This is a genomic window from Streptomyces sp. NPDC015661, assembly GCF_043077765.1.
Taxonomy (GTDB): domain Bacteria; phylum Actinomycetota; class Actinomycetes; order Streptomycetales; family Streptomycetaceae; genus Streptomyces.
The window spans coordinates 288,358-398,968 of sequence record NZ_JBIBST010000007.1 but is presented as its reverse complement, the minus strand read 5'-3'; the positions used below and the strand labels follow the sequence as shown (position 1 = coordinate 398,968).

General features: G+C 72.8%; 109 protein-coding genes, 1 tRNA gene, 1 pseudogene and 1 riboswitch (2 of these 112 running past the window's edge). Of the genes and pseudogenes, 69 read left to right on the top strand and 42 right to left on the bottom strand.

Features of this window, described 5'->3' with window-relative positions:
- The 12 genes from ACF07V_RS21255 to ACF07V_RS21200 all read left to right on the top strand — a co-directional run.
- A protein-coding gene (locus ACF07V_RS21255; protein ID WP_392156205.1) for a ThuA domain-containing protein crosses the window boundary here: on the top strand, positions 1-1,886 show its 3' portion. 1,840 nt of this gene lie to the left of the window's left edge; 1,886 of the gene's 3,726 nt are visible here — the last part of the coding sequence; its start codon lies off the left edge, out of view; its stop codon occupies positions 1,884-1,886.
- 372 nt (positions 1,887-2,258) lie between these two features.
- Positions 2,259-3,389 (top strand): inositol-3-phosphate synthase, encoded by a 1,131-nt coding sequence (locus ACF07V_RS21250; protein WP_392156203.1) that lies wholly within the window; start codon positions 2,259-2,261, stop codon positions 3,387-3,389.
- The gene (locus ACF07V_RS21245; protein WP_392156202.1) at positions 3,386-4,438 is read left to right on the top strand and encodes an SCO3242 family prenyltransferase; all 1,053 of its coding nucleotides are present in this window, start codon (positions 3,386-3,388) and stop codon (positions 4,436-4,438) included. Before ACF07V_RS21250 ends, ACF07V_RS21245 begins: the two co-directional genes overlap by 4 nt.
- Positions 4,435-5,376 carry a sugar phosphate isomerase/epimerase family protein gene (locus tag ACF07V_RS21240; RefSeq protein ID WP_392156200.1) on the top strand — a complete coding sequence of 314 codons (942 nt, stop codon included), beginning with the start codon at positions 4,435-4,437 and terminating at the stop codon, positions 5,374-5,376. The genes ACF07V_RS21245 and ACF07V_RS21240 overlap by 4 nt, the downstream gene beginning before the upstream one ends.
- On the top strand, positions 5,370-5,924 hold the full coding sequence (locus ACF07V_RS21235; RefSeq protein WP_392156199.1) for an EboA domain-containing protein: 555 nt from the start codon (positions 5,370-5,372) through the stop codon (positions 5,922-5,924). Before ACF07V_RS21240 ends, ACF07V_RS21235 begins: the two co-directional genes overlap by 7 nt.
- The gene (locus ACF07V_RS21230) at positions 5,924-6,772 is read left to right on the top strand and encodes a TatD family hydrolase (RefSeq protein ID WP_392156197.1); all 849 of its coding nucleotides are present in this window, start codon (positions 5,924-5,926) and stop codon (positions 6,770-6,772) included. The genes ACF07V_RS21235 and ACF07V_RS21230 overlap by 1 nt, the downstream gene beginning before the upstream one ends.
- A gap of 10 nt (positions 6,773-6,782) precedes the next feature.
- On the top strand, positions 6,783-7,988 hold the full coding sequence (eboE, locus tag ACF07V_RS21225; protein ID WP_392156195.1) for a metabolite traffic protein EboE: 1,206 nt from the start codon (positions 6,783-6,785) through the stop codon (positions 7,986-7,988).
- On the top strand, positions 7,985-9,370 hold the full coding sequence (locus tag ACF07V_RS21220) for an alkaline phosphatase family protein (RefSeq protein WP_392156193.1): 1,386 nt from the start codon (positions 7,985-7,987) through the stop codon (positions 9,368-9,370). Before eboE ends, ACF07V_RS21220 begins: the two co-directional genes overlap by 4 nt.
- A 58-nt stretch (positions 9,371-9,428) precedes the next feature.
- On the top strand, positions 9,429-10,496 hold the full coding sequence (locus tag ACF07V_RS21215; protein WP_392156191.1) for a sugar phosphate isomerase/epimerase family protein: 1,068 nt from the start codon (positions 9,429-9,431) through the stop codon (positions 10,494-10,496).
- Between the two features lie 199 nt (positions 10,497-10,695).
- Positions 10,696-10,783: transfer RNA gene (locus tag ACF07V_RS21210), tRNA-Leu, on the top strand.
- Positions 10,784-10,885: 102 nt separating this feature from the next.
- Complete coding sequence (locus ACF07V_RS21205; RefSeq protein ID WP_392156190.1) at positions 10,886-11,248, top strand: zinc ribbon domain-containing protein YjdM; 363 nt, start codon at positions 10,886-10,888, stop codon at positions 11,246-11,248.
- Between the two features lie 101 nt (positions 11,249-11,349).
- Positions 11,350-12,051 (top strand): hypothetical protein, encoded by a 702-nt coding sequence (locus ACF07V_RS21200; RefSeq protein ID WP_392156189.1) that lies wholly within the window; start codon positions 11,350-11,352, stop codon positions 12,049-12,051.
- A gap of 9 nt (positions 12,052-12,060) precedes the next feature.
- Here ACF07V_RS21200 and ACF07V_RS21195 read toward each other — a convergent pair whose 3' ends face one another.
- From ACF07V_RS21195 to ACF07V_RS21185, 3 genes are read right to left on the bottom strand one after another with little or no spacing between them, the layout of a single operon-like run.
- Positions 12,061-12,771 carry a class I SAM-dependent methyltransferase gene (locus ACF07V_RS21195; protein ID WP_392156188.1) on the bottom strand — a complete coding sequence of 237 codons (711 nt, stop codon included), beginning with the start codon at positions 12,769-12,771 and terminating at the stop codon, positions 12,061-12,063.
- 53 nt (positions 12,772-12,824) lie between these two features.
- Positions 12,825-13,301, bottom strand: coding sequence for a hypothetical protein (locus tag ACF07V_RS21190; RefSeq protein ID WP_392156187.1), 477 nt, complete (start codon positions 13,299-13,301; stop codon positions 12,825-12,827).
- Positions 13,295-13,726, bottom strand: coding sequence for an ATP-binding protein (locus tag ACF07V_RS21185; RefSeq protein WP_392156186.1), 432 nt, complete (start codon positions 13,724-13,726; stop codon positions 13,295-13,297). The genes ACF07V_RS21190 and ACF07V_RS21185 overlap by 7 nt, the downstream gene beginning before the upstream one ends.
- A 271-nt stretch (positions 13,727-13,997) precedes the next feature.
- On the opposite strand from ACF07V_RS21185, the gene ACF07V_RS21180 reads away from it, so the two are divergent.
- From ACF07V_RS21180 to ACF07V_RS21170, 3 genes are all read left to right on the top strand, one after another.
- A complete protein-coding gene (locus tag ACF07V_RS21180) occupies positions 13,998-14,873 on the top strand; it encodes a helix-turn-helix domain-containing protein (protein WP_392156185.1) in 876 nt (291 codons plus the stop codon).
- Positions 14,874-15,110 carry a DUF397 domain-containing protein gene (locus tag ACF07V_RS21175; RefSeq protein WP_015037566.1) on the top strand — a complete coding sequence of 79 codons (237 nt, stop codon included), beginning with the start codon at positions 14,874-14,876 and terminating at the stop codon, positions 15,108-15,110.
- Positions 15,111-15,184: 74 nt separating this feature from the next.
- Positions 15,185-16,003 carry an SAM-dependent methyltransferase gene (locus ACF07V_RS21170; protein WP_392156183.1) on the top strand — a complete coding sequence of 273 codons (819 nt, stop codon included), beginning with the start codon at positions 15,185-15,187 and terminating at the stop codon, positions 16,001-16,003.
- A gap of 66 nt (positions 16,004-16,069) precedes the next feature.
- Here the strand turns inward: ACF07V_RS21170 and ACF07V_RS21165 are convergent, their stop codons facing one another.
- Entirely contained in the window at positions 16,070-17,965 is a 1,896-nt protein-coding gene (locus ACF07V_RS21165; RefSeq protein ID WP_392156181.1) for a M64 family metallopeptidase, read from the bottom strand.
- Between the two features lie 73 nt (positions 17,966-18,038).
- Positions 18,039-19,382: a 6-phospho-beta-glucosidase gene (locus tag ACF07V_RS21160; RefSeq protein ID WP_392156179.1), complete on the bottom strand. Its 1,344-nt coding sequence runs from the start codon at positions 19,380-19,382 to the stop codon at positions 18,039-18,041.
- Positions 19,383-19,496: 114 nt separating this feature from the next.
- On the opposite strand from ACF07V_RS21160, the gene ACF07V_RS21155 reads away from it, so the two are divergent.
- Entirely contained in the window at positions 19,497-19,940 is a 444-nt protein-coding gene (locus ACF07V_RS21155) for a YchJ family protein (protein WP_392156177.1), read from the top strand.
- 89 nt (positions 19,941-20,029) lie between these two features.
- Here the strand turns inward: ACF07V_RS21155 and ACF07V_RS21150 are convergent, their stop codons facing one another.
- The 3 genes from ACF07V_RS21150 to ACF07V_RS21140 form a co-directional block, all read right to left on the bottom strand.
- Positions 20,030-22,123: an MDR family MFS transporter gene (locus tag ACF07V_RS21150; protein ID WP_392156175.1), complete on the bottom strand. Its 2,094-nt coding sequence runs from the start codon at positions 22,121-22,123 to the stop codon at positions 20,030-20,032.
- 64 nt (positions 22,124-22,187) lie between these two features.
- Positions 22,188-22,382, bottom strand: a complete 195-nt coding sequence (locus tag ACF07V_RS21145; protein ID WP_221518607.1) for a hypothetical protein — start codon at positions 22,380-22,382, stop codon at positions 22,188-22,190.
- 482 nt (positions 22,383-22,864) lie between these two features.
- Positions 22,865-23,923, bottom strand: a complete 1,059-nt coding sequence (locus ACF07V_RS21140; protein WP_392156173.1) for an ATP-dependent DNA ligase — start codon at positions 23,921-23,923, stop codon at positions 22,865-22,867.
- Positions 23,924-23,975: 52 nt separating this feature from the next.
- Here ACF07V_RS21140 and ligD point away from each other — a divergent pair, with 52 nt between their 5' ends.
- A complete protein-coding gene (gene ligD, locus ACF07V_RS21135; protein WP_392156171.1) occupies positions 23,976-25,007 on the top strand; it encodes a non-homologous end-joining DNA ligase in 1,032 nt (343 codons plus the stop codon).
- A gap of 151 nt (positions 25,008-25,158) precedes the next feature.
- On the top strand, positions 25,159-26,067 hold the full coding sequence (locus tag ACF07V_RS21130; protein ID WP_392156170.1) for an alpha/beta fold hydrolase: 909 nt from the start codon (positions 25,159-25,161) through the stop codon (positions 26,065-26,067).
- On the opposite strand, the gene ACF07V_RS21125 is transcribed toward ACF07V_RS21130, so the two are convergent.
- From ACF07V_RS21125 to ACF07V_RS21115, 3 genes are all read right to left on the bottom strand, one after another.
- On the bottom strand, positions 26,048-27,817 hold the full coding sequence (locus ACF07V_RS21125) for a hypothetical protein (protein WP_392156169.1): 1,770 nt from the start codon (positions 27,815-27,817) through the stop codon (positions 26,048-26,050). The genes ACF07V_RS21130 and ACF07V_RS21125 overlap by 20 nt on opposite strands.
- A gap of 208 nt (positions 27,818-28,025) precedes the next feature.
- Positions 28,026-28,697 (bottom strand): TetR/AcrR family transcriptional regulator, encoded by a 672-nt coding sequence (locus tag ACF07V_RS21120; protein ID WP_392156167.1) that lies wholly within the window; start codon positions 28,695-28,697, stop codon positions 28,026-28,028.
- A gap of 52 nt (positions 28,698-28,749) precedes the next feature.
- The gene (locus ACF07V_RS21115) at positions 28,750-29,544 is read right to left on the bottom strand and encodes an IclR family transcriptional regulator (protein ID WP_392156165.1); all 795 of its coding nucleotides are present in this window, start codon (positions 29,542-29,544) and stop codon (positions 28,750-28,752) included.
- 538 nt (positions 29,545-30,082) lie between these two features.
- Between ACF07V_RS21115 and ACF07V_RS21110 the strand changes: the two genes are divergently transcribed.
- Genes ACF07V_RS21110 through ACF07V_RS21085 form a run of 6 tightly spaced genes read left to right on the top strand, consistent with a single transcriptional unit; the run spans position 30,083 to position 35,702 of the window.
- Positions 30,083-31,117, top strand: coding sequence for an ABC transporter substrate-binding protein (locus tag ACF07V_RS21110; RefSeq protein WP_392156164.1), 1,035 nt, complete (start codon positions 30,083-30,085; stop codon positions 31,115-31,117).
- 38 nt (positions 31,118-31,155) lie between these two features.
- Complete coding sequence (locus ACF07V_RS21105) at positions 31,156-32,166, top strand: ABC transporter substrate-binding protein (protein ID WP_392156162.1); 1,011 nt, start codon at positions 31,156-31,158, stop codon at positions 32,164-32,166.
- Positions 32,163-33,008, top strand: coding sequence for an ABC transporter permease (locus ACF07V_RS21100; RefSeq protein WP_392156160.1), 846 nt, complete (start codon positions 32,163-32,165; stop codon positions 33,006-33,008). Before ACF07V_RS21105 ends, ACF07V_RS21100 begins: the two co-directional genes overlap by 4 nt.
- Positions 33,005-33,754, top strand: coding sequence for an ABC transporter ATP-binding protein (locus ACF07V_RS21095; protein WP_392156158.1), 750 nt, complete (start codon positions 33,005-33,007; stop codon positions 33,752-33,754). The genes ACF07V_RS21100 and ACF07V_RS21095 overlap by 4 nt, the downstream gene beginning before the upstream one ends.
- Positions 33,751-34,614: an ABC transporter substrate-binding protein gene (locus tag ACF07V_RS21090; RefSeq protein WP_392156156.1), complete on the top strand. Its 864-nt coding sequence runs from the start codon at positions 33,751-33,753 to the stop codon at positions 34,612-34,614. Before ACF07V_RS21095 ends, ACF07V_RS21090 begins: the two co-directional genes overlap by 4 nt.
- A 5-nt stretch (positions 34,615-34,619) precedes the next feature.
- Positions 34,620-35,702, top strand: a complete 1,083-nt coding sequence (locus ACF07V_RS21085) for an LLM class flavin-dependent oxidoreductase (RefSeq protein ID WP_392156154.1) — start codon at positions 34,620-34,622, stop codon at positions 35,700-35,702.
- Here ACF07V_RS21085 and ACF07V_RS21080 read toward each other — a convergent pair.
- Positions 35,692-36,552, bottom strand: a complete 861-nt coding sequence (locus tag ACF07V_RS21080) for a hypothetical protein (protein ID WP_392156152.1) — start codon at positions 36,550-36,552, stop codon at positions 35,692-35,694. The genes ACF07V_RS21085 and ACF07V_RS21080 overlap by 11 nt on opposite strands.
- 106 nt (positions 36,553-36,658) lie before the next feature.
- Between ACF07V_RS21080 and ACF07V_RS21075 the strand changes: the two genes are divergently transcribed.
- Positions 36,659-36,916 (top strand): WhiB family transcriptional regulator, encoded by a 258-nt coding sequence (locus tag ACF07V_RS21075; protein ID WP_392156151.1) that lies wholly within the window; start codon positions 36,659-36,661, stop codon positions 36,914-36,916.
- A 30-nt stretch (positions 36,917-36,946) separates the two neighbouring features.
- Here the strand turns inward: ACF07V_RS21075 and ACF07V_RS21070 are convergent, their stop codons facing one another.
- The 3 genes from ACF07V_RS21070 to ACF07V_RS21060 form a co-directional block, all read right to left on the bottom strand.
- The gene (locus ACF07V_RS21070; protein ID WP_392156149.1) at positions 36,947-37,921 is read right to left on the bottom strand and encodes an acyl-ACP desaturase; all 975 of its coding nucleotides are present in this window, start codon (positions 37,919-37,921) and stop codon (positions 36,947-36,949) included.
- Between the two features lie 225 nt (positions 37,922-38,146).
- Positions 38,147-38,368, bottom strand: coding sequence for a hypothetical protein (locus tag ACF07V_RS21065; protein ID WP_392156147.1), 222 nt, complete (start codon positions 38,366-38,368; stop codon positions 38,147-38,149).
- 14 nt (positions 38,369-38,382) lie between these two features.
- Positions 38,383-39,234: a helix-turn-helix domain-containing protein gene (locus tag ACF07V_RS21060; RefSeq protein WP_392156145.1), complete on the bottom strand. Its 852-nt coding sequence runs from the start codon at positions 39,232-39,234 to the stop codon at positions 38,383-38,385.
- A 181-nt stretch (positions 39,235-39,415) separates the two neighbouring features.
- On the opposite strand from ACF07V_RS21060, the gene ACF07V_RS21055 reads away from it, so the two are divergent.
- Positions 39,416-39,889 (top strand): ATP-binding protein, encoded by a 474-nt coding sequence (locus ACF07V_RS21055; RefSeq protein ID WP_392156144.1) that lies wholly within the window; start codon positions 39,416-39,418, stop codon positions 39,887-39,889.
- Here the strand turns inward: ACF07V_RS21055 and ACF07V_RS21050 are convergent.
- The 3 genes from ACF07V_RS21050 to ACF07V_RS21040 form a co-directional block, all read right to left on the bottom strand.
- Positions 39,875-41,578 (bottom strand): ABC-F family ATP-binding cassette domain-containing protein, encoded by a 1,704-nt coding sequence (locus ACF07V_RS21050; RefSeq protein ID WP_392156143.1) that lies wholly within the window; start codon positions 41,576-41,578, stop codon positions 39,875-39,877. The genes ACF07V_RS21055 and ACF07V_RS21050 overlap by 15 nt on opposite strands.
- Before the next feature lie 244 nt (positions 41,579-41,822).
- Positions 41,823-42,239 (bottom strand): SsgA family sporulation/cell division regulator, encoded by a 417-nt coding sequence (locus ACF07V_RS21045; protein WP_392156141.1) that lies wholly within the window; start codon positions 42,237-42,239, stop codon positions 41,823-41,825.
- Positions 42,240-42,642: 403 nt separating this feature from the next.
- A complete protein-coding gene (locus tag ACF07V_RS21040) occupies positions 42,643-43,110 on the bottom strand; it encodes a (4Fe-4S)-binding protein (RefSeq protein ID WP_392156139.1) in 468 nt (155 codons plus the stop codon).
- Positions 43,111-43,186: 76 nt separating this feature from the next.
- Between ACF07V_RS21040 and ACF07V_RS21035 the strand changes: the two genes are divergently transcribed.
- A complete protein-coding gene (locus ACF07V_RS21035) occupies positions 43,187-44,272 on the top strand; it encodes a WD40/YVTN/BNR-like repeat-containing protein (protein ID WP_392156138.1) in 1,086 nt (361 codons plus the stop codon).
- A 14-nt stretch (positions 44,273-44,286) separates the two neighbouring features.
- Here ACF07V_RS21035 and ACF07V_RS21030 read toward each other — a convergent pair whose 3' ends face one another.
- Positions 44,287-44,586, bottom strand: a complete 300-nt coding sequence (locus tag ACF07V_RS21030) for a YciI family protein (protein ID WP_392156136.1) — start codon at positions 44,584-44,586, stop codon at positions 44,287-44,289.
- 91 nt (positions 44,587-44,677) lie between these two features.
- Between ACF07V_RS21030 and ACF07V_RS21025 the strand changes: the two genes are divergently transcribed.
- Genes ACF07V_RS21025 through ACF07V_RS21010 form a run of 4 tightly spaced genes read left to right on the top strand, consistent with a single transcriptional unit; the run spans position 44,678 to position 46,315 of the window.
- On the top strand, positions 44,678-45,373 hold the full coding sequence (locus tag ACF07V_RS21025) for an endonuclease V (RefSeq protein WP_392156134.1): 696 nt from the start codon (positions 44,678-44,680) through the stop codon (positions 45,371-45,373).
- 49 nt (positions 45,374-45,422) lie between these two features.
- The gene (gene mmpA, locus ACF07V_RS21020; RefSeq protein ID WP_392156132.1) at positions 45,423-45,557 is read left to right on the top strand and encodes a morphogenic membrane protein MmpA; all 135 of its coding nucleotides are present in this window, start codon (positions 45,423-45,425) and stop codon (positions 45,555-45,557) included.
- Positions 45,554-45,925, top strand: a complete 372-nt coding sequence (locus tag ACF07V_RS21015) for a VOC family protein (RefSeq protein WP_392156130.1) — start codon at positions 45,554-45,556, stop codon at positions 45,923-45,925. Before mmpA ends, ACF07V_RS21015 begins: the two co-directional genes overlap by 4 nt.
- A 54-nt stretch (positions 45,926-45,979) precedes the next feature.
- Positions 45,980-46,315 carry a DUF6191 domain-containing protein gene (locus ACF07V_RS21010; RefSeq protein ID WP_392156128.1) on the top strand — a complete coding sequence of 112 codons (336 nt, stop codon included), beginning with the start codon at positions 45,980-45,982 and terminating at the stop codon, positions 46,313-46,315.
- On the opposite strand, the gene ACF07V_RS21005 is transcribed toward ACF07V_RS21010, so the two are convergent.
- Complete coding sequence (locus ACF07V_RS21005) at positions 46,312-47,517, bottom strand: saccharopine dehydrogenase family protein (protein WP_392156126.1); 1,206 nt, start codon at positions 47,515-47,517, stop codon at positions 46,312-46,314. The genes ACF07V_RS21010 and ACF07V_RS21005 overlap by 4 nt on opposite strands.
- A 202-nt stretch (positions 47,518-47,719) precedes the next feature.
- On the opposite strand from ACF07V_RS21005, the gene ACF07V_RS21000 reads away from it, so the two are divergent.
- The 4 genes from ACF07V_RS21000 to ACF07V_RS20985 are packed head-to-tail and all read left to right on the top strand — an operon-like array spanning position 47,720 to position 53,488.
- The gene (locus tag ACF07V_RS21000; protein ID WP_392156124.1) at positions 47,720-48,865 is read left to right on the top strand and encodes a CaiB/BaiF CoA transferase family protein; all 1,146 of its coding nucleotides are present in this window, start codon (positions 47,720-47,722) and stop codon (positions 48,863-48,865) included.
- On the top strand, positions 48,862-50,013 hold the full coding sequence (locus tag ACF07V_RS20995; RefSeq protein WP_392156122.1) for an acyl-CoA dehydrogenase family protein: 1,152 nt from the start codon (positions 48,862-48,864) through the stop codon (positions 50,011-50,013). The genes ACF07V_RS21000 and ACF07V_RS20995 overlap by 4 nt, the downstream gene beginning before the upstream one ends.
- A gap of 46 nt (positions 50,014-50,059) precedes the next feature.
- Positions 50,060-51,274 (top strand): acetyl-CoA C-acetyltransferase, encoded by a 1,215-nt coding sequence (locus ACF07V_RS20990; protein ID WP_392156120.1) that lies wholly within the window; start codon positions 50,060-50,062, stop codon positions 51,272-51,274.
- Positions 51,275-51,313: 39 nt separating this feature from the next.
- Positions 51,314-53,488, top strand: coding sequence for a 3-hydroxyacyl-CoA dehydrogenase NAD-binding domain-containing protein (locus ACF07V_RS20985; protein ID WP_392156119.1), 2,175 nt, complete (start codon positions 51,314-51,316; stop codon positions 53,486-53,488).
- On the opposite strand, the gene ACF07V_RS20980 is transcribed toward ACF07V_RS20985, so the two are convergent.
- From ACF07V_RS20980 to ACF07V_RS20970, 3 genes are all read right to left on the bottom strand, one after another.
- Positions 53,475-54,212, bottom strand: a complete 738-nt coding sequence (locus ACF07V_RS20980; RefSeq protein ID WP_392156117.1) for a MerR family transcriptional regulator — start codon at positions 54,210-54,212, stop codon at positions 53,475-53,477. The genes ACF07V_RS20985 and ACF07V_RS20980 overlap by 14 nt on opposite strands.
- 64 nt (positions 54,213-54,276) lie before the next feature.
- A complete protein-coding gene (locus ACF07V_RS20975; RefSeq protein WP_392156115.1) occupies positions 54,277-54,831 on the bottom strand; it encodes a Clp protease N-terminal domain-containing protein in 555 nt (184 codons plus the stop codon).
- Positions 54,831-55,040, bottom strand: a complete 210-nt coding sequence (locus ACF07V_RS20970) for a helix-turn-helix domain-containing protein (RefSeq protein ID WP_030315760.1) — start codon at positions 55,038-55,040, stop codon at positions 54,831-54,833. Before ACF07V_RS20970 ends, ACF07V_RS20975 begins: the two co-directional genes overlap by 1 nt.
- 560 nt (positions 55,041-55,600) lie before the next feature.
- Here ACF07V_RS20970 and ACF07V_RS20965 point away from each other — a divergent pair.
- Positions 55,601-56,122, top strand: a complete 522-nt coding sequence (locus tag ACF07V_RS20965) for a hypothetical protein (RefSeq protein WP_392156114.1) — start codon at positions 55,601-55,603, stop codon at positions 56,120-56,122.
- A 6-nt stretch (positions 56,123-56,128) separates the two neighbouring features.
- Here ACF07V_RS20965 and sph read toward each other — a convergent pair whose 3' ends face one another.
- Entirely contained in the window at positions 56,129-57,121 is a 993-nt protein-coding gene (gene sph, locus ACF07V_RS20960; RefSeq protein ID WP_392156112.1) for a sphingomyelin phosphodiesterase, read from the bottom strand.
- Positions 57,122-57,279: 158 nt separating this feature from the next.
- Between sph and ACF07V_RS20955 the strand changes: the two genes are divergently transcribed.
- Both ACF07V_RS20955 and ACF07V_RS20950 read left to right on the top strand, forming a co-directional pair.
- Positions 57,280-57,768, top strand: a complete 489-nt coding sequence (locus tag ACF07V_RS20955) for a hypothetical protein (RefSeq protein WP_392156110.1) — start codon at positions 57,280-57,282, stop codon at positions 57,766-57,768.
- A 96-nt stretch (positions 57,769-57,864) separates the two neighbouring features.
- Positions 57,865-58,755 carry an oxygenase MpaB family protein gene (locus ACF07V_RS20950; protein ID WP_392156108.1) on the top strand — a complete coding sequence of 297 codons (891 nt, stop codon included), beginning with the start codon at positions 57,865-57,867 and terminating at the stop codon, positions 58,753-58,755.
- Between the two features lie 30 nt (positions 58,756-58,785).
- Here ACF07V_RS20950 and ACF07V_RS20945 read toward each other — a convergent pair whose 3' ends face one another.
- Positions 58,786-60,336, bottom strand: coding sequence for a M1 family metallopeptidase (locus ACF07V_RS20945; protein WP_392156106.1), 1,551 nt, complete (start codon positions 60,334-60,336; stop codon positions 58,786-58,788).
- Between the two features lie 223 nt (positions 60,337-60,559).
- On the opposite strand from ACF07V_RS20945, the gene ACF07V_RS20940 reads away from it, so the two are divergent.
- The 3 genes from ACF07V_RS20940 (at position 60,560) to ACF07V_RS20930 (ending at position 64,315) form a co-directional block, all read left to right on the top strand.
- Positions 60,560-62,584 carry a Xaa-Pro dipeptidyl-peptidase gene (locus tag ACF07V_RS20940; RefSeq protein ID WP_392156104.1) on the top strand — a complete coding sequence of 675 codons (2,025 nt, stop codon included), beginning with the start codon at positions 60,560-60,562 and terminating at the stop codon, positions 62,582-62,584.
- Positions 62,581-63,894 (top strand): M14 family metallocarboxypeptidase, encoded by a 1,314-nt coding sequence (locus ACF07V_RS20935; RefSeq protein WP_392156103.1) that lies wholly within the window; start codon positions 62,581-62,583, stop codon positions 63,892-63,894. Before ACF07V_RS20940 ends, ACF07V_RS20935 begins: the two co-directional genes overlap by 4 nt.
- A 118-nt stretch (positions 63,895-64,012) precedes the next feature.
- A complete protein-coding gene (locus tag ACF07V_RS20930; RefSeq protein ID WP_392156102.1) occupies positions 64,013-64,315 on the top strand; it encodes a hypothetical protein in 303 nt (100 codons plus the stop codon).
- 86 nt (positions 64,316-64,401) lie between these two features.
- On the opposite strand, the gene ACF07V_RS20925 is transcribed toward ACF07V_RS20930, so the two are convergent.
- Positions 64,402-65,358: an FAD-dependent oxidoreductase gene (locus ACF07V_RS20925; protein ID WP_392156100.1), complete on the bottom strand. Its 957-nt coding sequence runs from the start codon at positions 65,356-65,358 to the stop codon at positions 64,402-64,404.
- 90 nt (positions 65,359-65,448) lie between these two features.
- On the opposite strand from ACF07V_RS20925, the gene ACF07V_RS20920 reads away from it, so the two are divergent.
- The 4 genes from ACF07V_RS20920 to ACF07V_RS20905 are packed head-to-tail and all read left to right on the top strand — an operon-like array spanning position 65,449 to position 68,704.
- A complete protein-coding gene (locus ACF07V_RS20920; RefSeq protein WP_392156098.1) occupies positions 65,449-65,898 on the top strand; it encodes a hypothetical protein in 450 nt (149 codons plus the stop codon).
- A gap of 13 nt (positions 65,899-65,911) precedes the next feature.
- Entirely contained in the window at positions 65,912-67,549 is a 1,638-nt protein-coding gene (locus ACF07V_RS20915; protein WP_392156097.1) for an ABC-F family ATP-binding cassette domain-containing protein, read from the top strand.
- 28 nt (positions 67,550-67,577) lie between these two features.
- Entirely contained in the window at positions 67,578-68,306 is a 729-nt protein-coding gene (locus tag ACF07V_RS20910) for a 2-phosphosulfolactate phosphatase (RefSeq protein ID WP_392156095.1), read from the top strand.
- Positions 68,303-68,704 (top strand): hypothetical protein, encoded by a 402-nt coding sequence (locus ACF07V_RS20905; RefSeq protein WP_392156094.1) that lies wholly within the window; start codon positions 68,303-68,305, stop codon positions 68,702-68,704. The genes ACF07V_RS20910 and ACF07V_RS20905 overlap by 4 nt, the downstream gene beginning before the upstream one ends.
- Before the next feature lie 73 nt (positions 68,705-68,777).
- Here the strand turns inward: ACF07V_RS20905 and ACF07V_RS20900 are convergent, their stop codons facing one another.
- From ACF07V_RS20900 to ACF07V_RS20880, 5 genes are all read right to left on the bottom strand, one after another.
- A complete protein-coding gene (locus tag ACF07V_RS20900; RefSeq protein WP_392156092.1) occupies positions 68,778-69,224 on the bottom strand; it encodes a DUF2690 domain-containing protein in 447 nt (148 codons plus the stop codon).
- Between the two features lie 136 nt (positions 69,225-69,360).
- Entirely contained in the window at positions 69,361-69,810 is a 450-nt protein-coding gene (locus ACF07V_RS20895; RefSeq protein ID WP_392156090.1) for a DUF2690 domain-containing protein, read from the bottom strand.
- Between the two features lie 211 nt (positions 69,811-70,021).
- Complete coding sequence (locus ACF07V_RS20890; protein WP_392156088.1) at positions 70,022-72,463, bottom strand: helix-hairpin-helix domain-containing protein; 2,442 nt, start codon at positions 72,461-72,463, stop codon at positions 70,022-70,024.
- Positions 72,464-72,572: 109 nt separating this feature from the next.
- Complete coding sequence (locus ACF07V_RS20885; protein WP_392156086.1) at positions 72,573-73,439, bottom strand: hypothetical protein; 867 nt, start codon at positions 73,437-73,439, stop codon at positions 72,573-72,575.
- A gap of 161 nt (positions 73,440-73,600) precedes the next feature.
- A complete protein-coding gene (locus ACF07V_RS20880; RefSeq protein WP_392156085.1) occupies positions 73,601-74,344 on the bottom strand; it encodes an enoyl-CoA hydratase/isomerase family protein in 744 nt (247 codons plus the stop codon).
- Between the two features lie 66 nt (positions 74,345-74,410).
- On the opposite strand from ACF07V_RS20880, the gene ACF07V_RS20875 reads away from it, so the two are divergent.
- Together ACF07V_RS20875 and ACF07V_RS20870 are read left to right on the top strand one after the other, a co-directional pair.
- Positions 74,411-75,064 carry an HdeD family acid-resistance protein gene (locus ACF07V_RS20875; RefSeq protein WP_392156083.1) on the top strand — a complete coding sequence of 218 codons (654 nt, stop codon included), beginning with the start codon at positions 74,411-74,413 and terminating at the stop codon, positions 75,062-75,064.
- A gap of 142 nt (positions 75,065-75,206) precedes the next feature.
- Complete coding sequence (locus ACF07V_RS20870; RefSeq protein WP_366042330.1) at positions 75,207-75,659, top strand: ATP-binding protein; 453 nt, start codon at positions 75,207-75,209, stop codon at positions 75,657-75,659.
- Positions 75,660-75,710: 51 nt separating this feature from the next.
- On the opposite strand, the gene idi is transcribed toward ACF07V_RS20870, so the two are convergent.
- From idi to ACF07V_RS20855, 3 genes are all read right to left on the bottom strand, one after another.
- Positions 75,711-76,331, bottom strand: coding sequence for an isopentenyl-diphosphate Delta-isomerase (gene idi / locus ACF07V_RS20865; protein WP_392156081.1), 621 nt, complete (start codon positions 76,329-76,331; stop codon positions 75,711-75,713).
- A 152-nt stretch (positions 76,332-76,483) separates the two neighbouring features.
- Positions 76,484-77,743 (bottom strand): GNAT family N-acetyltransferase, encoded by a 1,260-nt coding sequence (locus tag ACF07V_RS20860; protein WP_392156080.1) that lies wholly within the window; start codon positions 77,741-77,743, stop codon positions 76,484-76,486.
- A gap of 204 nt (positions 77,744-77,947) precedes the next feature.
- Positions 77,948-78,889 (bottom strand): cation diffusion facilitator family transporter, encoded by a 942-nt coding sequence (locus tag ACF07V_RS20855; RefSeq protein WP_392156078.1) that lies wholly within the window; start codon positions 78,887-78,889, stop codon positions 77,948-77,950.
- Between the two features lie 388 nt (positions 78,890-79,277).
- Here ACF07V_RS20855 and ACF07V_RS20850 point away from each other — a divergent pair, with 388 nt between their 5' ends.
- The 18 genes from ACF07V_RS20850 to ACF07V_RS20765 all read left to right on the top strand — a co-directional run bounded on the left by ACF07V_RS20850 (position 79,278) and on the right by ACF07V_RS20765 (position 98,025).
- The gene (locus ACF07V_RS20850) at positions 79,278-81,080 is read left to right on the top strand and encodes a DUF5941 domain-containing protein (protein WP_392156422.1); all 1,803 of its coding nucleotides are present in this window, start codon (positions 79,278-79,280) and stop codon (positions 81,078-81,080) included.
- Positions 81,077-81,826 (top strand): sugar phosphate nucleotidyltransferase, encoded by a 750-nt coding sequence (locus ACF07V_RS20845; protein ID WP_392156077.1) that lies wholly within the window; start codon positions 81,077-81,079, stop codon positions 81,824-81,826. Before ACF07V_RS20850 ends, ACF07V_RS20845 begins: the two co-directional genes overlap by 4 nt.
- Complete coding sequence (locus ACF07V_RS20840; RefSeq protein ID WP_351186362.1) at positions 81,814-82,875, top strand: iron-containing alcohol dehydrogenase family protein; 1,062 nt, start codon at positions 81,814-81,816, stop codon at positions 82,873-82,875. Before ACF07V_RS20845 ends, ACF07V_RS20840 begins: the two co-directional genes overlap by 13 nt.
- A gap of 10 nt (positions 82,876-82,885) precedes the next feature.
- On the top strand, positions 82,886-83,665 hold the full coding sequence (locus tag ACF07V_RS20835; RefSeq protein ID WP_351186364.1) for a CDP-alcohol phosphatidyltransferase family protein: 780 nt from the start codon (positions 82,886-82,888) through the stop codon (positions 83,663-83,665).
- 47 nt (positions 83,666-83,712) lie between these two features.
- Positions 83,713-84,558 carry a glycosyltransferase family 2 protein gene (locus ACF07V_RS20830; RefSeq protein ID WP_392156421.1) on the top strand — a complete coding sequence of 282 codons (846 nt, stop codon included), beginning with the start codon at positions 83,713-83,715 and terminating at the stop codon, positions 84,556-84,558.
- Positions 84,559-84,608: 50 nt separating this feature from the next.
- A complete protein-coding gene (locus ACF07V_RS20825; RefSeq protein ID WP_392156075.1) occupies positions 84,609-85,538 on the top strand; it encodes an ABC transporter permease in 930 nt (309 codons plus the stop codon).
- A 13-nt stretch (positions 85,539-85,551) separates the two neighbouring features.
- Positions 85,552-86,316, top strand: a complete 765-nt coding sequence (locus ACF07V_RS20820) for an ABC transporter ATP-binding protein (protein ID WP_392156419.1) — start codon at positions 85,552-85,554, stop codon at positions 86,314-86,316.
- 171 nt (positions 86,317-86,487) lie between these two features.
- Positions 86,488-87,135: a TetR/AcrR family transcriptional regulator gene (locus tag ACF07V_RS20815; protein ID WP_392156074.1), complete on the top strand. Its 648-nt coding sequence runs from the start codon at positions 86,488-86,490 to the stop codon at positions 87,133-87,135.
- Between the two features lie 302 nt (positions 87,136-87,437).
- Positions 87,438-88,349: a squalene synthase HpnC gene (gene hpnC / locus ACF07V_RS20810; protein WP_392156073.1), complete on the top strand. Its 912-nt coding sequence runs from the start codon at positions 87,438-87,440 to the stop codon at positions 88,347-88,349.
- Positions 88,346-89,296, top strand: a complete 951-nt coding sequence (gene hpnD, locus ACF07V_RS20805) for a presqualene diphosphate synthase HpnD (protein ID WP_392156072.1) — start codon at positions 88,346-88,348, stop codon at positions 89,294-89,296. The genes hpnC and hpnD overlap by 4 nt, the downstream gene beginning before the upstream one ends.
- A gap of 103 nt (positions 89,297-89,399) precedes the next feature.
- The gene (hpnE, locus tag ACF07V_RS20800; RefSeq protein ID WP_392156071.1) at positions 89,400-90,869 is read left to right on the top strand and encodes a hydroxysqualene dehydroxylase HpnE; all 1,470 of its coding nucleotides are present in this window, start codon (positions 89,400-89,402) and stop codon (positions 90,867-90,869) included.
- Positions 90,866-91,966, top strand: a complete 1,101-nt coding sequence (locus ACF07V_RS20795) for a polyprenyl synthetase family protein (RefSeq protein ID WP_392156070.1) — start codon at positions 90,866-90,868, stop codon at positions 91,964-91,966. The genes hpnE and ACF07V_RS20795 overlap by 4 nt, the downstream gene beginning before the upstream one ends.
- 107 nt (positions 91,967-92,073) lie before the next feature.
- A complete protein-coding gene (gene shc / locus ACF07V_RS20790) occupies positions 92,074-94,059 on the top strand; it encodes a squalene--hopene cyclase (protein WP_392156069.1) in 1,986 nt (661 codons plus the stop codon).
- The gene (locus ACF07V_RS20785; RefSeq protein WP_392156067.1) at positions 94,059-94,730 is read left to right on the top strand and encodes a 1-hydroxy-2-methyl-2-butenyl 4-diphosphate reductase; all 672 of its coding nucleotides are present in this window, start codon (positions 94,059-94,061) and stop codon (positions 94,728-94,730) included. Before shc ends, ACF07V_RS20785 begins: the two co-directional genes overlap by 1 nt.
- 7 nt (positions 94,731-94,737) lie before the next feature.
- Complete coding sequence (hpnH, locus tag ACF07V_RS20780; RefSeq protein ID WP_365221590.1) at positions 94,738-95,763, top strand: adenosyl-hopene transferase HpnH; 1,026 nt, start codon at positions 94,738-94,740, stop codon at positions 95,761-95,763.
- Positions 95,760-97,145: an aspartate aminotransferase family protein gene (locus tag ACF07V_RS20775; protein ID WP_392156066.1), complete on the top strand. Its 1,386-nt coding sequence runs from the start codon at positions 95,760-95,762 to the stop codon at positions 97,143-97,145. The genes hpnH and ACF07V_RS20775 overlap by 4 nt, the downstream gene beginning before the upstream one ends.
- A 75-nt stretch (positions 97,146-97,220) precedes the next feature.
- The gene (locus ACF07V_RS20770) at positions 97,221-97,850 is read left to right on the top strand and encodes a helix-turn-helix domain-containing protein (protein WP_392156065.1); all 630 of its coding nucleotides are present in this window, start codon (positions 97,221-97,223) and stop codon (positions 97,848-97,850) included.
- A 19-nt stretch (positions 97,851-97,869) separates the two neighbouring features.
- Positions 97,870-98,025: a DUF6126 family protein gene (locus ACF07V_RS20765; protein WP_392156063.1), complete on the top strand. Its 156-nt coding sequence runs from the start codon at positions 97,870-97,872 to the stop codon at positions 98,023-98,025.
- Between the two features lie 6 nt (positions 98,026-98,031).
- Here ACF07V_RS20765 and ACF07V_RS20760 read toward each other — a convergent pair whose 3' ends face one another.
- On the bottom strand, positions 98,032-98,853 hold the full coding sequence (locus ACF07V_RS20760) for a tyrosine-protein phosphatase (protein ID WP_392156061.1): 822 nt from the start codon (positions 98,851-98,853) through the stop codon (positions 98,032-98,034).
- A 356-nt stretch (positions 98,854-99,209) separates the two neighbouring features.
- Positions 99,210-99,382: riboswitch (cyclic di-AMP (ydaO/yuaA leader) on the top strand.
- 4 nt (positions 99,383-99,386) lie between these two features.
- On the opposite strand from ACF07V_RS20760, the gene ACF07V_RS20755 reads away from it, so the two are divergent.
- On the top strand, positions 99,387-100,331 hold the full coding sequence (locus ACF07V_RS20755; RefSeq protein ID WP_392156060.1) for a peptidoglycan DD-metalloendopeptidase family protein: 945 nt from the start codon (positions 99,387-99,389) through the stop codon (positions 100,329-100,331).
- Between the two features lie 152 nt (positions 100,332-100,483).
- Entirely contained in the window at positions 100,484-101,278 is a 795-nt protein-coding gene (locus ACF07V_RS20750) for an SGNH/GDSL hydrolase family protein (RefSeq protein ID WP_392156058.1), read from the top strand.
- Here the strand turns inward: ACF07V_RS20750 and ACF07V_RS20745 are convergent.
- Genes ACF07V_RS20745 through ACF07V_RS20725 form a run of 5 tightly spaced genes read right to left on the bottom strand, consistent with a single transcriptional unit; the run spans position 101,265 to position 106,631 of the window.
- On the bottom strand, positions 101,265-102,128 hold the full coding sequence (locus ACF07V_RS20745) for an STM4011 family radical SAM protein (protein WP_392156056.1): 864 nt from the start codon (positions 102,126-102,128) through the stop codon (positions 101,265-101,267). The two genes, ACF07V_RS20750 and ACF07V_RS20745, sit on opposite strands and share 14 nt — an antisense overlap.
- A 9-nt stretch (positions 102,129-102,137) precedes the next feature.
- A complete protein-coding gene (locus tag ACF07V_RS20740; protein ID WP_392156055.1) occupies positions 102,138-103,472 on the bottom strand; it encodes an STM4012 family radical SAM protein in 1,335 nt (444 codons plus the stop codon).
- Complete coding sequence (locus ACF07V_RS20735; RefSeq protein WP_392156417.1) at positions 103,469-104,290, bottom strand: STM4013/SEN3800 family hydrolase; 822 nt, start codon at positions 104,288-104,290, stop codon at positions 103,469-103,471. Before ACF07V_RS20735 ends, ACF07V_RS20740 begins: the two co-directional genes overlap by 4 nt.
- Before the next feature lie 11 nt (positions 104,291-104,301).
- The gene (locus ACF07V_RS20730; protein WP_392156054.1) at positions 104,302-105,675 is read right to left on the bottom strand and encodes an STM4014 family protein; all 1,374 of its coding nucleotides are present in this window, start codon (positions 105,673-105,675) and stop codon (positions 104,302-104,304) included.
- Positions 105,672-106,631, bottom strand: a complete 960-nt coding sequence (locus ACF07V_RS20725; protein WP_392156052.1) for an STM4015 family protein — start codon at positions 106,629-106,631, stop codon at positions 105,672-105,674. The genes ACF07V_RS20730 and ACF07V_RS20725 overlap by 4 nt, the downstream gene beginning before the upstream one ends.
- 233 nt (positions 106,632-106,864) lie before the next feature.
- Here ACF07V_RS20725 and ACF07V_RS20720 point away from each other — a divergent pair, with 233 nt between their 5' ends.
- On the top strand, positions 106,865-107,641 hold the full coding sequence (locus ACF07V_RS20720; protein ID WP_392156050.1) for an SIMPL domain-containing protein: 777 nt from the start codon (positions 106,865-106,867) through the stop codon (positions 107,639-107,641).
- Positions 107,642-107,903: 262 nt separating this feature from the next.
- Here ACF07V_RS20720 and ACF07V_RS20715 read toward each other — a convergent pair.
- Together ACF07V_RS20715 and ACF07V_RS20710 are read right to left on the bottom strand one after the other, a co-directional pair.
- Positions 107,904-108,495: pseudogene (locus tag ACF07V_RS20715) on the bottom strand (TetR/AcrR family transcriptional regulator); the annotation flags it as partial.
- Between the two features lie 64 nt (positions 108,496-108,559).
- Positions 108,560-109,738: a Glu/Leu/Phe/Val dehydrogenase dimerization domain-containing protein gene (locus tag ACF07V_RS20710; protein WP_392156049.1), complete on the bottom strand. Its 1,179-nt coding sequence runs from the start codon at positions 109,736-109,738 to the stop codon at positions 108,560-108,562.
- 130 nt (positions 109,739-109,868) lie between these two features.
- Between ACF07V_RS20710 and ACF07V_RS20705 the strand changes: the two genes are divergently transcribed.
- Positions 109,869-110,611, top strand: partial view of an MBL fold metallo-hydrolase gene (locus tag ACF07V_RS20705; RefSeq protein WP_392156048.1) — the 5' portion only. It continues 463 nt past the right edge of the window; the window shows 743 of its 1,206 coding nt (coding positions 1-743); its start codon is at positions 109,869-109,871; its stop codon lies beyond the right edge, outside the window.

The following is a 110,611-nucleotide window of genomic DNA, read 5'->3' as shown; positions in this document are numbered from 1 at the left end:
AGGTCACCGTCAACGACCCCGAAGACTCCGCCTCCGGCCCCATCGACTGCACCAAGGTCAAGGTCACCTACGTCCTCGGCCACGACAGCCACGGCCACCCCGTCACCACCGCCAACGGCTGCACCGGCACCATCAAGACCTCCGCCGACGGCGGCCATGACGACGACGCCAACATCTTCGCCGTCTTCAACGCCGAGTACACCGACAACGGAGGCGGCGGACAGGCCCCCCTCACCGGCAGCGACCAGGCCAAACTCCAGCCCCGCCACCGCCAGGCCGAACACTTCGACACCCAGAACGGCATCCGCACCTACGACAAGACCCAGGCCCACGGCGGCCGCACCGTCGGCGACATCGACAACGGCGACTGGATCGCCTTCACCCCCTACCAGCTCGCCGGCGCCACCCGGCTCACCGCCCGCATCTCCTCCGGCGGCGCCGGAGGCTTCCTCGAAGTCCGCACCGGCTCACCCACCGGCACCCTCCTCGGCTCCGCGCCCGTCCCCGTCACCGGCAGCTGGGAGACCTTCCAGGACATCGACATCCCCCTGCGCGCCGCACCCCGCAGGACCACCCAGCTCTACCTCGTCTTCAAGGGCGGCGCCGGAGCCCTCTACGACCTCGACGACTTCACCCTCTCCAGCACCCCCATCGACCGCACCACCCGACGCGTCCTCGTCTTCTCCAAGACCGCCGGCTTCCGCCACGAATCCATCCCCAGCGGCATCACCGCCCTCAAGGAACTCGGCGCCGGCAACAACATCGTCGTCGACACCACCGAGGAACCACGCCAGTTCACCGCCGGCAACCTCGCCCGCTACGACGCCGTCGTCTTCCTCTCCACCACCGGCGACGTCCTCAACGCCGACCAGCAGACCGCCTTCGAGCAGTACGTCTCCGCCGGCGGCGGCTACATGGGCATCCACGCCGCCGCCGACACCGAATACGACTGGGCCTTCTACGGCGGACTCGTCGGCGCCTACTTCCAGTCCCACCCCCAGATCCAGCCCGCCACCGTCCGCGTCGAAGACCACGACCACCCCGCCACCGCCCACCTCGACGGCCCCTGGCAGCGCACCGACGAGTGGTACAACTACCGCACCAACCCCCGCGAGCAGGCCCGCGTCCTCGCCACCCTCGACGAGACCACCTACCAGGGCGGCACCATGAAGGGCGACCACCCCATCGCCTGGTGCCAGACCTACGGCGGCGGCCGCTCCTTCTACACCGGCGGCGGCCACACCAAGGAGTCCTACACCGAACCCGCCTTCCGGCAGCACCTCCTCGGCGGACTCCAGTACGCCACCGGGCGGACCGCCGCCGACTGCCGCCCGCAGACCGGCTACCGCAGCCTCTTCAACGGCGAGACCCGCGAAGGCTGGAAGCAGGCCGGACCCGGCGCCTTCGACGTCACCGACGGCGAACTCCGCTCCACCGGCGGCATGGGCCTCCTCTGGTACCAGGCCAAGGAGTTCCACTCCTACTCCCTCACCCTCGACTGGAAACTCACCGGCGACTCCAACTCCGGCGTCTTCCTCGGCTTCCCCGCCTCCGACGACCCCTGGTCCGCCGTGAACAACGGCTACGAGATCCAGATCGACGCCACCGACACCCCCGACCGCACCACCGGAGCCGTCTACGGCTTCCAGTCCGCCGACCTCAAGGCCCGCGACCAGGCCCTCCGCCCGCCCGGCCAATGGAACACCTACGAACTCCGCGTCACGGGCGAACGCCTCCAGGTCTTCCTCAACGGCGTCAAGATCAACGACTTCACCAACACCGACCCGGCCCGCAGCCTCACCAACGGCCACATCGGCATCCAGAACCACGGAGCCGAGGACCAGGTCGCCTTCCGCGACATCCGCATCAAGGAACTCCCCTCCTGACGGGACCTCCCACCCGACGGAACCCGGGCCGCTCGACGAACCCGTCGCCCTGACGGGACACGCCGTCCGACGGAGCCCGTCGCCCTGATGGGCCGCGTCGTCCGACGAAACACGCCGTCCGACGGAACCCGTCGCCCTGACGGGACACGCCGTCCGACGGGACACGCCGTCCGACGGAACCCGTCGCCCTGATGGGCCGCGTCGTCCGACGGGACACGCCGTCCGACGGAACCCGTCGCCCTGACGGGACACGCCGTCCGACGGAACCTGCCGTCCGACGGGAGCCCGCCACAGCCGACGGTGGGCGGGGAGGCGCCGTACCCCCCGCCCACCGTCACCACCCCACTTCTCCTCCAGAGGGAGGCCGACGCCATGACCACCGCACCCCGCACCGGAATCTGGCTCATCGGCGCGAGAGGCTCCGTCGCCACCACCACCGTGGCCGGCTGCGCCGCCCTCGTCGCCGGACTCCACCCGCCCACCGGCATGGTCACCGAGACACCGGATCTCGCGGACGCCGGCCTCCCCCCACTCACCTCCCTCGTCTTCGGCGGCCACGACACCACCGACTGCCCCCTCCCCAAACGCGCCGAACAACTCACCACCGCCGGCGTCCTCCCGCACGGCCTCGCCCACGCCGTCGCCCGCGAACTCGAAGCCGCCGACCGCGAGATCCGCCCCGGCGGCCCCCTCCCGGGCGACACCCGCACCGACGAACAGCTCATCACCACCTTCACCGCCGACCTGACGGACTTCCGCCAAAGGATTGGCCTGGACCGCGTCGTGGTCGTCAATGTGGCCTCCACGGAGCCGGCGTCGGGGGGCGCCGGGCTCCCACCCAGCACCCTCTACGCCGCAGCGGCACTCCGCGCCGGCTGCCCGTACGTCAACTTCACCCCGTCCACCGGACTACGGCACCCCGCCCTCGCCGCACTCCTCGCCGCCGGCGGACCACCCCACGCGGGCCGCGACGGCAAGACCGGACAGACCCTCCTGCGGGCCGTCCTCGCCCCGATGTTCCGCCAGCGGGCCCTCACCGTACGCGCCTGGTCCGGCAGCAACCTCCTCGGCGGCGGCGACGGAGCCGCCCTCGCCGACCCCGCGGCCGCCGCCGCCAAGAACGCCGGCAAGGAACGCGTCCTCACCGACACCCTCGGCACCACCGTCGAAGGCCAGGTCCACATCGACGACGTCCCCGCCCTGGGGGAGTGGAAGACCGCCTGGGACCACATCGCCTTCGACGGCTTCCTCGGCACCCGCATGATCCTCCAGACCCTCTGGCAGGGCTGCGACTCCGCCCTCGCCGCCCCCCTCGTCCTGGACCTCGCCCGCCTCACAGCCCGCGCCCACGAAACCGGGCACACCGGCCCCCTCCACGACCTCGCCTTCTACTTCAAAGACCCCGAAGGCACCCCACCGGCCTCCCTGGCCGACCAATACCACCGCCTCCTCGCCTTCGGCCGCACGCTCGCCGGACCCACCACGGGCGAGGACACCCGATGACCGGCCGCGCCCCGACGGCAGCGGGCCCGACGACCCGCCGCGCCGCCGGAACGGCACGCGCCTGGGCGGAGCTGCTCCGTGTCTCCGCACTGGTCTCCGTACCCGGCGACGCCCTCGCCGGAGCCGCCACCACCGGCGCCCGCCCCGGACGCGGCACCCTCCGCGCGATCGGCGCCTCCCTCTGCCTGTACGAGGCGGGCATGGCCCTCAACGACTGGGCCGACCGCCACGAGGACGCCCTCGAACGCCCCCACCGGCCCCTGCCCTCGGGCCGCATCCCACCCGCCGCCGCCCTCGCCGCCTCGGCGGCCCTGACACTCGCCGGCCTCGGCCTCGCCTCCCGGGCCGGCCGCCCCGCCCTCGCGACGGCCACCGCCCTCGCCACCACCGTCTGGGCCTACGACCTCGGCCTCAAGCACACCCCGGCGGGCCCCGCCACCATGGCCACCGCCCGCGCCCTCGACCTCCTCCTCGGCGCGCTCGCCTCGACAACACCCCCACCCGGCCCCCACCCCCACGGCCCCCGGTCCCTCCCTTCCACCCGCCCCCACGCCACCCGGTCCCTCCCTTCCACCCGCCCCGATGTCGCCCGGGCCCTCCCCTCCACCCGCCCCGATGTCGCCCGGGCCCTCCCCTCCACCCGCCCCGATGTCGCCCGGGCCCTCCCCGCCGCCGCACTCCTCGCCGCGCACACCTACGCCGTCACCGCCGTCTCCCGACACGAGACCCAGGGCGGCTCCACCCGCACCCCCCTCGCGGCCCTCGCCGTGACCCTCGCGGTCGCCGGAGCGACGTCCGGCACCGGCAGGAGCCCGTTCGGACCCCTGCCCGCCCTCGCCTACGCCCGCACCCCCGCCACCCTCCTCCTCCATGCCGCGCTCAACCCGTCCGCGGCGCTCACCGAGCGGGCCGTCGCGGGCGGGATCCGGGCGACGATCCCGCTCCAGGCCGCCCTCGCCGCCCGAGGCGGAGCATCGGCAACCGCGCTCGCCCTGCTCGGCCTCGTCCCGGCCGCCCGCGCCCTCGCCCGAAAGGTGAGCCCGACATGAGCCGGCCCCACCCGACAGGCCGCCCCGGCGGGGCCCCCGCCCCCCGCCCCGCCCCCGCCCCCCTCCCCGATCCCCTCCCCACCCCCCGCTTCGGCTATGGCACCAACGGGCTCGCCGACCTGCGTCTCGACGAGGCCCTCGGGCTTCTCGCCGACCTCGGTTACGACGGCGTCGGGCTGACCCTCGACCACATGCACCTCGACCCCCTCGCGCCCGACCTGGCCGTCCGCACCGCCCGGGTCGCCCGGCGCCTGGGCGAGCTGGGGCTCGGCGTGACCGTCGAGACCGGGGCCCGGTACGTCCTGGACCCGCGCCGCAAGCACGGCCCGTCCCTGCTCGACCCGGAGCCGGAGGACCGCGCCGCCCGCGTACGCCTCCTGCTGCGGGCCGTGCGGGTGGCCGCCGACCTCGGCGCCCACGCGGTGCACTGCTTCAGCGGCACCCTCCCCGCCGGCACCCCGCCCGACGAGGCCTGGAAGCGGCTCGCCTCCTCACTCCCTCCCGTCCTGGAGGCCGCGGAAGCCGCCCGCGTGCCCCTCGCCGTCGAACCCGAACCCGGTCATCTCCTCTCCACCCTCGGCGACTTCCACCGACTGCGCGAACTCCTCGGCGACCCCCCTCCCACCGTCCTCGGCCTCACCCTCGACATCGGCCACTGCCAGTGCCTCGAACCCCTCCCTCCCGCCGACTGCCTCCGCGCCGCCGCCCCCTGGCTCCACCACGTGCAGATCGAGGACATGCGACGCGGTGTCCACGAGCACCTTCCCTTCGGCGAGGGAGAGATCGACTTCCCGCCCGTCCTGGCAGCCCTCGCGGAACTCACCGCGGCCGGCTACCCGGGGCTGACGGTCGTCGAACTGCCCCGGCACTCCCACGTCGGCCCCGAACTCGCCCGCTCCTCCCTCCCGTTCCTGCGCCAGGAGACCCCGGCATGCTGACCGACACCACCCGCGCCTGGCTGGACACCGCCCTCGCCGAGGCCGCCGGCGGAACTCCCGCGTGGGAGCCCCACTTCGTGGCCGCCGGACGGCACTGCGGCCCCGCGCACGCGGACGAGGTCCGCACCCGCCTCCTCAGGGCGGCCGGAGCCGGGCCCGACACCCTCGCCCGCCTCTACCACCACGGCACCGCCGCCGAACGCCGCGCCGTCCTCCTCGCCCTCCCCTCCCTCGTCACCGGCCCGCAGGCCCTGCCCCTCGTCGAGGACGCCCTGCGCACCCACGACACCACCCTCGTCGCCGCCGCCCTCGGCCCCTACGCCGCCACCCACCTCACCCCCCACGCCTGGCGGCACGCCCTCCTCAAGTGCCTGTTCACCGGAGTGCCCGTCACCGCCGTCGCCGGCCTCGCCGAGCGCGCCGCCGGTGACACCGAACTCGCCCGGATGCTCGCCGACCACGCCGCCGAACGCACCGCCGCCGGCCGCCCCCTCCCCGCCGACCTGTCCCGCGTCCTCGCCCTCACCGCCCCCGCCGAGGAGTCCTGATGCGCATCTTCGACCCCCACATCCACATGACCTCGCGCACCACGGACGACTACCGGGCCATGCACGACGCCGGTGTCCGCGCCCTCGTCGAACCCTCCTTCTGGCTCGGCCAGCCCCGCACCTCGCCCGCCTCCTTCCTCGACTACTTCGACTCCCTCCTCGGCTGGGAGCCCTTCCGTGCCGCCCAGCACGGCATCGCCCACCACTGCGCCCTCGCCCTCAACCCCAAGGAGGCCAACGACCCCCGCTGCACCCCCGTCCTCGACGCACTGCCCCGGTACCTCGCCAAGGACGGCGTCGTCGCCGTCGGCGAGATCGGCTACGACTCCCTGACACCGGCCGAGGACACCGCCCTCGCCGCCCAGCTCCAACTCGCCGCCGACCACGGCCTGCCCGCCCTCGTCCACACCCCGCACCGCGACAAGCTCACCGGCCTGCGCCGCACGATCGACGTCGTCCGCGAGTCCACCCTCCCCCCGGACCGCGTCCTCCTCGACCACCTCAACGAGACGACCGTCAAGGAGGCCGCCGACAGCGGCGCCTGGCTCGGCTTCTCCGTCTACCCGGACACCAAGATGGACGAGGACCGGACGGTCGCGATCCTCAAGGAGTACGGCACCGGCCGCGTCCTCGTGAACTCCGCGGCCGACTGGGGCAGGAGCGACCCCCTCAAGACCCGCGCGGTCGCCGAGACCATGCTCGCCGCCGGCTTCACGGACGACGACGTCGACCAGGTCCTGTGGCGCAACCCCGTCGCCTTCTACGGCCTGAGCGGACGCCTCCACCTCGACCTCCCCGCCCCACCTGACCTGCACGAGGGCAACTCCGTCCTCCGCGGCGGGGAATGAGACGCCCGGGATGCGCTTCCGGCACCCCGACGGCTCCACCGTCCACCTCGCCTACTGCACCAACGTCCACCCGGCGGAGAGCCTCGACGGCGTCCTCGCCCAGCTCCGCGACCACTGCGAACCGGTCCGCCGCCGCCTCGGCCGCGACCGCCTCGGCATCGGCCTCTGGCTCGCCAGGGACGCCGCGCGCTCCCTGACCGCCGACCCGGCCTCGCTCCGGGCCCTGCGCGCCGAACTCGACCGCCGGGGCCTCGAAGTGGTCACCCTGAACGGCTTCCCCTACGAGGGCTTCGGCGCCGACGAGGTCAAGTACCGCGTCTACCGGCCCGACTGGACCCGCCCCGAACGCCTCGCCCACACCACCGACCTGGCCCACCTCCTCGCCGCGCTCCTCCCCGAGGACGTCACCGAAGGCTCCGTCTCCACCCTGCCGCTCGCCTGGCGGACCGGCTGGACCGCCCGGGCCGCCGCCACCGCCCACACCGCGCTGACCACCCTCGCCACCCGCCTCGACGCCCTGGAGGAGCTCACCGGGAAGAGCATCCGGATCGGCCTCGAACCCGAACCCGGCTGCACCGTCGAGACCGTCGCGGACGCCGTCGCCGCCCTCACCGCCGCCCCCGGCCTCCGCGGTCCCCGGATCGGCGTCTGCCTCGACACCTGCCACCTCGCGACCTCCTTCGAGGACCCGCGCACCGCCCTGGAATCGCTCGCCGCCGCCGGCATCACCGTCCCCAAGGCCCAGCTCTCCGCCGCCCTGCACGCCGAGCACCCGCACCTCCCCGAGGTCAGGACCGCGCTCGCCGCCTTCACGGAACCCCGCTTCCTCCACCAGACCCGCACCAGGACCGCCGCCGGACTGCGCGGCACCGACGACCTCCCCGAGGCCCTCGCCACCCGGCACCCCGGTCCCGAGGCCGCCGGCCCCGGACTCCCCGACGCGACACCGTGGCGCGCCCACTTCCACGTACCCCTGCACGCTCCCCCCGCCCCTCCGCTCGCCTCCACGCTGCCCGTCCTCCGGGACGCGCTCGCCCTCCTCGTCGGCGGCCCGCGCCCCCGCACCCGCCACCTGGAGGTCGAGACCTACACCTGGCAGGTCCTCCCTCCCGACCGGCGCCCCCGCACCCGGGCCCGGCTCGCCGACGGCATCGCCGCCGAACTGACCCTGGCCCGCGACCTGCTGACCGACCTCGGCCTCAAGGAACTGCCATGACCGACAAGCGGCCCACCCCCCTCCTGGTCCTCGACGTCGTCGGCCTCACCCCACGACTCCTCCCGCACATGCCCCATCTCGCCGCCCTCGCCCGCAGCGGCTCCCAGGCCCCGCTCTCCACCGTCCTGCCCGCCGTCACCTGCACCGCCCAGACCACCTTCCTCACCGGCACCCTCCCCGCCGAGCACGGCATCGTCGGCAACGGCTGGTACTTCCGCGAACTGGGCGACGTCCTGCTGTGGCGCCAGCACAACGGCCTCGTCGCCGGCGACCGCCTCTGGGACGCCGCCCGCCGCGCCCACCCCGGCTACACCGTCGCCAACATCTGCTGGTGGTACGCCATGGGCGCCGACACCGACATCACCGTCACCCCCCGGCCCGTCTACTACGCCGACGGACGCAAGGAACCCGACTGCTACACCCGGCCCCCCGCCCTCCACGACGAACTCACCGAGAAGTTCGGCACCTTCCCCCTCTTCCACTTCTGGGGCCCCGGCGCCGACCTCGTCTCCAGCCGGTGGATCGTCGACGCCACCCGGCACATCCTCCGCACCCGCCGCCCGGACCTCGCCCTCTGCTACGTCCCGCACCTCGACTACGACCTCCAGCGCTACGGCCCCGACGATCCGCGCTCCTTCCGCGCCGCGGCCGAGCTCGACACCGTCCTCGCCCCGCTCCTCGCCGACGCCCGTGCCGAGGGACGCACGGTCGTCGCCCTCTCCGAGTACGGCATCACCCGCGCCGACCGGCCCGTCGACATCAACCGCGCCCTGCGCCGCGCCGGCCTCCTGGAGGTCCACACCCAGGACGGCATGGAGTACCTGGACCCCATGACCTCCCGGGCCTTCGCCGTGGCCGACCACCAGATCGCACACGTCTACGTCCGCCGCCCCGGCGACCTGCCGGCCGTGCGGGAAGCGCTCGCGGACCTTCCCGGTCTGGACACGCTCCTCGACGACGACGGCAAGAAGGAACACGGCCTCGACCACCCGCGCTCGGGGGAGCTGGTCGCCCTCGCCGAGCACGACTCCTGGTTCACGTACTACTACTGGCTCGACGACGACCGCGCCCCCGACTTCGCCCGGCTCGTCGAGATCCACCGCAAGCCCGGCTACGACCCCGCCGAACTGCTCATGGACCCGCTCGATCCGTACGTCCGGATCAGGGCGGCCAAGGAGATCGCCCGCAAGAAGCTCGGCATGCGCTACCGGCTCGCGGTCGTCCCTCTCGACCCGTCATCTCTTCGCGGCAGCCATGGCCGCCTCCCCACGAGCGAGGACGAAAGTCCGCTCATTCTGTGCTCCACCCCCCGCGCCGTAAGCGGCCGCGTCGCGGCCACCGATGTGAAGAACCTGCTGCTCAGGCTGGCCGGAGTCGCGTGAGGCCCCGACCGGATTCCAGTGAAGCAGACCCCGACGACAGCCAAGGAGTTATCCACAGATGAGTCTCATCCGCCGCACCGGCCGTACCGACACCGCCGCCGACCCCGAGCTCGGCCGAAGGCTCAGCAGGAGGAACATGCTGGGCGTCGCCGCCGGCGCGACCGCCGCCGCGCTCCTCGGCGCCGCGTCGCCCGCCGCGGCGGCCGGCGCCGCCGACCCCGCGACCCAGGGGGAGGGGCTCGGCCGTCCCGTCCTGCCGCCCGGCCGCCTCGGCATCCAGCTCTACTCGCTGCGCGACAAGGTCGCCACCCTCGGTTTCGCCGCCGTCTTCGCCGAACTGCAGAAGTACGGCTACGACGAGGTCGAGTACGCCGGATACGGCCAGGGCGCGGCCGGCCCGCTGACCCTCGCCGAGCTGAGGAGCCTCACCCGTGACCACGGGCTGCGGGCCATCGGCAGCCACGTCGGCTACTACGCCACCGACCCCGCCGCGTACACCTTCGCCCAGAACCTCGACCGGGTCCTCGACGACGCCGCCGCCCTCGGCCTGCCGCACATCGGCACGGCCTCCGGACCCTGGCGCTACGGCCCCACCGTGGACGGCTGGAAGCGCTGTGCCGAGGAGTTCAACCGCTTCGGCGAGGAGGCGCGCAAGCGGGGCATGAAGTTCTACCAGCACAACCACTCGGAGGAGTTCTCCTTCGCCACCGACCGCCCGGACGTCCGGCTCTACGACGTCCTCCTCGCGGAGACCGACCCCGAGCTCGTGCACCTGGAGATGGACATCTTCTGGGCGTACGTCGGCCAGTACCGCTACTCCGTACGTCCGGACGGCACCCCCGCGCCGTTCGATCCGCTCGACTACGTCCTGGCTCAGCCGGAGCGCTATCCGCTCTTCCACGTGAAGGACGGGGACCGCGACGACTCGGTCGTCCCCTACGGCTACCGGATGACGGACGTGGGGGACGGGGACATCGACTACCGGCGCTTCATCTCGGCGGTCAACCGCACCCACCACGGCAGGAACGCCCACCACTGGCAGACCGAGCGCGACAACCCCGTCGACTCCCTGACCTTCGCCCGCAGGTCCGGCGAGCACCTCCACTCCCTGCGAGAGAAGGGCTGACCGGGGCCCGACGCCCCCGTCACCCTGGACGTACGGGGACGAGCACTCCGTACGGGGGGTGGGGCGGTCCGGGCCGGATCGGGGTCGATGAGGCCGTCCCACCCCACTGACCATGGAAAACGCTGGTGAAAGGCACCTCGAACCCCTGGTAGAGTTATCTCTGTCGCCGCGGGGGAAACCCCGGAGCGACAGACACCTTGTCCGGGTGGCGGAATGGCAGACGCGCTAGCTTGAGGTGCTAGTGCCCTTTATCGGGCGTGGGGGTTCAAGTCCCCCCTCGGACACCACGCGAAAGTGCCGGTCGATCTCGTATCGACCGGCATTTCGCGTTGTCCACAGAGGGGCATCGCCCGAGGTCGGCGGGGGTGGACGGCGCCTATCCTGGGGGAGTGAACGAGAACATTCCCCCCTGCCCCCAGTGCTCCAGCGAGTACACCTACGAGATGAACAATCTGGTGGTGTGCCCGGAGTGCGGCCACGAGTGGGTTCCCGCCGCCGAGGGCGCCACCGGCTCCGCCGAGGCCACCGGGGAGCGTGTGATCAAGGACGCCGTCGGCAACGTGCTCAGCGACGGCGACACCGTGACCGTCGTCAAGGCGCTCAAGGTCAAGGGCAACCCGTCCGGCATCAAGGCCGGCACCAAGGTCCGCAACATCCGCCTCGTCGACGGCGTCGACGGTCACGACATCGACTGCCGCATCGACGGCTTCGGCGCGATGCAGCTCAAGTCGAGCGTGGTGAAGAAGGCCTGACGCGACCCCGTCCCCCGCGGTGACACCCACCGCGCGGGGCGCCCGCCTCCGTCCTACGCTGAGGTGATCGCACGTCGCCCACCGAGCGGCGGAGGCATCCCATGGCCGACGGCACCGACGGCAGCACCCCCTCAGGGCCACCTCCTTCCGGTCCGCCCTCCGGCCCCCTGAGCGGCCCGCCCCCGCGGAGACCCGCAGGGAGGTGGACCGTCCTGGCCCTGCTGATCGGCGGGATCGGGCTCGTCGTGGGCGTCTTCGGCATCCTCATGGGCGCGGGGGCCTTCGACGGCGGTGGGCGGGCCACGGGGGAGACCCCGGGACCGTCATCACCGACCACGCCCCCGTCCCGGAGTGCCGAGAGCACCGCGCCCCCCGCACCGACGGCCCGGCTCTCCGACGACGGTGTGCACGCCTTCGGTGGGACGCAGAAGTACGGGGACGGGGTCGAGGTGACGGTGTCGGCGCCGAGGACGTTCTCGCCGTCGCAGGGTGCTTCGGGGCACAAGGCCGGGAACCAGGCCGTGGCGGTGGACGTGGCCGTGCGGAACGGCAGCGGCGGGCGGCTCGACCTCGGGGGTGTCGTGGTGACGGGGCGGGACGCGGAGGGCAGGGAGCTCGCGCGCGTCTTCGACGCGGAGCCGCCGCCCGTGCTCGGGCTGCACGGCACACTGCTCCCGGGCCGGAAGGCCGTCGGCGTGTACGGCTTCGACCTGCCGCCGGGTTCGGCGATGGCGGTCGACATAGAGGTCGCCCTCGGCTTCGACGGCAGGCCCTCCGCCTTCTGGGGCGGCCGGATCCCGTGACGGGCCCCCCTACGCCTTCCGCGCCACCACCAGCCGGCAGCGCGGGCTGCCGTCCTCTCGGCGGCCCAGGGGTTCGAGCGGGGTGAGGCTGACATCGAAGCCCGATTCCCGCAGGCGCGTGAGGACGTCCGCCAGGCGGAAGGTGCGGTAGTACATGACGAACGGCGGGCGCCAGACGGCGTTCCGCACGCGCATCGCCGCGTCGAAGCCCCACAGGGTCCAGTAGACGCGGGAGCCGACCGGGGGCGGGGCCGGGAGGGGGAACGCGAAGGTGCCGCCGGGGCGCAGCGCGGCGTGGACCTGCGTGAAGAGGGTGCGCTGGGCGGCCGGGAGGAAGTGCCCGAAGGCGCCGAAGCTGACGGCCAGGTCGAAGACGGGGGCGAACGGGAGCGCCAGGGCGTCGGCGCGGACCAGGTCGGCGGTCGGGTGGGCGTTCCGGGCCCGGGTCAGCATGCCCGTACTGAAGTCGACGCCCATGACGCGGCCCGCGCAGACGGAGCGGAGGACGCCGAGCCCGGCGCCGGTCCCGCAGCAGACGTCGAGGCCGGAGTCGAAGGGGCCGAGGGTCTCCAGGGTGTGGGCGACCGCGGTCAGGAGCCGGTCGGAGGTGCGGAAGGGGGTCGCGTCGAACTTGTTCGCGAGCAGGTCGTAGCCGTGCTCGACCGAGGAGAGGGCCTGGACGGTCAGCTCGCGGAGGCTGGGACCCTGCGGGGTGAACATGGCATCGAGCCTAGCCGGATCGCGGTGACCGTTTTCGCCACGCACCGTACGTGTCAGAGCGCGCTGCGTACCGGCGGTGCCGGCCAGGACGGGGCGATGCCCGTCAGTTGGCAGACGAGGAGGTAGAGGGGGATCGGCGGGGTGTAGGGGGAGGTGCCGTCGGGGTGGTGGATGAGGCGGGGGCCGCGGTCCGGGATCTCGGCGCCGGGGGCGTAGCAGGCGGGGAGGGGCCAGGTGAGGTCGTGGTCGGAGCCGGCGGGGACGAGCCACCACCACCAGTCGGAGTCGGCGTAGACGCAGCCCTTGGCGGGGAGCCGGGAGAGGATCTTGAAGCCGAAGCGGGCGGGGACGCCGACGGCGTCGCAGCCGAGGCCGGTGTGGAGCCCGACGGGGACGGTGAGGCGGGTGGCGTCGAGTTCTCCTGCCCGTGTCCGGGTGCGGAGGGACTCCGGTGAGCGGCGCTGGGTCGGTACGACGGTGGTGTCGGGGCCCTTGAGGCTGCGCGGGATGATGCGGAGGGACCTCAGCACGGTTCCCCCATGCCGTGGGCGAGTTCCGCCCAGACGATCTGTGCGGTGCCGTGGCCGGTGCGGTCGGCGCCCCAGGCGGAGCAGAGCGCGTCGACGATGAGGAGGCCGCGGCCACGTTCCTCCTCGCCGCAGTCGCGTATCCGCGGTCCGGCGGGGCCGCCCTCGTCCCGTACGGATATTCGCAGGGTCTCCTCGCCTTCGCGGAGTTCGCAGACGATGCGGTCGCTCGCGGTGTGTACGACGGCGTTGGTGACGAGTTCGGAGACGACGAGTGCGACGGTGTCGCGTATCTCGGGGTCGCAGCCCCAGAGGATGAGCCGTTCTTCGGCGAGCCTGCGGGCGCGGGCCACGGAGGAGGTGAGGGCCGGGAGCTCGAAGGCGAAGCGGCGGACGGGGTCGGTGTGCTGCTGTGGGCGCTGGGCCATGACCCGAGGGGCTCGAGGGCTCATGAGACCTGAGGGCTGCGCGTTACCAGAAGCCACGACCGGTTCCTCACAACAGTGGGCAGGACTGCCGTACGGCGCTGTCGCCGTGGCGCGGTGGCGCACGGCGGCAGCGTGTACTGGTTCACCGGAACACTGTCCTCCTGAGTCGGACACTTGGCAAGTGGCACTCTGGAAATTGCAGAGTGCTGTGTTCTCTCTGGCCCGGCTTCGTGGCACACTCGTCGAAACAGTGCGTCGGGGAGGTCTGAGAGTGAGCGAGCCGCGGTCCGCCCCGACGGTGGGACAGGTCGTCCTCGGAAAGCGTCTGCAGGACCTGCGCGAGCGGGCCGGTATGAAGCGGGAAGAGGCGGCGAAGATCCTGCGGGTGGCCCCGGCCACCGTCCGGCGGATGGAGACCGCCGAGGTCGCGCTGAAGATTCCGTACGTGCAGCTCCTGTTGAAGGAGTACGGGATCACGGACTCCGAGGCCGAGGGCTTCGTCGCCCTCGCGGAGGAGGCCAACCTCCCCGGCTGGTGGCAGCGGTTCCACGACGTGCTGCCCGGCTGGTTCTCCATGTACGTCAGCCTGGAGGGGGCCGCGAGCCTCATCCGGGCCTATGAACCCCAGTTCGTCCCCGGTCTGCTCCAGACCGAGGAGTACGCCCGCGCCATTCTGCGCAGCGGGGCGGTCGGTGGCGGCAGCGATGCCGGCAAGGACGAGGACGCCGAGCGCCATGTAGCCCTGCGGATGGAGCGCCAGTCCCTGCTGACCAGGGACGACGCTCCGAAGCTCTGGGTGATCATGGACGAGACGGTGTTCCGCCGACCGGTCGGCGACGGGCCCGAGGTGATGCGCGACCAGCTCGACCGGCTGCTCGAGGCGTCAGAGCTGCCGAACGTCACCCTGCAGATCGCGGAGTTCGCGTCCGGCCACCATCCCGGCACCTACGGTCCGTTCGTCCTCTTCCGCTTCGCCATGCCCGAACTCCCGGACATGGTCTACAGCGAGTACCTGACCGGCGCCGTCTACCTCGACGCGCGTCCCGAGGTGGCGTCCCACCTGGAGGTCATGGACCGCATGGCGGCGCAGGCCGCGACTGCACAACGCACGAAGGAGATTCTCCGCAATCTCCGCAAGGAGCTGTGAATGGATCGCATATACAACGGCATGCCCGCCGCTGAGCTCGGTGCCGAGGGTTGGCACAAGCCCTGGAGCGGCGGGAACGGGGGCAACTGCGTGGAGGCCATGAAGCTGGCCGACGGCAGAGTCGCCGTGCGACAGTCCGCAGACCCTGAAGGACCAGCGCTCATCTACACCCACGGGGAGATCGCCGCTTTCATCCAGGGCGCCAAATCAGGCCAGGCTGACTTTCTGCTCACCTGACCTCTTCCGTCCCACCCCTACCATCGCGTAACTCTTGTTGCAGTGCCACCCGTTCGACCCGACCAGGAGAGCCGATGACCCAGGAACCCGCAGCCCCACAGGGCGGACAGACCATCGACACCAGCAAGCCGCATCCGGCGCGCATGTACGACTGGTTCCTGGGCGGCAAGGACAACTACCCGGTCGACGAGGCGATGGCACGCCAGCTGCTCACCGTGGACGCCCGGGGACGGGACATGGCCCGCGTCAACCGGGCGTTCATGCACCGCGCCATCCGCTGGCTCAGCGCCAACGGCGTCCGCCAGTACCTGGACGTCGGCACGGGCATCCCGACCGAGCCCAACCTGCACCAGATCGCGCAGCAGGCCGCGCCGGAGTCCCGCATCGTCTACTGCGACAACGACCCGATCGTGCTCGCGCACGCGGCCGCCCTGCTGCGCTCGACCCCGGAGGGGGCCACCGAGTACATCCAGGCGGACGCCCGCGAGCCCGAGGTCATCCTCGAAAGGGCCGGAAAGGTCCTTGATTTCGACCAGCCCATCGCACTGTCGATGCTCGCCCTCCTGCACTTCGTGGGGGACGAGGACGGCGCGTACGAACTGGTCTCCAAGATCGTCGACAAGCTCGCGCCGGGCAGCTATCTCGTCCTCTCCCACGTCACCGGGGACTTCGACCCCGAGGGCGCGGCGAAGGCGAGCGCCATGTACAAGGCGCGCGGGCTGACCCTGCGGCCCCGCTCGCGCGACGAGCTGGCCGCGTTCTTCGACGGCCTCGAGTTCGTCGAGCCCGGGGTCTCGCTCACCGCCGAGTGGCACCCGGAGCTGGGCGAGCCCGTGCCGGTCCAGGGCGACGACCCCATCCCGGGGTGGGCCGCGGTGGCCCGCAAGCCCTGACCCGTACCGACCGCGGACGAGGAGGCCCGCCCGGAAGTTCCGGGCGGGCCTCCTCGTCTTCCTCGTCTACCGCTCCGGCTCCACCAGCGTCACCAGGAAGCTCTGCGCCCGGCCGATGTTGCCGGCCGCGTCGACCGTCCGGTACTCGACGGTGTGCGTGCCGTAGTCCGGGGTCGCGTCGTCCCACGGCACCGCCCGGCTCCGGCCCAGCTTCCCGTACACCAGGTCGTCGACGACCGTGCCGCCCGGCGAGAAGAGGAAGGGCGCGGAGGCGTCCGTCGGCCAGCCGTAGTACGTGTACCAGCCGTCGCCGTCGACTCGGAACTGGCTGACCACGGCGCCCTCCTGGTCGTCCCGCGTGGTCAGCCGCATCGTGAACGCGCCGTCGTAGACGTACTCCACGGGGCGCCCGGGACGCCGTACCGTCCGCAGCGGTTCGGACAGTTCGTACGCCGCCGTGGCCGGGCGGGCGTCCACCGTCCAGCTCAACTCCTTTTCCGTGCCCGCGAGACGGGCCGTGAGGGTGTGCGTTCCCGGCGTGATCCGCAGCGAACGCAGCTCCAGGTCACGGTCGTTGCTTCCGGCCGTCGCGACTGGGCGCCCGTCCAGGAGCCAGCGCACGGCCGGGGTCCCGTCCACCGTGTGGGTGGTGTCCGCGTGGACGACGCTCCGGGCGCCGACGGGGGACCCGGTCGGGGTGTGCCCGGTGAAGCCGGGCTCCTCCGGACTCCGTACGGTGGTCAGCGAGGCGTCCACCGTCCAGTCGACGGTCCGGGTGAGCGCCGTCGAGGCGCGGACCGCCGGGTCGCGGACGAAGGGCGTCGGATCGGTGACCGTCGCCGTCAGGGTGTGCGTGCCGGGGGAGACCGTCAGCCTCCGCAGATCGACCGTGCGGGCGCCGTCGGTGTCGAGGCCCCGCCCGTCCAGCTTCCAGGTGACGGAGAGCGCGCCGCCCACCGGGTGCAGGGTGTCCACCCACACCGTGCGGTCCGCCCCGATCGGAGCCGTGTTCGGGGTGTGGTCCTGGACCAGGTTCACCTTCGCCGAGATCGCCCGGACCATCACCTCGCGCTCCACCTGGTCGAAGGCGTAGCCGAGGGTCTTCATGAGGGAGTGCCTGCTCGGGCGCCAGACGCCCTTCGTGCTGTACATGCCGCCCTGGTGGCGGCCGATGACCCCGCCGGACTCGCTCTCCTCGCCCAGCCAGCGCCACCACTTGGCCTGCTGCTCCCGCATCTGGCGCTCCGTCAGGAGCGTGTGATGGGCGGAGGACGGCTCGGGGCCTTCGTAGGCCCCGCCCGGTACGCCGCGCGCGTAGTAGTCGTACTCGTCCTGGAGGCCGCCGAGCGAATGCCCTATCTCGTGCGGGGTGATGAGCGAGGAGAGCGCGTTGCCGCCGGAGGCCGTGGCGTAACTCCCGCCCGCGCCGCCGTAGGTGGAGCTGTGGGCGAGGGCGACGATCTGGCGGTTGGCGCGGCTCGTGCCGGGGACGAGGTCGGCGAGCGCGGCGGCCTTCCGGCCGTCGACGGTGAGCAGCCGCTGCACGCTGTCCGGATCGCAGCCGCCCCAGAAGCCCATGTCGAGCGCCGTGTCGCGGGCGGGGGCGGTGAGGCCCGGGTCGCAGTCCACGCCGGACTCCGCCGAGGGGGCCTCCACCGCCCACACGTTGATGTACGAGCGGTAGGAGGCGAAGGGCTCGATGCTCCACAGGGTGTTCAGGTGCCGTTCCAGGTCCGCGCGGAAGGCCGGCATCTCCGCCGCGGTGTAGCCGTCGCCCATGAACACCAGGTTGAACCTGCGGTCGGCGGGCCCGGTGGTCTGTACGGGGACGACGGCCGGCCCCTCACCGGACGTGGGTGTCCCGGCGGCCGCCGGTGCTGTTCCCAGCAGGCCGGCGGCCAACAGACAGACCGCGGCGAGGCGCGCCGCCGCACCGCGAACTCCCTTGCGCTGTGAGGTCATGGGGCGCGAGCCTAGGCCGCGCCCCCGGCCTCGTAAAGATGTTCGTCAGCCGTCCGTTCGTCGCCCGGCCATCTCAGCTTCGAAGCCAGGCAAGTCCCGGGTGCTCCGCCGTGTACCCCTCCACGAGACGTCGGGCCACCGCCACCGAGTCCACCAGCGGATGCAGCGCGAAGGCCTTGACGGCCGTCGCCCGCGAGCCGCTCTCCACCGCGGCGAGGACCTCGCGCTCCACCGCCTTCACGGCGGTCACCAGACCGACGGCGTGGTACGGCAGCGGGGCCACCGACACCGGATGGGCGCCGTTCGCGTCCACGAAGCACGGCACCTCGATCACCGCGTCCGCGTCGAGGACGGAGAGCGTCGAACCGTTGCGGACGTTGAGGATCAGGGTCGTGCGCTCGTCCCGGGCGATCGCCCGCATGAGCGCGAGCGCCACCTTCTCGTAGCCGCCCGACTCCAGGTCCTCCTCGTCGCGCTCCCCGATCCCGGCGGCCTCCCGGTTGGCGGCCATGTACGTGGCCTCGCGGTCCGCGAGCGTACGGTGCCAGGTGGCCAGGGCGGGGGTGTCGGGCTTGCCCATCTCCTCGTAGAAGGAGCCCTGCTGGTCGCGCAGATACGCCCCGCGCGTCCGCTCGGCCGTCCGGTAGGCGTGGACCGCCTCCCGGTTGAAGTAGTAGTAGTGCAGGTACTCGTTGGGGATCGCGCCGAGCGAGCGCAGCCACTCCGGGCCGAAGAGCCGGCCCTCCTCGAAGGAGCCGAGCGCCTCCTCGTCGGCGAGCAGCCGCGGCAGCACGTCCTGCCCGCCGACCCGGAGTCCCCGCAGCCAGCCCAGGTGGTTGAGGCCCACGTAGTCGATCCAGGCCTCGTCCGGGTTCGCGCCCAGGATGCGGGCGACCCGGCGGCCGAGGCCCACGGGGGAGTCGCAGATGCCGACGACCCGGTCGCCGAGCACCCGGGACATCGCCTCCGTGACCAGCCCCGCCGGGTTGGTGAAGTTGATGACCCAGGCGTCGGGGGCGAGTTCGGCGATCCTCCGGGCGATGCGTACGGCCACGGGCACGGTCCGCAGCCCGTACGCGATGCCGCCCGCGCCCACCGTCTCCTGGCCGAGCACGCCCTCGGCGAGCGCGATCCGCTCGTCGGCCGCGCGGCCCTCCAGACCGCCGACCCGGATCGCGGAGAACACGAAGTCCGCTCCGCGCAGCGCCTCGTCCAGGTCCGTCGTCGCCGTCACGGCCGGCGCGTCCGGCACGCCCTCGGCCTGATCGGCGAGGACCCGGGCGATGGCCGAGAGCCGGCCGCCGTCGAGGTCGTACAGGGTGACGTGGGTGACCCGCCCCTCGGCGTGGTCGCCGAGGAGGGCGCCGTACACCAGCGGCACCCGGAATCCGCCGCCTCCGAGAATCGTCAGTTTCATGCTCGTACGCTACTCGGACGGGCCCGCTGAGCAGGGGGATTCCGGACCGCCGTCCACGGCGGCGTCCGCATGCCGGGCGTCCGCCGCTCGCGGAGGGTGGGGGACAATGACGCCATGTCCCGACGCAAGACCCGCCCCCGCACCTCCCCGGCCGCCGCGCCCGCCGTGACCGCGACCTCGCCCTGCCCCTGCGGACTCGACGCCACGTACGGCGCGTGCTGCGGCCGCTTCCACGCGGGCACCGGTGGTACGGCGCCCACCGCCGAGCTCCTCATGCGCTCCCGCTACAGCGCCTTCGTCGTCCGCGACGAGGCGTACCTGCTGCGCACCTGGGCGCCGGAGACCAGGCCGGGCGAGGTCGACTTCGACCCGGGGATGCGCTGGACGGGCCTGGAGATCGAGGAGACCGGCGAGGGCACCGCCTTCCACCAGCACGGCACCGTCACCTTCACGGCCCGGTACGTCCACGGCGGTGAGGCCGGCGCCCTGCACGAGCGGAGCCGCTTCGCCCGCCACGAGGGCGCGTGGGTGTACGTGGACGGCGACTTCGTCGACTAGCGGGAACGTTCAGCGCGTGGACGGCGAAGCCGTCGACTGGCGCGGACGCTCGGCGCGTGGACGGCGACTTCGTCGACTGGCGCGGACGCTCAGCGCGCGCCCACGCCCGCCGTCACCCGCTCCCTCGGGAGTCCGTGCGCGAGGTCCTCGGCCACGATCTTCTTGGCGATGGCGTCCGTCGCCACCCGCAGTTCGGGACCGCTGGGCCGGCCGCGCTCCTGCTCCACCTGGTCGGACAGCCAGTCGCCCCAGGCGTGGGTGATGACGTCCGCCTCGCGCTTGCCCGCCGTGGTGTGGGAGAGCAGATTGCCGTCGCGCGTCAGGAAGCCCTCGTCGACCATCCGGTCGAAGACCGGCAGCAGCACCTCCGGCGGCACCCGGCGGCCGGCCGAGATCAGGCCCAGGCTGGCGTGCCCGACGGTCCGGGTGAACAGTTCGACCTGCATGACCGCCCAGGCCCCGGCGAAGTCGAGCCGGGTGTCGGAGCCGCTGACGATCCGGCGGGCCGTGTCCAGGTCCTGGCGCCGCAGGATGCGGCCGACGGAGAGTTCGAGGAGCTTCTCCGAGTCGCCGGACATGGTGGGGGAGCCGAAGCCCTCGCCCATGTCGGGGGCGGCGGAGCGGGCCGAGTCGCGCAGCTCCACCTGCTTGAGGAAGAGGGCGACGACGAAGCCGACGGCCGCGACCGGAACCGTCCAGAGGAACACGGTCTGCAGGGTGTCGGCGTAGGCCTGGACGATCGGCTCCGCGATCCGGGACGGGAGCCCGTGCAGGCCGGCGGGGTTCTGGGCGGCCTGCGGGATTCCGGCCGGGTTCACACCGAGGCTGCTCGCGATGGTGCCGGCCTCGACGACGCCCGCCGTGAGGTTGGGCTTGAGGGAGTTGGCGTAGATCGTGCCGAAGACGGCGGTGCCGAAGGAGCTGCCGAGGGTCCGGAAGAAGGTGACTCCGGAGGTGGCGGTGCCCAGGTCGGCGTAGTCGACGGTGTTCTGCACGGCGATGGTCAGGACCTGCATGCAGAGGCCGATGCCGACGCCGAGGACGAACATGTACAGGGACTCCAGCCACGTGCCGGTGTCCGGTCCCATGAGGGAGAGGAGGTAGAGGCCGATGCCCATCACCAGGCACCCGACGATCGGGAAGGTCCGGTAGTGGCCGGTCTTGCTGACGTAGTTGCCGCTGAAGATCGAGGCGATGAGCAGGCCGACGACCATGGGGAGGGTGCGGATGCCGGACATCGTGGCCGATTCCCCGTCGACGTACTGCAGATAGGTCGGCAGGAAGGTCATGGCGCCGAGCATGGCGAAGCCGACGACGAAGCTGAGCACGGAGCAGACCGTGAAGACGGGGTTGCGGAAGAGCCGCATGGGCAGCATGGGTTCGGCGGCCCGGGTCTCCACCCAGCAGAACAGCGCCAGGGCGATGAGGCCGCCGGCGAAGAGCCCGATGATGACGCCCGAGTTCCAGGCGTACTCGTTGCCGCCCCAACTCGTCGCCAGGATCAGGGCGCTGGACCCGACGGCGACCAGCGCGATGCCGAGGTAGTCGATGACCGGCCGGCTCGCCGAGCGCACCGAGGGGATCGTCCGGGCGGCGGCGATCACGACCAGGATCGCGATCGGCACGTTCACGTAGAAGCACCAGCGCCAGGTCAGGTGGTCGGTGAACAGACCGCCGAGGAGCGGGCCGATGACGGTCGAGACGCCGAACACCGCCCCGATCGCGCCCTGGTACTTGCCGCGATCGCGCAGCGGGATCACATCGGCGATCAGCGCCATCGAGGTGACCATGAGACCGCCGGCGCCGATGCCCTGGAGGCCGCGCCAGACGATGAGCAGCGTCATGTTCGTGGCGAGTCCGCAGAGGAACGAGCCGGTGATGAAGACGACCGCGGAGATCTGGAAGATCACCTTGCGGCCGAAGAGGTCGCCGAACTTGCCGACGAGGACGGTCGCGACGGTCTCGGCCAGCAGGTACGCGGTGACCACCCACGACATGTGGGCGGCGCCGCCCAGGTCCGAGACGATCGTGGGCAGGGCGGTGCCGACGATCGTCTGGTCGAGGGCGGCGAGAAGGACGCCCAGCATGATCGTGCCGAAGACGATGTTGCGGCGGCGGCTGTCGAGCACGGGTGGCTCGGTGGCGGCCGAGGGCGCGGGCGCTGCGTCGCTGGTCGTGGTCACTCTCGCAGCGTCACACCGCCACCGCCCTCACGCATGCGGGGGACGGCCGAAGAGGTGTAACCGGTCAGGGGGTGACGGGCAGTCGGGGGTGGTGCTTGGCGAGGATCTTGTTGGCCCGTGCGAGGGCGGCGAGGGCGTGCTCGCGGTCCGCCCGGTCCTCCGCGCAGAGGGGTCCCCGGAAGCGGTACACCTCGCGCGCCGCGCAGTCCGCGTCGACCTCCGCCTGGAGGACGTGCAGCGGCAGGCAGGCGCCGATCATCGCGGCCACGCTGTCGGGGATCGGTACGGGAACGAGGCGCGAGGGCGAGGTGATCACGGGTCAGTCCTAGTCGGTCCGGGGAGGGTACGGAAGGGTCTCCACTCCATACGTACCGGATCGCGGTACGGGTTCCGGTACGGCGATGTCGCGGCCAGGCAACGGCGGAACGGGCCGCCGGAGCAGCGGGAAGATCGAACCGGGCGGCGCCGTGACCGGCGGCCGGGACGTTCCCGCAGGTACGGGGCCGGGTGGCCGGCCGCCGTACCGCGCACCCTCTCCGCGCGTCGCCCGGAAGCCCGGGGCGGGCGCGGGCGGTTCGGGCATGCCGAATGTGTGGCATCTCACGTTGCGCTCGGGCGGCTGCCGGTCGGCCGGTCGGCTGTCGGGGTGGGGGGAGGGCTACGTGAGGATCGCGGGCCAGGTCGTACGGGAGGGGGTGGGCTACGTGAGGATCTCGGCCAGGTCGTACGGGAGGGGCCGGGCTACGTGAGGATCTCGGCCAGGTCGTACGAGACGGGCTCGTCCAGCTGACCGTAGCCGCAGGACTCCGGCGTCCGGTCCGGGCGCCACCGCTTGAACTGGGCGGTGTGACGGAAGCGGTCCCCCTCCATGTGGTCGTAGCCGACCTCGCAGACCCGCTCCGGCCGCAGCGCCACCCACGACAGGTCCTTCTTGCCCGACCAGCGGCTCGGCGCCCCCGGCAGCCGGGCCCCCTCGTGCGCCGCCTCGTCCGTCCACGCGGCCCAGGGGTGCCCGTCCGGGGGGTCCATCCGGAGCGGTTCCAGCTCCTCGACGAGCTCGGCACGGCGGGCGGCGGTGAAGGCCGCGCACACGCCGACGTGCTGGAGGACGCCCCGGTCGTCGTACAGGCCGAGCAGCAGCGAGCCGACCACCGGACCGCTCTTGTGGAAGCGGTATCCGGCCACGACGACGTCGGCGGTCCGCTCGTGCTTGATCTTGTACATGAGGCGGGCGTCCGGCCGGTACGGCAGGTCGAGCGGCTTGGCGATCACCCCGTCGAGCCCGGCGCCCTCGTACTGCTCGAACCAGGTCGCGGCGAGCTCGGGGTCCCGGGTCGCCGGCGCCAGGTGAACCGGCGCGTCGACCCCGTCGAGGATCCGCTCCAGGGCCTCCCGGCGCTCGCTCAGCGGGGTGTCGAGCAGCGCGTCGTCGCCGAGGGCGAGCAGGTCGAAGGCGATGAACCGGGCCGGGGTCGTCTCCGCGAGCATCCGGACCCGGGAGTCGGCCGGATGGATCCGCTCGGAGAGCCGGTCGAAGTCGAGCCGCCCCTCGTGCTCGATGACGATCTCCCCGTCGACGACGCAGCGCTCCGGCAGCCGGGCGGAGAGGGCCTCGACCAGCTCGGGGAAGTAGCGGGTGAGCGGCTTGCCCGTACGGCTGCCGATGACGAGCTCCGGCCCGTCCCGGTGCACGATCGCGCGGAAGCCGTCCCACTTCGCCTCGTACTGCATCCCGGGCGGGATCCGCTTCACGGCCTTGGCGAGCATCGGTTTCACGGGCGGCATCACCGGAAGATCCATGCCGCGATTGTCCGGTATGCGGGAGTTGTCGGCGAGCTCTAGGCTGACCGGCATGGCAGGCAAGGCGGCAGCGGTGGAACTGGAAGTCGGCGACCGGACCGTACGGGTCTCCAACCCCGACAAGGTGTACTTCCCGGAACCCGGCTACACCAAGATCGACCTCGTCCAGTACTACCTGGCCGTCGGCGACGGCGTCACCCGCGCCCTGCGGAACCGCCCCACCACCCTGGAGCGCTACCCCGACGGGGTGACCGGCGAGTCCTTCTTCCAGAAGCGCGCCCCGAAGTACCTGCCCGACTGGATCCCCACGGCCCACATCACCTTCCCCAGCGGCCGTTCGGCCGACGAGATGTGCCCCACCGAACCCGCGGCCGTGCTCTGGGCGGCCAACCTCGGCGCCGTCACCTTCCACCCCTGGCCGGTACGCCGCGACGACACCGACCACCCCGACGAGCTGCGCATCGACCTCGACCCGCAGCCCGGCACTGACTACGCCGACGCCGTCCGGGCCGCCCACGAACTGCGCGCGGTCCTCGACGAGCACGGACTGCGCGGCTGGCCGAAGACCTCGGGCGGCCGGGGTCTCCATGTCTTCGTGCCGATCCTCCCCGAGTGGACGTTCACCCAGGTCAGACGGGCGGCGATCGCCTGTGGCCGGGAGCTGGAGCGGCGCATGCCGGACCGGGTCACGATCAAGTGGTGGAAGGAGGAGCGCGGCGAGCGGATCTTCGTCGACTACAACCAGACGGCCCGGGACCGCACGATCGCCTCCGCCTACTCCGTACGCCCCCGCCCGCACGCCCCCGTCTCGGCGCCGCTGCGGTGGGAGGAGATCGACGAGGCCGTGCCGCGGGACTTCGACATCAGGACGATGCCGGGCCGGTACGCGGAGCTCGGTGACGTCCACGCGGACATGGACGACGAGCGGTTCAGTCTGGAGTCGTTGCTGGAGCTGGCCCGGCGGGACGAGGCGGAGCACGGTCTCGGGGACCTGCCGTACCCGCCGGAGTACCCGAAGATGCCGGGCGAACCGAAGCGGGTGCAGCCGAGCCGGGCGAAGAAGGAGCCTCCCGCCGAGGGGTGAGGGCCGTGGGCGGACCGCTGGGGGTGAGGGCTGACGGCTGAGGGCCGGGACGTCTCCGGGTGGGCGTCCCGGCCCTCGTCGTTCACCCTAAAACAACACGAACGATCGTGCTAGCATTTTTCTGTACCCAGGACGACCGAGGAGATCCGGCATGTACCCGATGGCTCCGCTCATCCGCACCGCCCTGAACACCACCGCCCGCGTCGCCCCCGGCCCGGCCGGCCGCTGGGCCTTCCACCTCTTCGTCCGCCCGCTCGGCAGGGCCAAGGCCAGACCGGACGAACAGGCGCTCCTCGCCTCCGCCCGCACCGGGACCCTCCGCGTCCGGGGCAAGGAGGTCGTCACGTACGCCTGGGGCGACGGCCGGCGGCCCGTCCTCCTCGTCCACGGCTGGTCCTCCCGCGCCTCGCGGCTCGGCGCCTTCGCCGAGGAGCTGCTCGCGCGCGGCTACAGTCCCGTCGCCTTCGACGGGCCCGGGCACGGGGAATCCACGGGCCGGGCCACCAACATCGTCGAATACCGGGAGATCATCCGGCAGTTGCACGCCCGGCACGGCGACTTCGAGGCCGTCGTCGCCCACTCCTTCGGCGTCCTCGCCTCGCTCTTCGCCCTCCGCGACGGCGTCCGCACGGCCCGCTTCGTGGGCCTCGGCGGCGTCGGCTCCTTCGCCATGCTCCTGGAGGGCTTCCGGGCCGGACTCGGCCTGGACGACCGGGTGGTGCGGGCCATGCGCCGGTACGTCGAGGGCCACCTCGTCCCCGGCGAGCCGGGCGTCTGGGACCGCTTCGGCGCCGACCACGCGCCGGAGGAACTCGGCGCGCCCGTCCTGCTGTTCCACGACGAGGGCGACGACATGGTGCCGCTGGCCCAGGCGCGGTTCCTCGCCCGGGCGCACGGCGGGCGGGCCCGGCTCGTCGTCACCCGCAGCCTCGGCCACCGGCGCATCCTCACGGACCCGGAGGTGGTGGCCGAGGCGGTGGAGTTCGCGACCGCCGGCTCCGGCCTCACGGCGGAGCCGGCGGTCACGTCCCGCGAGGGCGTCAGCCCAACGGCGTCGTGATCGAGGCCGAGTTGTTGCCGGACCGGGGATCGGGGGTGGTTGCGGTCGCCGAGGCCCCGTGGGTGACGGCCGCCGTCGAGCGCACCAGCACCCTGAGCGTGAGAGTCGCCGTTCCGCCCGCGGCCAGGGTGCCGAATCGGCAGGTCACGGTGTCCGTACTGCCGGTCGGCGGAGTGTCGCAGGCGCCGGTGGACGGGGTGGCCGAGACGAAGCGGACGGTGGCGGGGAGGTTGTCGGTGAGGACCACGTCCTCCGACGCGGTCGGGCCGTGGTTGCGGACACTCACCGTGTAGGTGAGGGTCCCGCCGTTCGCCACCGGTTCGGGGCTCGCGGCGACGGACGTGGCCAGGTCCGCGAGCGGCCGGTACACGGCGATGCTGTGCGTGTCGCCGGCGCCGATCGAGGTGACGCCTTCGAGGTACCGGAGGCAGGGCGAGGTCTGGCCGACGGCGCAGACCCGGAAGGGCGTGTTGCGGTCGAGCCTGGTGCCGTCGCCGAGCTGGCCGTACCCGTTGTAGCCCCACGCGCGGACGGAGCCGTCGGAGCGCAGGGCGAGGCTGTGCAGACCGCCGGCGCCTCCGGCGACGGCGGTCACACCCGTCAGGACGCCCGAGCAGCCGCCCGGCGCGCACACCTGGACCGGGACGGATCGGTTGACGGTGCTCCCGTCGCCGAGCTGGCCGCTGCTGTTGACGCCCCAGGAGACGGCGGTGCCGTCGGTGCGGACCGCCAGGCTGTGGTAGGCGCCGGCTCCGACGGACCTCACATCCGAGAGGAAGGAGCCGCAGGGTGCGGTCTGCCCCGTCGCGCAGACCTGTACGGGGAGCGAGGTCTGCGCGCCGGTGCCGTTGCCGAGGGCCGTTCCCGAGCCCCAGGTGAAGACGGAGCCGTCGCTCCGGGCCGCGACGCTGTGGAAGAGGCCGCCCGCCACGGAGACGACGCGGGACATGCCGCTGACCACTGCGGGGGAGGAGTGGGGCGTGGTGGTGCCGTCGCCGAGCTGGCCGAAGTCATTGAGTCCCCAGGCGCGCATGGATCCGTTGGTGAGCACCGCGAGAGTGTGCTGGTAGCCGCCGGCGATACGGGCGACGTTGGTCAGGTGCGAGGTGCATGGTGCGGATGTGCCCACGTCGCAGACCCGGACCGGCGACGTCACGTGGTTGACGCCGCTGCCCGCGCCGAGCTGACCCCAGCCGTTGTTGCCCCAGGACACGACAGTCCCGTCGGTGAGCACCGCGAGGCTGTGGATGGCACCGGCCGCGACGGAGACGACGCCCTTCAGGAACGACGCGCACGGCGCGGGTTCGCCGACGGCGCAGACCCGGACGGGCGTGCTGCGGTCGGTCTCGGTGCCGTCGCCGAGCTGGCCGCTGTAGTTGGCGCCCCAGGCGAGGACGGAACCGTCCTCGAGGAGGGCGATGCTGTGGCCGGTGCCGGCCGCGACCTGCACGATCCTGCCGAGCGGTGTGGTGCAGGTCGCGTTTCCGCAGACCCGCCCCGGGGCGGCGCTCGACTCGGTCGTGTTGCCGTCGCCGAGTCGGCCCAGATCGTTGAACCCCCAGGTGAGCGCGGTGCCCGGCGGTTCCGTACGGATGTCCCGGGCCCCCGCGCTGTCGGCGTGCGCGGGGGACGGGGCGGGCAGGCCGGGGCCGGGCAGCAGCAGACTGGTGGCCAGGGCCGCCACGACGGCGAGTCGTCTTCGCAGGAGTGGTCTGCGGCGGGCGCCGGGCGGGGTGTCCGGGGCGGACATACGCGCTCCTCTCAGCAGGCGGACCGGACCGCGGGCGGGAGTGCCGACGGTTCCGGCCGTCCCGCTCACCATGCGGGCGGGCCCGGGAGCACACGGACGAGCGACACCTGGCCTTCACTCGATCAGCGAGTGCGCCGTAGCCGGGCGGGCGGCCCGGGGTGCGGTGGGTGCGGGGACGTGAGAGGAAGGAGCCTTGGGGCGGCCGCCGTCAGGCGGGATCGCCGAGCGCCGCCCGGCCCCTGTCCGTCGCCGCGGCGAGGAGCCGGGCCGTGATGCCCCGTTCGGCACGGGCGTACGTGCCGGGGTCGCCGAACAGGACGGACCGCGCGTTGGCCGCCTCCATGAGGGCGATCACCTCGAAGGCCAGCTGCTCCACGTCCAGGTCCTCGGCGAAGTCCCCGACGGCACGCGCCTCCGTCAGGGCCCCCTCCATGTACGCGGTCCAGTCGCTGCGGGTCTTGGCGACGGCGTCGTGGACCGGGCCCGTACGGGCGTCGAACTCGGCCGAGACGGCGTAGAAGAAGCAGCCGCCCGCGAAGACCCGCTCCGAGGAGTACGCGAGCCAGTTCCGGCACAGCTCGCGGACCCTCCGCGCGCCCGGCGGCAGGTCCTTCAGCGGGGTGACCACGCGGTCGGCGAAGACGGCGACGGCGGCCCTGACGGTCGCGAGCTGGAGCTCCTCCTTGGAGCCGAAGAGGGCGAAGACACCACTCTTGCTCAGCTTCAGCTCGGTCGCGATGCGCCCCAGGGACAGGCCTTCGAGGCCCTCGACCGAGGCGATGTCCATCGTCCGGCCGAGGACGAGCCGCCGGGTCTGGTTGCCCCGCTCGACGCGTCCGTCGGTCCTGGTGCCGGTGCCGCTTCCGGTGCTGCCGCTCATGACCCCATCGTACTGAACGCACGACCGTGCGGATATCTCGGCGCTCCCGGGGCTATCCGGCCCGCTCTCCCGGGTCCCGACGCTCCGCCGGGGCGAGCAGCAGCACCTCCAGGGCCCGCGCGCAGGCCCGCGCCTGCGCCAGGTACCAGTCGAGCCGCGCGTCGGTGATCAGCTCGGGGGTCGCGCGGACCGCGAGCGCGAAGCGCGCGTGTCCCGTGCGCTCCAGGACCGGCACGGCCACCGTCCGCACCCCGTGGGCCGACTCGCCGTCGTTGAGCGCGTACCCAGCCTCCCGTACGCGCGCCAACTCGGCTGCCAGCGCGGGCGGTTCGACGATCGTCCGCTCGGTGAACGCGTACAGTGGCGGCAGTGAGCGCGGGCCCGCCTCGCCCGCCCGGGGCCAGGCGAGCAGCACCTTCCCGAGCGCCGTCGAGTGGAGCGGCCTCCGCAGCCCCACCTTCGGGGTCACCGAACCGCCCGCCACGATCACCGCGTGCGGACCGCTGCGCAGCGCCAAGTCGGCCGTCGCGCCGGTCCGTTCGGCCAGATCGGACAGCTCGGGCGCGGCCAGGTGCAGCCCCCGCTGGTGGTACGAGAGGCGGCCCAGCTCGGTCATCGCCGGACCGAGCCGGTAGCGCGCGGTCCGGGCGTCCTGCTCCAGGAAGCCCGCGCCGAGCAGGGTGCGGGCCAGGCGGTGCGCCGTCGAGGTGGAGAGTCCGAGACGGCGCGCGAGGTCGGAGGCGCTCAGGTCGGGCCCGTTGTCGTGGAAACAGTGCAGCACGTCCAGTGCGCGGCGGACCGCCTGGGCGCCCGCCGGGGGTCGGACGATGCCGGCCTCGGTCGTCATAGGGTTCGCTCCCCGTGGGTGATCGGGCTCCCACGCTCCCACATGGCGGGAGCCGAATCGGGCTCCGGGAGAGGTCGGAAACACTGCGTTCACAAGCAATCCCACATGGTGGGAGCCGAGTTGTGGGCGGCGGAACGGCCGTGGCAAGGTTCCGGCCAACACCACGTCGGCGGCGATCCGGAAGGAGCAGGCGATGAACGCACGACACGTACCGCTCGCCCTCACCCGGCGCCGCCACATCGACCTGGGGCGCGTCACCGGCACCGGCTGTCGCTGACACCCGGCCTTCGCCGACCCACCCCCCGCGCCGACCCACCCCTCCGCCGACCCGCGCCCGTCGCGGGCCCACGCCCTTCGGCCGACGCGTCCGGTCCCCGGCCTGTCCGACAGGCCCCGGCCGACGGTCGCGCCGCGGGTGCCGCTCACCCCGCACGCCCACGCCCTCCGTTCCTCCGGCGGTCCCGTCGGCTGCTCGCGAGCCCCTTCCCGCACGCCCGGCCGTGCCCCGCCGCCCTCTCCCGACCCTTCACACCCCGGGATGCCCTCCATGACGTACGCCCGTGTGCCCGACACGCTCTGGTTCACCCGCTGCCCCGTCCCCACCGCCACCGGCGTCGCCGCCGACCGCGGCTGGCTGGCGGGGGAGTTCGCGCCGGACGGCATCGCCGTCCGCTCGCTCCAGGACGCCGAACCCGGCGCCGACCGCGCCACCCACTTCACCCACGCCCTGCCCGGACTCTTCCGCGAGGGCGGCAACGTGCCCGCGCTGTGGGCCCGTTCGCGCGGCGAACGCACCCGGCTCGTCGGGCTCACCTGGATCGAGGAGCGCCAGGTGGTGCTCGTCGCCCCCGGCTCCCCGGTCCGCGGGGCCGCCGCCCTGCGGGGACTGCGGCTCGCCGTGCCGCGCCACTCCGTGCCCATCGACTTCTGGCGGGCGATGGCCCTGCGCGGCTTCGAGGGAGTCCTCGCCTCGGCGGGGTACGGACTCGGCGACGCCGTCCCCGTCGACGTACCGGCCGACGGCCGTCAGGGCCAGTGGGCCGCAGAGCTCGACGCCCTGCGCCGGGGCGAGGTCGACGCCGTCTACGTGAAGGGAGCGCTCGCCGTCGAGGCGGCCCGCCGCGCCGGCGCGGAGGTGGCCGTCGAGCTCGATGAACTGCCCGACCCCGCGCACCGCGTCAACAACGGCACCCCGCGCCCCCTCACCGTCCACCAGGACCTCCTGGACGAACACCCCGAGCTCGTCGCGCGCTTCCTCGCCGTACTGCTCCGCGCCGCCGACTGGGCCGCCGGCGAGCCCGACGAGGTCGCCCGCATCCTGGGCGCCGAGACCGGGGCGGGCGCCGAGGGCGTCGCGGGCGCCTACCGGCCCGGCACCCACCGCACCCTCCACCCCGACCTGTCCGGCACCCGACTCGACCTGCTCGCCCGCCAGGAGGAGGCCCTGCGCGCCCACGGCTTCCTGCCCGAGCCCGTCGACGTGCGGGCCTGGGCCGATCCGGAGCCCCTGCGCCGCGCCCGTCTCATCGTGACCGGCGCCGCGCCGGACCGGTCCCCGCAGTCCGTCTCGTGACATCCACCCCACCCCCTGATCCCCGGAGGAAGACCGCCATGCGCCCACTCACCCCGCTCGCCGCTCTGGCGGCCCTCGCCGCCCTCTCCACCGTCACCGCCTGCGGCGGCACGGACCACGACGGCGCCCCGGAGGGCAAGGGGGGCGGGAAGGGAACGGTCACCGTGCGCATCCCCGACCCCGGCAACGCAGGAGTCCTCGCCCGCGGCAAGAAGGACGGCAGCCTCGACAAGGCCCTCGCCGCCGTCGGCGCCGAGGTGGCCTGGACCGGCAGCGCCGGCCCCTTCGCCCCCGCCGCCCAGGCCCTGAACGCCGACCGGCTCGACATCGCGACCGGCTCCATCACCTCCGGCATCACCTCCCTCTCCCAGAACCCCGGCTTCGCCTTCTTCACCGCCACCGACCCCGACCCCGTCGGCGAGGGCATCCTCGTCCGCGAGGGCTCGGACATCGCCTCCGTCCAGGACCTCGTCGGCCGCAAGGTCGCCGTCAACAAGGGCGGCACCGGCGAGTACCTGCTCCTCAAGGCCCTCGCCAAGGCCGGGATCCCCGCCGACAAGGTCGAGCGCGTCTATCTGCGCCCCGACCAGACCGCCGCCGTCTTCAACGCCGGCCAGGTCGACGCCTGGGCCGTCTGGTCCACCTACGCCGTCGCCGAGATCGGCAGCGGCAAGGCCCGCTTCCTCGCCGACGGGACCGCCATCGGATCCGACAACTACAGCCTCAACGCCGTCCGTTCGGACTTCGCCGAGGAACACCCCGAGATCGTCAAGGCGCTCTACGCCTACCTCCACGAGCACAGCGCCGAGGAGAGGAAGAACCCCGCCGCCTACCTCAACGTCTTCACCGACGCCGGCCCCACCGCCGTCAACGGCAAGGCCAAGGACGTCCAGATCGCCTTCACCGCCAAGGGCGGCACCGTCGACCCCATCGGCCCGGAGGACATCGAGCGCTTCAAGACCGTCGCCCGGTTCTATGCCGACCAGAAGGTCACCCCGAACCAGGTCGACATCGCCGCCCACCTCCTCGACGTCGAGAAGCTGTCATGACGGCCCCCACCGAGGAACGGGAGCGGACGGAGGGGCTCGTCGCGCCGCGTCCACCCGTGCGCCGCTCCCGCCCCCGCACGTACGCCGTCACCGTCCGCGCCCTCGGCCCGCTCGCCCTGCTCGCCCTGTGGTGGGCCTCCTCCGCGAGTGGCCTGCTCACCCCCGACGTCCTCGCCTCGCCCGCGCAAGTCGTCGAAGCGGTAGGGGAGTTGTGGGGCAACGGGCAGCTGCCCGACGCGCTCGCGACCTCCCTCACCCGCTCCGGCCTCGGCCTGGTCATCGGCCTCGCCGCCGGACTCACCCTCGGCATCACCACCGGCTTCACCCGGCTCGGCGACGAACTCCTCGACTCCTCCCTCCAGACCCTGCGCACCATCCCCTTCCTCTCCCTCGTCCCCCTCTTCATGGTCTGGTTCGGGATCAACGAGACCGCGAAGATCCTGCTCATCGCCGTCGCCACCACCTTCCCCATGTACGTCTCCACCACCGGCGGCGTCCGCAACACCGACCGCAAACTCGTCGAGGCCATGCGCAGCTTCGGTCTCGGCCGGCTCGCGATCGTCCGCCAGGTCGTGCTGCCCGGCGCCCTGCCCTCGCTCCTCGCCGGACTGCGGCTGTCCATGACGCTCAGCGTCATCGCGCTGATCGCCGCCGAGGAGATCAACGCCACCGAAGGCATCGGCTATCTGATGTCCCAGGCCCAGAGCTACGCCCGCACCGACATCCTCGCCGTCTGCATCCTCGTCTACGGACTCCTCGGCCTCACCGCCGACGTGTTCGTCCGCGGCCTGGAGCGGATCCTCATGCCCTGGCGCACCGCCGGACCGGGAGGGACGACATGACCGCCGTACGGGTCAGGGGGCTGCGCCGGGTCTTCGGCGACCGCGCCGTCATCGACGCCCTCGACCTCACCATCGGGCGCGGCGAGTTCGTCGCCCTGCTCGGTGCCAGCGGCAGCGGCAAGACCACCCTGCTGCGCATCCTCGGCGCCCTCGACGGAGCCGACGGGGGAGAGGCCCTCGTCCCCGCCGCCCGCACCGTCGTCTTCCAGGAGCCCCGGCTCATCCCCTCGAAGAAGGTCCTCGCCAACGTCACCGTCGGACTGCCGCGCGGCGCGGAGACCCGGGCGACCGGCCTGCGGGCGCTCGCCGAGGTCGGCCTCGAGCGGCACGCCGACGCCTGGCCGGCCACCCTCTCCGGCGGCGAGGCCCAGCGCGTCGCCCTGGCCAGGGCCCTGGTCCGCGAACCCGAACTCCTGCTGCTCGACGAGCCGTTCGCCGCGCTCGACGCGCTGACCCGGCTCCGCATGCAGGACCTGGTCGGCGAACTGCGCCGGATCCACCGGCCGGCCGTCCTGCTCGTCACCCACGACGTCGACGAGGCCGTGCGCCTCGCCGACCGGGTCGCCGTGCTGCGGGACGGCCGGCTCGTCACCGACGAACCCGTCGCCGTCGCCCGTCCCCGCGACCCCGGCGACCCGGCCTTCGTGGCCCTGCGCCGCCGCCTCCTCGCCGAGCTCGGCGTCCACACGCCCGAAGAAGCGATCGAAGAAACGCACGTCTCCCCTCTCGAAGGAGCCCCCGCATGACCGTCGTCATCGGTGTCCACCGCAGCAACCCCTCCCTCTACCACCTCTCCCGCCTCGGCTACGCGGAGGAGGAGCTCGCCGCCCTCGGCGAGACCGTGACCTGGCACCCGTACACCGACGGCGTCCGCACCGGCGCCCACCTCGCCGACGGCACCATCGACTTCGGCGGCACCGGCTCCACCCCGCCGGTCACCGCGCAGGCCGCGGGCCACGACATCGTCTACACGGCCGTCTCCGCGCCCCGGCCCGACCACGGTGCCCTCCTCGTCCCCGAGGACAGCCCGGTCCGCACCGTCGCCGACCTCGCGGGCGGCACCGTCCACCTCGCCGTCGGCTCCTGGCAGACGCACCTCGTCGCCAAGGCCCTGGACGACGCCGGACTCTCGTACGCCACCGACATCACCCCCGTACGCGGCGGCGCCGGCAGCGAGGCGAAGCTCCGCACCGGCGAGATCACCGCCTGGGTCGCGCAGGGAGCCGAACTCGCCGCCGCCCGCCGCACCGGCGGCCTGCGCACCCTGATCCGTACCGGCGAGGTCATCAGCGACCGGTCCGTCTTCTTCACCCGCCGCGACCTGGCCGAGCAGCGGCCCGAGCTCGTCGAGGCACTCACGCGCGCGCTGCGTCGGGCCGACGCGTGGGCCGCGGCGCACCCGCGCGAGGCCGCCGAGATCGCCGCCGCCGACCAGGGCGGCACGGTCGAGGACTGGGAGACCGCCCTGCGTGCCCTGCCCTGGACCATCGAGGAGGTCGGCGAGGAGTTCATCGCCGAGCAGCAGCAGGCGGCGGACATCTTCCACCGCACCGGATTCGTCGACCGCGCGGTCACCGTCGCCGACGCGCTGCCCCGGAAGGCCTGATCGCCGTGACCACGCAGGCACCCGAAGTCCTCTGGTACGTCATCCCGCGCGAAGGCGCCTACCCGTGGGAGCCGGAGGGCCGCCGCCCCGTCGACCTCGGCTATCTCACCCAGCTCGCCGGTACGGTCGAACGCCTCGGTTTCACCGGCGCGCTGCTCGCCACCGACCTGTACGACGTGTGGCCGCTCGGCTCCGCGCTCGCGGCCTCCACCAGCACACGTTTCAAGCCGCTGCTCGCCGTCCACCCGGGCCTCGTCTCACCGACGCTCCTGGCCAAGATGGCGCTGAGCTTCGACAACCTCTTCGGCGGCAGGCTCCGGTTCAACGTCGTCAACGGATCGACGAACTCCCTGCGGGAGTACGGCCTGCACGTCGAGCACGACGAGCGGTACGAACTGAGCGCCGAGTACTGGTCGATCGTCAAGCGGCTCACGGCCGGCGAGGTCTTCGACCACAAGGGGAGGTTCTACGACCTCAAGGGCGCCGGGGCCTCCTTCCGCGACCTGTGCCCCGTCCAGGCGCCGCACGTCCCGCTCTGGTTCGGCGGTTCCTCGGCGCCCGGCATCGAGATGGCCGCCGAGCACGTCGACGTCTACCTCACCTGGGGCGAACCCCCGCACCTGCTCAAGGAGAAGCTCGACCACGTCCGGGCCAGGGCCGCCGCCCACGGGCGCACGCTGCGGATCGGGCTGCGGCTCCACCTGATCGTCCGGGACACCGAGGACGAGGCCTGGGCCGCGGCCGACCGGCTCCTGGACGTCACCAGCGAGGCGACGTACGCCCGGCAGCTCGGGGACCGCGCCGGTGAGGACGGCGTGGGCTGGCAGCGCCAGTTCCGCCAGCACGGCGGCAAGGTCCCGGCCCGGGCCCGCGAGCTGGAGACCCACCCGAACCTGTGGCCCGGCATGAGCCTGTTCCGGCCCGGCCCCGGCACGGCCGTCGTGGGCTCCACGGCCCAGGTCGTGGCGCGGCTCAAGGAGTACCAGGAGCTGGGAGTGGACACGTTCATCCTGTCCGGGAACCCGCTCCTGGAGGAGGCGTACCGGGTGGCCGAAACGGTCCTCCCGGCGCTGGGCGTCACCCGCTGAGGTCGAACACGCCCCAGTCCGTGAACGGCTCCGTCTGCACGTAGACCCTGCTCCCCCGACCGACGACCCGGCGACGGCCGAGGGGAGCGCCGTCCGGCGCGGTGAGCAGACCGGTCCCGCCCACTTCGACGGAGGTCTCGGTGAGCCCCCCGTACACGATCCGGTCCTGCTCCTCGCCGTAGCCGCCGACGAAGGCGACCCACCCCTCGTGGACGGCCACCGCCTTGGCGCCCCGCACGGTGTTGGAGCGCACCTTCATGGGCCGGCCGGGCGCGATCTCCAGTAGGGGGAAGTCGGTGTACGGGCAGGCCCAGGCGGTGGAGCCGGACACGTTGAGGGCGTAGCAGTCCATGATCCAGCCGGCACCGGGGGCGTCGTCGGACGCCCAGCGGAGCTCTCCCGCGGCGCTCCAGCGGCGGATCCCGTCCGGGTTCTCGTCGAAGTGCCCGACCCAGAGGTCGCCGGTGGCGTCGACGAGGAGGTGCTCGACGGCGTCGCCGACGGTGAACGACCGGGTCTCGCGGCCGAGCCTGTCGAAGACCTGCACCTGGTGCCGTTCGTCGGCTCGGCGGGCACGGGCCGAGGCGACGACGAAGCCGCCGTCCGGCAGACGGTCCAGATGCGGCCACCGCGTGCGTACGGCGCTCAGCGCGGTGACCTCGGCGTCACCGCCGTCGTGGACGGAGACCACGAGCGCGTCGAAGGGGCGCAGGTCACGGCCGGGCCTCGGAGCCCGGTCCGCGAGCAGCCAGTGGGCGGTGCCGAAGGCGTCGACGGTGCTGGTCAGCACGTGACGGCCGTGGTGGGCGCGGGGCAGGCGGGCGTACGGGGCGAGGGCCGTCTTCTGCATGGCGGCGATCCTCGTCGAGGGCCGGACCACGCCGCAAACACTTTCGGCGCGCCGCATTGATCGAACGTTGATGGCCCGTTTACGACCCCTCGGCAGTCTGTACGCCATGCAGACCTACACGAGCGTACTGACCGCACCGGAGCCCGACATGACCTGGCGCGAGAACGCCCTGTGCGCCCAGGCCGGACCGGAGTTCTTCTTCCCGGCGCCCGGCTCGTCGACGCGCGAGGCGAAGCAGCTGTGCGGGGCGTGCGAGGGGCGCCTGGCGTGCCTGGAGTACGCCCTGACCCACGACGAGCGGTTCGGGGTGTGGGGCGGGCTCTCCGAGAAGGAGCGCGGGCGGCTCAAGCGGCGGGGCCGCTGAGCCGCCGGGCCGCCCCGCGGGGTCGGTGGCTCAGCCGGCGGCGCGGGCGGCCATCCGGGCCTTGCGGGCCGCGAGCTTCTCGTCGAACTTGCTCGCCTCGCTGTCCAGGCCGTTCATGTAGAGCCCCAGCTCCTCCTGGGCGCGCAGGCCGTCCGGGCCGAGGCCCTCGATCTGGAGGACCTTGAGGAAGCGCAGGACGGGCTGGAGGACGTCGTCGTGGTGGATGCGCATGTTGTAGATCTCGCCGATCGCCATCTGCGCGGCGGCCCGCTCGAAGCCCGGCATGCCGTGTCCGGGCATCCGGAAGTTGACCACGACGTCCCGCACGGCCTGCATGGTCAGGTCGGGGGCGAGCTCGAAGGCCGCGCCGAGCAGGTTGCGGTAGAAGACCATGTGCAGGTTCTCGTCGGTGGCGATGCGCGCGAGCATGCGGTCGCAGACCGGGTCGCCGGACTGGTGGCCGGTGTTGCGGTGCGAGATGCGGGTCGCGAGCTCCTGGAAGGCCACGTACGCGACGGAGTGCAGCATCGAGTGCCGGTTGTCGGACTCGAAGCCCTCGCTCATGTGCGCCATCCGGAACTGCTCCAGCTTGTCCGGGTCGACGGCGCGCGAGGCGAGCAGGTAGTCGCGCATCACGATGCCGTGGCGGCCCTCCTCGGCGGTCCAGCGGTGCACCCAGGTGCCCCAGGCGCCGTCGCGGCCGAAGAGGCTGGCGATCTCGTGGTGGTAGCTCGGGAGGTTGTCCTCGGTGAGCAGGTTGACGACGAGGGCGATCTTGCCGATGTCGGTGACCTTGGACTGCGACGGCTCCCAGGCCTCGCCGTCCTCGAAGAAGCCGGGGAAGTTGCGGCCGTCGGACCACGGCACGTACTCGTGCGGCATCCAGTCCTTGGTGACCTTGAGGTGCCGGTTGAGCTCCTTCTCCACGACCTCTTCCAGTGCGTAGAGCAGCCGTGCGTCGGTCCACTCAGCCGAGCTGCCGAGGTGGGGAGAGGTGAGCGTCACGGGAACTCCTGGGGACGGAGAAGGGCATACGGGCATACCTACGGATTCGTAGGTTACGAGACCGTAGGTTAAGCCTCCGTAAGGCGACGGCCAAGCCCGTCCCGGCGATGTCCGGTTACGTTCCGTTATGTGTGCTGCTCCGGCGGGGTGCCGGAGACGCAGGTCACGTCCCGGCGGGCAGGTGCCGACCGCACGGTCGACTACGCAGCGCAGACGGCCGGCGGCTCAGAGCAGATGGTCGGCGGCTCCGGCCTTCACCGCCGAGATGAGCGCCCGCAGCGCCTCGACGGAGTCGCTGACGTACTGGTCGGGCGAGAGCGTCGAGCCGATGTAGGCCCGGCCGGAGCCGTCGAGACCGAAGCGGAAGCAGTTGGCGCCCTCGCTGCAGAAGGCCTCGTTCCAGTCGATCGCGGCGGCGGGGGTGGTGGGGGCGTGCGTGGCGTTCATGGTGTGGGGGTCCTTCACAGATCCTGGGATATGGCGCGGACGAACGCGCGCGATTCGGTCGCGGGCAGCGCGAGCCCGCGCAGTCGGTCCAGCAGGCCGCGGTACCGGCGCAGTTGCATGTCGGTGTCCAGCAGGAGCGAGCCGTGCGAGGAGTCGAGCTGCACGGTGTCGAGCTGCGGCACCGGCGCGCCTACGTAGGTGAACGACTGGCCCGCCCCCGGGAAACCCCCCGCGGCGAAGGGGATCACGCGTACGGAGACGGTGTCCCGCTCGGTGTGGTCGAGGATGTGTTCCAGCTGGGTCCGGGCGACCTTCGGTCCGCCGAACTGCATGCGCAGCGCCGCCTCGTGGATCACGGCCTCGTACCGCACCGGCCGGTCCCGGTCCAGGACCTCCTGGCGGCGCAGCCGCAGGGCGAGCCGGGCTTCCAGGTCCGGTTCCGGCAGTGGGGGGACGGCGGTGTCGAAGACCGCCCGCGCGTGCTCCTCGGTCTGCAGGAGGCCGGGGATGTGGGTGGTGACGGAGGTCTCCAACTCCGAGGCGTGGAACTCCAGTTCGGCGATGTCGAGGAGCGCGGGCGGCAGCAGCCCGCGGTGCTCCTCCCACCAGCCCCGGTCCCGCTCGCCGGCCATGCCGGCGAGGAGGTCCACGAGTCCGGTGTCCGGGCAGCCGTAGTTGAAGGCGAGGGTGCGGACCCGCTCGGCGCTGATCCCGAAGCGGCCCGACTCGATGTTCGGGATTCGGGTGCGGTCGACGCCCAGGAGGGCCGCGGCCTGCTGGGCCGACATCCCCGACTGTTCGCGCAGTTTGCGCAGTTCGCTCCCGAGGCGCTGCTGTCGCGCGGTCGGGCTGCTCCTGGGTGGCACGCTCTGACTCCCTTTCGTTCCGTGACGCCGCGGCGCGGGCGAGCCGCCGGTTTCGGCCGGATTGCCACGAGTACCCGCAAGTAGTAGCACCGTGCTCCGGTCGTAGGCTACGGTCGGTAGCGCAAGTCTCACACGGGGCTACGGATTCCGTGTGCAGGTACCCCCCCATGCACCAGGAAATGTGAGCAAACCGATGAAGGGCGCCCTGCGTTGCCTCCCGGCCGCCGCCACGGCCGGGCCCATACCTCCCGCCACGGAGAACCTCAGCTACTCGATGCTGCTCCCCGGCGGCGCCTACTGCGCGGGACTCGCGCGGCAGGCGGTCCGCACGCTCCTCACCCGGCACGGCCTGTCCGAGCTCTGCGAGACCGCCGCCCTCGCCGCCTCCGAACTCGTCTCCGCCGCCTACCGGTTCACCCCCGACCGGGAGATGATCCTGCGCGTCCGGTGGCAGTTCGAGGCCCTTCGGATCGTCGTCTACGACCAGCACCCGGCCCATGGCACGCCGCACGCGGCCGAGGAATGCCGCGACCGCCGCAGCCGCAGCATGTGGCTGCTGGCCGCGGCGGTCGACGCGCACGGCGGGGACTGGGGACTCGCCCCCGTCCTCACGCCCGGCGGAGGCACCAAGTCCTGGGCCTTACTCCACCGCTAGCACCTGCTCCACCCCTGCCCCGGCGTTCCCGCCGGCGTCGGGCCTCCGGCGAGGGCTCGGGGCCGTCCCCCTGACCTCCTCCGCGGTCGTCGGCCGCAGCTCACCGTCGAGCAGCAGCCAGCGGGTGATCCCCAGCGACTCCAGGAACGCCACGTCGTGGCTCGCCACGATCAGCGCCCCCTCGTAGGCGTCGAGGGCCGCCGTCAGCTTCCGGACCGACGCCATGTCCAGATTGTTCGTCGGCTCGTCCAGCATCAGCAGCTGCGGAGCCGGCTCCGCGAGGAGCAGTGCGGCCAGCGTCGCCCGGAACCGCTCCCCGCCCGACAGCGTGCCGACGGGCTGATCCGCCCGCGCCCCCCGGAACAGGAACCGGGCGAGCCGGGCCCTGATCGTGTTCGGCGTCGCAGCGGGCGCGAAGCGGGCCACGTTCTCCACCACGCTCAGCCCGTCGTCGAGCACGTCGAGCCGCTGCGGCAGGAAGCGCAGCGGCACCCGCGCGTCCGTCTCGCCCGACAGCGGCTCCAGCTCGCCGGCGATCGTCCGGAGCAGCGTCGTCTTCCCGGCGCCGTTCCGGCCGACCAGGGCGATCCGCTCCGGGCCGCGCAGCTCGAACGCGCCGCCGACCCTCGCCCCGTACCGCAGCTCCAGGTCCCGCAGGTGCAGGACCTCGCGGCCCGGCGGCACCGAGGTGCGGGGCAGTTCGACCCTGATCTCGTCGTCGTCCCGTACCGCCTCCACGGCCGCGTCGAGCCGCTCCTTCGCCTCCGAGAGGCGCTCCGCGTGCAGGGTGCGCTGCTTGCCGGCCGTGACCTGCGCCTCCCTCTTGTTGCTGTTGGCCACGAGCTTCGACGCGACCTTGTTCTCGAAGCTCTTCTGCCCGTACCGCCTTCGCCGGGCCAACTTCGCCTGGGTCTCGGACAGTTCGCGCTTCTGGCGCTGTACGTCGGCCTCGGCGACCCGCACCATCCGCTCCGCCGCCTCCTGTTCCGCGGCGAGCGCGGTCTCGTAGGCGGACCAGTTGCCGCCGTACCAGGCGACCTCGCCGTCGCGGAGATCGGCGATCTGGTCGACCCGCTCCAGGAGTTCACGGTCGTGGCTGACCACGACCAGGACCCCGGACCACTTCTCCACCGCCTCGTACAGCCGGGCGCGGGCGTGCAGATCCAGATTGTTGGTGGGTTCGTCGAGCAGGAGTACGTCAGGTCGGGCGAGCAGCAGCGCGGCGAGGCGCAGCAGCACGGACTCGCCGCCCGAGATCTCGCCCACCGTCCGGTCGAGACCGACGTGGTCGAGACCGAGCTGGTCGAGGACGGCCCGGGCCCGCTCCTCCACGTCCCAGTCGTCGCCGACCGCGGTGAAGTGCTCCTCCGCGGGGTCGCCCGACTCGATGGCGTGCAGGGCGGCCCGCGTGGCGGCGATGCCGAGGATCTCGTCCACCCGCCGGGAGGTGTCCAGGACCAGGTTCTGCGGGAGGTAACCGAGCTCGCCGGTGACCCGGACCCTGCCGTCCTGCGGGGCCAGTTCGCCCGCGAACAGCTTCAGGAGCGTGGACTTGCCGGAGCCGTTCAGCCCGACGAGGCCGGTGCGGCCGGGGCCGACGGAGAGCCGGAAGTCGTCGAAGACCTCCGTGCCGTCGGGCCAGGAGAAGGAGAGCGAGGAACAGGTGAGGAAGGTGGGGTGATGTGCCATGGAGGCCTCCCGGTCGCGTAAGCAGGAAAAAGGGGCAACGCGAGAGACACCGGGGCGCGGGCAGTGTGGAGAACGGCTCGTACGCCGAGGTCGAGAACGGCACACGCGGCACAGGGGGCACGCGCGGCTCGGTGTCTCGCAACCTCAGACGAGCAACGTCCTTCTCCGATCGGGTGACGACAAGGTCAGGATCGACCGTACGCCCGGGACCGGAGGAGCGGCAAACGATTTGACGCGGATCCGCTCACGGGCGGTCGCGGAGCAGCTCCGCCAGGTCCTGGTCCCAGTCCAGGTACTGGTGCTCGCGCCCGGCCGGGACGAGGTGCTGCGAGCGCTCCAGGAAGCGGCGCAGCTCGGCGGTCCGCACGTGGACCATCGCCACCCCCTCCGGGGCGTGGAACTCGACCACGGTGCGGTCGTAGCCGTACGGACGCAGACGCACGTCCCCGACGCCGGCCGGGCGCTCGACCCCCTGGACGAGGAGCTCGCGCGCGAAGGCCCAGGAGACCTCGACGCCCTCCAGGGTCGCCGGCGGCGGGAAGGCCATGCTCACGGCGTACGGATCCTCACGGTCGTACCGGAGGGTGGCGGGGACGGTCTCCATCCGGGGAGCGGATGCGACCAGACGGGCTTGCACGGCCTGCTCGATGACGGCGGACAAGACCGGCTCCTCTCACGCGGGCTTCGGATCCTGTGCGTCTCCCCGACACCAGGGCACCTGACACCCCTCTAGACGAGCGGGAGGAGCGGAACGTGCACTGGGGTGCCACGTGACCTGTGTCACCGGGGTCCTGGGGATGCCCCACGCGAAGGCCGGGGTGGGCTGGTGCCGTCGGGCGTGCTTGCGCGTAGGGCTGGGGTGGGTGGGGCGTGTGCGGCTGGGGTGGGGTTGATGCGTGCACGTGGTTGGGCCAGGTGTCGGCGCTTCTCCGTGGTGGGGCGCCGGTTGTCGGCGCTTCTCCGTGGTGGGGCCGTTTCTCGGCGTTGCTTCATGGCTGGGCCGGGTGTCGGCGCTTCTCCGTGGCAGGACCGGGTGTCGGCGTTCCTTTGGGCGGAGCTGGTCGTCAGCGTTGTTCGGGGACGTCGTCGTCGTCCGGTTCCGCGCAGGGGCCCGAGTGGTCGCAGTACGGCTGGTTTCCCGAGGCTCCGCAGCCGCAGAGCATCACCCGGGTCTCGTGGCGGTCCCCGTGGGCGCCGGTCACGACCAGGTCGCCGCGGACCACCAGCTGCCCGGAGGGGGTGCGGTGCACCGTGGTGGGGGAGTCCGGGGGCTCGGGCACGGCGTCCTCGGGGCGGTGGTGGTACTGGAGCGCCCCGGAGGGGCAGCGCCGGACGATCTCCGCGACCCGGTCCGCCTCGGCGGCGTCGGGCAGCACCCACGGGCGCCGGGACAGGTCGAAGACCTCCGGCAGGCCGTGGACGCACTCGGCCGCGTGCAGACAGCGGCGCGGCTCGAACGTGACGGTGATCCCCTCGCCCTCGTACTCCTTGAGGCGGGGCCGCTCCTCCGTCGTACCTTCACCTTCCGTCATGCGACCCAGCCTAGGAACGCCCGGCCCGGGACGCACCCTGGACGGGGAGCGGCCCGGGGCACTAGCTTCCGGCGCCATGACGTCCATGGGGAAGACGAGACGAATGATGTCGGTGGGGCTGATCGGGGCGGCGCTCGCGCTGACCCTGGCCGCCCCGGCGCGGGCCGGGGAGACCCCCACGGCAGCGGCCGGCTGGCAGCTGACACCGACCGGCACCGACGCCCGTTTCCGGGGGCTCGCGCCGGTCGACCGCAGGACCGCCTGGGCCGCCGGTTCGAAGGGCACGGTGCTGCGCACCACCGACGGCGGCCGGAGCTGGCGCAACGTGTCGCCGGCCGGCGCGGGCGACCTGGAGTTCCGCGACGTCGAGGCCTTCGACGCCCGCCGGGCCGTCGTCCTCGCCATCGGGGAGGGCGAGGCCTCCCGGGTGCTGCGCACCGAGGACGGCGGCGCCACCTGGACCGAGTCCTTCCGCAACACCGACGCGCGGGCCTTCTACGACTGCATGACCTTCTTCGACCACCGGCACGGGCTCGCCATGAGCGACCCGGTCGACGGGAAGTACCGCATCCTCTCCACCGGCGACGGCGGCCGCTCCTGGCAGGTCCTGCCGAGCGCCGGGATGCCCGACGCGCTCCCCGGCGAGGCCGGCTTCGCCGCGAGCGGCCAGTGCCTCGTGTCGGCCGGCCCCCGCGACGTGTGGCTCGCGACCGGCGGCGGGGCCACCGCGCGCGTGCTCCACTCCGCGGACCGCGGACTGACCTGGACCGCCACGGAGACGCCGATCCCGGCCGGCGACCCGGCCCGCGGCGTCTTCGGGCTCGCCTTCCGCGACCGCACGCACGGCATCGCCGTCGGCGGCGACTACCGCAAGGACCAGCCGTCTCCGCAGGCCGGCGCGGTCTCCACCGACGGCGGCCGGAGCTGGCTCCCGGCCGGCACGCCGCCGCCCGCCTACCGCTCGGGCGTCGCCTGGCTCCCGCACAGCAGGGGCGCCGCGCTCGCCGTCGGCCCGACCGGCACCGACCTCACGACCGACGGCGGCCGCACCTGGCGCACGGTCGACACCGGCTCGTACGACACGGTCGACTGCACCGCGGACGGCTCCTGCTGGGCCTCGGGGGAGAAGGGCCGCATCGCCCGCCTGGCCGCGAAGCCCTGATCGGCAAGACCCCCCTAGGAGGGCAGCTGCTCCCGGTACGCGGCGATCCCGTCGGCCGTCTTGGTCGCGTAGAACTCCGTGATCCGGTACTCGCACACGCCCTCGACGCTGAACGGGTCGGCCGCCGCGATCCTCTCGATCTCCGCGCGGTCGACCCCGGCGGCCAGGATCACCCCGCCGTCCCGCGGGTTCTTCCGCCCCGACGCCAGGAACACGCCCTCGGCGTACTGCGCGTCCAGCCACTCGACGTGCGCGTCGAGCAGCGCGTCCACCCGCTCTACGGGCGCGGTGTAGGTCAATTCCAGTACGAACATGATCGCCAGGCTACCCGTGGCCGTCCCGGCGGGGACGGCGCGTTCCAGCCCTCGGAACGGCCGCCCCGCCCGCCGTAGGGTGGCCCGCATCATGACGATCATCGAGATTCCGGCGGGCTGGCCCGCCGACGAGAGCGCCGCCCGGGCCGTCCAGCGGGAGCTGCGCGGACGGCTCGTGCGCGACGAGGAGGGGCCCGCGGTCGGCGAGGGCCACGTCACCGGCCTCGACGTGGCCTACGACGACGAGCGGGACCTCGTGGCCGCCGCGGCCGTCGTGCTCGACGCGCGGACCCTGGACGTGGTGGAGGAGGCCACGGCGGTCGGCCGGGTCTCCTTCCCGTACGTCCCCGGGCTCCTCGCCTTCCGGGAGATCCCGACCGTGCTCGCCGCGCTCGACGCCCTCACCGCCGACCCGGGCCTCCTGGTCTGCGACGGCTACGGCCTCGCCCACCCCCGCCGCTTCGGGCTCGCCAGCCACCTCGGGGTGCTCACCGGACGGCCGTCCATCGGCGTCGCCAAGAACCCCTTCACCTTCACCTACGCCCAGCCCGGCCCGGCGCGCGGGGACGCCGCCCCGCTCCTGGCCGAGGGCGAGGAGGTGGGCCGGGCCCTGCGCACCCAGGCCGGGGTGAAGCCCGTGTTCGTCTCGGTCGGCCACCGCGTCTCCCTCGCCAACGCCTGCGCCCACACCCTCCGCCTCGCCCCGCGCTACCGGATCCCGGAGACCACGCGGCACGCCGACTCCCTCTGTCGCAGGGCCCTCAAGGAAGCACTCGGGGGCGTCTGAGTACGCGTACGGATACCGGTCCGCCGCCCGGCCCGGCAGAGTGGGGTTCATGACAACTCCCCTTTCCGCTCCGCCGCGTTCGACCGGGCGCGGCCTGACCCTGGTCCTCGCCGCCGCCGGCGTGCTCGCCCTGGCCTGGACCTGCGCCATCCTGTACGTCCTCACCAGCTGGACGCTCGGGTGATCGGGCGGCTGCGGTGCGTCGTGGTCGACTGCCCCGACGCCCTCGAACTCGCCGCGTTCTACCAGAAGTTGATCGGCGGCGAGATCGAGAGACCCGATCCCCGCTGGGCCGTCGGCGAAGGCTCCGCCGTCCTGCGCGGCGCGGAAGGACCGGTCCTCGCCTTCCAGGGGGTCGCCGACCACCTGCCGCCCGTCTGGGGCGCGCCCGAGCAGCAGTTCCTCCTCGACGTGCGCGTCGACGACCTGGCCGCCGCGCACGAGGCCGTCCTCGCCCTCGGAGCCGTACCGCTCGACGGGGAGACCGGCGACGCCCTCTGGCGTGTCTACGCGGACCCGGCCGGCCACCCCTTCCGGCTCGTACGGCCCTGACCCGCGGGACCGGCGAGGAGGGAACGCCCTCGCGCCGCCGCCCGTTGGGTGGGCATGGTGATGATGATCGGCGTGATGGTCATGGCGGTGGTCGTCCTGGTGCCCTTCCTGCTCGGCGCGGCCCGGCACGTGGTGCTGCGGACGGGCCGGCCGGCATGGGTGCGCCGTGCCCTCGCCGCCCGCGCCAGGGACACGCGGACCGGCGCCGGCGCCACCGCCACCGACGAACTGCTCGCCTTCCTGAACGCGAACAAGCGCGTCCAGATCGAGCAGCGCGAGGAGGAGCGGCTGATCCGCCACGACGTCCAGGACGGCGCCCCGCCCCGCACCGGCATCGACCTGGAGGCGGGCACCGCCGTCATCCGTCCCGGCGGCACGCAGAAGCGTTAGCCCCGGTGCGCCACCCGGAAACGGATGCCCGCCGCCCGCAGGCGGGCCGTCAGGGCGTCGCCCATCGCCACCGCCGTCGTCACCTGGCCCGCGGTCTTCGGCAGGGTGTCGAAGGCGAGGCAGAGCGCCGACTCGGCGAGCATCCTCGCCGTCTCGTCGTAGCCCGGGTCGCCGCCCGAGACCTCGGTGAAGACCCGCCGTCCGCCGCCCTCGCCGACGAACCGGACCGAGAACCAGCTGCGGGCCCGCCGCTCGGCCGAGGGGCCCTCGCCCGCGGAGTAACGCCCCATCAGCCAGGAGCGGACCGGGGGGATTTGGGCCGCCGCGACGCCCGCGCCGACGGCGGCGGCGCCTCCGAGGGCCATCGGGAGGGTCTTCACCGAGGCGTAGTGCCGGTAGCGGAAGTCCGGTCCGTACCGTTCGAGGGCGGCGGCCGAGCGGGCCACGACCTGCGGGTCGAGCGTCGGCAGCGGCAGCGCCCAGGTGCCGGTCTCCCGGCTGAACCGGGGCCCGCCGAGCGGCGCGCGGGCCCGGCGGCCCACCAGGCGCGGTTCGTGCAGCCGCCGTTCGTGCGCGGCCCGGAGGATCTCCCGGCCCCGGCCGAAGGCGGTCAGCGCCGAGGCGAAGGTGCCGCCGGAGAACGCGGCCCCGGCCCGGACGAAGCCGTCGACGCGCAGCGGTACGTCCTCCGGCAGCTGCCGGACGGTGAAGTACACGCCCAGGTCGTGCGGGACGGAGTCGAAGCCGCAGGCGTGCACGATCCGGGCACCGGTCTCGCGCGCCCGCGCGTCGTGCCGTACGAACATGAGGTCCACGAACTCGGCCTCGCCCGTCAGGTCCAGATAGTCCGTGCCCGCCTCCGCGCAGGCCGCGACCAGACCCTCGCCGTACCAGACGTACGGGCCGACCGTGGTCGCCACCACCCGTGCGGACTCGGCGAGTTCGCGCAGGGAGCCGGGATCGGCCGAGTCGGCGACGACCAGCGGCAGACCGGTGAGGTGTGGACGCCCGGCGGCGAGCCGCTCCCGCAGGGCCTCCAGCTTGCCGAGGCTGCGCCCGGCGAGCGCCCAGCGGCACTCCGCCGGGGCGTGCTCGGCCAGGTACTCCGCGGTGAGCTCGCCCACGAAGCCGGTCGCCCCGAAGAGCACCACGTCGTACGGTCTGGCTCCGGTCTCGCGTCCCACGCCCGCCCCTGTCTCCATCAAGACCCTCGTCTCGGCCGTACCGCGCCGCCGCGCGCGGTTGTCGTCGGCGGAGGATAGCGGAACCCGGGCACGGCTCCCCCCGGGCCCCGGCCTCCGGAATTTCCAAGCGCTTGCTCGGCCGGGGGGCTTGTGCCGAGTGGAACACGTTCCTAGCATCTCCGGTGTTACATCATTGGTGTCACACACTCCTGGGGGCTCGATGAGCACGACGCACACCGCCCGCAACGGCCCGCTCACCGGGGTGCGTGTGGTCGAACTCGCCGGCATCGGGCCCGGCCCCTTCGCCGCCATGCTCCTCGCCGACCTCGGCGCCGACGTCGTCCGCGTCGACCGGCCCGGCGGCGCCGGCCTCGGCATCGATCCCGCCCGCGACCTCACCAACCGCAACAAGCGCTCCGTCCTCGTCGACCTCAAGGCCGAGGACGGCCCCGCCACCGTGCTCGACCTCGTCGAGCGGGCCGACATCCTGGTCGAGGGCTACCGGCCCGGCGTCGCCGAACGCCTCGGCGTCGGCCCCGAGGCCTGCCTCGCCCGCAACCCGCGCCTCGTCTACGGCCGGATGACCGGCTGGGGTCAGGGCGGGCCGCTCGCCCCCACCGCCGGACACGACATCGGCTACATCGCGATCACCGGCGCCCTCGGCATGATCGGCCCCGACCCGGACGGCCCGCCGACGATCCCCGCCAACCTCGTCGGCGACTACGCGGGCGGCTCCCTCTACCTCGTCATCGGCGTCCTCGCCGCCCTCCAGCACGCCCGGACACACGGCGAGGGCCAGGTCGTCGACGCCGCCATCGTCGACGGCACCGCACACCTGACCACCATGATCCACGGCATGCTCGCGGCCGGCGGCTGGCAGGACCGCCGGGGCGTGAACCTGCTCGACGGCGGCTGCCCCTTCTACGGCGTGTACGAGACCTCCGACGGCGGCCACATGGCGGTCGGAGCCCTGGAGGAGCAGTTCTACGCGGAATTCGTCCGCCTCCTCGGCATCGAGGACGTCGCCCCCGCCCGCCGTGACCTCGCCCGCTGGCCCGAGCTGCGCAAGGCCGTCGCCGACCGCTTCCGGAGTCGTACCCGCGAGGAGTGGAGGTCCGTCTTCGAGGGCACTGACGCCTGTGTCGCTCCCGTCCTCTCCCTTCGTGAGGCCCCTTCCCACCCGCACCTGGCCGCCCGCGCCACCTTCGCCGAGCGGGACGGGATCGCCCAGCCCGCCCCCGCGCCCCGTTTCTCCGTCACTCCCGGCACCCTCCGCACGGGCCCCGCCCTGCCCGGTGCCGACACCGCAGAGGTCGCCCGCGACTGGGCCGTACCCACCCTGAAAACTCAGGAGCCCGAAGCATGAAGCGTCAGCTCTACACCGAGGACCACGAGGCCTTCCGCGCGACGGTGCGCACCTTCCTGGAGAAGGAGGTGCTGCCCCACTACGAGCAGTGGGAGAAGGACGGCATCGTCTCCCGCGAGGCCTGGCTCGCCGCGGGCCGGCAGGGCCTCCTCGGCCTCGCCGTCGAGGAGGAGCACGGCGGCGGCGGCAACCCCGACTTCCGCTACGCCTCCGTCCTCGCCGAGGAGTTCACCAAGGCGGCCGCCCCCGGACTCGCCATCGGCCTGCACAACGACATCATCGGCCCCTACCTCACCAAGCTCGCCACCGACGAGCAGCGCCGCCGCTGGCTGCCCGGCTTCTGCTCCGGCGAGATCGTCACCGCCATCGCGATGACCGAGCCCGGCGCCGGCTCCGACCTCCAGGGCATCCGCACCACCGCCGAGGACCACGGCGACCACTGGATCCTCAACGGCTCCAAGACCTTCATCTCCAACGGCATCCTCGCCGACCTGGTGATCGTCGTCGCGAAGACCACCCCCGAGGGCGGCGCCCACGGCCTCTCCCTCCTCGTCGTCGAGCGCGGCATGGAGGGCTTCGAGCGCGGCCGGAACCTCGACAAGATCGGCCAGAAGTCCCAGGACACCGCCGAACTCTTCTTCAACGACGTCCGCGTCCCCAAGGAGAACCTGCTCGGCGAGCTCAACGGCGCCTTCGTCCACCTCATGACCAACCTCGCCCAGGAGCGCCTCGCCATCGCCGTCGCGGGCATCGCCGGAGCCGAGCACCTCCTGGAGCTCACCACCCGCTACGTCAAGGAGCGCGAGGCCTTCGGCCGGCCGCTCGCCAAGCTCCAGCACGTGCGCTTCGAGATCGCGGAGATGGCCACCGAGTGCGCCGTCACCCGCACGTTCGTGGACCGCTGCATCGTCGAGCACGCCGATCCGACCGGCCTCGGACTCGACCCCGTCAACGCCTCCATGGCCAAGTGGTGGGCGACCGAACTCCAGAAGCGGGTCGCCGACCGCTGCCTGCAACTGCACGGCGGGTACGGCTACATGAGCGAATTCCCGGTCGCGCGTGCCTTCACCGACGGCCGGATCCAGACCATCTACGGCGGGACGACGGAGATCATGAAGGAGATCATCGGCCGCTCCCTCCTCGGCTGACCCCGTCCCGCACCCCTCGAAGAACCCTCATCGCGAAAGGCTTCCCGTGAGCACCGAAGCGTACGTGTACGACGCGATCCGCACCCCGCGCGGACGCGGCAAGGCCAACGGCTCCCTGCACGGCACCAAGCCCATCGACCTGGTCGTCGGCCTCATCCGGGAGATCCAGGCCCGCAACCCCGGACTCGACCCGGCCGCCATCGACGACATCGTCCTCGGCGTCGTAGGCCCGGTCGGCGACCAGGGCTCCGACATCGCCCGGATCGCCGCCATCGCCGCCGGACTCCCCGACACCGTCGCGGGCGTCCAGGAGAACCGCTTCTGCGCCTCCGGCCTCGAAGCGGTCAACATGGCCGCGATGAAGGTCCGCTCCGGCTGGGAGGACCTCGTCCTCGCCGGCGGCGTCGAGTCCATGTCCCGGGTGCCGATGGCCTCCGACGGCGGCGCCTGGTTCGCCGACCCGATGACCAACATGGAGACCAACTTCGTCCCCCAGGGCATCGGCGCCGACCTCATCGCCACCCTCGAGGGCTTCAGCCGCCGCGACGTCGACGAGTACGCCGCCCTCTCCCAGGAGCGCGCCGCCGCCGCCGTCAAGGACGGCCGCTTCGCCCGCTCCGTCGTCCCCGTCAAGGACCGCGCCGGACTCACCGTCCTCGACCACGACGAGTTCATCCGCCCCGGCACCACCGCCGACACCCTCGCCCGCCTCAAGCCCTCCTTCGCGGACATCGGCGAGCTCGGCGGCTTCGACGCGGTGGCGCTGCAGAAGTACCACTGGGTCGAGGAGATCAACCACGTCCACCACGCGGGCAACTCCTCCGGCATCGTCGACGGCGCCTCGCTCCTCGCCGTCGGCTCCAAGGAGGTCGGCGAGCGGTACGGGCTCACGCCGCGCGCGCGGATCGTCTCGGCGGCCGTCTCCGGCTCCGAGCCGACCATCATGCTCACCGGCCCCGCCCCGGCCACCCGCAAGGCGCTCGCCAAGGCCGGCCTCACCATCGACGACATCGACCTCGTCGAGATCAACGAGGCCTTCGCCGCCGTCGTCCTGCGCTTCGTCAAGGACATGGGCCTCTCCCTGGACAAGGTCAACGTCAACGGCGGCGCCATCGCGCTCGGCCACCCGCTCGGCGCCACCGGCGGCATGATCCTCGGCACCCTCGTCGACGAGCTGGAGCGCCAGGACAAGCGCTACGGCCTCGCCACCCTCTGCGTGGGCGGCGGCATGGGCATCGCCACCGTCGTCGAGCGCGTCTGACCGTCCCGTCCGCACCCCTCTTACGGAGAAGCAGCAGTCATGAGCGAGAGCACCACCATCCGCTGGGAGCAGGACGAGACCGGGATCGTCACCCTCGTCCTCGACGACCCCAACCAGTCCGCCAACACCATGAACCAGGCCTTCCGGGCCTCGATCAAGGCGATCGCCGACCGCGTGGAGGCCGAGAAGGACTCCATCCGCGGCATCATCTACACCTCCGCGAAGAAGACCTTCTTCGCCGGCGGCGACCTCAAGGACATGATCAAGGCGGGCCCCGAGCACGCCCAGGACATCTTCGACAGCGCCATCGAGATCAAGAATGCGCTGCGCCGGATCGAGACCCTCGGCAAGCCCGTCGTCGCCGCCATCAACGGCGCCGCGCTCGGCGGCGGCTACGAGATCGCCCTCGCCTCCCACCACCGCGTCGCCCTCGACGCCCCCGGCTCCAAGATCGGCCTGCCCGAGGTCACCCTCGGCCTGCTGCCCGGCGGTGGCGGCGTCGCCCGCACCGTACGCCTCATGGGCATCACCGACGCCCTCCTCAAGGTGCTGCTCCAGGGCACCCAGTACGCCCCGAAGCGCGCCCTGGACAACGGCCTCGTCCACGAGGTCGCCGCCACCGCCGAGGAGATGATGGCCAAGGCCATCGCCTTCATCGACGCGCACCCCGAGTCCCACCAGCCCTGGGACGTCCCCGGCCACCGCATCCCCGGCGGCACCCCGTCGAACCCGAAGTTCGCCGCCAACCTGCCCGCCTTCCCGGCCAACCTGCGCAAGCAGCTGAACGGCGCGCCCTACCCGGCCCCGAAGGCCATCATGGCCGCCGCCGTCGAGGGCTCCCAGGTCGACTTCGAGACCGCGATCACCATCGAGTCCCGCTACTTCACCGAGCTGGTCATCGGCCAGACCGCGAAGAACATGATCCAGGCGTTCTTCTTCGACCTCCAGGCGGTGAACTCGGGCGCGAGCCGCCCGAAGGGCGTCGAGAAGCGCCAGGTCCGCAAGGTCGCCGTCCTCGGCGCCGGCATGATGGGCGCCGGCATCGCGTACTCCTGCGCCCGCGCCGGCATCGAGGTCGTCCTCAAGGACGTCTCCGCCGAGTCCGCCGCGAAGGGCAAGGCGTACTCCGAGAAGCTCTGCGCCAAGGCCGTCTCCCGGGGCCGTACGACCCAGGAGAAGGCCGACGCCCTCCTCGCCCGCATCACCCCCACCGCCGACGCGGCGGACCTGGCCGGCTGCGACGCGGTCATCGAGGCGGTCTTCGAGGACACGGCGCTCAAGCACAAGGTCTTCCAGGAGATCGAGAACGTCGTCGCCCCCGACGCCCTGCTCTGCTCCAACACCTCCACCCTCCCCATCTCCGTCCTCGCCGAGGGTGTCGAGCGCCAGGCCGACTTCATCGGTCTGCACTTCTTCTCGCCCGTCGACAAGATGCCGCTCGTCGAGATCATCAAGGGCGAGCGGACCGGCGACGAGGCCCTGGCCCGCGCGTTCGACCTGGTCCGCCAGATCAACAAGACGCCGATCGTCGTCAACGACTCGCGCGGCTTCTTCACCTCGCGGGTCATCGGCCACTTCATCAACGAGGGCGTCGCGATGGTCGGCGAGGGCATCGAGCCCGCCTCGATCGAGCAGGCCGCCGCCCAGGCCGGCTACCCGGCGAAGGTCCTCTCCCTCATGGACGAGCTGACCCTCACCCTCCCGCGCAAGATCCGCAACGAGACGAAGAAGGCGATCGAGGACGAGGGCGGCACCTGGGTCTCCCACCCGGGCGAGGCCGTCATCGACCGCATGGTCGACGAGTTCGGCCGCCCCGGCCGCAGCGGCGGCGCGGGCTTCTACGAGTACGGCGAGGACGGCAGGCGCGGCAAGCTCTGGCCGGGCCTGCGCGAGCACTTCACCAGGCCCGGGTACGAGATCCCGTTCCGCGACATGCAGGAGCGGATGCTGTTCTCCGAGGCCCTGGACACCGTCCGGCTCCTGGAGGAGGGCGTCCTGACCTCGGTCGCCGACGCCAACATCGGCTCCATCATGGGCATCGGCTTCCCGGCCTGGACGGGCGGCATCCTCCAGTACATCAACGGCTACGAGGGCGGTGTGGCCGGCTTCGTCGCCCGCGCGCGCGAGCTGGCGGAGACATACGGCGAGCGGTTCACCCCGCCGGCCCTCCTGGTGGAGAAGGCGGACCGGGGCGAGACCTTCACCGACTCCTGAAGGCCGTCCTCAGCTCCTCGCTCAGCGAGCGCTGAAAGGCGGTGAGGAGGGCCTGGACCACCATCGGCTGCATGTGCGCCGAGAGCGACTTCATCGCGCTCAGGTGGTCCGGGTCCTCCCCGCTCTCCCGGTACGGGCTCCACACCTCGTCCCGGAAGAGCCGGGAGAGCTCCTGGGCGGCGGCGCGCGCGTGCTCCAGGAGCACGGTCCGGGAGGCGAGGATCGTCTCGTGCTCGATGGGCACGTCGAGCAGCTCGACCCCGAGCCGCAGCAGGGCGCCGTCGAGCCGGTACGTGTCGGCCTCGTCCGTCCGGTCGAGCACCCCCATCGCGGCCAGCCGGTCCACGTCCCGCTCGGCCAGCGCCCGCCCGGCCCGCCGCTCCAGCTCGCGCCGGGTGATCGTCTCGGCGGACTCGGGCGCCCACGAGGCCACCAGGGCCCGGTGAATGGCGAGGTCCTGCGCGCTGAGGTCGTCCGGCAGCTGCTCCAGATACCGCTCGATCGCGGCCAGCGTCATCCCCTGCCGCTGCAACTCCTCGATGAGCGCGAGCCGCGACAGGTGGTCGGCCCCGTAACGCCCGACCCGCCGGGGCCCGATGACGGGCGGCGGCAGCAGCCCCCGGGTCCCGTAGAACCGCACGGTCCGCACCGTGACCCCGGCCCGCGCGGCCAGCTCGTCCACGGTGTAGCCGGGTACCAGGCCGTCGTCGCTCGCGTCCTCCATGGTCCAACAGTATTGCTGTCTCACCAGCGCTGTAAAAGACCTTGGCGGAACCGGATCAGCCGGATCAGAGGGGCGCGGGGGAGGACAGGGCCGTGTCGACGGAGGCGAAGGTGACGCCGTGGTCGGCCAGTGCCTCGGCGACGACGCCGCCGAGCGCGGTGAGGGCCAGGAGGAGGTGCTCGTCGCCGATCTCGCGGTCCTTGCGGGCCAGGGCCACGCGGAGCGACTTCTCCAGGACGGTCTTCGCCTCGCGGGAGAAGCCGAGGCGGCCCGACCGCCACCCGGAGTCCTTGCGGTCGCCCGCCAGCGCGCCCGCGCCGTGGGTCTCCTCGACGCGCTCCACGATCGCGCCGACGTCGATGCCGAGGCCGGCCAGGGCCTCCGCGTCCGCCCGGGACAGTCCGGCCCGGCGCCGGGCGTCGGAGAGCGCGGAGATCAGGGACGGGCGGCGCTCCGGCGGGCACAGCCGTCCGAGCACGGCCGCCGCGCGGGTGTCCTCGCGGTCGAGCAGGGCCAGGAGGAGGTGCTCCGGCGTGACGACGGCCGAGCCGCCGCGCTCCGCGTACGCGCTCGCCTCCTTCACCGTGGCGCGCGCCGCTTTCGTGAACCGTTCGAACATCACTGCCTCCCGTACTTCTTGTGGACGGCCTGCCGGCTGACACCCAGCTCGGTCGCGATCTCCTGCCATGACCATCCCTGGTTGCGCGCGCTGCGCACCTGGACGGCCTCCAGCTGTTCCAGCAGCCGCCGCAGGGCGGAGACGGCCCGCAGCCCGACCCGGGGGTCGCGGTCGCCGGCCCGTGCGGCGAGATCGGTCGCATCGGTCATGTTGTCAATGTAGGTTGACACGAGGTGCGCGTCAACCCTGGTTGACGCCCGGGATGCCGCCCACTGTCAGTGCCGCCTCCTACGGTGGCCCCATGACCGTGATCGAGTACGTACGCGGGGACGCCACGGCGCCCAGGGGAAGGACGTCCGGATCGTCGCCCACGTCTGCAACGACCTGGGGGCGTCTTGCCCCGACCACCCCCGTGTGGGCAATCGTCCCGCTGGGGCGGGACGGGTGGGCACACGGGACGGCGCCGTTGTCGGGCGCCTCCGCCTTCTGCGCCTGCACCCGCACCACTGGTCCGGCGCGCGAGTCGGAGCGGGTTCAGGCGCGGGAGCCTGGGCCCGGCGAGGGGCGCCGTCCGTTGTGCCCACCCGTTCCGCCCCGGCGGAACGTATGCCCACAACGGGGCCCGGGCGCGAAGCGCGGGGGATACCGGTCACCGTGTACGACTTCGGCGGGTAACGGGCGCGGGGGCGGGGCGTCGTGGGGATGTTCGGTCGCGCGGGCTAGAGTCGGCGGCTGTTCGAATCGGGGGAACGCGAAACAGGGGAGTCAGATGTACGCGCAACTCAGGGAGACGGCCGACGAGTTGGCCGGAGTCCTGTGGCGGGAGCACACCGTCTACCGCGAGCGGGGCGGCGGTGTGGTGATCCGGGGCGAGCATGTGCGCCGCTGGATCAGTCTCGCCCCGACCGGGGGCAAGGACCGGGCCCTGCTGCGGGCCGGGCGGATCCTGGACGGCGGGACGACCGCCCCGGCCCGTACGGAGGTGGTCGTCGACCTGACGGCCGGGACGGTGGAGCTCGCGGCCGTCTGCCGCCGGCTGCTCGCCGATGTCGCCGCGGCCGCCGAGCCCGCGCCGGGAGCGGGTCCGTCCCGCGCCGGAAGGCCGGGGGAGGACCGGGCCGGAAGGCCGGGGAAGGACAGGAAGGCGGGGCGGACGGCTCGCGCCGCCCGCCCCGCCCGGCCGCCCCGCAGGGAGCGGCACACCAGCCCGGGTTCCTGGTTCGTCCTGCTCTGTGTCGCCGGAGTGCTCGGTGTCTGGCTCTACGGCGTCTTCGGCGGCTACGGGTACTGACGCGGGTCAGTACGCGGTCACGGGGTAGTGGTCGGAGAGGTTGGTGTAGGTGTACTGCTTGCCCCAGCTGGAGACCGTCCACGGCTCGCTCTGCTCCAGGACCACGTTGTTGGTCCAGCCGGCGGGGCGGGCGTTCCCGGAGCGGTAGAGGACGTAGTCGAGGTCCTCGCGCGGGTCGGTCGGGTAGCGGTAGGACGCGATCGAGTTCAGCTGGGTGTCGAAGGAGTACGGGTGGCCGGTGCGGGCGTCGGCCGGAGCCAGGTCCGCGTCGGCGAGCATCGTGCCGTACTCGGGGGTGTGCGAGTCGACGTTCATGTCGCCGGCGACGATGACCTGCTCGTTCGCCGGGATGTTCTTGGCGTCGAGGAAGGCGTCGATCGTCTTGAACTGCCGGCTGCGCATCTGCGCCGCCTCGCCCGCCGAGCAGCCCGGGTCGGTGGACTGCGCGTGCGTGCCGACGACGTGCACGCGGGTGCCGTTCACGTCGAGCACCGTGTAGGCGAAGCCCTTGTTCGAGTACCAGTCGGCACCGCAGGCGTCCTTGTAGACGTACTGCTCCTTGCGGACGATCGGCCACTTGCTGAGGATCGTCACGCCGCCGTCCTCGGGCGTGGTCGAGGAGTAGGCCCCGCCGGTGGCGTCCCAGCCGGTCTTGCTGCGGCCCACGACGGGCGTCTGGTACGGGTACTGCGCGGCGGCGTTCGCCTTGAGGGCGTCCGAGGCGGAATTGTCGAAGGTCTCCTGGAGCACCACGACGTCCTGTCCCTGGAAGAAGGGGGCGGCGGGGATCGCCCGGGCCCGGTGGTCCTGGCCCCAGTTGGGGTACAGGGTCTTGGAGAACAGGAACGTGTTGTACGTGAGCACCTTCAGCCGGGGGGCCTCGGTGGAGGCGGCGGACGCGGCCGGGGCGGCGGTCGCCAGGGTGGCGGCGGCGAGCGCGAGCGAAAGGGCGGCGCCGGGGGTGCGGCGGAGCGCGGCGAACGACACGTGAACTCCCATGAGTGCGTGGGGGGTTGGGCTGGCGCCGCACATACAATCAGCCGTGGTTACCTTCCGGTAGCCTTTGGGTGCCGGGAATCTGGCCGAGCCCGCAAGATCACGCCAACTCTCCTCCCGGTGTCTGAATTGTGGTGTTTTGGAGCAGGTAGAATGCGCGCATGACCCTCGCTTCCAACCCCACTGTCTTCGAGATGGACCTCGGTCCGCTCAACCCCGTCTGGGCCGAGCTCATCCTCGGTCTGGTGCTGTTCGGGCTCACCTTCCTCATCCTGGCGAAGGGCATCCTCCCGAAGATCAAGCGCACCCTCGACGAGCGCGACGACGCCATCGAGGGCGGCACCGGGCGCGCCGACGACCTGCGCTCCGAGGCCACCGCCATCCGCGAGCAGTACGAGGCGGAGCTCGCCGAGGCCCGCCACGAGGCCGCGCGCATCCGCTCCCAGGCCACCGAGGAGGGCTCGGCCGCCATCGCCGCCGCCCGTGCCGAGGGCCAGGCCGAGCGCGACGCGATCCTCGCCGCCGGTACCGCCAAGATCGCCGAGGAGCGCGCCGCCGCCGAGCGCGAGCTCAACGCCGACGTCGACGCCTGGGCCCACGCCCTCGCCGCCCGCATCGTCGGCGAGCCGGTCGGCGCCGACCGCGCCTGACCCCGTACTTCCCTGAAGGGGCCGTCACCCGCGCCGCAGCGCCCGGGTGACGGCCCCTTCGTCATGGGTGCAGCCTGGACATGTGAGGAGAGAGCGATGGCCATGGACCGTGTGAAGCCGCTCGACCGGGCCCCGGCGGGTCACGAGCCCGTGCCGCCGCCCGTCGGCGGAGTGCTGTGGAGCGTCGCGGGGGACGTCCGGGCGCTCCTGATGCTGCCCGCCGCCCTCACCCTGCAGGTCGCCCACCCCGCGATCGGCGCCGGCGTCGACGACCACTCCGTCTTCCGCACCGACCCCTGGGGGCGCGGCGAGCGCTCCCTGCGCTCGCTCCAGCTGTGGATCTACGGCGGCGAGGAAGCCGCGAAGGAGGGCCGCCGGCTCCGGGAACTGCACCGGACCATCCAGGGCACCGACGCCCACGGCCGCCGCTACCACGCCCTCACCCCGGCCTACTACTCCTGGGTGCACGCGACCGGCTTCCCCGTCTACCGGCACGGGCTCCGCCTCCTCGCCCGCCCCCTCACCGAGGCGCAGGAGCGGCAGCTGTACGCCGAGTGGCTCCAGGTCGGCCGGATCCTCGGCATCCACGACCGGGACATGCCGCAGACGATCGAGGCGTTCTGGCCGTACTACCGCAAGGTCCTCGCCGAGGAGATCGAGGCCACCGCCGTCGTACGGGAGCTGCTCGACACCGATCTGCCGCTGCCCGCCCCGGACCGCGGCCCGCTGCCGCTCCGGCTCGCCCTCCGCCTCCTCTGGCCCGTGCTCCGCCGCCCCTTCCTGCGGCTGCGGGCCTTCCTCACCGTCGGCCTGATGCCACCGGACGCCCGCGAGGCCATCGGCCTGGAGTGGACGGACTCCCAGGAGCGCGCCCTGCGCCGGTTCGCCCGGGTCGTGCGGACCGTGGTGCCCGTCCTGCCCGAGCGCCTGCGCTATCTCCCGCTGGCCCGAAAGGCCCGCGAGGCCGCCCGCCGCGCACAGCGCTGACGAACGGCCTCGCGGGACCGGGCCTCGGGATCAGTGTCCGGCGTGGCCCCCGGGGGCCTCGTTCTCGTGGATCGTGTTCGTCTCCGCGATCTTCTTCCACGACTTCGGCTGCGCGGGCTTCGCCGGCTTCGCGGCGGAGCGGGACGACGGCGCCGCCGCGGGGGCGGACAGGCCCGCCGCCGTCGCCGACGGGGCGGCCGGCTTCGACGGCTGGTACAGCCAGGTGTCGAAGAGACCGGCGAGCTGCTTGCCGGAGACCCGCTCCGCGTACGTGACGAAGTCCGAGACGTGCGCGTTGCCGTAGGCGTTCTCCTGCAGCCAGCCCTTCAGGATCGCGAAGAAGGTCTCGTCGCCGACCTCGTTGCGCAGCGCCTGGAGCGCCAGCGCGCCCCGGTCGTACACGGCGATGTGGAACTGGTTGTCGGCGCCCGGGTCACCCGGCTTCACCGTCCAGAACGGGTCGTCGGCCGCCCGCGTGGCGTACACGTAGTCCGCCAGCTCCTGGGCCGTGCCCTCGCCCTCCTTCTCGGACCAGAGCCACTGGCTGTAGCGGGCGAAGCCCTCGTTGACCCAGATGTCCTTCCAGTCCTTGACGGACACGCTGTCGCCGTACCACTGGTGCGCCAGCTCGTGGACGACCACCGACACGTTCGCGCCGTTGGCGAACTGCCGCGGGCTGTAGAACGGACGGGTCTGCGTCTCCAGGGCGAAACCGCTGGTCACGTTCGGCACGTAGCCGCCGAGGGAGTTGAAGGGGTACGGCCCGAAGACCGACTCCAGCCACTCCGCCACCTCGGTCGTGCGCTCGATCGAGGCGCGCGCCGCGCCCGCGTTGTCGCCGAGGTCCTTGCTGTAGGCGTTGAGGACGGGCAGCCCGTTCGCGGTCTTGTCCGTCGTGATGTCGAACCTGCCGACGGCGAGCGTCGCCAGATACGTCGCCTGCGGCTTGTTGGAGCGCCAGTTGTAGCGGGTCCAGCCGAGCTTCGAGGACTGCGACTGCAGCACACCGTTGCTGATGGCCTGGTGACCGTCCGGCACCAGGACCGACACGTCGAAGGTGGCCTTGTCCAGCGGGTGGTCGTTGGACGGGAACCACCAGACGGCCGAGTCCGGCTCCTGCGCGGCGACGCCGCCGTCCGGGGTGCGGGCCCAGGCCGACCAGCCGTCGATCTTGAACTCGGAGGGCTTGCCCGCGTAGCGGACGACCACCGAGACCGGAGTGCCCTTCGCCAGCGGGGACGCCGGGGTGACCTCCAGCTCGTGGTCGCCCGAGGCGGTGAACTTCGCCAGGCGGCCGTTCACCCGGATCTCACTGACCTTCAGACCGAGGTCCAGGTTGAAGCGGGACAGGTCCTGCCGGGTGGTGGCGAGGATCGTCGCCGTGCCCTCCAGGAGGTCCGTGGCCGGCTGGTACTTCAGGCGCAGGTCGTAATGGGAGACGTCGTAGCCGCCGTTGCCGCTGGCGGGGTAGTAGGAGTCGCCGATGCCCGGGGCGCCCGGGGTGAACGAGGCGGCCGATGCCGGGATCGCCAGCAGCAGCGAGGCCGCGAGGGCGCTCGGAACGATGAGTCTGCGGTGCACAGGTGCTCCCCAAGTCATAAGAAACGTAAGACGCGCGGGTGGTCGTCAGTCCTTAGCTCGGACCCTATTCAGCCCTCCGACGCACCGTCACGTCCAGAGGACCCCCTGTCACACGATCGCCATTCGGCCGACATGAACACGTCCGTCACCGGAGTGCCCTGAATCCCCCTGATTCCCTCCGGCACTCTTTTGCCCGGGAGTTGACCGGGGTACGTTCCGGCGCATGCCGATGCGAAAGCGGAGAACCCGCGGAGCCCGACTGACGTACGGAACCCTCGTGTCCGCGGCCACGGCCGCCCTGTTCGCCACCCTGGTCACCCCCGCCGGAGCCCGTCCGGAAGCGGTCTCGCCCTTCGTGCGCGAGTCCCGCCCGGTGCACTCGTACGCCGACGCCGTCCGCGAGTCCGTCTGGGTGGACACCGGCCTCGACGGCGACGGCGACGGGCGCGCCGACCGGGTCGCCGTCGACATCGTCCGCCCCCGTGAGCCCGCGGCGGCCGGCCGGAAGATCCCGGTCATCATGGACGCCAGCCCGTACTACGCCTGCTGCGGACGCGGCAACGAGGGCCAGAAGAAGACCTACGACGCCGACGGGAACCCCGTCCAGCTGCCGCTCTTCTACGACAACTTCTTCGTCCCCCGCGGCTACGCCTTCGTCGCCGTCGACCTCGCCGGCACCAACCGCTCCGACGGCTGCGACGACGTCGGCGGCCGCTCCGACGTCCAGTCCGCGAAGGCCGTCGTCGACTGGCTGAACGGCCGTGCCCGCGGCTACACCTCCCGCACCGGCGGGGCCCCGGCCCGCGCCACCGCCTGGAGCACGGGGAACGTCGGCATGATCGGCAAGAGCTGGGACGGCACCATCGCCAACGGCGTCGCCGCCACCGGCGTCGAAGGGCTGAAAACGATCGTTCCGATCGGTGCCATCTCCTCCTGGTACGACTACTTCCACTCGCAGGGCGCCCCGCTCTACAACGCCAACCCGAGCTGGCTCTCCGAGTACGTGAACAGCCCCGAGGCACAGGGCCGCTGCGGCGCCGTCCAGGACCGCGTCACCGCCGGCACCCCCTACAGCGGCGACTGGACCCCGGCCTGGACCGAGCGCGACCACGTGAAGGACGCGGGCAAGGTCAGGGCCAGCGTCTTCGTCGTCCACGGACAGCAGGACCTCAACGTCCGCGCCAAGCAGTTCGGCCAGTGGTGGGACGCGCTCGCCGCCCAGGGCGTCGAGCGGAAGATCTGGCTCTCCCAGACCGGCCACGTCGACCCCTTCGACTTCCGGCGCGCCGACTGGGTCCGCACCCTGCACCGCTGGTTCGACCACTACCTCCTCGGCTACGACAACGGCGTCGACCGCGAGCCCGTCGCCGACATCGAGCGCGCCCCGGACGTCTGGACCACCGACCGGCAGTGGCCGGCGGCCGGCACCGCGACCACCACCCTGCGCCCCGCCCCCGGAGCGGTCCCCGGCCCCGGCGTCCTCGGCCGCGCGCCCGCCGCCCCCGGCGCGACGGCGGCCTTCACCGACGACCCGGCCCTGGGCGAGCTGGACTGGGCCGCCCGGATCGACGACCCCACCCCGGAGAAGGCCGGGTTCGTCACCCGTCCGCTCTCCCGGGACCTGCGGATCTCCGGCTCCTCGAAGGTGACGGTCACCGCCACCCCCACCACCGCCACCGCGCACCTCTCCGCCGTCCTCGTCGACCTCGGCCCGGACACGATCCGGGACTACGGGGCCGCCGGCGAGGGGATCACCACCCTCACCGACCGCACCTGCTGGGGCGCGAGCACCCCGGGCGACAGCGCCTGCTTCAAGGAGACCGCGGCCCGCACGGCGGACGTCGCGTACACGGTCGTCAGCCGGGGCTGGGCCGACCTCGGGACCTGGGCCGACCCGCACAAGGAGCGCCCGCTGACCCCCGGCAGGGCGTACACCCTCACCGTGGACCTCGCGGCGACCGACCACGTCGTCCCGGCCGGCCACCGGCTCGCCCTGATCGTCGGCGGCACCGACAAGGACCTCATCGATCCCCCGTCGACCACCCCGACCCTCACCCTCGACCTCACCCGCACCTGGGCGAGGGTGCCGTTGGTCGGCGGTGCCGGGGCGTTCGACCGGGCGACGACGGGACCGGCCCCGGCCGTGCCCTCGCCGACCTCCGTTCCCTCCCTGACCGGCCCCGTCCCGCCGGCCGCCGTCTCCGGACCGCGTCTGCCGGGCCCCGGCCGTGAGGGAGCCGCCCGATGAACCCCCTTACCGGGCGGCGGAGTTCCCGCCGGACGCTCGCCCTCGCGGTGGGCGCCGCCGCCCTCGCCCTGCCGCTCGTCACCGTCCCCGCCAAGGCCGCGGACAGCGCGCCCGCGGGGGCCCTCCCGCGTACCGGCTTCGAGGAGAGCCGGGGCGCCCGGTGGACCACCGAGGCCCAGGAGGGGGAGTTCCTCGCGGCCGTCGACCGGGGGAGCGACCGGCTGTCGCTGCGTGAGATCGGCACCACCGGGCAGGGCCGCCCGCTGCGGCTCGCCACCCTCGGCGCGGGCGGGGCCGGCACGACCGTGCTGCTCGTCTGCAGCCAGCACGGGGACGAGCCGGCGGGCCGGGAGGCGTGTCTGAGCACCGTGCGCGACCTCGCGTACGCCCAGGACGAGGAGACCCTGCGTTTCCTCGCCCGCACCACCCTCCTCGTCGTCCCCACCGCGAACCCCGACGGCCGTGAGGCCGACACCCGGGGCAACGGCGACGGCATCGACGTCAACCGCGACCACCTCGCACTGCGCACCGCCGAGGCGCGGGCGATCGCCGCCGTCATCCGCGACCGGAGGCCCGCACTCGTCTACGACCTCCACGAGTACGGCGCCACCCCCCGCTACTACGACAAGGACCTGCTCGCCCTCTGGCCCCGCAGCCTCGACGCCGACCCGCACGTCCACGACGAGTCCCGGACGCTGTCGGAGTCGTACGTCCGGCCCGCCGCCGGGCTCGCCGGCTACAGCAGCGGCGTCTACGGCATCTGGACCGACCCCCTCACCGGCGAGCCGATCAAGCAGGTCGCCGGTGACGGCCAGGAGCGGATCCTGCGCAACACGGCCGGCATCAAGCACTCCGCCGGACTGCTCGTCGAGACCCGGGTGGACGCCCTCGACCAGGCCGAGAAGGACGATCCGGCCCTCAACCACCGGCGCCGGGTCGCCACGCAGCACGCCGCCCTGGAAGGGGCCTTCGCCTACCTGGACGAGCGGCGCGGGCCGCTCACGGCGGCCATCTCGATCGCCCGGCTCACCGGCTTCGCCGACCGGGGCCCGGTCTACCTCGGCGGCGCCGACAACGACCCGGCCGAGCCGGCGGAGATCCTCGGCGACCCGCCGTGCGGCTACCGCCTGGACGCCGCGCAGTACGCCGAGGCGGGCGACGAACTCGCCCTGCACGGCGTGACCGTACGGGCGGAGGGCGCCGGGGCGTTCGTGCCGCTGCGCCAGTCGCAGCGCGCGCTCGTCCCGCTGCTCCTGGACGCGCGGGCGACCTATCACCTCGTCAGTGGGAGTCCTGTGGAGAGGTGTTGACGATCGGGTGGCCCCGGCCCGGCGTGGCGTGATTCCGATGTTTGCCGAGGTAAAGTTACCTGCCGGTACTGACCATGCCTCGAACGGGCCGACCAGGCCCTGAAGTTGGAGAACCACCATGCGCCACATCAAGCCCGTGCGCCGGGCCCTGACGGCCCTGCTCGCCACGACGCTGCTCGCCGGGGGCGTGCTGCTCGGACAGACGGCGACCGCGGAGCCGGCCGCCGCCAAGACCGTCACCTGCAACGTCAGCAAGCTGCGGGCGGACGCCCACAAGGAGCGCGACCGGGGCAACCAGCTCAAGCGCCTCGGCGCCACGGAGGAGGCCCGCAAGGCCTTCGCCCGCGCCGACGCCCTGGAGCGCAAGGCCAAGCAGTGCGCCGACGCGGACAAGAACAGCAAGCCGCCGCTCTGGCAGTAGCAGGACACGCGGGGCGGTTGCCATCCGAAAGGACGGCAACCGCCCCGCGGTCGTTTCCGGCCCGCTTCCCGGGGACGGGGCCGTCCTCAGCCGAGGACCAGGTCCGCCGCCGCCTCCGCGCAGCCCCAGGCCACCGTCACCCCCGCGCCGCCGTGCCCGTAGTGGTGGACGAGCCGCCCGCCGCCCGGCAGCGGCACCGCCTCGATCCGCACCCCGCCCGTCCGGGCGGGCCGCAGTCCCACCAGATGCCCGAGGATCCGCGCCCCCGCGATCTCCGGCCGCACCCGCGCGCACCGCGCCACGATCGCCGCCGCCGTCGCGGGATCAGGGGTGAGCCGCTCGTCGCCCTCCTGCGCCGTCCCGCCGAGCACCAGCCGGTCGGTATGCGGGAAGAAGTACGTGGTCTCGCCCGCCGACTCGTCCGCCGCCGTGAACCACTCCTCGATCCCCGGGTTCTCCACCAGCACCAACTGCCCCCGCACCGGCCGCAGTCCGGGATCCGGTACGAGCTCCCGCGCCGCGAGCCCCGTGCAGTCGACCACCACCGGGGCGAGGGCGGCGGCCTCCCCGAAGTCCCTGACCTCGCGCTGCTCGAAGCTCCCGCCCATCGCCTCGAACCGGCCGCGCAGGAAGGCCAGATGGACCGGCATGTCGATCAGCGGCAGGCGGGCCGCGATCCCCGTCCGGTACGGCCCGGGCACCTCCTCCGGCGCCAACTGCCGCAGCCCCTCGACCTCCTTCGCCCACGGGCCCAGACCGCCGAGGACCGCGTCCGCGTGGACCCCGGACACGAACCGGACGCCGCTGCGCCCCGGACCGACGGCCAACTCCCCGTACACCCGCAGGGAGGTGAGCGCCCACGCCCCCGCCTCGGCCGCCGGCTCGATCCGGTACGGCCACCACAGGGCGCCCGCCACCGCCGAGGTCGTGCTCGGCAACGGGTCCCGGGACCAGATCCGTACCCGCAGCCCCCGCTCCGCCAGCCTGGTCGCCGTCGCGAGACCGACGACCCCGCCGCCCACCACGGTCACGTCGTTCTCCATGCCCGGACCGTACCGGGAACGGCCCGGACCGTACCGGGACCGGGACATTTCCGGGACGGTGCGGCCACGGAAGGGGGAAACACTGGAGTCATGCCGGTCCCGTACACGCCCCTCGACCTCGTCTCCGCCGCCAGCCCGGTCGGCGAGCACCTCCACCACGACTTCCTCGTCGACGGCAGGCCGCTGCTCCACCGGCTCGACGAGACCGACGGCTTCGACACCGTCTCGCCCCTCGCGGCGGACCTCCCGCCGACCGTCCGCCCCGAGGACGCGCACCGCCTCCTCCGCGCCGACGGCACCCGCCAGGTGATCCACTCCTGCCCCGACTGCGAGGACCCCGGCTGCGGCGCGGTCACCGCCGTCGTCGCCCACGAGGGCGGGGACGTCGTCTGGCGCGACTTCGCCTGGCAGACCGGCCCCGCCGACGGCCTCGTGCGCGAGGGCTACCCCGGCGTCGGCCCGTACCGCTTCCACGGCGCCACCTACCGCTCCGTGCTCCTGCGGCTCCTCGAATCCTCGGCGTGTCGCAGCGTCGCCTAGGATTCGTTCCCTGATGACTGCAACCCTCGTCGCCAAGGACCTCGCCGCCGGCCACGGCGAACGCACCCTCTTCGCCGGGCTCGACCTCGTCGTCGCCCCCGGTGACGTCATCGGCCTCGTCGGCGTCAACGGCGCCGGCAAGTCGACCCTGCTGCGGCTGCTCGCCGGGCTCGACACCCCGGAGGAGGGCGAGCTGCGGCTCTCCCCGCCCACCGCCGCCGTCGGTCACCTCCCGCAGGAGCCCGAGCGGCGCGCGGGGGAGACGGTGCGCGAGTTCCTCGCCCGCCGCACCGGGGTCGCCGCCGCCCAGGCCGCCATGGACGAGGCCACCCAGGGCCTCGTCGACGGCACGCCCGGCGCGGACGACGCGTACGCGACCACCCTGGAGCGCTGGCTGAACCTCGGCGGCGCCGACCTCGACGAGCGCGCCGAGGAGGTCGCCGACTCCCTCGGCCTCACCGTCGGCCTCGACCAGCCGATGACCGCCCTCTCCGGCGGCCAGGCCGCCCGCGCCGGCCTCGCCTCGCTGCTCCTCTCCCGCTACGACGTCTTCCTGCTCGACGAGCCCACCAACGACCTCGACCTCGAAGGCCTGGAGCGCCTGGAGGCCTTCGTGAAGGGGCTCCGCGCCGGGACGGTCGTCGTCAGTCACGACCGCGAGTTCCTCACCCGCACCGTCACCAAGGTCCTCGAACTCGACCTCGCCCAGCAGCAGATCACCCTGTACGGCGGCGGTTACGAGGCCTACCTGGAGGAGCGGGACACCGCCCGGCGCCACGCGCGCGAGGAGTACGACGAGTACGCCGGCAAGAAGGCCGCCCTGGAGGCGCGCGGCCACATGCAGCGCTCCTGGATGACGCAGGGCGTCAAGAACGCCCGCCGCAAGGCCACCGACAGCGACAAGCTCGGGCGCAACGCCCGCAGCGAGGCCAGTGAGAAGCAGGCCGCGAAGGCCCGGCAGACCCAGCGCATGATCGAGCGCCTCGACGTCGTCGAGGAACCCCGCAAGGAGTGGGAGCTGCGCATGGAGATCGCCGCCGCGCCCCGCTCCGGCTCGGTCGTGGCGACCCTGCGGGAGGCCGAGGTGCGCCGCGGCGACTTCTCCTTCGGCCCCGTCACCCTCCAGATCGACTGGGCGGACCGGGTCGCCGTCACCGGGGCCAACGGCGCCGGGAAGTCGACCCTGCTCGCCGCCCTCCTCGGGCGTCTCCCGCTGGACTCCGGCGACGCGGTGCTCGGCTCGGGCGTCGTCGTCGGCGAGGTCGACCAGGCCCGGAAGCTGTTCCACGGCACGGAGACGCTCCTGGAGGCGTTCTGCGCGGCCGTGCCCGACACCGAGCCCGCCGAGGTGCGGACGCTGCTCGCCAAGTTCGGCCTGAAGGCCGTCCATGTGCTGCGGCCGGCGACCACCCTCTCCCCGGGCGAGCGGACGCGCGCCGCGCTCGCCCTGCTCCAGGGCCGGGGCGTGAACCTGCTCGTCCTCGACGAGCCGACCAACCACCTGGACCTGCCGGCCATCGAGCAGCTGGAGTCCGCCCTCGACTCGTACACCGGCACGCTGCTGCTCGTCACCCACGACCGGCGCATGCTCGACGCGGTCCGCACCACCCGCCGCATCGAGGTGGCCGACGGCAAGGTGACCGAACTCTGATGCCGGTCTCGCCCGGACGGGGCCCGCGATGACCGTCTCCTTCGGCTGGGGCCCCGTCGAGGCGCGGGCCCTCGCCCCGGCGGCCGCCTGTGTGGTCGTGGTCGACGTGCTGTCGTTCACGACGGCCGTCGGCGTCGTGGTCGAGGGGGGCACGGCCGTCTACCCGTACCGATGGCGGGACGCCACCGCCGTGGCGTACGCGCGGGAGAAGGACGCCGCGCTCGCCGTCGGCCGGCGCGAGGCCACCGAGGCGAACCCCTGGACGCTCTCCGCGGCCGCCCTGCGCGCCGCCCCGCGGCCGGCCCGCCTGGTCCTGCCCTCCCCGAACGGATCCACGATCGCGGCGGAGGCCGCCTCGGGCGGCGCGACCGTCGTGGCCGCCTCCCTGCGCAACCCTTCGGCCGTCGCCCGCCTGCTCGCCGACCGGGGCTACGGCACGGCGGACCGCCCGCTCGCCGTCATCGCCTCCGGCGAGCGATGGCCCGACGGCTCGCTGCGCCCGGCGCTCGAAGACCTGCTGGGCGCGGGAGCGGTGCTGTCCGCCTTCGCGAGGACGCACACCCTGACCCCGGAGGCGACCGCGGCGGCCACGCTGTGGGACGCGACCGAGGACCCGGTCGCCGCCTTGCACGGCTGCGACTCGGGCCGTGAACTGTACGAGTACGGCTTTCCGCAGGACGTGGCCGTGGCCGCCGAGCTCGACGGCTCGACGGCCGTTCCGGTCCTGGTGGACGGCGCTTTCCAGGAGGCACGATGACCGACCTACTGACCCGGCTGACCGAGATGCTGGACGATCTGGACGCGGACGTGGACGAGACGATCGACCTCGCCGACGAGATCGCCGCCTCGGGCGACGCCGGTCTCCTGCCGCGCCTCCAGGCGGAGCTGGAGCGGGCCCTCGCCGAGCGGAACGCCTACGCCCGGGAACTCCTCGGCGGTGTGATCGCCTCCCTCGGCGGCGCCGACACCCTTCCGGCCCTGATCCGTGCCTCCGCCGTCGACCTCGGCGACGACCAGGACGGCCTGGCCACCGAGATCGTCGAGCTGGTCCAGGCGGACCCGAAGGAGGCCCGGCGGCTCCTCCAGCCGATGACGGAGGACGACGACCTCTCCGTCGCCAACCGCGCGGACTGGGCGCTGCGCTTCCTGCCGTGACGGAGTCCGCACGCGAAGAGGCCACAGCCCGGTGGGCTGTGGCCTCTTTCACGCGGACGCGGGGGTCAGCGGTCTACCAGAAGTTGCTGCAGGTCACGTTGCCGTTGTCGCTGATGCAGACACGGTAGTACGCGCTGGGGCTGCCGAGCATGTTGGACCAGTCGGAGCCCGCCTCGTAGGGGAACTGCACCGTGAGGCTGCGCTGGAAGTCGGTGCCGGGGCCCAGCCACTTCTCGATGGAGCCGTACCGGGGCCACCACTGGCTGCCGGAGGGGGACGTGACGCGGACCCACCCGGCCTGGCACGTGCCGGACCAGCGCAGCTCGGCCCTGAAGCCGTTGCTGTTGGTGGTGGACACCTTGGTGGTGGCGTCCTTGTCGCAGGCCTGCGAGACGGGGCCGAGGTTGTCGCAGCCGCTGCCGTAGCAGCCGGCGGCGTACGAGGTGCCCGCGAGCGGGACCAGGGCCATGGTCATCGCGGCGGCGGCCACGCCTGCGACCTTCGCGAGTGCGCGCTTCATCTGTTGCCGATACCTCCGGGAGCGGGGATTTCTCCGGACTGCCGTGGAGGCCGGAGTTGATCTTGTGATTCTGGCATGTCTGCGTCAGTAGGTAAAACGGGCGACCGTGTGCGCCCCGACGCGGGAGCCGGAGGGCCTACCAGAAGGTGCTGCAGTCGATGTGGCCCGTGCCCGTGTCCTTGATGCAGGTGCGGTAGTAGTAGCTGCTGCCGCCGAGCATGTTGGACCAGTCCGAACCCGGGTTGGGGAACTTCACCGAGAGGCTGCGCACGAAGCCGGTGCCGTAGCCCGACCACTTCTCGATGTAGCCGTACTTGTCCCACCACTGGCCACCGCTGGAGTCGGTCACGCGGACCCAGGCGGCCTGACAGGCGGCGGACCAGCGCAGCTCGGCCTTGAGGCCGCCGTCGGCGTAGGCGGTCGCCTTGGTGGTGGCGTCACCGTCGCAGGACTGAGAGACGGGGCCGAGGTTGTCGCAGCCGGTGCCGTAGCAGCCGGCGGCGTACGAGGTGCCGGCGAGCGGGATCAGGGCCATGGTCATCGCGGCGGCGGAAACTCCCGCCACCTTCGCGATCGCGCGCTTCATATGTCGTCACTACCTCTGGGAGCAGGAACATGTCGCGGCCTTCCGCGGAGGCCGGAGATGATCTTGGTTCCTTGTCCTGCGCGCGTCAATGGAAAAAACGGACGACCTGCTTCAACATCCGGTGAACGAGAGTCGTCCCCGCACACGCCCATCGGTGTGTACGGGGACGACTCCGGCAGTCCGGTCGGAAACCGCCTCCGACCTGCGGGTTCTATCGGCGCTTGCCGCCGCCCTCGCCGAGCAGGCCGGCCTTGCGGAGGGCGTCGGCCATCGCGCTGTTGGCGGGCGCCGGAGCCGCCGAGCGGTCCCGGCCGCCGCGGTCGTTCCCCTTGCCGCCCCGGTCCGCGCGGTCGTTCCGGTTCCCGCCCTCGGCCCGGCGGCCACCGCCCTGACGCTGCTGCGGCGGCCGGCCGGAGCGCTCGCCCCGGTCGCCGCCCCGCTCGCCCCGGTCACGCCGGGGCGCACCGCCCTGGCCGTCGGCGCCCGGCTCGTCGTCGAGCCGCAGCGTCAGCGAGATCCGCTTGCGCGGGACGTCCACGTCCAGCACCTTCACCTTGACCACGTCGCCGGGCTTCACCACGTCGCGCGGGTCCTTGACGAAGGTCTTCGACATCGCCGACACGTGCACCAGGCCGTCCTGGTGCACGCCGATGTCCACGAACGCGCCGAAGGCCGCCACGTTGGTGACGACGCCCTCCAGGACCATCCCGGACGCCAGGTCGCCGATCTTCTCGACGCCCTCCTTGAAGGTGGCCGTACGGAACGCCGGACGCGGGTCACGGCCCGGCTTCTCCAGCTCGCGCAGGATGTCCGTCACCGTCGGCAGACCGAAGGTCTCGTCGACGAAGTCGTCCGCCCGCAGCGAGCGCAGCGTGCCCGTGTCGCCGATCAGCGCCGCGACCTCGCCGCCGGTCGCCTTCACCATCCGGCGCACCACCGGGTACGCCTCCGGGTGCACCGCCGAGGCGTCCAGCGGGTCGTCCCCGCCCCGGATGCGCAGGAAGCCCGCGCACTGCTCGTACGCCTTCGGGCCGAGCCGTGCCACGTCCTTGAGCGCCTTGCGGGAGCGGAAGGGGCCGTTGGCGTCCCGGTGCGCCACGATGTTCTCGGCGAGGCCGCCGCTGATGCCCGAGACCCGCGAGAGCAGCGGCGCCGAGGCGGTGTTGACGTCGACACCGACACCGTTCACACAGTCCTCGACCACCGCGTCGAGCGAGCGCGAGAGCTTCACCTCGGCCAGGTCGTGCTGGTACTGGCCGACACCGATGGACTTCGGGTCGATCTTCACCAGCTCCGCGAGCGGGTCCTGGAGCCGCCGGGCGATCGAGACCGCGCCGCGCAGCGACACGTCGAGGCCCGGGAGTTCCTGCGAGGCGAAGGCGGAGGCCGAGTAGACCGAGGCGCCCGCCTCCGAGACCATCACCTTGGTCAGCTTCAACTCGGGGTGCTTGGCGAGGAGTTCGGCCGCCAGCTTGTCGGTCTCGCGGGAGGCCGTGCCGTTGCCGATCGCGACCAGTTCGACCGCGTGCTCCTTCGCGAGCCGCGCCAGTTTCTCCAGCGCCTGGTCCCACTTGTTGGCGGGCACGTGCGGGTAGATCGTGTCGGTGGCGACGACCTTGCCGGTCGCGTCGACGACGGCGACCTTCACACCCGTACGGAAACCGGGGTCGAGCCCCAGGGTCGCCCGCGTGCCGGCCGGCGCGGCCAGCAGCAGGTCCCGCAGGTTCGCCGCGAAGACCCGGACCGCCTCGTCCTCGGCGGCGGTCCGCAGCCGCAGCCGCAGGTCGATCCCCAGGTGCACCAGGATGCGGGTCCGCCAGGCCCAGCGGACCGTGTCCTGGAGCCACTTGTCCCCGGGCCGGCCCCGGTCGGCGACGCCGAAGCGACCCGCGACGATCCCCTCGTACGAGGAAGGACCCTCCGTGGGCTCCTCCGGCTCCAGCTCCAGGGCGAGGGCGTCCTCCTTCTCCCCGCGCAGCATCGCGAGCACCCGGTGCGAGGGCAGCGCGGTGAAGGGCTCGGCGAAGTCGAAGTAGTCGGCGAACTTCGCTCCCGCCTCCTCCTGGCCCTCGCGCACCTTCGCCACCAGGCGTCCGCGGCCCCACATGCGCTCGCGCAGCTCGCCGATGAGGTCGGCGTCCTCGGAGAACTTCTCGGCGAGGATCGCCCGCGCGCCCTCCAGGGCCGCGGGGGCGTCCGCGACGCCCTTGTCCGCGTCCACGAAGGCCGCGGCCGCGGCGGCCGGCTCGACGGACGGATCGGCGAGCAGTCCCTCGGCCAGCGGTTCGAGACCGGCCTCGCGGGCGATCTGGGCCTTGGTGCGGCGCTTCGGCTTGAAGGGCAGGTAGATGTCCTCCAGGCGCGCCTTGGTGTCGGCCGCCCGGATGCTCGCCTCCAGCTCGTCCGTCAGCTTGCCCTGCTCGCGGACCGAGTCGAGGATCGCCGACCGGCGGTCCTCCAGCTCGCGCAGATAGCGCAGCCGCTCCTCCAGGGTGCGCAGCTGCGCGTCGTCGAGCATCTCGGTCGCTTCCTTGCGGTAGCGCGCGATGAACGGCACGGTCGAACCGCCGTCGAGGAGCTCGACGGCTGCCCTCACCTGTCGCTCGCGTACGCCGAGCTCCTCGGCGATCCTTGCTTCGATGGACGTCGTCACGGTGTCCCGACTCGCCTTCTCGTGCCTCAAGCTTGCGAGTGCATTCTGCCGGGTCGGTCACCCGGACGCGGTAACCGACCCGTCCCGCGCGCGTCCCCGGCCCGCTCGGTCAGCCCTTGCCGACCAGGTCCGCCGGGAAGGCGCCCGCGCCGGCCGCCGCGAACAGGAAGCCGCGGCCCAGCTCGGTGAGGCGCTCGACCCCGGCCGCGCCCAGGTGCTCGTACGGGGCGGAGTCGAGCCGGTCGGTGTGGTCCTCCAGCTCGGCGCGCAGGGCCGTGCCCGACTCCGTCAGCTCGCCTTCGGCGTCGAGGAGCCCGCGCTCGCGCAGGCGCTCCGTCGCCGCCTCCCAGTCGGCCCGCTGCCAGCCGCGCGTGCCGAGGACCCAGCGCGGCGCCATGCCCTTGCCGGTGGCGGTGTGCGAGGCGAGGGCCTCGACGGGGTCGAGCCCGGCGGAGAGCAGCGCCGACAGATGGCCGTCGCCGCGGTGTTCGCGGAGCAGGGTGGCGGCGAGCCAGTAGGCGAGGTGGGGCTGCTCGGGCACCGGCAGATCGGCGTGGGCCGAGTACAGCGGCCGGGCGTGCCGGGTGCAGGCCTCGGTGGCGCGCAGGGCGAGCTCCGCCGCCTCGGCCATCTCCGGGGAGGCGACCACGTCGTCGCCGAGGAGCCGGCGCAGGGTCGCGTCGACGGTCCGCAGCCGCGCGTCGAGGACCTCGGCGGGGGAGGCGGTCTCCCAGACGGCCGGGAGGTGCCGCGCGAGGAACGCGTGGTTGTAGTTGTAGAAGGTCGCGGCGACCGTGCCCGCGCCCACCGCGCCGAGTGCGGCGCTCCGCGCGGCGAGCCGCATCGCGCTCGGGTCGGTGAAGCCGAGGGCGCCGAACTCGCGGTCCAGGTCGGGGGAGAAGTACAGCGTGGAGTGCAGCGGGTTGAGTGCGTTGTGGCAGCGGCGTCCCGCCTGCGGGGGAAGGGCAGTCGTCATGGAACCGAAGGTTACCGACTGGTCGGTACGACGGGAACAGCCGGGCCCGATCGGCAAGTCACCGCTTGGTGCCGTCGCCGTGACGGAAGAGGTGAAAGGCCCCGGCCGCGGTCGTCGCGCACGGGTGCGGCGAGACGGCGCCGGTACGGGAGGGCTGAGCCTCAGAGCCCGTACGTGAAGCGGGGCGCGCGGCGCTCCAGGAAGGCGGCGACCCCCTCGGCGGTGTCGCCGCTGCCGCGTGCCTGCTCCGCCCAGTGCTCGTCCCGGTCGAGGCGCCCGTCGGCGAACTCCTTGGCCGCCGCCTGGGTGAGCAGCGAGCGGGAGGCGAGCACCCGGGCGAACTCGGCCACCCGCTTGTCCAGCGCGCCCGCCGGATGCAGCTCGTCCACGAACCCGGTCCGCAGTGCCCGCTCGGCGTCCATCAACTCGCCCGAGAACAGCAGGTACTTGGCGGTCGAGGGCCCGACCAGGGCGGTGAGCCTGCGGGTCGAGGAGGAGGGGTAGACGATGCCGAGCTTCGAGGGCGTGATCCCGAAGCGGGCACCCTCCTCGGCGAAGCGCAGGTCGCACGCGGCGGCGAGCTGGCTGCCGCCCCCGACGCAGAAGCCCCGCACGGCGGCGAGGCTCGGCTTGGGGAAGGCCGCGAGCGCGTCCTCGGCCCGTACCGCCAGGGTCTGCTGCTCGTCGCCGGGCTCCCGCAGCCCCGCGATGTCCGCCCCGGCGCAGAAGGTGTCGCCCTCGCCGGTGAGGACCAGGACCCGGACCGCGGGGTCGGCGGCGAGCCGCTCCAGGACGGCGGGCAGGGCGCGCCACATCCCGGCGCTCATGGCGTTGCGCTTGGCGGGGTTGGCGATGACGACGGTGGCGATCCCGTCCGTGACGCTTTCCTTCAGCTGCGGCTCCATGGGCCGGATGCTATCCGCCGGACCCGAACGTACGATCAGGAAGGGGCCGATCCGAGGAGGCACCACATGGCCGAGGACGCCCGCGGGGCGCAGGCCGGCCCGGATCCGGTCCGTGAGATGGCCCGCGAGGGGAAGAAGCTCCGCCGCGACTTCAGCGGGCTGGCCGTGCTCGGCGCCCTGCTCGTGATCGGCGGTCTCGTCGGCCTCGTCTACACCGCCGCCGCCACGCTGACGTCCATGCTGCTCTTCGGCTGGCTGCTGCTCTTCGGCGGCGTCGTGGGGCTGCTGCAGGCCGTCCAGTCGCGCGGCACCAGCTACTTCTGGCTCGCCGTCGTGGTGGCCGCGCTGAACATCGCGGCCGGTGTCGTGGTCATCCGTCACCCGGAGGGCTCGGCGGAGGCGCTGACGATGTTCGCCGCCCTGCTGTTCCTCACCGGCGGGCTGTTCCGGCTGGTGGGCAGTCTGGTGGTGCGGGGGCCGCAGTTCGGCTGGACGCTGTTCCAGGGCGCCTTCGGACTGCTGCTTGGTCTGCTGGTGCTGTTCGACTGGCCGGACAGCAGCCGGTACGTCCTCGGCGTCTTCTTCTCGCTCGCCCTGCTCTTCGACGGTCTCGGCCTGATCGCGATCGGGGTGGGCGGCCGACGGATCGTCCGTATGGTGACCCCTTCGGCTCCCGATGCCGCCCCGCCTCCGGAGTCCTCAGAAACTGCGCAGGAGTAGTCGAACAACTGACGTTGGCATACTCAGCCGATCAGAAGGTGGCCGATAAGTGTCGACTTCTGGTCAGTAGGCCGGTCGACCCGCGCGCATTGCCAAGACTCGATCCGTGGCGAGAATCGAGCACGAGGGCGGGAACGGGACCGTGGAGACGCACGGAGGCGTCCCCGCCCGGCAACCGTCCTACGAAGGAGTCTGGCGCTTCACCGCTGCAGCGGTCGACGTCTCCGTCCCGCAGGCCCGGCACGCCGTACGCGACCTGCTGGTCCGCCAGGGAGTCCCGGTCCATGAGGAGATCATGGACGGCCTGCTGCTGATCGTCTCCGAACTGGTGACCAACGCCGTGCGGCACGCGGCGCTGCTCTCCCCGGAGATAGCGGTGGAGGTCGCGATCGGCCCCGAGTGGGTCAGGGTGTCCGTCGAGGACAACCACCCGTACCGGCCCAAGGCACTGGAGGCGGACTGGGGGCAGACCGGCGGCCGGGGGCTCCTCCTGGTCCGCGAGATCGCCCAGGAGGCCGGCGGCGCCTGCGACGTCGAGCACACCGCGAGCGGCGGGAAGATCATCTGGGCGGCGCTGCCCCTGGGGCCCGTCTGACGGACACCCCCTGGCCCCGATGGCACCGGGGCAGGGAGGCGCCTCCGGCGGTCACCAGCCGCCGGCCGGACCCGTCAGCTCCCTGATCGCCGGACGCGCCGCGTCCAGGACCGTCATGAACCAGGCCGAGAAGGGCACGGCGGCGTGCCGCTCGACGAGCTCGTCGGCGGTCACGAAGGCGGTGGACTCGATCTCCTCCGGGTCCGGCCGCGGGTCGGCCTGCACCAGGCCGACGAAGAGGTGGTTGAACTCCTGCTCCACCAGGCCCGAGGCCGGGTCCGGGTGGTTGTAGCGGACGGTGCCGGCCTCCGCGAGCAGCGTCGGCGAGACGCCCAGCTCCTCGAAGGTGCGCCGGGCCGCCGCGGCGAACGGCGCCTCGCCCGGGTAGGGGTGGCCGCAGCAGGTGTTCGACCAGACGCCGGGGGAGTGGTACTTGCCGAGCGCCCGCCGCTGGAGCAGCAGCCGGCCCGACTCGTCGAAGAGGAAGACGGAGAAGGCGCGGTGCAGCTGACCCGGCGCCTGGTGCGCGGCGAGCTTCTCCGCGGTGCCGATGGTCCTCCCCTCCTCGTCGACCAGTTCGAGCATGATCGGCGCCGGGACTCCGGACGGCTGGACGCCGTTCGACGCGGTCTCCGGCGAGATCTGAGCCGCGGGGGCTGGTGTGATCGGCATACCCATCCTTCGCATCGGTCCTCGGCCCGTTGGGGCCACCACAGTCTGCCGTACAAAACCGGCTTGTCCGTACTTCGGAGGCCGGACGTGGCCGCTCCCACCGCACCGGAGTACAGCCGGTGCGGCGGGAGCGGGAGGGGCTCAAAGGGGCACTACACCCCGAAAGGTGCCGGATAGACGAGCGTGCCCGGTGGAACGGGTACGGAACCGTCCAGGACGAGCGCCATCATCGCCTCGTCCGGAGCCTCGAAACCTGGCCGGATTCCATACTCGGACGCCCGTACGAACCCGAACCGCGGGTAGTACTCCGGATGGCCCAGGACGAGCACGAGCGGCTCGCCACGCAGCCGGGCCGCGTCCAGCACCGCCCGGACGACGGCCTGCCCGGCCCCCGTCCGCTGGTGGGCGGGAGCCACCGAGACCGGGGCGAGCGCGGCCGCGGGGACGCCGTCCACCAGACAGCGGGTGATCAGCGCGTGCGCCGCGACCGTGCCGTCCGGGGCCTCGGCCACGTACGACAGACCCGGCAGCCAGGCGTCGTCGCGCCGCAGCGCGTCGACCAGATCGGCCTCCGTCCGCGAAGGCGCGGCCTCCGACCCGAAGGCCGTGGCCACGACCCGGTGGATCGCCGCCGCGTCCGCGTCGGTCTCCGGACGGGTGCGCCAGCGCGGATCGGCGAGCCGCAGGACGAAGCCGGCGTACCCGTAGTCGGTGCCGTGATCGCGCCGCAGCGCGATCTCGGCGCGGGCCCCGGCCACCGCCTCGGCCATGCCGGGCACGGTGGTGTCCGCCGCCTCGGCGTGCGCGGCGAGCGGGACGTAGTACTCGTCCCAGTCGCTCTCGGGCTGCGGGACGGTCCCCAGGACGTGGTAGCCGGCCTCGACGGCCGCCGCCGCGTTCTCCGCGACGCTACGGAGGACGTAGTGGTCCTCCCAGAAGGCGCGGGCCGCCGGGCCCGGCTCCTCGGTGGTCCAGACGCACTCGGTGAGCACCAGGGTGCCGCCGGGCGCGAGGAGCCTGCGCCATTCGACCAGGGCCCGGTCGAAGCCGAGGACGAAGACCGAGCTCTCGGCCCAGACCAGATCGAAGGAGCCGTCGGGGAACGGCAGGGCGCCCATGTCGGCGTTCAGGGTGCGGACCGCGCCGTCGAGCCCGCGGGCGGCGGCGGTCCGCCGCAGCTCCGCGAGGAACGGTTCATGGGTGTCGACGGCGGTCACCTCGGCGCCCGCCTCGGCGGCCAGGAGCAGCGCGGAGCGGCCGGGGCCGCAGCCCAGGTCGAGCACGCGCGGACGCTCCGGCAGCCTCCCCGCGAGCGCGAGGAGCCGACGGGTGGTGGTGTCGGAGCCGGGACCCTGCCGCGGCAGACCGTGGTGCAGGGCGAAGAAGGAGTCGTGCAGAGCGTTGTCGGACAACGTGGAAACCCTTTGTGAAGAGGGTCCCGGCCGACGACGTGACGTACCGGTGGGAAGGACCGGGATCAGGTCAGCCGGAGACCCGGAGGCTGAGGGACGACCGGGCGCTGCCGCACTGGGCAGCCTCCATCGCGACGGTCATCAACCTCAGCTCCTCTCCACACGCGTTCGTCCGAGCAGATTAACAGGCGGCGCCCCGCGGCGTCAGAGGCAGAGCTTCGCCTCGTGCTCCGCGTGCCCGACCGGCTCCAGCTGGAAGGTGCAGTGCTCCACGTCGAAGTGCGAGCCCAGGCAGCCCTGGAGGGCGTGCAGCATCTTCTCGTGCCCGACCGAGTCCAGCGCGTCCTGGTCGACGACCACGTGCGCCGAGAGCACCGGCATCCCCGAGGTGATCGTCCAGGCGTGCAGGTCGTGGACGTCCTCGACGCCCGGCAGGGCCAGGATGTGCGCCCGCACCTCCGCCATGTCGACGCCCTTGGGGGCCGCCTCCAGGAGGACGTCCAGGGTCTCGCGCAGCAGCTTGAGCGTGCGCGGCACGATCATCAGGCCGATCACGATCGAGGCGATCGGGTCGGCGTACTGCCAGCCCGTGGCCAGGATGATCGCGGACGCGACGATCACGGTCACCGAACCCAGCGCGTCCGCGAGCACCTCCAGATACGCCCCGCGCACATTGAGGCTCTCCTTCTGGCCCCGCATGAGCAGCGACAGCGAGATCACATTGGCCACCAGGCCGATCACCGCGAACGCGATCGCCAGACCGCCCTTGGTCTCGGCCGGCTGGATGAACCGCTGGATCGCCTCGTACAGCACGTAACCGCCGACGACGAGCAGCAGCAGACAGTTGGCGAGCGCCGCCAGGATCTCGGCCCGGGCGTACCCGAACGTGCGGTTCCCCGAGGGCGGCCGGTTCGCGAAGTGGATCGCGAGGAGCGCCATCGCGAGACCGACGGCGTCGGTCGCCATGTGGGCCGCGTCCGCGATCAGCGCGAGCGAGTCGGCCACCAGACCGCCGATGATCTCGATCACCATCACGGAGAGCGTGATGCCGAGCGCGATCCGCAGCCGGTTCCGGTACGCGGCAGCCGCCGTACCCGTCGGCGGCGGGCCGCCGTGGCTGTGCCCGTGGTCGTGTCCAGCCCCCATGACAAGGCCTCCCGGTCGTGTCGCTCGTGTGCCCCGATTCGCAAGTGAACTACGGGTGGGGGGTATGTGCAACACGGTACTGAACACCGTTGTCATATGCTCTGACCTGCGACAACGTCGGAGCGCGGTGGCGGTGCCGCCGGCCGTCCCGAGCGGGTTTGTGGGGCGGGCCGCCGATCGCCCATGATGATCTCCGCAGCACACGGCGCACCCGGACAGACACGGACGGTCCCGGGGGAGTCCTGGCGGCGAAGCCTCGGTGAACTCGTGTTCCGTTCATCCGATAGCCTCAGCCGACGTGTCGCCGCCCGGTGCCGGGCCACACCGCCGCGCCCGGGGCCGCCATGGCCCCGCCGGCCCCTCCGTCAGCTTCAAGGAGTGAGTTCGTCTGTCGACCGCCATCCTCACCGGCCCGCCGGCACCCGGATCCTCGCTCGACGGCGATCTGCGGTCGCTCGGCTTCGACGTCCGGATCGCCTCCGGCGCCGAGGAGGCCGGTGCCCTGCTGGCCGCCGTCCCGGCGGGCGAGCGCGTCGCGCTCGTCGACCCCCGGTTCGTCGGTCACCTGCACGCGCTGCGCCTCACCCTGACCGACCCCCGTTTTCCCGCGGCCGCCGCCCCCGGCGCGCTCACCGCGCAGCGCGAGGCCCGCCCCGCGCTCGCCCGCGCCCTGGACACGGTCTCCGCGACCACCGGGCCCGCCGCCACCGGCACGCTCACCGACGGCCTCACCGACGCGCTCGCCGAGGCCCTCGACGCCGACGGCGTCGCCGTGCACCGGCCCCAGCTCGGCACCCTCGTCGCCACCGTGCCCACCGACGCCGAGGCCCGCCACGAGGCCCGCGCCGCCGTCGAGGCCGTCGACGACGAGGCCGTACGCCTGCGCTCGGCCGTCAAGGCGCACGACGGCTTCTTCACCACCTTCTTCATCAGCCCGTACTCGCGCTACATCGCCCGCTGGTGCGCGCGCCGCGGTCTCACGCCCAACCAGGTCACCACCGCCTCGCTGCTCACCGCCCTGATCGCGGCCGGCTGCGCGGCGACCGGCGAGCGCGGCGGCTACATCGCCGCCGGCGTCCTCCTCCTGGTCTCCTTCGTCCTGGACTGCACCGACGGGCAGCTCGCCCGCTACGCGCTCAAGTACTCGACGATGGGCGCCTGGCTCGACGCCACCTTCGACCGCGCCAAGGAGTACGCCTTCTACGCGGGCCTCGCCCTCGGCGCCGCCCGCGACGGGGACGACGTCTGGGCGCTCGCGCTCGGCGCCATGGTCCTCATGACCTGCCGGCACGTCGTGGACTTCTCCTTCAACGAGGCCAACCACGACGCCACCGCCAACACCAGCCCGACCGCCGCCCTCTCCAGCAAGCTGGACAGCGTCGGCTGGACGGTCTGGGCCCGCCGCATGATCATCCTGCCGATCGGCGAGCGCTGGGCGATGATCGCCGTCCTCACCGCCACGACCAGCCCCCGGATCGTCTTCTGGGCCCTGATCATCGGCTGCGCCTTCGGCGCCTGCTACACCACGGCCGGCCGCGTCCTGCGCTCCCTGACCCGCAAGGCGAAGCGCACGGACCGGGCCGCCCAGGCCCTGGCGGACCTCGCGGACTCGGGCCCGCTGGCCGCGCTGGTGGGCCGGGTGTGGAAGCACCACCCGATGCGCCTCCCGTTCGCCGTGGCAGGAGCCGCCCTCCTGCTCGCCACCGCATGGGTGGAGCCGTTCGGCTCCTGGATCACGGTCTCCGCGGCGATCGTCTACGTCCTGACGAGCGGCAGCGCGGTCGCCAAGCCCCTGAAGGGCGCCCTCGACTGGCTCGAACCGCCCGTCTTCCGCGCCGCCGAGTACGGCACGGTGCTCATCCTCGCGGCCAAGGCGGACGCCGCCCACGCACTCCCCGCCGCATTCGGGCTGGTCGCGGCCGTCGCCTACCATCACTACGACACGGTGTACCGCATTCGCGGCGGCACCGGCGCGCCGCCCGCCTGGCTGGTGCGCGTCACCGGCGGACACGAGGGGCGCACGCTCCTGGTGACCGTCCTCGCCGCCCTGCTGGCGGACCGCGGCGACGACTTCACCCTGGCACTGACCGCGACGGCGGTCGCCGTCGCGCTGGTGGTGCTCGTGGAGTCCATCCGCTTCTGGGTCTCCTCCGGAGCACCCGCCGTTCACGACGAAGGAGAAACAGCATGATCGGCCTCGTACTGGCAGCCGGTGCCGGACGGCGTCTGCGCCCCTACACCGAGACGCTTCCGAAGGCCCTCGTGCCCGTGTCCGGCGAGGGCACCGAGAACGAGCTGACCATCCTCGACGGCACGCTCAAGAACTTCGCCGAGATCGGCCTCACCGAGGTCGCGATCGTCGTCGGCTACCGCAAGGAGGCCGTCTACGACCGCAAGGACGCCCTGGAGGCCAAGTACGGCCTCAAGCTCACCCTGATCGACAACGACAAGGCCGAGGAGTGGAACAACGCCTACTCCCTGTGGTGCGCCCGTGAGGTCCTCAAGCGCGGTGTGATCCTCGCCAACGGCGACACCGTCCACCCGGTCTCCGTCGAGAAGACCCTGCTCGCCGCCCGCGGCAAGGGGCAGATCATCCTCGCCCTCGACACGGTGAAGAGCCTCGCCGACGAGGAGATGAAGGTCATCGTCGCCGAGGGCAAGGGCGTCGAGCGCATCACCAAGCTGATGGACCCGGCCACCGCCACCGGCGAGTACATCGGTGTCACCCTCATCGAGGCCGAGGCCGCCGAGGAGCTCGCCGACGCGCTCAAGGCCACCTTCGAGCGCGACCCCGACCTCTACTACGAGGACGGCTACCAGGAGCTGGTCAACCGCGGCTTCACCGTCGACATCGAGCCCATCGGTGACGTCAAGTGGGTCGAGATCGACAACCACGACGACCTCGCGAAGGGCCGTGAGATCGCGTGCCAGTACTGACTCGGCTGATCCCTTCGCCGGTCGTCGTCGACATCCGCCGGGGAGCGCTGGACGACCTGTCCGCGCTCCTCGCGGACCAGCGGATCTCCAGCAACGGCAAGATCGCCGTCGCCATCAGCGGCGGCTCGGGCCTCAAGCTGCGTGACCACTTCGCCCCCGAGCTGCCCGGCGCCGACTGGTACCCGGTCTCGGGCGGCACGATCGACGAGGCCGTCAAGCTCGCCGACGCCATGCGCGGCAAGCGGTACGACGCCGTGGTCGCCCTCGGTGGCGGCAAGATCATCGACGTGACGAAGTACGCGGCGGCCCGGGTCGGACTGCCGCTGGTGGCGATCGCCACCAACCTGTCGCACGACGGGATCTGCTCGCCGATCTCCACCCTGGACAACGACAACGGGCGCGGCTCCTACGGTGTGCCGACCCCGATCGCGCTGGTCATCGACCTCGACGTGATCCGGGACGCCCCCGTGCGGTACGTCCGCTCCGGCATCGGCGACGCGATCTCCAACCTGTCCGCCATCGCGGACTGGGAGCTCTCGCACCGCGAGACCGGCGAGAAGGTCGACGGCCTCGCGGCCGCCATGGCCCGCAGCGCCGGCGAGGCCGTGCTCCGCCACCCCGGCGGCGTCGGCGACGACGACTTCCTCGTCACGCTCTCCGAGGGCCTGGTGATGTCCGGCATCGCCATGTCGATCAGCGGTGACAGCCGCCCCTCCTCGGGCGCCTGCCACGAGATCAGCCACGCCTTCGACCTGCTCTTCCCGGCCCGCGCCGCCAGCCACGGCGAGCAGTGCGGTCTCGGCGCGGCCTTCGCCATGCACCTGCGCGGCGACCGCGACGCCTCCGCGCTGATGGTCGAGACCCTGCGCCGGCACGGACTGCCCGTCCTGCCGGAGGAGATGGGCTTCACCGTGGACGAGTTCGTCCAGGCGGTGTCCTTCGCCCCGCAGACCCGGCCGGGCCGCTTCACCATCCTCGAACACCTCGACCTGTCCGACGACGAGATCAGGGACGCGTACGCCGACTATGCCAAATCCATCGGTAGCTGAGGTCCGTCCCGTGCGGAAGCCCTCGGTGGCGGAGCTCCGCCCGGTCGTCCACCCGCCGGGTGTGAAGGACCGGCGGAGCGGTGAGCACTGGGGCGGCCGCCTGTACATGCGGGAGATCTCGCTCAGGATCACCCGGCAGCTCGTCGGCACCAAGGTGACGCCGAACCAGCTCACGTACGTCATGACGCTCGCGGGCGTCCTCGCCGCACCCGCCCTGCTCGTGCCCGGGATCCCGGGGGCGCTGCTCGGCGCGCTCATGGTCCAGCTCTACCTGCTGCTCGACTGCGTCGACGGCGAGGTGGCCCGCTGGAAGAAGCAGTACTCGCTGGCCGGGGTCTATCTGGACCGGGTCGGCGCCTACCTGTGCGACGCGGCCGTCCTGGTCGGCTTCGGCCTGCGCGCCGCCGACCTGTGGGGCTCGGGCCGGATCGACTGGCTGTGGGCCTTCCTGGGCACGCTGGCCGCCCTCGGCGCCATCCTGATCAAGGCCGAGACCGACCTCGTCGGTGTCGCCCGCCACCAGGGCGGACTGCCGCCGGTCAAGGAGGCCGCTTCCGAGCCGCGCTCCTCCGGCATGGCGCTCGCCCGCCGGGCCGCCGCCGCGCTCAAGTTCCACCGGCTCGTCCTCGGCATCGAGGCCTCGCTGCTCATCGTGGTCCTGGCGATCGCGGACCAGGCCAGGGGAGACCTCTTCTTCTCCCGGCTCGGTGTCGCCGTCCTCGCCGGCATCGCCCTGCTCCAGACCGTGCTGCACCTGGTGTCGATCATGGTCTCCAGCAGGCTGAAGTGAGGCCGGCCGTGAGTACGCCGCTCAGGGTGGGTGCCGTCGTCATCACGATGGGCACCCGCCCCGACGACCTGCGCGCGCTCATCGACTCGATCGCGAAGCAGGAGGGCGACCCGGTCGAGGTCGTCGTCGTCGGTCAGGGCGCCCCGGTCACCGGGGTGCCCGACTGGGTGCGGACCGTCGACCTGCCCGAGAACCTGGGCATCCCCGGCGGCCGTAACGTCGGCATCGAGGCCTTCGGCCCCGGCGGCACCGACGTCGACGTCCTGCTCTTCCTGGACGACGACGGGCTGCTCGCCCACACCGACACCGCCGAGCTGGTCCGGCAGGCCTTCACCGCCGACCCGCGCCTCGGGATCATCAGCTTCCGGATCGCCGATCCGGAGACCGGGGTCACCCAGCGCCGGCACGTGCCGCGGCTCCGCTCCGCGGACCCGATGCGCTCCTCGCGGGTGACCACCTTCCTCGGCGGCGCCAACGCCGTCCGCACCAAGGTCTTCGCCGAAGTCGGCGGTCTGCCCGACGATTTCTTCTACGCCCACGAGGAGACCGACCTCGCCTGGCGCGCGCTCGACGCCGACTGGATGATCGACTACCGTTCCGACATGGTGCTGCTGCACCCCACCACAGCCCCGTCACGGCACGCCTCGTACCACTTCAACGTGGCCCGCAACCGAGTGTGGCTGGCTCGTCGCAATCTGCCCGCGCCCCTGGTGCCGGTCTATCCCGGCGTCTGGCTCCTGCTCACCCTGGCCCGGCGGCCCTCGCCCTCCGCGCTGAAGGCGTGGCTCGGCGGATTCCGCGCGGGCTGGACGACCCCCTGCGGACCGCGCCGCCCCATGAGGTGGCGTACGGTGTGGCGCCTGACCCGGCTGGGTCGCCCCCCGGTCGTCTGACATCGTGGTACCCGACGTGCCGCGCATCTTGAACACGAAAGTTTCGACTTGTGAGTGACACACACCAGGGCGGGGCGGTCGCGACGAGCGCGCCTCCGTCCGTCGACGAGGGCCTCTCCTCGGCCGCGCTGGCCACGAAGTACGGCCTCTCGGTCAGCGGTGCCCGGCCCGGTCTCGGCGAGTACGTCCGTGAGCTGTGGAGCCGCCGCCACTTCATCCTGGCCTTCTCCTCCGCGAAGCTGACCGCCCAGTACAGCCAGGCGAAGCTGGGCCAGGTGTGGCAGGTGGCGACCCCGCTCCTGAACGCCCTGGTCTACTACCTGATCTTCGGGCTCATCCTGGACGCCGGCCGTGGCATGTCCAAGGGGGTCTACATCCCCTTCCTCGTCACCGGCATCTTCGTGTTCACCTTCACCCAGAGCTCGGTCATGGCGGGCGTCCGGGCGATCTCGGGGAACCTCGGACTCGTCCGGGCCCTGCACTTCCCGCGCGCCACCCTCCCGATCTCCTTCTCGCTGCAGCAGCTCCAGCAGCTGCTGTACTCGATGATCGTGCTCGTGGCGGTCGCGGTCTTCTTCGGCAGCTACCCCTCGCTCCGCTGGCTGCTGGTGATCCCGGCGCTGGCCCTGCAGTTCGTGTTCAACACGGGCCTCGCCATGATCGTGGCCAGGATGGGCGCCAAGACGCCCGACCTCGCCCAGCTGATGCCCTTCATCATGCGCACCTGGATGTACGCGTCCGGCGTGATGTTCTCGATCCAGACGATGCTCGCCGACAAGCCGGCCTGGATCTCCGACATCCTCATGTACAACCCGGCGGCCGTGTACATGGACCTGATGCGCTACGCCCTCATCGAGGGGTACAGCGCGCACAACCTGCCGGACCACGTCTGGATCACCGCGCTCGCCTGGGCCGTGATCTTCGGCATCGGCGGTTTCGTCTACTTCTGGAAGGCCGAGGAGAGGTACGGCCGTGGCTGACTCGAACCAGGGCATGGTCCCCACCGTCATCTGCGACGACGTCCACATCGTCTACCGGGTCAACGCCGGTGGCGGCGGCAAGGGCAGCGCCACGGCGGCGCTCAGCCGGATCGTCGGCCGCGGCAAGGCCGAGGTCTCCCGGGGCGTCCGCAAGGTCCACGCGGTCCGCGGCGTCACCTTCACCGCCTACCGCGGCGAGGCCATCGGCCTCATCGGCTCCAACGGCTCCGGCAAGTCCACCCTGCTGCGCGCCATCGCCGGTCTGCTCCCCACCGAGAGCGGCAGCGTCTTCACCGACGGGCAGCCCTCGCTGCTGGGCGTCAACGCAGCCCTCATGAACGACCTCACCGGCGAGCGCAACGTGATCCTCGGCGGTCTCGCCATGGGCATGAGCCGCGAGGAGGTGAAGTCCCGCTACGAGGGCATCGTCGACTTCTCCGGCATCAACGAGAAGGGCGACTTCATCAGCCTGCCCATGCGGACGTACTCCTCCGGAATGGGCGCCCGGCTCCGCTTCGCCATCGCGGCCGCCAAGAACCACGACGTCCTCCTCATCGACGAGGCCCTCGCCACCGGTGACCGCAAGTTCCAGATCCGCTCCGAGGAGCGGATCCGCGAGCTCCGCAAGGAGGCCGGCACGGTCTTCCTGGTGAGCCACAGCAACAAGTCCATCCGGGACACCTGCGACCGGGTCCTCTGGCTGGAGAAGGGGCAGCTCCTGATGGACGGCCCCACCGAGGAAGTCCTCAAGGCGTACGAGCGCGAGACCGCGCGCTGAGTTCCCTCGCGCCGTGGAGCCCCTGCCGGATTCATCCGGCAGGGGCTCTTCCGCCGACCCGTCTCCCACCACCACCCTTGCTCGACGGTGCTGCGCACCAGCCCCATTTCCCCGCGCGTCGCGACGCCCACCTGGAATGTTCATGCGGTTAACTTCGGGCAGGATGAGCCCATGGCAGCGACCTCGGCGGGAAAGACCTACCACCACGGCGATCTGCGCAACGCGCTGATCTGCGCGGCCGTCGACCTCGCCGGCGAAGGCGGCCCCGAGCGGGTCGTCCTGCGCGAGGCGGCCCGCCGGGTCGGTGTCTCGCCCACCGCCGCCTACCGGCACTTCGACGGCCGCGGCGAACTCCTCCGCACCGTCCGGGCCCACGCCCGCCGGGAGCTCGCCGCCGCCATGGAGCGGGCCGCCGCCCGCGAACCCGGCGCCGACGACCCCGTCCTCGCGGCCGAGCGCCGGGTCACCGCCCTCTGTCGGGGGTACGTCGGCTTCGCCGTGGAGCAGCCCGGCCTCTACCGGGCCGCGTTCTGTGTCCCCCGCCCCGCCACCGCGGGCGAGCCCACGCCCGACCGCCCGCCGGCCGAGCCCGAGATCCGCGCGTTCACCCTGCTCAGGGAGGCACTGGAAGCCCTCGCCGTGCTCGGCACCGCGCGGCGCGGTGCCCGCCCCGCCACCGGCGCCGCCGCGTGGTCGGCCGTTCACGGACTGTCACTCCTCCTGGTCGACGGGCCCCTTCGCCGTCTCTCCGCCCAGGGCAGGAGTGTCGTCGTCGAGGCGACCCTCGCCATGGTGGTCTGCGGGGCGACCGCGGACTGACCCCGAACTCCCTTGCGGGGAAGGCTTGTTGGCGGCCCGTGCGGGTGTGGTGCGCAACCCCGGCCACCCCGGAATGGCGAAGGTCGTCGTACAACGTAAGCTGGACCGGTCTGTTTCGCGGCAAGTAGGGCGATACCCCGCGGCCATCGGGCCCCCGGGTGGCGGCCCCACGGGCAGGGGTCGGCGGCGTGTCCGAAATAGGATGGATTGGATCGGCAGTGTAGAACGGGAGACGTGACGGCCATGACGCAGAATCTCCAGCTCCACGAGGGTGTCGCCGTCCCTCCGTCGGGAACCGCCCAGTGACGGAGACCCGGCAGGCGCGCACCGACGCCTCCTCGCGCGCCACACTCGGCAAGGCCGCGGACGAGAACTTCCCCGTGGCCCCCTTCTTCCTGCCCCGCGCCTGGCGCGACGACCTCATGGCCGTCTACGGCTTCGCCCGGCTCGTCGACGACATCGGCGACGGCGACCTCGCCCCCGGCGGCGCCGACGCCCGCCACCTCGGCGTCGACCCCGAGGCCGCGGCGGACCGGCTCGTCCTCCTCGACGCCTTCGAGGCCGACCTCCGCCGGGTCTTCGACTCCACCCCGCACCACCCCCTGCTGCGCGCGCTCCAGCCGACCGTCCGCCGGCGCGGGCTCACCCCCGGGCCCTTCCTCGGCCTGATCGCCGCCAACCGCCAGGACCAGCTGGTCCGCCGCTACGAGACGTACGACGACCTCCTCGCGTACTGCGAGCTCTCCGCCAACACCGTCGGCCGGCTCGTCCTCGCGATCACCGGCACCGACACCCCCGAGCGGATCCGGCGCTCCGACGAGATCTGCACCGCCCTCCAGATCGTCGAGCACCTCCAGGACGTCGCCGAGGACCTCGCCCGTGACCGGATCTACCTGCCGGCCGAGGACCTCAAGCGCTTCCACGTCACCGAGCGCGACCTCGCCGCACCCACCGCCGGCGCCTCCGTGCGGGCCCTGATCGCCTTCGAGGCCGAGCGGGCCCGCGCCCTCCTGCACGCGGGCGCCCCGCTCGTCGGCAGCGTCCACGGACGGCTCCGCCTCCTCCTCGCCGGGTTCACCGCCGGGGGACTCGCCGCGCTCGACGCCGTCACCGACGCCGGGTACGACGTACTGGCCGGCCCACCGAAGTCCACCAAGCCGAGCCTGATGCGCCAGGCGGGAGCGGTACTGCTCCGGGCGCGGAGAGAGGGGTGAGCGCGACCGTGGAGGCACAGCACCAGCCGTCCGCACCGGTCCAGGCCGCCTACAGCTACTGCGAGGCGGTCACCGGACAGCAGGCCCGCAACTTCGCCTACGGGATCCGGCTGCTCCCGGCCGAGAAGCGGCAGGCGATGTCCGCGCTGTACGCCTTCTCGCGGCGCGTCGACGACATCGGCGACGGCACCCTCCCGTCCGGGGAGAAGCGGGAGCGGCTCGAAGCCACCCGGGACATCCTCGACCGCATCCGCAAGGGCCTGGTCGAGGAGGACGACACCGACCCCGTCGCCGTCGCCCTCGCCGACTCGGCCCGCCGCTTCCCGATCCCGCTCGGCGGCCTCGACGAGCTCATCGACGGCGTCCTCATGGACGTGCGCGGCGCGACCTACGAGACCTGGGACGACCTCAAGGTCTACTGCCGCTGCGTCGCCGGCGCGATCGGCCGCCTCTCCCTCGGCGTCTTCGGCACCCAGCCCGGCGCCCAGGGCGCCGACCGGGCACCCGAGTACGCCGACACCCTGGGCCTGGCGCTCCAACTCACCAACATCCTCAGGGACGTACGCGAGGACGCCGGGAACGGGCGCACCTACCTGCCCGCCGACGACCTGGCCAAGTTCGGCTGCGGAGACGGCTTCGGCAGCCCGACGCCGGCCCCCGGCGCCGACTTCGCCGGGCTCGTCCACTTCGAAGTGCGGCGCGCCCGCGCCCTGTTCGCCGAGGGCTACCGGCTGCTGCCCATGCTCGACCGGCGCAGCGGCGCCTGCGTCGCCGCCATGGCCGGCATCTACCGCCGCCTCCTGGACCGCATCGAGCGCGACCCCGAGGCCGTCCTGCGCGGCCGCGTCTCCCTGCCGGGCCGCGAGAAGGCGTACGTCGCGGTGCGCGGCCTCTCCGGCCTCGACACCCGCCACATCGCCCGCCGCACGGTCAGGAGGCGCGCCTGATGCGCCCCTGCGCCCCCGCCCTCCGGGCAACCCCGGGCGCCGCTCCGGCGTCCCTGACCGAGGCGTCCCCGAATCCGACCGCGACGACCCGAACGGAGGCCGAGTGAACCCCGAAGGAACCGAGCGCACCACCCCGCCGGCCTCGCCCGGCGCCGGCCGGCGGCTCTCCGCCGTCGTCGTCGGCGGCGGGCTCGCCGGGATCACCTCCGCGCTCCAGCTCGCCGAGAGCGGCGTCCACGTCACCCTGCTCGAAGGCCGGCCCCGGCTCGGCGGCCTCGCCTTCTCCTTCCGCCGCGGCGAGCTGACCGTCGACAACGGCCAGCACGTCTACCTACGCTGCTGCACCGCCTACCGCTGGTTCCTCGACCGGGTCGGCGGCGCCCGGCTCGCGCCCCTCCAGGACCGCCTCGACGTCCCCGTCCTCGACGTGGCGCACCCCCGCGGCCCCCGGCTCGGCCGGATCCGCCGCGACAACCTCCCCGTACCGCTGCACCTCGCGCGCAGCCTCGCCACCTACCCGCACCTCTCCCTCGCCGAGCGCGCCTCCGTCGGCCGGGCCGCGCTCGCCCTGAAGAAGCTCGACCCGGCCGACCCGGCGCTCGACGGCATCGACTTCGCCACCTGGCTCGGCCGGCACGGACAGTCCCCGCGGACCGTCGAGGCCCTCTGGGACCTCGTCGGCATCCCCACCCTCAACGCCCCCGCCCCGCAGGCCTCCATGGGGCTCGCGGCGATGGTCTTCAAGACCGGACTCCTCTCCGAGCCCGGCGCCGCCGACATCGGCTGGGCCCACGTCCCGCTCGGCGAACTCCACGACACCCGCGCCGCGAAGGAACTCGACGCCCTCGGGGTCCGCACCGCGCTGCGCACCAAGGCCGAGCGGATCTCCCGTACGGACGACGGACGTTGGGCCGTCGACGTACCGGGGGAGCGGATCGAGGCCGACGCGGTCGTCCTCGCCGTCCCGCAGCACGAGACGCACGGCCTGCTGCCCGAGGGCGCCCTCGACGACCCCGACCGGCTCCTCGACATCGACACCGCGCCCATCCTCAACCTGCACGTCGTCTACGACCGCAAGGTGCTGAAGCAGCCCTTCTTCACCACGCTCGGCTCCCCGGTGCAGTGGGTCTTCGACCGCACCGACTCCTCGGGACTACTGAGGGGCGGGCCCGAAGGGCCCTCGGACAAGGGTGGTGGCGGGCGACGGGCGGGACAGTACCTCGCCGTCTCCCAGTCCGCCGCCCAGGACGAGATCGACGAACCCGTCGCCGCCCTGCGCGCGAAGTACCTCCCCGAGCTGGAGCGGCTCCTGCCCGCCGCCCGCGGCGCCGGGATCCGCGACTTCTTCGTCACCAGGGAGCGGACGGCCACGTTCGCCCCCACCCCGGGCGTCGGCCGGCTCCGGCCCGGCGCCCGCACCAGGGCCCCGGGGCTGTATCTGGCCGGGGCCTGGACCGCCACCGGCTGGCCCGCGACCATGGAGGGTGCCGTCCGCAGTGGTTTCAGCGCCGCGGGCGCCGCGCTCTCCGCCCTCGGCCGCCGCCATGACCATCCGCTGCAGGAGGCGGTATGAGTGTGAGTACCGGAACAAGAGGAGAGACCGTGCCGACAGTGCCGCCGGACAATCCGGCCGTCGACACCGCGGACGTGTCCGCACTGCTGGAGCGGGGGCGGACCCTGTCCACCCCCGTACTGCGGGCGGCCGTCGACCGCCTCGCGCCGCCCATGGACACCGTGGCCGCCTACCACTTCGGCTGGATCGACGCCCACGGCAACCCGACGGACGCCGACAGCGGCAAGGCCGTCCGCCCTGCGCTCGCCCTGCTGTCGGCCGAGGCCGCGGGTGTCGGGCCGGAGGTCGGGATCCCCGGCGCCGTCGCCGTGGAGCTCGTGCACAACTTCTCGCTGCTCCACGACGACCTGATGGACGGCGACGAGCAGCGCCGCCACCGCGACACGGTGTGGAAGGTGCACGGCCCCGCGCAGGCGATCCTCGTCGGCGACGCCCTCTTCGCCCTCGCCAACGAGATCCTGCTCGAACTCGGCACCGTCGAGGCCGGCCGCGCCACCCGCCGGCTGACCACGGCCAGCCGCAAGCTCATCGACGGGCAGGCCCAGGACATCTCCTACGAGCACCGCGAGCGGGTCACCGTCGAGGAGTGCCTGGAGATGGAGGGCAACAAGACCGGCGCCCTGCTCGCCTGCGCCGTCTCCATCGGCGCCGTCCTCGGCGGGGCCGACGACCGCACCGCCGACAAGCTGGAGGAGTACGGCTACCACCTCGGCCTCGCCTTCCAGGCCGTGGACGACCTCCTCGGCATCTGGGGCGACCCGGAGGCCACCGGCAAGCAGACCTGGAGCGACCTGCGCCAGCGCAAGAAGTCCCTCCCGGTCGTCGCCGCCCTCGCCGCGGGCGGTCCGGCCTCCGAGCGGCTCGGCGAACTGCTCGCCGCGGACGCCAAGTCCATCGACTTCGACACCTTCTCCGAGGAGGAGTTCGCCACCCGCGCGGCCCTCATCGAGGAGGCCGGAGGACGCGAGTGGACCTCCCAGGAGGCCCGCCGCCAGCACGCGATCGCGATCGCGGCGCTGAACGAGGTGGACATGCCCGCCCGTGTGCGGGCCCAGCTCACCGCACTGGCCGACTTCGTGGTCGTACGGAAGAGATGATCACCATCACCCTCATATGAGTTCGCAGTCGCCGGCCGGTGCCATCCGGCGCCGGCCGACGGCAGACCCGCAGGAGCAGAAGGAACCGACTGCACAAAGGGGAAGCCATGACAGCGACGACCGACGGAAGCGCCGGGGCCCTGGGCCCCCGGGCGGCCGCGGCCAGCAAGACGAACGACACCGACGCCTTCGCGTCCGGCCTCGACGGCACCGCCGCGCGGGCCGCCGAACGGGCCGTCGAGCATCTGCTCGCCCGGCAGGACCCGGCCGGCTGGTGGAAGGGCGACCTGGAGACCAACGTCACCATGGACGCCGAGGACCTGCTCCTCCGCCAGTTCCTGGGCATCCTCGACGCCGACACCGCCCGCGCCGCCGCCCTCCACATCCGCCGCAAGCAGGGCGAGGACGGCGCCTGGGCCACCTTCTACGGCGGACCCGGCGAGCTCTCCGCCACCGTCGAGGCCTATGTGGCCCTGCGGCTCGCCGGAGACCCGCCCGAGGCCGCGCACATGGCCCGCGCCTCCGCCTGGGTCCGCGCCCGCGGCGGGATCGCCGCCACCCGGGTCTTCACCCGGATCTGGCTGGCCCTCTTCGGCTGGTGGCGCTGGGAGGACCTGCCCGAGCTGCCACCGGAGCTGCTGTTCCTGCCGAAGTGGTTCCCGCTCAACATCTACGACTTCGGCTGCTGGGCCCGGCAGACGATCGTGCCGCTCACCGTCGTCTCCGCGAAGCGCCCGGTCCGGCCCGCGCCCTTCCCGCTCGACGAGCTGCACACCGACCCGGCGCGGCCGAACCCGCCCCGTCCGCTCGCCCCGGCCACCGGCTGGGACGGCATCTTCCAGCGGCTCGACAGGGCGCTGCACGTCTACCACCGCTTCGCCCCGCGCGGGGTGCGCGGCACGGCCATGAACGTCGCCGCCCGCTGGATCGTCGAGCGCCAGGAGAACGACGGCTGCTGGGGCGGCATCCAGCCACCCGCCGTCTACTCGGTCATCGCCCTCCACCTCCTCGGCTACGACCTCCAGCACCCGGTCATGCGGGCCGGCCTGGAATCGCTCGACCGGTTCGCCGTCTGGCGCGAGGACGGTTCGCGGATGATCGAGGCCTGCCAGTCGCCCGTCTGGGACACCTGCCTCGCCACCATCGCGCTCGCCGACGCCGGGCTCCGCCCCGACCATCCGGCGCTCGTGAAGGCCGTGGACTGGATGCTCGACGAGGAGATCACCCGGACCGGGGACTGGGCGGTGCGCCGGCCCGGACTCCCGCCGGGCGGCTGGGCGTTCGAGTTCCACAACGACAACTACCCCGACATCGACGACACCGCCGAAGTCCTGCTCGCCCTGCGCCGGGTGAAGCACCCCGACCCGGCCCTGGTGGAGGCGGCCGTCGCCCGGGGCGCCCGCTGGACGCTCGGCATGCAGTCGAAGAACGGCGCCTGGGGAGCCTTCGACGCCGACAACACCAGCGTCTTCCCCAACAAGCTGCCGTTCTGCGACTTCGGCGAGGTGATCGACCCGCCCTCCGCCGACGTCACCGCCCACGTGGTGGAGATGCTCGCGTACGAGGGAATGGCCGGGCACCCGCGCGCCCGCCGGGGCATCGAGTGGCTCCTCGCCGAACAGGAGCCCAACGGCGCCTGGTTCGGCCGCTGGGGCGTCAACCACGTGTACGGCACGGGCTCGGTGCTGCCCGCGCTCGCCGCCGCCGGGCTGCCCGCCTCGCACCCGGCGATGCGCCGGGCCGTCGACTGGCTCGCGTCCACGCAGAACGACGACGGCGGCTGGGGCGAGGACCTCCGCTCGTACAAGGAGGAGGAATGGGTCGGGCGCGGCCCCTCCACCGCCTCCCAGACCGCCTGGGCCCTGATCGCCCTCCTCGCCGCGGACGAGCGCGACTCCGAGCCCGTCCGCCGGGGAGTCGCCTGGCTGGCCGAGAACCAGCGGGAGGACGGCTCCTGGGACGAGCCGTACTTCACCGGCACCGGCTTCCCCTGGGACTTCTCCATCAACTACCACCTCTACCGGCAGGTGTTCCCGCTCACGGCGCTCGGGCGCTATGTGTACGGGGAGCCCTCGCCGCGCAAGGAGGACTGATGGGCCGCGAGCCCGGCCCCGAAGCCGGCCCGCCGCTGCTGATCGCCTGCGCGCTCGGCATCGAGAAGTTCGCCCTCCGCGGCGGGGACCGGGGCGGCGCGCCGGGCCCCGTGACCGTGCTCCGCACCGGCATGGGGCCCGACCGGGCCCGGCGGGCCGTGTCCCGCGCGCTCGGCGAGGAGCCCTGGCGGGAGGCCGCGGTGATCGCCTCCGGCTTCTGCGCGGGCCTCGCCCCCGGCATGCACCCGGGGGACCTGATCGTCGCCGACGAGACCCGCGCCCCCGACGGCACCACCCTCTGCACCGGGACCGAGCTCCTGGTGAAGGCCCTGGCCAAGGCGGTGCCCGGGCATGCCGTCCACACCGGGCCGCTGATCGGCTCCGACCACGTGGTCCGCGGCCCCGAGCGGGCCGCGCTGCGGGCCGGCGGCGCGATCGCCGTCGACATGGAGTCCGCCGCCACGCTCCGTACCGCCCGGGCCGCCGGAGCGCTCGGGGACGGACTGGGCGCGCGTCCGGTTGCGGCCGTCCGGGTGGTCGTGGACGCTCCGGAACATGAACTGGTCCGGATCGGCACGGTACGCGGGGGAATATCAGCCTTCCGTGTTCTTCGTGCCGTCCTTCCCGCATTCTTCGAATGGCACCGTTCTTTGCTGCTCCCCAGGAGGTGAACGAGTTATGGCCATGCCGCTCCGTCAGTCCATCCGGGTCGGGACCTACCTCTTCGAACAGAAGCTCCGCAAGCGGGACAAGTTCCCGCTGATCGTCGAGCTGGAGCCGCTCTACGCCTGCAACCTCAAGTGCGAGGGCTGCGGGAAGATCCAGCACCCGGCGGGTGTCCTCAAGCAGCGCATGCCGGTCGCCCAGGCGGTCGGCGCGGTCCTGGAGTCCGGCGCCCCCATGGTGTCCATCGCGGGCGGCGAGCCCCTGATGCATCCTCAGATCGACGAGATCGTGCGCCAGTTGGTGGCCCGGCGGAAGTACGTCTTCCTCTGCACCAACGCCATGCTGCTGCGCAAGAAGCTGGAGAAGTTCACCCCCTCCCCGTACTTCGCCTTCGCCGTCCACATCGACGGGCTGCGCGAGCGGCACGACGAGTCCGTCGCCAAGGAGGGAGTGTTCGACGAGGCGGTGGCGGCCATCAAGGAGGCCAAGCGGCGCGGCTTCCGGGTCACCACCAATTCGACCTTCTTCAACACCGACACCCCGCAGACCATCATCGAGGTGCTCAATTTCCTCAACGACGACCTCCAGGTCGACGAAATGATGATCTCGCCCGCCTACGCCTACGAGAAGGCCCCCGACCAGGAGCACTTCCTCGGCGTCGAACAGACCCGCGAACTCTTCAAGAAGGCCTTCGCCGGCGGGAACCGGCGCCGCTGGCGGCTCAACCACTCGCCGCTCTTCCTGGATTTCCTGGAAGGAAAGGCGGACTTCCCCTGCACCGCCTGGGCCATTCCCAACTACTCGCTCTTCGGCTGGCAGCGCCCCTGCTATCTGATGAGCGACGGATACGTCCCCACGTACCGCGAACTCGTCGAGGACACCGACTGGGACAAGTACGGCCGCGGCAAGGACCCGCGCTGCGCCAACTGCATGGCGCACTGCGGCTACGAGCCCACCGCCGTCCTCGCCACCATGGGTTCCCTCAAGGAGTCCCTGCGCGCGGTCAGGGAGACCGTCTCCGGGAACAGCACGTCATGACCGGCGGGTTCGACCTGCGGGCGCTGCTCTCCGAGCGCGGCGCGGAGCGGTACGAGCTGCACGCCAAGTACCTCAACCACCAGCTGCCCCGCATGCTGCACACCATCGGCTTCGACAAGGTCTACGAGCGGGCCGAGGGCGCCCACTTCTGGGACGCCGACGGCGTCGACCACCTCGACATGCTCGCCGGCTTCGGCGTGATGGGCCTCGGACGGCACCACCCCGTCGTCCGCAAGGCCCTCCACGACGTCCTGGACGCCCAGCTCGCCGACCTCACCCGCTTCGACTGCCAGCCGCTGCCGGGGCTCCTCGCCGAGAAGCTGCTCGCCCACAGTCCGCACCTCGACCGGGTCTTCTTCGGCAACAGCGGCACCGAGGCCGTGGAGACCGCCCTCAAGTTCGCCCGGTACGCCACCGGCCGGACGAGGGTCCTCTACTGCCACCACGCCTTCCACGGGCTCACCGTCGGCTCCCTCTCCGTCAACGGCGAGCAGGGCTTCCGGGAGGGCTTCGACCCGCTCCTCCCGGACACGGCGATCGCGCTCGGCGACCTCGCCGCCCTGGAGCGGGAGCTGCGGAAGGGCGACGTGGCCGCCTTCGTCGTCGAGCCCATCCAGGGCAAGGGCGTCCACGAGGCGCCCCCGGGCTTCCTCCTGGCCGCCCAGGAGCTGCTGCACCGGCACGGCGCGCTGCTCGTCGCGGACGAGGTGCAGACGGGTCTCGGCAGGACCGGCGACTTCTACGCCTACCAGCACGAGGAGGGCGTCGAGCCGGACCTGGTCTGTGTCGCCAAGGCGCTCTCCGGCGGCTATGTGCCGGTCGGCGCCACCCTCGGCAAGGACTGGATCTTCAAGAAGGTCTACTCGTCGATGGACCGGGTCCTGGTCCACTCGGCGAGCTTCGGATCGAACGCGCAGGCCATGGCCGCCGGGCTCGCCGTCCTCTCGGTCATGGAGGACGAGGGCACCGTCGCGCACGCGCGCCGGATCGGCGAGCTGCTCTCGGGCCGGCTGAGGGAGCTCGTGCCGCGGTACGAGCTGCTGCACGAGATCCGCGGGCGCGGCCTGATGATCGGGATCGAGTTCGGGCGGCCCTCCTCGCTCGGACTGCGCGGGCGCTGGACGATGCTCCAGGCGGCCCGCAAGGGTCTCTTCGCCCAGATGGTCGTCGTGCCGCTGCTCCAGCGGCACCGGATCCTCACGCAGGTCTCCGGGGACCACCTGGAAGTGATCAAGCTGATCCCGCCGCTGGTCGTCGACGAGGCGGACGTGGACCGGTTCGTCACCGCCTTCACCGAGGTCATGGACGACGCCCACGGCGGCGGCGGGCTGATGTGGGACTTCGGGAAGACGCTGGTCAAGCAGGCGATCGCACAGCGCTGACGCCTGCCACGGCGCGGGTTTTGCCTCTGAGGCAAGAAACTTGCCTCAGAGGCACGAACCTGGCGGAATGGACGCATGGACCACGTCCCCGGGGACACCTCCCCGGACCCTGTCACCCCCGACGTCCTGCCCGACGTCGCCCCCCAGCTGCGGGCCCTGCGCCGCCGCCGGGGACTCACCCTGGAGGCCGCCGCCCAGCGGGCCGGTCTCTCGCCGGCCCACCTCTCGCGCCTGGAGACCGGGAACCGGCAGCCCTCGCTGCCCATGCTGCTCGCCCTGTCCCGTATCTACGGTACGACGGTCTCCGAGCTCCTGGGGGAGACGCCCCCCGAACGCGATCCCGTCGTCCGGGCCGGCCGCTCCGAACCCGTCGAGGCCGACGGCTGGATCTACCGGCAGGCGGGCGGCGCCGGGCGCGCCCTCCAGTGCCTGCGGGTCCACGTGCCGTACGCCACCCGGGCCGACATCGTGCGCGTCCACCCCGGTGAGGAGTGGATCCACGTCCTGGAGGGGCGGGTGCGGCTCGCGCTCGGCGAGGCCGTCCATGTGCTCGACCCCGGGGACAGCGCGCACTTCGACTCGCTCACCCCGCACCGGATCGGCGCCGCCACACCCGGCGGGGCCGAGCTGCTCTTCGTACACACCCTGATGCAGAGCCCCGCCGCCGAGCTGTGCCTCGGTGACGGGACCCCGCACCGGCGCTGACGCACCAGAAAGGACCGACATGTCCGAGAAGTCCGTACCGGTCACCGGCGAGGAGCGCGGTGAAGGCAAGTTCCCCAAGGGGCTCGTGCTCCGGCTCTTCGCCTATCTGATCGCCGGCCACCTCTTCGCCGGTTTCCTCTACCTGCTCTTCGTGCTGGGCGGGCAGAACCAGTAGCCGGGGCTACGCCTCGGTGAGGAGGCGCTCCCGCAGCCGCTCGCGGGTCTGCGGGGCCAGCTTCAGGCCCTCGGTGAGGTAGCCGTCCACCGAGCCCCAGGTCGTCTCGATCGTGTCGAACGCGGCCCGCAGATACTCCACCCGCGCGTCGAAGAGCGGGCTGAGCAGCTCCATCACCTCGGGAGACATCGCGTCCGGGGAGGTGGAGCTGCGGCGCACCTTGTAGCGGCGGTGCGGGGCGTTCGACTTCACGTAGTCCGCCTCGATCGCCTCCCGCTCGACCCCGACCGCGAGCAGGGTGATCGCGATGGCGACCCCTGCCCGGTCCTTGCCGGCCGCGCAGTGCAGCAGGGCCGGGACGCTCTCCTCCGCCATGGAGTGGAGGAGACGGCTGTGCTCCTCGGTCCGCTCCAGCACGTTCTTGCGGTACGAATGGGACATTCGGGCGGCCGCCTTGCCGTCGCCGAGGATCTCCCGCAGCTGCGCGATCTCGCCGTCGCGCACCAGCTTCCAGAACTCCTTGCCGTCGGCCGGGTCGTTGAGCGGTATGTTCACGTTCCGCACGCCGGGCAGCTCGACGTCCGCGCCCTCGATCCTCCGGTCCGCCTCGTTGCGGAAGTCGAAGACGGTGTGCAGGCCCAGCGAGGCGAGGAAGGCGGCGTCGTCCTCCGTCGCGTGGGCGAGGTGGCCGCTGCGGAAGAGGCGCCCGGAGCGGACGGCGCGCCCGTCCGCCGTCGGCAGGCCGCCCACGTCCCGGAAGTTGCGGACCTCCGTCAGTTCGGGCTCGTCGGCTTCGGCGGGCGGGACCTGCGGCAGCTGCTGCGTCACGGCTGCTCCTGTTCTGTCGATCGGTTCCTGGGGCAATCATCTCGGGTGGGGGCCGGAACACGCACCCCCTCGGACGGGAATGGGTGATCTGTCCGTATTGAGCTGTTCGGTATAACCCGCCCCGTTTGCAGGGGAGATGGGGATCGGCGCGTGAGCAGCGTCATAAACGTGACGGACCGTGCCTGATCGTCTTTTCCAAATACCCCCCGGGAAAAGGAGATCGAGGGACCGTCATCCACGGAGGGTGACCGGAATTCCGGCCGGATATCACGCGATCCGCGAGCACTTGAAAAGCGTGGCTTGTTCACGCCGACCCCACTCGTCTAGCGTCGCGCTCACTCCGGTCGGACCGCCGAATCCTGCCACCGCCCGGAATCCGCACTCACCCGTACGAGGCAGGAGCGGGGGACCCAGGTAAGTACGCCGATCCCTCGAAGAAGGACGGCTCGGGGTGAAGCCGCGTGAGAACGCGGCCGGACATCTCCAGTCCGAACCCGACAGCTCACCTCGCAGGCGACGGAGAGGAATTCGCCATGCCCGCGAAGGGTAAGCACCGCCGCCCCAAGGTCAACCGCCTGACCCGTGGCATCGCCGCCGCCGGCACCGGCGGCGCCGTCGTCGCCCTCCCGCTCCTCGGAGCCACCGGCGCCCACGCCGCCGAGCAGGCCGCCCCGGCCGCCGCTCCCGCCGTCGCCCAGGTGAAGGCCGCCGTCGAGGCCGCGCCCGCCACCGCGAAGGCCGCGCCGAAGACGTACTCCGTCGTCCGGGGCGACTACCTGTCGAAGATCGCCGCCGAGCACCACCTCGCGGGCGGCTGGCAGAAGCTGTACAAGGACAACCGCCAGGTCATCGGCGAGAACCCCTCGCTGATCCTGCCCGGCATGAAGCTCACCCTCGGCGCCAAGAGCACCGCCAAGGCCACCGCGCCGAAGGCGCACAAGAGCACGCAGAGCTCCGGCAAGAACGGCGACGCCCCGCGCGCCTCCCGCAGCAGCGAGCGCTCCTCGGCCCCGGCCGCCGCGACCACCTCCTCCTCTTCGTCGTCCTCCTCGTCGGCCGGCACGACCTCCTCCTCCGGCTGGGTCGCCCCCGTCAGCGGCGGCATCGGCACCCCGTACCGCGCCGCGGGCTCCATGTGGTCCTCCGGCTACCACACCGGTGTCGACTTCATCGCCTCCACCGGCACCACCGTCGTCGCGGTCGGCCCCGGCACCGTCTACTCCGCCGGCGACGGCGGCGCGTACGGCAACCAGGTCGTCATCCAGCACGCCGACGGCACCTTCTCGCAGTACGCCCACCTCTCCTCGATCTCCGTCTCCGCCGGCCAGACGGTCACCGGCGGCCAGCAGATCGGCCTCTCCGGCGCGACCGGCAACGTCACCGGCCCGCACCTGCACTTCGAGATGCGCACCGGGCCGGAGTACGGCTCCGACATCGACCCGCTGGCCGCCCTGCGCCAGCACGGCGTGAACATCTGACGCCACGTCGCCCTCCCGAGGCCCGGCACGCAGGTGCCGGGCTTCCGGCGTATTCCGGCTTGGCGGAATCTTTATCGGTGGCATATGTCACCCTCCGTCAACCCTTCCTTACGGTCGCGTAGGTCACATCCGAAAGGGAAGGATGTGTTTCCGTGGCAGACGATTCGACATCAACAGACAAGAACGCATTCGGGTCGTACGCGGCGATCGGTGACAGCTTCACCGAGGGCGTCGGAGACCCCGGGCCCGACGGGACGTACGTCGGCTGGGCGGACCGCTTCGCGGTCCTGCTCGCCGACCAGCTGCCGGAGCACGACGACTTCCGCTACGCCAACCTGGCCGTACGCGGGCGCCTCCTCGACCAGATCGTGGCGGAACAGGTACCCCGTGCGAAGGAACTCGCCCCCGACCTGGTGACCTTCTGCGCGGGCGGCAACGACATCATCCGCCCCGGGACGGACCCGGACGACGTGGCCGAGCGCTTCGAGCGCGCCGTCGCCGACCTGACCTCCGCCGTCGGCACCGTCATGGTGACCACCGGCTTCGACACCCGCGACGTGACCCTGCTCAAGCACCTGCGCGGCAAGATCGCCACCTACAACGGACACGTCCGGGCCATCGCGGACCGCTACGACTGCCCGGTCCTCGACCTCTGGTCGCTCAAGTCCGTCCAGGACCGGCGCGCCTGGGACGACGACCGGCTGCACCTCTCGCCCGAGGGACACACCCGCGTCGCCCTGCGCGCCGCCCAGGTCCTCGGCATGCCGGTGCCCGCCGACCCGGACCAGCCCTGGCCGCCGGTCCCGCCGCGCGGCACGCTCGAAGTGCGCCGCGACGACATCCACTGGGCCAGGGAGTACCTGGTGCCGTGGATCGGGCGCCGGCTGCGCGGCGAGAGCTCCGGCGACCACGTCGAGGCCAAGCGCCCCGACCTCATGCCCCTCTAGCGGGCGGTACGGCGGCGGGGATCCGCTCCAGGACCCCGCCGGCGAACACGTCGTACAGCGGCAGCGTCTCCAGGTGGACGTAGCCGATGTGGCAGTCGCAGACGGCGAGGGGGCAGGCGCGGGGACGCAGTGCGGCACGGTACGAGCCGTCGTACAGGTTCCCCAGCTCGGCCCTGACGAAGTGGCAGCGCCGCACCGTCCCCTCGCCGTCCACCGAGATCACCGACTCACCGGTGCGGCAGGGGAGCCCCGCCGAGCGGTGCGGACGCCGGCTGTACGGGAACAGCGGGTCGAGCTCCGTCCACCCCTCGGCCTCCGCGTCGGTGTACGTGTGCCCCTCGGCCGCGTTCACCCAGAGGTAGACGTGCGGCGGCAGCGCGTCCCGCAGCCGGCGGGCGTCCTCCCGGTGCTCCGGAAGACCGACCACACCGACGCTGTACCGAACCCCCCGGTCCGCGAGCTCCCGGCACTTCGCGAGGAACCGCCCGGGCGCCGTCTGCCCCGGGTGGTACGTGCACCAGAGCGCCACGCTCTCCGGGTCGGCCTCGGCCAGCCACTCCGTCCGGCAGCTCAGATTGGTCTGGATCGCCACCCGCTCCACGTGCGGCAGCCGCGACAGCTCGACCAGCGCCCGCCGGTACCAGGAGCGGACCAGGCCCTCGCCCCACGGGGTGAAGAGGATCCGCAGCCGGTCCCCGGTCTGCGCCGCGGCCCAGCCGGTGAACCGTTCGAGCGCCGCCCGGTCCGCGCGCAGCTGCTCCCGGCTGTCCCGGCGCTTGGCGAAGGGGCAGTACGGGCAGTCGAAGTCGCAGGAGGAGAGCGGGCCCCGGTAGAGAAGGGTGAGATCCACGGCCGCCGCCTACTTCGCCTCGTACGCGGCCATCGCGGCCGCGACGGTGGGCGAGAACAGCTCGGGGCCGAGCCCGTCCGAGTGCGCGAGCCCCTCGGGCGACAGCCGCAGCAGCCCCGCCGGAGCGTCCGCGTCCAGCCATCCGTACTCCTCGAACCGGGTGAGCTCCGGGCCGAAGTCCGCGAACGGCGAGGACCCGAACCGCTCCTCGTACCCGGCGACCGGCATGCCCCCGGCCTGGAGCAGCGACTGGAGGAGATGACGGCGACGGGCCTCGCCCGCGCTCATCCCGTACCCGTGCCCCGCGCGTGAGAAGTCCTCGGTCTCCGTGTACGCGTCGATGATCGAACGGATCTCCCGCATGTCGACGGCGTAGTCGAAGGAGTAGTGCAGGGCCGAGGTGTACGAGCGGGCCCCGCAGCCCAGGCCGATCATGCCGTCCGTCTGGCAGGCGTAGTCGTCCGGCCCCGCCGGACCGGCGTCCGCACGGCGGAACATCCGCATCGACACCTGCTGGTAGCCCTGTGCCAGGAGATGGTCCCGGCCGTACCGGTAGAGGCGCAGCCGCCGCTCGTCCCACTCCCGGTCGGCGGCCGCCGGGTCCTGGAGCCGGCCGAGACCGGTCAGCGGGCGCACGTACAGCGGATAGAGGTACAGCTCCTCGGGCCGCCAGGCGAGCGCGGCGTCGAGCGAGACCCGCCAGGACCGCTCCGTCTGCTCGTCGATGCCGTAGATCAGGTCGATGTTGAGGACCGGAACCCCCGTGTCCCGGATCCGGCCGAGCGCCGCCTCCACGTCCGCGCGGCGCTGGGGCCGGACGGCGGCCCTCGCCTCGGCCTCCACGAAGCTCTGCACGCCGATGCTGAGCCGGGTCGCACCCCGGTCCGCGAGCAGCGCGAGCCGGTCGGCGGTCGCCGTCGCCGGCGAGGTCTCCACGGAGAGGGGCACCGCCCGCAGATCCACGCCCGTCCGCTTCTCGGCGATGTCGCACAGGCGCGACAGCTCCGCGGCGGTCAGGAAGGTGGGGGTGCCGCCGCCGAACGCCGCCGTGGCGAACCGCACCGGGGACGCGTCCCCGAGGGCCTCGCGGACGGCGGTGGCCTGGCGGTCGAGGGCGTCCAGGTAACGGGTGGTCAGCTCGTCCGGGGCGCCGATCCGGGTGAAGAGGTTGCAGAAGCCGCAGCGGACCTCGCAGAACGGTATGTGCGCGTAGAGGGAGAGCGCGTCCTTGGGCTCCCCGGCCCAGAGCGCGGCCAGCTCCGGGCGCTCGGGGAGCGACCGGTACGCCGTCTTGTGCGGGTAGGCGTAGACGTAGCTCCGGTACGGGCGAGGAGTGTCGCTCATGCCGCTTCCCCGCCTGCCGGACCGGCCAGGACGAACTGCGCGTACGGCACGGTCCACACGACCTCGTGGCCGAGCCGGTGCCCGGTGAGACCGTCCTCCCCGTAGGCCGTGCCGTGGTCGGAACAGACGATCGCGAAACACGGCCGGCGGCTGCTCATCGCGGCGAACAGCCGCCCGATGTGCCGGTCGACGTACTCCAGGGCCGCCGCGTGCGTCTCCCGGGAGTCACCGGCCTCCCGGGTCGCGCCCGGCAGATGGAACCAGTTGGGCTGGTGCAGCGCGGACACGTTGAGGAAGAGGAAGAGCCGCTCCTCGCGCGGGAGTCCGGCGACCACCTCCTCGGCGCACGCCACCTGGGACTCGAACGAGGTCGGGGAGGCGACGCCGAAGGACGGCTCCCAGTGGCTCTCCTGGAAGAGGCCGGGCAGCACCGCGCCCAGCGGTGCCTGCTTGTTGAAGAAGCCCACCCCGCCGACGCACACCGTCCGGTACCCCTCGCGCGCGAGGGCGGAGACGAAGTCGGGGGTGTCGTGGACCCAGGTGCCGTCGGCGGTCGACTCGCTGCCCGCGAAACGGGCCGCGAACAACCGGGGGTGAGGCCCCTGCGACGCGGGGGTCGGCAGGAATCCGGCGAAGATCGCCTGGTGGGAGGCGTAGGTGAAACTCCCGGGCGCGTGCCGGCGCTCCCAGCCGCCCCCGGGCAGATGCCCGGCCAGGTTCGGGATGCGTCCCTCAGCCGCCAGCTCGACGGCCACGTCGTACCGCAACGTGTCGAGGGTGACGAGGAGCAGATCGTGGCTGCCGACGATCGCGTTCATGTCGGGCTGGTTCACGTGGTGCTCGTTCCTGTGGTGCTGATGTCGTAGAGGTGCGGGAACCGCGCCGCGACCTGCGCCGCGTACGTGTCGAGCCCCTCGGCGCCGCTGCCGGGCAGGCCCGTCAGCCCCGGCAGCAGATCGCCGAAGGCGTTCACCTCGCCCACCGCGAACCGGCGCCAGCCGCTCGCGGGCAGCAGGTCCACGCCCACGCACCGGGTGCCGGGGAAGGCGGCGGCGGCCCGCTCGCACACCCCGAGGGCGTCCGCCCAGCGGCCCCCGGCCGCGGCGATCGCCGCCCGAGCGGCGGCCAGATCGCCCCGGGCGCCGCCCAGGTGCAGATTGGTCATGGGGGAACGGCTGGTGCGGAGCACGGCGTGGGTGGCGCGCCCGTCGATCACCACCACCCGTAGATCGGCGGCCCGGCCGTCCTGCGTGGCCTTCGGCAGCCAGCGCTCGACGTGCAGGCCGTCGGGGGCGAGGGCGTCCACGATCGCGGCGACCTCGCGCTCGCTCGTGTAGCGCCGTACGCGCAGGGAGTTGAAGAGCCGGCCGTCGGCACCGCGCTCCACCGAGGTGGTGGCCTGGACCCGGCCCGCGCCGGTCGTCTCCAGCGCGAGCACCCCCGAGGCGGAGGAGCCGTGCGCGAGCTTCACGAACACCCGGCGCATACCGCTCCCGGCGGTCAGCGCCCTGACGTCCGTCCAGCCGCGCACCGCGGGGGCGTCGGCTCCCGAGGTCGGCGACGCGGGCACCGGGACCCCGGCCGCCCTCAGCCGGCCGTGACCCAGCCGCTTGTCGAACAGGACCGCGAGCTCGGCGGGGTCGTCGACGAGGACGGCGCCCGCCTCGGCGACGGAGCGGCCGAGGTCCGCCACGGCCGCGACGAACCGCCCGTACCAGCGGCCGGTGCCCTCGACACGGGCGGGATCGTCGACCCCGCGCAACAGCCGGTCGGCCTCCGGATCCTCGCCGGGGGAGTCCAGCCGCACGGTCTCGCCCGCGGCGAACCGCGCCCGGCCCCGGAGCACGTCGGGCCAGGACACCGCCCGCGCCACGGGCAGCCCGGCGGCCCGCAGCGCGTCCTGGAAGAACGCGACGCGGCGGCCGGCGGGATCGCCGACGACGACGAGGCGCGGTCGTCCGGGGTCCGGCGCATCGCCGACGGGTCCGGGGTCCGGCGCGTCGCCTACCGCTGCGAGGAGCGATCGTCGGCGGCCAGGCGCATCGCCGACGGCCACGGGGCGCGGTCGTCCGGGGTCCGGCGGATCGCCGACGGCCAGGAGGCGCGGTCGTCCGGGGTCCGGCGGATCGCCGACGGCCAGGAGGCGCGGTCGTCCGGGGTCCGGCGCGTCGCCGACGGCCACGAGGCGCGGGCCCGAGGTCATTCGGCGACCGCGACGTAGCGCCAGACGTCCCCGTCGCCGTCGTCCTCCGCCACCTGCGCGTCGTCGAGGACGACGGTCACACCGTGCGGGACGAGCGCCGCGCGCACGCGCTCGCACATGGCCTCCGACAGATAGTGGTGGGAGAGGTCGAGATGGGTGAGATGGGTCAGCGGCTGCCCGTCGAGGAGAGCCGCCGCACCCTCGTCGGTGAGCACGCCCATGGAGAGGTCGAGCCGCTCGATCCGGGCGACGACGGGCGCGCCCGCGACGGCGGAGGCCACGGCGTCCTGGATCACGCTGTCGCACAGGCCCAGGTCGCGCAGGGCGGGAAACGCCGTGCCGGCGAGCAGCGGCGCCAGGTCGTCGGTGGTGCTGTCACCGCCGTACTCGTCGGTGCCGAGCCAGAGTTCCAGCTTCTCCAGGGCGGGCAGGTCGCTGCCGACGATGCCGCGCACCACCGCGGCACGGAGGCCGCCGGTCTGGACGACCAGGGTCCGCAGACCCGTGTGCCGGATCGACGGGAAGGCCAGCTCCGAGCCACCGCGCACCCCGAACTCCGCCAGGGCCGGGTAGGCGGCGAGGAGCGGCGTCACGTCGGACTGGATGATCCACGAGATCTCGCAGTCCTCGCTCGTCATGTCGCCGAGGAAGACCGCCTCAAGCCCGGTCAGCCGGTTGTTGGCGCCGATCAGCGCGGTGACGATGTCGGCGGACGAGTTCTCGTAGGCCTCGTCCCAGCCGCCGACGACCAGCGCGCGCACCCGGCCCGTGTCGACCGTCTTCAGGAACCGCTCGAACTGCGGCCCCCACAGCTCGTCCCCGGGATCGGAGTACGTCGGGGCGGAGATCCGCCAGGCGACCGCGTCCGTCGCCGGCAGCTCGACCTGCGCATCGGCGCCCGGGAAGTCGAACACGGGCAGGCCGTGGAATTCCTGCAGGTAGGTGCCAACGGTCATGACGGTGCTCCAGACAACGGTCGGGGTGGGTCGGCTGACGGAAAGAGTTCTACCAAGCGCCACCGACAACGCTCCTCGCCGGGTGGTGTCCGGACGGATGGTCAGCGCCGGCGCGGTTGGTGCGGAGAGGTGAAGGCGGCCGCCGGTCAGGAGTGGCGCGCGGGAGGCGGCGGCGCCGGGTGCTGGGATGTGCCCGCCGGAGCCCCGGCACCCACCCTCCGAAGGGACCGCCTGTGACGATCCGCCGGCCAAGCGCCGCCCGCACCGCCCGTCTGCTCGCCGCCACCGCCGTGCTCGGCGGCCTCCTCGCCGGCCCCGCGGCCCCCGCCCTGGCCGCCGCGCCCGGGCGGGCCGCCCTCCGCACCGCCGCCCCCGACCCGGCCACGACCACGGCCACGGTCACCGTCACGGGCAACGGCCGCGCGTCCGCCGCGCCCGACCTGGCGCTCCTGTCCGTCGGGGTCGAGGCCACGCGCCCGACGGCGAAGGAGGCGATGGCGGCGCAGACCACCGCGGCCGAGGCGCTCCTCGACGTCCTGCACAAGCAGGGGATCGCCGACCGGGACATCCGCACCGACAACCTCTCGCTGGCCCCGGTCTACACCCAGAACACCGCCGGGGACAGCAAGGTGAGCGGCTATCAGGCCGGGCAGTCCTTCTCGGTGAAGGTCCGTGACCTCGACCGGACCGGCCAGGTCATCGGCGCCGTCAACGAGGCCACCGGGAACGCGGGCCGGGTCAACGGTGTCGTCTTCGACGTCGCCGACCCCTCGGCGCTGCGGGCGAAGGCCCGTGAGGCCGCCTACCGGGACGCGTACGACAAGGCCTCGCAGCACGCCCGGCTGAGCGGCCACCGGCTCGGCCGGCTGGTCTCCCTGAGCGAGGGCGAGTCGGTCCGCCCGGGCCCGGGCGCGGCCCCGGCCGTCCCGGCGGACGAACCGACCGTGCCGCTGGCGCCGGGCGAGATCGAGGAGCAGGTCACGGTCTCCGCGGTCTACGAACTGATCTGACCGGACGACCCGCCGGCCACGGCCCCGCCCCGGGCCACCGGGTCGCCACGGTCGCCGTCCTTCCCGGCCTCGGCTGCGTGGTCGCCACGGTCGCCGTCCTTCCCGGCCTCGGCTGCGTGGTCGCCACCGTCGTCGACCGTCCCGGCCTCGGCTGCGGGGTCGCCATCGGCCGTCCCGGCTTCGGCCACCGGGTCGCCACCGTCTTTGGTCACCGGGTTCTCGTCGGCCCCTGCCGCCCCGCTCGCCGTCATCGGGGCGTCGGACGGAAGATCGAGTTCTCGGGCCAGGGCCTCGTCCGCCCAGCGGAGCATCGCGGTGCGGGAGAGGGAGCCGGCGTAGGCCGTCGTCTGTACGGCGAGGCCGTCGAGGAAGGCGGTGAGCCGCCAGGCCGCAGCGACCGGATCCGCGCAGCGGAACTCCCCGGCGGCCGCCCCCTCCTCGATCACCCGGGTCAGCGCCGCCTTCCACTCCCGGTCGAGGGAGGCGGCGACCCGGCGCAGCTCCGGGTCGCGCAGCGAGACCGCCCAGCCCTCGATCCACAGCCGCCAGCCCTTGGCCTGGCCCGTGGGGGCGTACCAGCGGACCGCGGCCCGCAGCCGCCGCACCGCTGTCGAGCGGCGTCCGAGCAACTGCCGCAGCTGGGCGAGGTCGGCCTCGGCGGCGTGCGCGAAGGCCGCGGCGACCAGTTGTTCCTTCGAGGAGAAGTGGTAGAGGACGAGCGCGTTGCTCACCCCGAGCGCGGCGGCCACGTCGGAGATCCGGACGGCCGCGACGCCGCGCTCCTCGATCTGCTCGACGGCGGCCCGCAGCAGTTCGTCCCGCCGCTCGGCCACGCTCAACCGCACTCTCGCCACGCCGTGCAGCCTACACAGCACATGACAAGAGCATGATCACCTTCGGTCGCGGCGCGTGGTGGTGTCAGTACCAGCCGTAGCGTTCGGCGATGACCGGCAGCCGCTCCTCCACCAGCGCGTGCGCCGCGGCGCGCGGGCTGACGCCGTCCGCCTCCGCCCGGTCGAGCATCCCGCCGACGAGGACCCGCATCGCCTCCCGTACCCGCGCGAAGGCCTGGTCGGCATCGGCCTCGATGTCACCGAAGAGCGTCCACCACCACCAGGCATTGGTGCACGAGTTGACGACCACGTCCGGCAGGACGGTCACGCCGCGCGCGGCGAGCGCCTCCTCGGCCTCGGGCAGGACCGGCATGTTGGCCGCCTCGGCGATCCAGCGGGCGGTGATCCGGCCCTGGTTCGCGGCGTCGATCGCGTACGAGACGGCCGCCGGGACCAGGACCTCGGCGTCGGCGGAGAGCCAGGCGTCCCCGGGCTCCTCGCGGTCGCCGGGCCGCAGTGCCGCACGGTCGACGGCCCCGTGGCCGTCCCGGGCGGCGAGCAGCGCCTCGACGTCGAGGCCGTCGGGGTTCACGATCGTGCCCCGTACGTCGGCGACGGCCACCACCCGCAGGCCGGCCCCGGCCAGGAAGCGGGCGGTCGCCCCGCCCATCGTGCCGAGCCCCTGCACGGACACCCGGGTCCCCGCGTACTCCCGCCCGGCCCGGTCGAGCGCGACGAGCACGGACTCGGCCACCCCGAGGCCGCCGACCAGCTCGTCGAGCCCGATGCCGTCCACCTCGATCGCGAACGCGTCGGCGAGCCGCTTCCGGGCCTCCGCCTCGTCCTCCAGGAGCGGGTACACGGCCTGCACCGAGGAGACGAGCCCGGCCTCGGCCACGGCGCGGTCCACCAGGTCCTGGGTGAGGCCCAGGTCCTCCCCGGTGGTCCAGAACCGCTCGACGTACGGCCGCATCGCGCACAGATAGCGCACCAGCACGCCGTACGCCTCGGGGGAGCAGGGGTCGCAGTCGATGCCGCCCTTGGCGCCGCCCAGCGGCACGTACCGGGCGGAGGGGTCGTAGTGCAGGGCCTCCTTCATGGTCATGCCCCGGGCGAGCCCGGCGACCTCCTCCGCGGTGCACCCCTCCCGCATCCGCAGGCCGCCGCTGGCCACCCCGCGTACCAGTCGGTCGACCACCAGATGGCCCCGGCGCCCGGTCACGTGGTCGGTCCAGGAGACGGACAGAAGGGGGGAAGGAGGCATCGCGGATCTCCTGCGGGACAAGGGCCGGAAGGGTGGGCGTACTGAACAGCGATTCAGTATGACCGACCGCCCGGCCGACTTCGTCCCGGGCCGCCCATAATGGAACGACCCCCAGAGATCAGGAGGTCCTGTGACCGGTACCGGCTCCGACCGTTCGCCACGGGCCCGGCTGCGCGCACTGCGCCCCGAGTCCTTCGGCGCGGAACCCACGGGCGAGCGCCTCGCCCGGATCCGCCGCTCGCCGAACTTCGCGGACGGGATCTTCCAGAACCCCGAACCGGCGCGCCGCGGCCCCTCCGGGTCGAGCATCGAGTTCGCCAAGGTCTACTTCGAGAAGGAGGGACGCGCGCGCCGAGCCCCCACCGGCGCGATCCCCGTCCACCCGACCACCCTGGCCGACCTGGCCCGGCCGCCGGCCACCGGTCTGCGCGTGACCTGGATGGGGCACTCCGGGGTCCTCGCGGAGATCGACGGCCACCGGGTCCTCTTCGACCCGGTCTGGGGCGACCGCTGCTCCCCGTTCCCCTTCGCGGGCCCCAAGCGGCTCCACCCGGTGCCCGTGCCGCTGGCCGAGCTCGGCCCGGTCGACGTGGTCGTGATCTCGCACGACCACTACGACCACCTCGACCTGCCGACGATCAAGGCGCTGGCCGGCACGGACACGGTCTTCGCGGTGCCGCTCGGCGTCGGCGCGCACCTGGAGCACTGGGGCGTGCCCGCGTCCCGGCTGCGCGAGCTGGACTGGAACGAGTCCACCGAGATCGGCGACCTGCGGCTCACGGCCACCCCGGCCCGGCACTTCTGCGGGCGGGGCCTGCGCAACAAGCAGCACACGCTCTGGGCGTCCTGGGTCGTGCGGGGACCGGCCCACCG

Bases quoted from the DNA above. Each gene is read 5' to 3' on its own strand.
- ACF07V_RS21250 (WP_392156203.1), top strand. From the start codon at position 2,259: ATGACCACCGCACCCCGCACCGGAATCTGGCTCATCGGCGCGAGAGGC.
- ACF07V_RS21245 (WP_392156202.1), top strand. From the start codon at position 3,386: ATGACCGGCCGCGCCCCGACGGCAGCGGGCCCGACGACCCGCCGCGCC.
- ACF07V_RS21240 (WP_392156200.1), top strand. From the start codon at position 4,435: ATGAGCCGGCCCCACCCGACAGGCCGCCCCGGCGGGGCCCCCGCCCCC.
- ACF07V_RS21235 (WP_392156199.1), top strand. From the start codon at position 5,370: ATGCTGACCGACACCACCCGCGCCTGGCTGGACACCGCCCTCGCCGAG.
- ACF07V_RS21230 (WP_392156197.1), top strand. From the start codon at position 5,924: ATGCGCATCTTCGACCCCCACATCCACATGACCTCGCGCACCACGGAC.
- eboE (WP_392156195.1), top strand. From the start codon at position 6,783: ATGCGCTTCCGGCACCCCGACGGCTCCACCGTCCACCTCGCCTACTGC.
- ACF07V_RS21220 (WP_392156193.1), top strand. From the start codon at position 7,985: ATGACCGACAAGCGGCCCACCCCCCTCCTGGTCCTCGACGTCGTCGGC.
- ACF07V_RS21215 (WP_392156191.1), top strand. From the start codon at position 9,429: ATGAGTCTCATCCGCCGCACCGGCCGTACCGACACCGCCGCCGACCCC.
- ACF07V_RS21200 (WP_392156189.1), top strand. From the start codon at position 11,350: ATGGCCGACGGCACCGACGGCAGCACCCCCTCAGGGCCACCTCCTTCC.
- ACF07V_RS21195 (WP_392156188.1), bottom strand. From the start codon at position 12,771: ATGTTCACCCCGCAGGGTCCCAGCCTCCGCGAGCTGACCGTCCAGGCC.
- ACF07V_RS21185 (WP_392156186.1), bottom strand. From the start codon at position 13,726: ATGGCCCAGCGCCCACAGCAGCACACCGACCCCGTCCGCCGCTTCGCC.
- ACF07V_RS21175 (WP_015037566.1), top strand. From the start codon at position 14,874: ATGGATCGCATATACAACGGCATGCCCGCCGCTGAGCTCGGTGCCGAG.
- ACF07V_RS21170 (WP_392156183.1), top strand. From the start codon at position 15,185: ATGACCCAGGAACCCGCAGCCCCACAGGGCGGACAGACCATCGACACC.
- ACF07V_RS21165 (WP_392156181.1), bottom strand. From the start codon at position 17,965: ATGACCTCACAGCGCAAGGGAGTTCGCGGTGCGGCGGCGCGCCTCGCC.
- ACF07V_RS21160 (WP_392156179.1), bottom strand. From the start codon at position 19,382: ATGAAACTGACGATTCTCGGAGGCGGCGGATTCCGGGTGCCGCTGGTG.
- ACF07V_RS21155 (WP_392156177.1), top strand. From the start codon at position 19,497: ATGTCCCGACGCAAGACCCGCCCCCGCACCTCCCCGGCCGCCGCGCCC.
- ACF07V_RS21145 (WP_221518607.1), bottom strand. From the start codon at position 22,382: ATGATCGGCGCCTGCCTGCCGCTGCACGTCCTCCAGGCGGAGGTCGAC.
- ACF07V_RS21140 (WP_392156173.1), bottom strand. From the start codon at position 23,923: ATGGATCTTCCGGTGATGCCGCCCGTGAAACCGATGCTCGCCAAGGCC.
- ligD (WP_392156171.1), top strand. From the start codon at position 23,976: ATGGCAGGCAAGGCGGCAGCGGTGGAACTGGAAGTCGGCGACCGGACC.
- ACF07V_RS21130 (WP_392156170.1), top strand. From the start codon at position 25,159: ATGTACCCGATGGCTCCGCTCATCCGCACCGCCCTGAACACCACCGCC.
- ACF07V_RS21125 (WP_392156169.1), bottom strand. From the start codon at position 27,817: ATGTCCGCCCCGGACACCCCGCCCGGCGCCCGCCGCAGACCACTCCTG.
- ACF07V_RS21120 (WP_392156167.1), bottom strand. From the start codon at position 28,697: ATGAGCGGCAGCACCGGAAGCGGCACCGGCACCAGGACCGACGGACGC.
- ACF07V_RS21115 (WP_392156165.1), bottom strand. From the start codon at position 29,544: ATGACGACCGAGGCCGGCATCGTCCGACCCCCGGCGGGCGCCCAGGCG.
- ACF07V_RS21110 (WP_392156164.1), top strand. From the start codon at position 30,083: ATGCCCTCCATGACGTACGCCCGTGTGCCCGACACGCTCTGGTTCACC.
- ACF07V_RS21105 (WP_392156162.1), top strand. From the start codon at position 31,156: ATGCGCCCACTCACCCCGCTCGCCGCTCTGGCGGCCCTCGCCGCCCTC.
- ACF07V_RS21100 (WP_392156160.1), top strand. From the start codon at position 32,163: ATGACGGCCCCCACCGAGGAACGGGAGCGGACGGAGGGGCTCGTCGCG.
- ACF07V_RS21095 (WP_392156158.1), top strand. From the start codon at position 33,005: ATGACCGCCGTACGGGTCAGGGGGCTGCGCCGGGTCTTCGGCGACCGC.
- ACF07V_RS21090 (WP_392156156.1), top strand. From the start codon at position 33,751: ATGACCGTCGTCATCGGTGTCCACCGCAGCAACCCCTCCCTCTACCAC.
- ACF07V_RS21080 (WP_392156152.1), bottom strand. From the start codon at position 36,552: ATGCAGAAGACGGCCCTCGCCCCGTACGCCCGCCTGCCCCGCGCCCAC.
- ACF07V_RS21075 (WP_392156151.1), top strand. From the start codon at position 36,659: ATGCAGACCTACACGAGCGTACTGACCGCACCGGAGCCCGACATGACC.
- ACF07V_RS21065 (WP_392156147.1), bottom strand. From the start codon at position 38,368: ATGAACGCCACGCACGCCCCCACCACCCCCGCCGCCGCGATCGACTGG.
- ACF07V_RS21050 (WP_392156143.1), bottom strand. From the start codon at position 41,578: ATGGCACATCACCCCACCTTCCTCACCTGTTCCTCGCTCTCCTTCTCC.
- ACF07V_RS21040 (WP_392156139.1), bottom strand. From the start codon at position 43,110: ATGACGGAAGGTGAAGGTACGACGGAGGAGCGGCCCCGCCTCAAGGAG.
- ACF07V_RS21035 (WP_392156138.1), top strand. From the start codon at position 43,187: ATGACGTCCATGGGGAAGACGAGACGAATGATGTCGGTGGGGCTGATC.
- ACF07V_RS21030 (WP_392156136.1), bottom strand. From the start codon at position 44,586: ATGTTCGTACTGGAATTGACCTACACCGCGCCCGTAGAGCGGGTGGAC.
- ACF07V_RS21025 (WP_392156134.1), top strand. From the start codon at position 44,678: ATGACGATCATCGAGATTCCGGCGGGCTGGCCCGCCGACGAGAGCGCC.
- mmpA (WP_392156132.1), top strand. From the start codon at position 45,423: ATGACAACTCCCCTTTCCGCTCCGCCGCGTTCGACCGGGCGCGGCCTG.
- ACF07V_RS21010 (WP_392156128.1), top strand. From the start codon at position 45,980: ATGGTGATGATGATCGGCGTGATGGTCATGGCGGTGGTCGTCCTGGTG.
- ACF07V_RS21005 (WP_392156126.1), bottom strand. From the start codon at position 47,517: ATGGAGACAGGGGCGGGCGTGGGACGCGAGACCGGAGCCAGACCGTAC.
- ACF07V_RS21000 (WP_392156124.1), top strand. From the start codon at position 47,720: ATGAGCACGACGCACACCGCCCGCAACGGCCCGCTCACCGGGGTGCGT.
- ACF07V_RS20995 (WP_392156122.1), top strand. From the start codon at position 48,862: ATGAAGCGTCAGCTCTACACCGAGGACCACGAGGCCTTCCGCGCGACG.
- ACF07V_RS20985 (WP_392156119.1), top strand. From the start codon at position 51,314: ATGAGCGAGAGCACCACCATCCGCTGGGAGCAGGACGAGACCGGGATC.
- ACF07V_RS20980 (WP_392156117.1), bottom strand. From the start codon at position 54,212: ATGGAGGACGCGAGCGACGACGGCCTGGTACCCGGCTACACCGTGGAC.
- ACF07V_RS20975 (WP_392156115.1), bottom strand. From the start codon at position 54,831: ATGTTCGAACGGTTCACGAAAGCGGCGCGCGCCACGGTGAAGGAGGCG.
- ACF07V_RS20970 (WP_030315760.1), bottom strand. From the start codon at position 55,040: ATGACCGATGCGACCGATCTCGCCGCACGGGCCGGCGACCGCGACCCC.
- ACF07V_RS20965 (WP_392156114.1), top strand. From the start codon at position 55,601: ATGTACGCGCAACTCAGGGAGACGGCCGACGAGTTGGCCGGAGTCCTG.
- sph (WP_392156112.1), bottom strand. From the start codon at position 57,121: ATGGGAGTTCACGTGTCGTTCGCCGCGCTCCGCCGCACCCCCGGCGCC.
- ACF07V_RS20955 (WP_392156110.1), top strand. From the start codon at position 57,280: ATGACCCTCGCTTCCAACCCCACTGTCTTCGAGATGGACCTCGGTCCG.
- ACF07V_RS20950 (WP_392156108.1), top strand. From the start codon at position 57,865: ATGGCCATGGACCGTGTGAAGCCGCTCGACCGGGCCCCGGCGGGTCAC.
- ACF07V_RS20940 (WP_392156104.1), top strand. From the start codon at position 60,560: ATGCCGATGCGAAAGCGGAGAACCCGCGGAGCCCGACTGACGTACGGA.
- ACF07V_RS20935 (WP_392156103.1), top strand. From the start codon at position 62,581: ATGAACCCCCTTACCGGGCGGCGGAGTTCCCGCCGGACGCTCGCCCTC.
- ACF07V_RS20930 (WP_392156102.1), top strand. From the start codon at position 64,013: ATGCGCCACATCAAGCCCGTGCGCCGGGCCCTGACGGCCCTGCTCGCC.
- ACF07V_RS20925 (WP_392156100.1), bottom strand. From the start codon at position 65,358: ATGGAGAACGACGTGACCGTGGTGGGCGGCGGGGTCGTCGGTCTCGCG.
- ACF07V_RS20920 (WP_392156098.1), top strand. From the start codon at position 65,449: ATGCCGGTCCCGTACACGCCCCTCGACCTCGTCTCCGCCGCCAGCCCG.
- ACF07V_RS20915 (WP_392156097.1), top strand. From the start codon at position 65,912: ATGACTGCAACCCTCGTCGCCAAGGACCTCGCCGCCGGCCACGGCGAA.
- ACF07V_RS20910 (WP_392156095.1), top strand. From the start codon at position 67,578: ATGACCGTCTCCTTCGGCTGGGGCCCCGTCGAGGCGCGGGCCCTCGCC.
- ACF07V_RS20905 (WP_392156094.1), top strand. From the start codon at position 68,303: ATGACCGACCTACTGACCCGGCTGACCGAGATGCTGGACGATCTGGAC.
- ACF07V_RS20900 (WP_392156092.1), bottom strand. From the start codon at position 69,224: ATGAAGCGCGCACTCGCGAAGGTCGCAGGCGTGGCCGCCGCCGCGATG.
- ACF07V_RS20895 (WP_392156090.1), bottom strand. From the start codon at position 69,810: ATGAAGCGCGCGATCGCGAAGGTGGCGGGAGTTTCCGCCGCCGCGATG.
- ACF07V_RS20885 (WP_392156086.1), bottom strand. From the start codon at position 73,439: ATGACGACTGCCCTTCCCCCGCAGGCGGGACGCCGCTGCCACAACGCA.
- ACF07V_RS20880 (WP_392156085.1), bottom strand. From the start codon at position 74,344: ATGGAGCCGCAGCTGAAGGAAAGCGTCACGGACGGGATCGCCACCGTC.
- ACF07V_RS20875 (WP_392156083.1), top strand. From the start codon at position 74,411: ATGGCCGAGGACGCCCGCGGGGCGCAGGCCGGCCCGGATCCGGTCCGT.
- idi (WP_392156081.1), bottom strand. From the start codon at position 76,331: ATGCCGATCACACCAGCCCCCGCGGCTCAGATCTCGCCGGAGACCGCG.
- ACF07V_RS20855 (WP_392156078.1), bottom strand. From the start codon at position 78,889: ATGGGGGCTGGACACGACCACGGGCACAGCCACGGCGGCCCGCCGCCG.
- ACF07V_RS20845 (WP_392156077.1), top strand. From the start codon at position 81,077: ATGATCGGCCTCGTACTGGCAGCCGGTGCCGGACGGCGTCTGCGCCCC.
- ACF07V_RS20830 (WP_392156421.1), top strand. From the start codon at position 83,713: ATGGGCACCCGCCCCGACGACCTGCGCGCGCTCATCGACTCGATCGCG.
- ACF07V_RS20820 (WP_392156419.1), top strand. From the start codon at position 85,552: ATGGTCCCCACCGTCATCTGCGACGACGTCCACATCGTCTACCGGGTC.
- ACF07V_RS20815 (WP_392156074.1), top strand. From the start codon at position 86,488: ATGGCAGCGACCTCGGCGGGAAAGACCTACCACCACGGCGATCTGCGC.
- ACF07V_RS20795 (WP_392156070.1), top strand. From the start codon at position 90,866: ATGAGTGTGAGTACCGGAACAAGAGGAGAGACCGTGCCGACAGTGCCG.
- shc (WP_392156069.1), top strand. From the start codon at position 92,074: ATGACAGCGACGACCGACGGAAGCGCCGGGGCCCTGGGCCCCCGGGCG.
- ACF07V_RS20785 (WP_392156067.1), top strand. From the start codon at position 94,059: ATGGGCCGCGAGCCCGGCCCCGAAGCCGGCCCGCCGCTGCTGATCGCC.
- hpnH (WP_365221590.1), top strand. From the start codon at position 94,738: ATGGCCATGCCGCTCCGTCAGTCCATCCGGGTCGGGACCTACCTCTTC.
- ACF07V_RS20775 (WP_392156066.1), top strand. From the start codon at position 95,760: ATGACCGGCGGGTTCGACCTGCGGGCGCTGCTCTCCGAGCGCGGCGCG.
- ACF07V_RS20770 (WP_392156065.1), top strand. From the start codon at position 97,221: ATGGACCACGTCCCCGGGGACACCTCCCCGGACCCTGTCACCCCCGAC.
- ACF07V_RS20765 (WP_392156063.1), top strand. From the start codon at position 97,870: ATGTCCGAGAAGTCCGTACCGGTCACCGGCGAGGAGCGCGGTGAAGGC.
- ACF07V_RS20755 (WP_392156060.1), top strand. From the start codon at position 99,387: ATGCCCGCGAAGGGTAAGCACCGCCGCCCCAAGGTCAACCGCCTGACC.
- ACF07V_RS20740 (WP_392156055.1), bottom strand. From the start codon at position 103,472: ATGAGCGACACTCCTCGCCCGTACCGGAGCTACGTCTACGCCTACCCG.
- ACF07V_RS20735 (WP_392156417.1), bottom strand. From the start codon at position 104,290: ATGAACGCGATCGTCGGCAGCCACGATCTGCTCCTCGTCACCCTCGAC.
- ACF07V_RS20730 (WP_392156054.1), bottom strand. From the start codon at position 105,675: ATGACCTCGGGCCCGCGCCTCGTGGCCGTCGGCGACGCGCCGGACCCC.
- ACF07V_RS20725 (WP_392156052.1), bottom strand. From the start codon at position 106,631: ATGACCGTTGGCACCTACCTGCAGGAATTCCACGGCCTGCCCGTGTTC.
- ACF07V_RS20710 (WP_392156049.1), bottom strand. From the start codon at position 109,738: ATGCCTCCTTCCCCCCTTCTGTCCGTCTCCTGGACCGACCACGTGACC.